95 protein-coding genes, 3 pseudogenes and 2 riboswitches are annotated in these 102,255 nt (G+C 77.5%); of the genes and pseudogenes, 47 read left to right on the top strand and 51 right to left on the bottom strand.

The annotated features are described in order from the left end of the window. Positions 1–423: 423 nt before the first annotated feature. Together D0Z06_RS17050 and D0Z06_RS17055 are read right to left on the bottom strand one after the other, a co-directional pair. Positions 424–1,050, bottom strand: a complete 627-nt coding sequence (locus tag D0Z06_RS17050) for an alpha-ketoglutarate-dependent dioxygenase AlkB (protein WP_117378754.1) — start codon at positions 1,048–1,050, stop codon at positions 424–426. 51 nt (positions 1,051–1,101) lie between these two features. Beyond that, positions 1,102–3,366 (bottom strand): RecQ family ATP-dependent DNA helicase, encoded by a 2,265-nt coding sequence (locus D0Z06_RS17055; protein WP_117378755.1) that lies wholly within the window; start codon positions 3,364–3,366, stop codon positions 1,102–1,104. Between the two features lie 61 nt (positions 3,367–3,427). Here D0Z06_RS17055 and D0Z06_RS17060 point away from each other — a divergent pair, with 61 nt between their 5' ends. The 4 genes from D0Z06_RS17060 to D0Z06_RS17075 all read left to right on the top strand — a co-directional run bounded on the left by D0Z06_RS17060 (position 3,428) and on the right by D0Z06_RS17075 (position 7,810). Next, positions 3,428–4,291 (top strand): PHP domain-containing protein, encoded by an 864-nt coding sequence (locus D0Z06_RS17060; RefSeq protein ID WP_233517758.1) that lies wholly within the window; start codon positions 3,428–3,430, stop codon positions 4,289–4,291. Positions 4,292–4,385: 94 nt separating this feature from the next. Continuing rightward, positions 4,386–5,339, top strand: coding sequence for a carbamate kinase (locus tag D0Z06_RS17065; RefSeq protein WP_117378757.1), 954 nt, complete (start codon positions 4,386–4,388; stop codon positions 5,337–5,339). Between the two features lie 87 nt (positions 5,340–5,426). Next, the gene (bar, locus tag D0Z06_RS17070) at positions 5,427–6,530 is read left to right on the top strand and encodes a barbiturase (protein WP_117378758.1); all 1,104 of its coding nucleotides are present in this window, start codon (positions 5,427–5,429) and stop codon (positions 6,528–6,530) included. Positions 6,531–6,709: 179 nt separating this feature from the next. Further along, the gene (locus tag D0Z06_RS17075; RefSeq protein ID WP_233517759.1) at positions 6,710–7,810 is read left to right on the top strand and encodes a PP2C family protein-serine/threonine phosphatase; all 1,101 of its coding nucleotides are present in this window, start codon (positions 6,710–6,712) and stop codon (positions 7,808–7,810) included. Between the two features lie 9 nt (positions 7,811–7,819). Here D0Z06_RS17075 and D0Z06_RS17080 read toward each other — a convergent pair whose 3' ends face one another. Together D0Z06_RS17080 and D0Z06_RS25885 are read right to left on the bottom strand one after the other, a co-directional pair. After that, on the bottom strand, positions 7,820–8,086 hold the full coding sequence (locus D0Z06_RS17080; RefSeq protein WP_117378828.1) for a hypothetical protein: 267 nt from the start codon (positions 8,084–8,086) through the stop codon (positions 7,820–7,822). A 101-nt stretch (positions 8,087–8,187) separates the two neighbouring features. Then, complete coding sequence (locus tag D0Z06_RS25885; protein WP_117378759.1) at positions 8,188–8,757, bottom strand: TetR family transcriptional regulator; 570 nt, start codon at positions 8,755–8,757, stop codon at positions 8,188–8,190. 74 nt (positions 8,758–8,831) lie between these two features. Here D0Z06_RS25885 and D0Z06_RS17090 point away from each other — a divergent pair, with 74 nt between their 5' ends. Then, positions 8,832–9,644 carry a mycofactocin-coupled SDR family oxidoreductase gene (locus tag D0Z06_RS17090; protein WP_117378760.1) on the top strand — a complete coding sequence of 271 codons (813 nt, stop codon included), beginning with the start codon at positions 8,832–8,834 and terminating at the stop codon, positions 9,642–9,644. A gap of 149 nt (positions 9,645–9,793) precedes the next feature. Here the strand turns inward: D0Z06_RS17090 and D0Z06_RS17095 are convergent, their stop codons facing one another. Together D0Z06_RS17095 and D0Z06_RS17100 are read right to left on the bottom strand one after the other, a co-directional pair. After that, positions 9,794–11,209, bottom strand: coding sequence for a YlbE family protein (locus D0Z06_RS17095; protein ID WP_233517760.1), 1,416 nt, complete (start codon positions 11,207–11,209; stop codon positions 9,794–9,796). Continuing rightward, positions 11,206–12,711, bottom strand: a complete 1,506-nt coding sequence (locus tag D0Z06_RS17100; RefSeq protein WP_233517761.1) for an FdrA family protein — start codon at positions 12,709–12,711, stop codon at positions 11,206–11,208. The genes D0Z06_RS17095 and D0Z06_RS17100 overlap by 4 nt, the downstream gene beginning before the upstream one ends. Positions 12,712–12,874: 163 nt before the next feature. Between D0Z06_RS17100 and D0Z06_RS17105 the strand changes: the two genes are divergently transcribed. From D0Z06_RS17105 to D0Z06_RS17125, 5 genes are all read left to right on the top strand, one after another. Next, on the top strand, positions 12,875–14,350 hold the full coding sequence (locus D0Z06_RS17105) for a uracil-xanthine permease family protein (protein WP_117378761.1): 1,476 nt from the start codon (positions 12,875–12,877) through the stop codon (positions 14,348–14,350). Continuing rightward, on the top strand, positions 14,347–15,219 hold the full coding sequence (locus D0Z06_RS17110) for an FAD binding domain-containing protein (protein WP_117378762.1): 873 nt from the start codon (positions 14,347–14,349) through the stop codon (positions 15,217–15,219). Before D0Z06_RS17105 ends, D0Z06_RS17110 begins: the two co-directional genes overlap by 4 nt. Beyond that, on the top strand, positions 15,216–15,734 hold the full coding sequence (locus D0Z06_RS17115; RefSeq protein WP_117378763.1) for a (2Fe-2S)-binding protein: 519 nt from the start codon (positions 15,216–15,218) through the stop codon (positions 15,732–15,734). Before D0Z06_RS17110 ends, D0Z06_RS17115 begins: the two co-directional genes overlap by 4 nt. Positions 15,735–15,831: 97 nt before the next feature. Further along, a complete protein-coding gene (gene cutA / locus D0Z06_RS17120; RefSeq protein WP_117378764.1) occupies positions 15,832–18,249 on the top strand; it encodes an aerobic carbon-monoxide dehydrogenase large subunit in 2,418 nt (805 codons plus the stop codon). Beyond that, the gene (locus D0Z06_RS17125) at positions 18,246–18,923 is read left to right on the top strand and encodes a CoxG family protein (RefSeq protein ID WP_117378765.1); all 678 of its coding nucleotides are present in this window, start codon (positions 18,246–18,248) and stop codon (positions 18,921–18,923) included. Before cutA ends, D0Z06_RS17125 begins: the two co-directional genes overlap by 4 nt. 84 nt (positions 18,924–19,007) lie before the next feature. On the opposite strand, the gene D0Z06_RS17130 is transcribed toward D0Z06_RS17125, so the two are convergent. Continuing rightward, positions 19,008–20,126: an alkene reductase gene (locus D0Z06_RS17130; RefSeq protein WP_233517762.1), complete on the bottom strand. Its 1,119-nt coding sequence runs from the start codon at positions 20,124–20,126 to the stop codon at positions 19,008–19,010. A 353-nt stretch (positions 20,127–20,479) separates the two neighbouring features. Further along, positions 20,480–20,637: riboswitch (cyclic di-AMP (ydaO/yuaA leader) on the top strand. 273 nt (positions 20,638–20,910) lie between these two features. On the opposite strand from D0Z06_RS17130, the gene D0Z06_RS17135 reads away from it, so the two are divergent. Then, the gene (locus D0Z06_RS17135; protein ID WP_117378766.1) at positions 20,911–21,558 is read left to right on the top strand and encodes an aggregation-promoting factor C-terminal-like domain-containing protein; all 648 of its coding nucleotides are present in this window, start codon (positions 20,911–20,913) and stop codon (positions 21,556–21,558) included. Positions 21,559–21,609: 51 nt separating this feature from the next. Here D0Z06_RS17135 and D0Z06_RS25455 read toward each other — a convergent pair whose 3' ends face one another. Together D0Z06_RS25455 and D0Z06_RS17145 are read right to left on the bottom strand one after the other, a co-directional pair. Then, a complete protein-coding gene (locus D0Z06_RS25455) occupies positions 21,610–22,371 on the bottom strand; it encodes a hypothetical protein (protein ID WP_158580016.1) in 762 nt (253 codons plus the stop codon). A 47-nt stretch (positions 22,372–22,418) separates the two neighbouring features. Further along, positions 22,419–23,294, bottom strand: coding sequence for an ABC transporter ATP-binding protein (locus tag D0Z06_RS17145; RefSeq protein ID WP_117378767.1), 876 nt, complete (start codon positions 23,292–23,294; stop codon positions 22,419–22,421). Positions 23,295–23,477: 183 nt separating this feature from the next. On the opposite strand from D0Z06_RS17145, the gene D0Z06_RS17150 reads away from it, so the two are divergent. Together D0Z06_RS17150 and D0Z06_RS17155 are read left to right on the top strand one after the other, a co-directional pair. Continuing rightward, positions 23,478–24,632, top strand: coding sequence for a sensor histidine kinase (locus D0Z06_RS17150; protein WP_117378768.1), 1,155 nt, complete (start codon positions 23,478–23,480; stop codon positions 24,630–24,632). Next, on the top strand, positions 24,629–25,291 hold the full coding sequence (locus tag D0Z06_RS17155) for a response regulator transcription factor (protein ID WP_117378769.1): 663 nt from the start codon (positions 24,629–24,631) through the stop codon (positions 25,289–25,291). Before D0Z06_RS17150 ends, D0Z06_RS17155 begins: the two co-directional genes overlap by 4 nt. 129 nt (positions 25,292–25,420) lie before the next feature. Here D0Z06_RS17155 and D0Z06_RS27180 read toward each other — a convergent pair. From D0Z06_RS27180 to D0Z06_RS17165, 3 genes and pseudogenes are all read right to left on the bottom strand, one after another. Further along, positions 25,421–25,687 (bottom strand): annotated as a pseudogene (locus D0Z06_RS27180) (serine hydrolase); the annotation flags it as partial. A gap of 182 nt (positions 25,688–25,869) precedes the next feature. Continuing rightward, positions 25,870–26,436: pseudogene (locus D0Z06_RS27185) on the bottom strand (serine hydrolase domain-containing protein); the annotation flags it as partial. Between the two features lie 327 nt (positions 26,437–26,763). Then, on the bottom strand, positions 26,764–27,753 hold the full coding sequence (locus tag D0Z06_RS17165) for an LLM class flavin-dependent oxidoreductase (RefSeq protein WP_117378770.1): 990 nt from the start codon (positions 27,751–27,753) through the stop codon (positions 26,764–26,766). Between the two features lie 188 nt (positions 27,754–27,941). Here D0Z06_RS17165 and D0Z06_RS17170 point away from each other — a divergent pair, with 188 nt between their 5' ends. After that, the gene (locus tag D0Z06_RS17170; protein ID WP_117378771.1) at positions 27,942–29,162 is read left to right on the top strand and encodes an EAL domain-containing protein; all 1,221 of its coding nucleotides are present in this window, start codon (positions 27,942–27,944) and stop codon (positions 29,160–29,162) included. On the opposite strand, the gene D0Z06_RS17175 is transcribed toward D0Z06_RS17170, so the two are convergent. After that, positions 29,152–29,787, bottom strand: coding sequence for a dihydrofolate reductase family protein (locus D0Z06_RS17175; protein ID WP_117378772.1), 636 nt, complete (start codon positions 29,785–29,787; stop codon positions 29,152–29,154). The two genes, D0Z06_RS17170 and D0Z06_RS17175, sit on opposite strands and share 11 nt — an antisense overlap. A 285-nt stretch (positions 29,788–30,072) precedes the next feature. Between D0Z06_RS17175 and D0Z06_RS17180 the strand changes: the two genes are divergently transcribed. From D0Z06_RS17180 to D0Z06_RS25890, 3 genes are all read left to right on the top strand, one after another. After that, complete coding sequence (locus D0Z06_RS17180) at positions 30,073–31,191, top strand: PKD domain-containing protein (protein ID WP_117378773.1); 1,119 nt, start codon at positions 30,073–30,075, stop codon at positions 31,189–31,191. A 67-nt stretch (positions 31,192–31,258) separates the two neighbouring features. Next, positions 31,259–31,918: a class E sortase gene (locus D0Z06_RS17185; protein ID WP_117378774.1), complete on the top strand. Its 660-nt coding sequence runs from the start codon at positions 31,259–31,261 to the stop codon at positions 31,916–31,918. A gap of 3 nt (positions 31,919–31,921) precedes the next feature. Continuing rightward, positions 31,922–32,074: a hypothetical protein gene (locus D0Z06_RS25890; protein WP_199522379.1), complete on the top strand. Its 153-nt coding sequence runs from the start codon at positions 31,922–31,924 to the stop codon at positions 32,072–32,074. 21 nt (positions 32,075–32,095) lie between these two features. On the opposite strand, the gene D0Z06_RS26970 is transcribed toward D0Z06_RS25890, so the two are convergent. Beyond that, on the bottom strand, positions 32,096–32,485 hold the full coding sequence (locus D0Z06_RS26970) for an ATP-binding cassette domain-containing protein (RefSeq protein ID WP_304999761.1): 390 nt from the start codon (positions 32,483–32,485) through the stop codon (positions 32,096–32,098). 85 nt (positions 32,486–32,570) lie between these two features. Further along, positions 32,571–33,920: pseudogene (locus tag D0Z06_RS17190) on the bottom strand (ABC transporter transmembrane domain-containing protein); the annotation flags it as partial. Between the two features lie 80 nt (positions 33,921–34,000). Here D0Z06_RS17190 and D0Z06_RS17195 point away from each other — a divergent pair. Genes D0Z06_RS17195 through D0Z06_RS17205 form a run of 3 tightly spaced genes read left to right on the top strand, consistent with a single transcriptional unit; the run spans position 34,001 to position 36,036 of the window. Further along, positions 34,001–34,423, top strand: coding sequence for a MarR family winged helix-turn-helix transcriptional regulator (locus tag D0Z06_RS17195; RefSeq protein ID WP_233517764.1), 423 nt, complete (start codon positions 34,001–34,003; stop codon positions 34,421–34,423). 33 nt (positions 34,424–34,456) lie between these two features. Further along, positions 34,457–34,900, top strand: a complete 444-nt coding sequence (locus tag D0Z06_RS17200; protein ID WP_158580017.1) for a DUF1707 SHOCT-like domain-containing protein — start codon at positions 34,457–34,459, stop codon at positions 34,898–34,900. Between the two features lie 32 nt (positions 34,901–34,932). Beyond that, positions 34,933–36,036 carry a DNA glycosylase AlkZ-like family protein gene (locus tag D0Z06_RS17205; protein WP_117378776.1) on the top strand — a complete coding sequence of 368 codons (1,104 nt, stop codon included), beginning with the start codon at positions 34,933–34,935 and terminating at the stop codon, positions 36,034–36,036. A gap of 3 nt (positions 36,037–36,039) precedes the next feature. Here the strand turns inward: D0Z06_RS17205 and D0Z06_RS17210 are convergent, their stop codons facing one another. Then, positions 36,040–37,362, bottom strand: coding sequence for an alpha-amylase family glycosyl hydrolase (locus D0Z06_RS17210; protein ID WP_117378777.1), 1,323 nt, complete (start codon positions 37,360–37,362; stop codon positions 36,040–36,042). Between the two features lie 120 nt (positions 37,363–37,482). Between D0Z06_RS17210 and D0Z06_RS17215 the strand changes: the two genes are divergently transcribed. Beyond that, positions 37,483–39,591 (top strand): hydantoinase/oxoprolinase family protein, encoded by a 2,109-nt coding sequence (locus D0Z06_RS17215; protein WP_117378778.1) that lies wholly within the window; start codon positions 37,483–37,485, stop codon positions 39,589–39,591. Next, positions 39,588–41,477 carry a hydantoinase B/oxoprolinase family protein gene (locus D0Z06_RS17220; protein WP_117378779.1) on the top strand — a complete coding sequence of 630 codons (1,890 nt, stop codon included), beginning with the start codon at positions 39,588–39,590 and terminating at the stop codon, positions 41,475–41,477. Before D0Z06_RS17215 ends, D0Z06_RS17220 begins: the two co-directional genes overlap by 4 nt. A gap of 67 nt (positions 41,478–41,544) precedes the next feature. Here the strand turns inward: D0Z06_RS17220 and D0Z06_RS17225 are convergent, their stop codons facing one another. Then, on the bottom strand, positions 41,545–42,411 hold the full coding sequence (locus D0Z06_RS17225) for a helix-turn-helix domain-containing protein (protein ID WP_117378780.1): 867 nt from the start codon (positions 42,409–42,411) through the stop codon (positions 41,545–41,547). 86 nt (positions 42,412–42,497) lie between these two features. On the opposite strand from D0Z06_RS17225, the gene D0Z06_RS26760 reads away from it, so the two are divergent. After that, positions 42,498–42,887: a hypothetical protein gene (locus tag D0Z06_RS26760; protein ID WP_117378781.1), complete on the top strand. Its 390-nt coding sequence runs from the start codon at positions 42,498–42,500 to the stop codon at positions 42,885–42,887. Between the two features lie 41 nt (positions 42,888–42,928). Continuing rightward, positions 42,929–43,300 carry a nuclear transport factor 2 family protein gene (locus tag D0Z06_RS17235; RefSeq protein WP_117378782.1) on the top strand — a complete coding sequence of 124 codons (372 nt, stop codon included), beginning with the start codon at positions 42,929–42,931 and terminating at the stop codon, positions 43,298–43,300. Between the two features lie 4 nt (positions 43,301–43,304). Here D0Z06_RS17235 and D0Z06_RS17240 read toward each other — a convergent pair whose 3' ends face one another. Further along, positions 43,305–43,784 (bottom strand): DnaJ family domain-containing protein, encoded by a 480-nt coding sequence (locus tag D0Z06_RS17240; protein WP_158580018.1) that lies wholly within the window; start codon positions 43,782–43,784, stop codon positions 43,305–43,307. A gap of 49 nt (positions 43,785–43,833) precedes the next feature. Then, the gene (locus D0Z06_RS17245) at positions 43,834–44,385 is read right to left on the bottom strand and encodes a TetR/AcrR family transcriptional regulator (RefSeq protein WP_117378784.1); all 552 of its coding nucleotides are present in this window, start codon (positions 44,383–44,385) and stop codon (positions 43,834–43,836) included. Positions 44,386–44,440: 55 nt separating this feature from the next. On the opposite strand from D0Z06_RS17245, the gene D0Z06_RS17250 reads away from it, so the two are divergent. Both D0Z06_RS17250 and D0Z06_RS17255 read left to right on the top strand, forming a co-directional pair. Beyond that, a complete protein-coding gene (locus D0Z06_RS17250) occupies positions 44,441–45,280 on the top strand; it encodes an alpha/beta fold hydrolase (protein WP_158580019.1) in 840 nt (279 codons plus the stop codon). Between the two features lie 173 nt (positions 45,281–45,453). Beyond that, a complete protein-coding gene (locus D0Z06_RS17255) occupies positions 45,454–46,464 on the top strand; it encodes an ATP-dependent DNA ligase (RefSeq protein WP_117378786.1) in 1,011 nt (336 codons plus the stop codon). A gap of 96 nt (positions 46,465–46,560) precedes the next feature. Here the strand turns inward: D0Z06_RS17255 and D0Z06_RS17260 are convergent, their stop codons facing one another. From D0Z06_RS17260 to D0Z06_RS17285, 6 genes are all read right to left on the bottom strand, one after another. Further along, complete coding sequence (locus tag D0Z06_RS17260) at positions 46,561–47,079, bottom strand: MarR family winged helix-turn-helix transcriptional regulator (protein ID WP_117378787.1); 519 nt, start codon at positions 47,077–47,079, stop codon at positions 46,561–46,563. After that, a complete protein-coding gene (locus D0Z06_RS17265) occupies positions 47,076–47,903 on the bottom strand; it encodes an SDR family oxidoreductase (protein ID WP_117378788.1) in 828 nt (275 codons plus the stop codon). Before D0Z06_RS17265 ends, D0Z06_RS17260 begins: the two co-directional genes overlap by 4 nt. A gap of 33 nt (positions 47,904–47,936) precedes the next feature. Next, on the bottom strand, positions 47,937–48,953 hold the full coding sequence (locus D0Z06_RS17270) for a sensor histidine kinase (RefSeq protein WP_158580020.1): 1,017 nt from the start codon (positions 48,951–48,953) through the stop codon (positions 47,937–47,939). 94 nt (positions 48,954–49,047) lie between these two features. Beyond that, positions 49,048–54,123, bottom strand: a complete 5,076-nt coding sequence (locus D0Z06_RS17275; protein WP_117378790.1) for a SpoIIE family protein phosphatase — start codon at positions 54,121–54,123, stop codon at positions 49,048–49,050. A 54-nt stretch (positions 54,124–54,177) separates the two neighbouring features. Next, positions 54,178–55,386 carry a DUF6986 family protein gene (locus D0Z06_RS26975; RefSeq protein WP_117378791.1) on the bottom strand — a complete coding sequence of 403 codons (1,209 nt, stop codon included), beginning with the start codon at positions 55,384–55,386 and terminating at the stop codon, positions 54,178–54,180. After that, positions 55,383–56,969, bottom strand: a complete 1,587-nt coding sequence (locus D0Z06_RS17285) for a malate synthase (protein ID WP_199522380.1) — start codon at positions 56,967–56,969, stop codon at positions 55,383–55,385. The genes D0Z06_RS26975 and D0Z06_RS17285 overlap by 4 nt, the downstream gene beginning before the upstream one ends. A gap of 107 nt (positions 56,970–57,076) precedes the next feature. Here D0Z06_RS17285 and uraD point away from each other — a divergent pair, with 107 nt between their 5' ends. From uraD to pucL, 3 genes are read left to right on the top strand one after another with little or no spacing between them, the layout of a single operon-like run. After that, a complete protein-coding gene (uraD, locus tag D0Z06_RS17290) occupies positions 57,077–57,574 on the top strand; it encodes a 2-oxo-4-hydroxy-4-carboxy-5-ureidoimidazoline decarboxylase (protein WP_117378792.1) in 498 nt (165 codons plus the stop codon). A gap of 43 nt (positions 57,575–57,617) precedes the next feature. Next, positions 57,618–57,935 (top strand): hydroxyisourate hydrolase, encoded by a 318-nt coding sequence (uraH, locus tag D0Z06_RS17295; RefSeq protein ID WP_117378793.1) that lies wholly within the window; start codon positions 57,618–57,620, stop codon positions 57,933–57,935. Between the two features lie 41 nt (positions 57,936–57,976). Next, the gene (gene pucL / locus D0Z06_RS17300; protein WP_117378794.1) at positions 57,977–58,867 is read left to right on the top strand and encodes a factor-independent urate hydroxylase; all 891 of its coding nucleotides are present in this window, start codon (positions 57,977–57,979) and stop codon (positions 58,865–58,867) included. 90 nt (positions 58,868–58,957) lie between these two features. On the opposite strand, the gene D0Z06_RS17305 is transcribed toward pucL, so the two are convergent. Then, on the bottom strand, positions 58,958–59,458 hold the full coding sequence (locus D0Z06_RS17305) for a hypothetical protein (protein WP_117378795.1): 501 nt from the start codon (positions 59,456–59,458) through the stop codon (positions 58,958–58,960). A gap of 231 nt (positions 59,459–59,689) precedes the next feature. On the opposite strand from D0Z06_RS17305, the gene D0Z06_RS17310 reads away from it, so the two are divergent. Then, entirely contained in the window at positions 59,690–60,175 is a 486-nt protein-coding gene (locus D0Z06_RS17310) for a hypothetical protein (RefSeq protein ID WP_117378796.1), read from the top strand. Positions 60,176–60,217: 42 nt separating this feature from the next. Here the strand turns inward: D0Z06_RS17310 and D0Z06_RS17315 are convergent, their stop codons facing one another. From D0Z06_RS17315 to msrA, 4 genes are all read right to left on the bottom strand, one after another. Beyond that, on the bottom strand, positions 60,218–61,312 hold the full coding sequence (locus D0Z06_RS17315; RefSeq protein WP_117378797.1) for a class I SAM-dependent methyltransferase: 1,095 nt from the start codon (positions 61,310–61,312) through the stop codon (positions 60,218–60,220). Between the two features lie 70 nt (positions 61,313–61,382). Next, on the bottom strand, positions 61,383–62,507 hold the full coding sequence (locus D0Z06_RS17320) for a class I SAM-dependent methyltransferase (RefSeq protein ID WP_117378798.1): 1,125 nt from the start codon (positions 62,505–62,507) through the stop codon (positions 61,383–61,385). Then, a complete protein-coding gene (locus D0Z06_RS17325; protein ID WP_117378799.1) occupies positions 62,504–63,430 on the bottom strand; it encodes a haloalkane dehalogenase in 927 nt (308 codons plus the stop codon). Before D0Z06_RS17325 ends, D0Z06_RS17320 begins: the two co-directional genes overlap by 4 nt. A 140-nt stretch (positions 63,431–63,570) precedes the next feature. After that, positions 63,571–64,224 (bottom strand): peptide-methionine (S)-S-oxide reductase MsrA, encoded by a 654-nt coding sequence (gene msrA / locus D0Z06_RS17330; protein ID WP_117378800.1) that lies wholly within the window; start codon positions 64,222–64,224, stop codon positions 63,571–63,573. A 138-nt stretch (positions 64,225–64,362) separates the two neighbouring features. Here msrA and D0Z06_RS17335 point away from each other — a divergent pair, with 138 nt between their 5' ends. The 5 genes from D0Z06_RS17335 (at position 64,363) to D0Z06_RS25895 (ending at position 67,143) form a co-directional block, all read left to right on the top strand. Then, positions 64,363–65,388 carry an NADP-dependent oxidoreductase gene (locus tag D0Z06_RS17335; RefSeq protein WP_117378801.1) on the top strand — a complete coding sequence of 342 codons (1,026 nt, stop codon included), beginning with the start codon at positions 64,363–64,365 and terminating at the stop codon, positions 65,386–65,388. Between the two features lie 24 nt (positions 65,389–65,412). Next, a complete protein-coding gene (locus D0Z06_RS17340) occupies positions 65,413–65,619 on the top strand; it encodes a hypothetical protein (protein WP_117378802.1) in 207 nt (68 codons plus the stop codon). Continuing rightward, entirely contained in the window at positions 65,616–66,332 is a 717-nt protein-coding gene (locus D0Z06_RS17345) for an alpha/beta hydrolase (protein ID WP_233517765.1), read from the top strand. The genes D0Z06_RS17340 and D0Z06_RS17345 overlap by 4 nt, the downstream gene beginning before the upstream one ends. Positions 66,333–66,394: 62 nt before the next feature. Then, on the top strand, positions 66,395–66,790 hold the full coding sequence (locus tag D0Z06_RS17350) for a DUF1622 domain-containing protein (RefSeq protein ID WP_117378835.1): 396 nt from the start codon (positions 66,395–66,397) through the stop codon (positions 66,788–66,790). Next, positions 66,787–67,143, top strand: coding sequence for a hypothetical protein (locus D0Z06_RS25895; protein ID WP_199522381.1), 357 nt, complete (start codon positions 66,787–66,789; stop codon positions 67,141–67,143). Before D0Z06_RS17350 ends, D0Z06_RS25895 begins: the two co-directional genes overlap by 4 nt. 96 nt (positions 67,144–67,239) lie before the next feature. Here the strand turns inward: D0Z06_RS25895 and D0Z06_RS17360 are convergent, their stop codons facing one another. From D0Z06_RS17360 to D0Z06_RS17370, 3 genes are read right to left on the bottom strand one after another with little or no spacing between them, the layout of a single operon-like run. Next, complete coding sequence (locus D0Z06_RS17360) at positions 67,240–68,259, bottom strand: 1-aminocyclopropane-1-carboxylate deaminase (protein WP_117378803.1); 1,020 nt, start codon at positions 68,257–68,259, stop codon at positions 67,240–67,242. Continuing rightward, a complete protein-coding gene (locus D0Z06_RS17365) occupies positions 68,249–68,443 on the bottom strand; it encodes a hypothetical protein (RefSeq protein ID WP_199522382.1) in 195 nt (64 codons plus the stop codon). Before D0Z06_RS17365 ends, D0Z06_RS17360 begins: the two co-directional genes overlap by 11 nt. An 8-nt stretch (positions 68,444–68,451) precedes the next feature. Further along, positions 68,452–69,012, bottom strand: coding sequence for a GNAT family N-acetyltransferase (locus tag D0Z06_RS17370; protein WP_233517766.1), 561 nt, complete (start codon positions 69,010–69,012; stop codon positions 68,452–68,454). Between the two features lie 30 nt (positions 69,013–69,042). Between D0Z06_RS17370 and D0Z06_RS17375 the strand changes: the two genes are divergently transcribed. The 5 genes from D0Z06_RS17375 to D0Z06_RS17395 all read left to right on the top strand — a co-directional run bounded on the left by D0Z06_RS17375 (position 69,043) and on the right by D0Z06_RS17395 (position 73,554). Continuing rightward, complete coding sequence (locus D0Z06_RS17375; protein ID WP_117378805.1) at positions 69,043–69,756, top strand: Mut7-C RNAse domain-containing protein; 714 nt, start codon at positions 69,043–69,045, stop codon at positions 69,754–69,756. Positions 69,757–69,812: 56 nt separating this feature from the next. After that, positions 69,813–69,916, top strand: a riboswitch (TPP riboswitch). Continuing rightward, positions 69,914–70,543, top strand: a complete 630-nt coding sequence (locus tag D0Z06_RS17380) for an ECF transporter S component (protein WP_117378806.1) — start codon at positions 69,914–69,916, stop codon at positions 70,541–70,543. (Overlaps the previous riboswitch by 3 nt.) A gap of 25 nt (positions 70,544–70,568) precedes the next feature. Further along, positions 70,569–72,008, top strand: a complete 1,440-nt coding sequence (locus tag D0Z06_RS17385) for an ABC transporter ATP-binding protein (RefSeq protein ID WP_233517767.1) — start codon at positions 70,569–70,571, stop codon at positions 72,006–72,008. Further along, entirely contained in the window at positions 72,005–72,766 is a 762-nt protein-coding gene (locus D0Z06_RS17390; protein ID WP_117378807.1) for an energy-coupling factor transporter transmembrane component T family protein, read from the top strand. The genes D0Z06_RS17385 and D0Z06_RS17390 overlap by 4 nt, the downstream gene beginning before the upstream one ends. Before the next feature lie 368 nt (positions 72,767–73,134). Beyond that, positions 73,135–73,554 (top strand): ATP-binding protein, encoded by a 420-nt coding sequence (locus tag D0Z06_RS17395; RefSeq protein ID WP_117378808.1) that lies wholly within the window; start codon positions 73,135–73,137, stop codon positions 73,552–73,554. A gap of 665 nt (positions 73,555–74,219) precedes the next feature. Here the strand turns inward: D0Z06_RS17395 and D0Z06_RS17400 are convergent. Together D0Z06_RS17400 and D0Z06_RS17405 are read right to left on the bottom strand one after the other, a co-directional pair. Beyond that, the gene (locus D0Z06_RS17400) at positions 74,220–75,119 is read right to left on the bottom strand and encodes a hypothetical protein (protein WP_117378809.1); all 900 of its coding nucleotides are present in this window, start codon (positions 75,117–75,119) and stop codon (positions 74,220–74,222) included. Between the two features lie 286 nt (positions 75,120–75,405). Next, positions 75,406–76,275, bottom strand: a complete 870-nt coding sequence (locus tag D0Z06_RS17405) for an ATP-grasp domain-containing protein (RefSeq protein ID WP_117378810.1) — start codon at positions 76,273–76,275, stop codon at positions 75,406–75,408. A 42-nt stretch (positions 76,276–76,317) separates the two neighbouring features. Here D0Z06_RS17405 and D0Z06_RS17410 point away from each other — a divergent pair, with 42 nt between their 5' ends. Continuing rightward, on the top strand, positions 76,318–77,271 hold the full coding sequence (locus D0Z06_RS17410) for a nucleoside hydrolase (protein ID WP_117378811.1): 954 nt from the start codon (positions 76,318–76,320) through the stop codon (positions 77,269–77,271). A 16-nt stretch (positions 77,272–77,287) separates the two neighbouring features. Here D0Z06_RS17410 and D0Z06_RS17415 read toward each other — a convergent pair whose 3' ends face one another. After that, the gene (locus tag D0Z06_RS17415; protein ID WP_233517768.1) at positions 77,288–78,064 is read right to left on the bottom strand and encodes a GAF and ANTAR domain-containing protein; all 777 of its coding nucleotides are present in this window, start codon (positions 78,062–78,064) and stop codon (positions 77,288–77,290) included. A gap of 103 nt (positions 78,065–78,167) precedes the next feature. Between D0Z06_RS17415 and D0Z06_RS17420 the strand changes: the two genes are divergently transcribed. Next, positions 78,168–78,671: an ATP-binding protein gene (locus D0Z06_RS17420; protein WP_117378838.1), complete on the top strand. Its 504-nt coding sequence runs from the start codon at positions 78,168–78,170 to the stop codon at positions 78,669–78,671. Positions 78,672–78,901: 230 nt separating this feature from the next. On the opposite strand, the gene D0Z06_RS17425 is transcribed toward D0Z06_RS17420, so the two are convergent. Together D0Z06_RS17425 and D0Z06_RS17430 are read right to left on the bottom strand one after the other, a co-directional pair. Then, positions 78,902–80,491, bottom strand: a complete 1,590-nt coding sequence (locus D0Z06_RS17425; protein WP_117378812.1) for a GTPase — start codon at positions 80,489–80,491, stop codon at positions 78,902–78,904. Next, positions 80,488–82,173, bottom strand: a complete 1,686-nt coding sequence (locus D0Z06_RS17430; protein WP_117378813.1) for a GTPase domain-containing protein — start codon at positions 82,171–82,173, stop codon at positions 80,488–80,490. The genes D0Z06_RS17425 and D0Z06_RS17430 overlap by 4 nt, the downstream gene beginning before the upstream one ends. 171 nt (positions 82,174–82,344) lie before the next feature. Between D0Z06_RS17430 and D0Z06_RS17435 the strand changes: the two genes are divergently transcribed. Continuing rightward, on the top strand, positions 82,345–83,004 hold the full coding sequence (locus D0Z06_RS17435; protein WP_117378814.1) for a PilZ domain-containing protein: 660 nt from the start codon (positions 82,345–82,347) through the stop codon (positions 83,002–83,004). A gap of 27 nt (positions 83,005–83,031) precedes the next feature. On the opposite strand, the gene D0Z06_RS17440 is transcribed toward D0Z06_RS17435, so the two are convergent. From D0Z06_RS17440 to D0Z06_RS17475, 8 genes are all read right to left on the bottom strand, one after another. Beyond that, complete coding sequence (locus D0Z06_RS17440; protein WP_199522383.1) at positions 83,032–84,570, bottom strand: phospholipase D-like domain-containing protein; 1,539 nt, start codon at positions 84,568–84,570, stop codon at positions 83,032–83,034. A gap of 5 nt (positions 84,571–84,575) precedes the next feature. Further along, positions 84,576–85,253 (bottom strand): NYN domain-containing protein, encoded by a 678-nt coding sequence (locus tag D0Z06_RS17445; RefSeq protein ID WP_233517769.1) that lies wholly within the window; start codon positions 85,251–85,253, stop codon positions 84,576–84,578. A gap of 104 nt (positions 85,254–85,357) precedes the next feature. After that, complete coding sequence (locus D0Z06_RS17450; RefSeq protein WP_117378816.1) at positions 85,358–87,451, bottom strand: putative bifunctional diguanylate cyclase/phosphodiesterase; 2,094 nt, start codon at positions 87,449–87,451, stop codon at positions 85,358–85,360. Between the two features lie 121 nt (positions 87,452–87,572). Continuing rightward, a complete protein-coding gene (locus D0Z06_RS17455; RefSeq protein ID WP_117378817.1) occupies positions 87,573–89,195 on the bottom strand; it encodes an acyl-CoA dehydrogenase family protein in 1,623 nt (540 codons plus the stop codon). Between the two features lie 204 nt (positions 89,196–89,399). After that, a complete protein-coding gene (locus tag D0Z06_RS17460; protein ID WP_117378818.1) occupies positions 89,400–90,608 on the bottom strand; it encodes an HNH endonuclease in 1,209 nt (402 codons plus the stop codon). 371 nt (positions 90,609–90,979) lie between these two features. Next, complete coding sequence (locus D0Z06_RS17465) at positions 90,980–91,375, bottom strand: SRPBCC family protein (protein ID WP_199522384.1); 396 nt, start codon at positions 91,373–91,375, stop codon at positions 90,980–90,982. Then, positions 91,372–91,734 carry a hypothetical protein gene (locus D0Z06_RS17470; protein WP_117378819.1) on the bottom strand — a complete coding sequence of 121 codons (363 nt, stop codon included), beginning with the start codon at positions 91,732–91,734 and terminating at the stop codon, positions 91,372–91,374. Before D0Z06_RS17470 ends, D0Z06_RS17465 begins: the two co-directional genes overlap by 4 nt. A 46-nt stretch (positions 91,735–91,780) precedes the next feature. Continuing rightward, entirely contained in the window at positions 91,781–93,064 is a 1,284-nt protein-coding gene (locus tag D0Z06_RS17475) for a competence/damage-inducible protein A (protein ID WP_117378820.1), read from the bottom strand. A 131-nt stretch (positions 93,065–93,195) separates the two neighbouring features. Between D0Z06_RS17475 and D0Z06_RS17480 the strand changes: the two genes are divergently transcribed. Beyond that, positions 93,196–93,810: a hypothetical protein gene (locus D0Z06_RS17480; RefSeq protein WP_117378821.1), complete on the top strand. Its 615-nt coding sequence runs from the start codon at positions 93,196–93,198 to the stop codon at positions 93,808–93,810. Between the two features lie 60 nt (positions 93,811–93,870). Here D0Z06_RS17480 and D0Z06_RS17485 read toward each other — a convergent pair whose 3' ends face one another. Together D0Z06_RS17485 and D0Z06_RS17490 are read right to left on the bottom strand one after the other, a co-directional pair. Beyond that, on the bottom strand, positions 93,871–95,463 hold the full coding sequence (locus D0Z06_RS17485) for a serine/threonine protein kinase (protein WP_117378822.1): 1,593 nt from the start codon (positions 95,461–95,463) through the stop codon (positions 93,871–93,873). Between the two features lie 81 nt (positions 95,464–95,544). Then, entirely contained in the window at positions 95,545–97,227 is a 1,683-nt protein-coding gene (locus tag D0Z06_RS17490; protein ID WP_233517770.1) for a serine/threonine-protein kinase, read from the bottom strand. 327 nt (positions 97,228–97,554) lie between these two features. On the opposite strand from D0Z06_RS17490, the gene D0Z06_RS17495 reads away from it, so the two are divergent. Together D0Z06_RS17495 and D0Z06_RS17500 are read left to right on the top strand one after the other, a co-directional pair. After that, complete coding sequence (locus tag D0Z06_RS17495) at positions 97,555–99,234, top strand: AMP-binding protein (protein ID WP_117378823.1); 1,680 nt, start codon at positions 97,555–97,557, stop codon at positions 99,232–99,234. Positions 99,235–99,272: 38 nt separating this feature from the next. Continuing rightward, positions 99,273–100,049, top strand: a complete 777-nt coding sequence (locus D0Z06_RS17500; protein WP_117378824.1) for an enoyl-CoA hydratase-related protein — start codon at positions 99,273–99,275, stop codon at positions 100,047–100,049. A 30-nt stretch (positions 100,050–100,079) separates the two neighbouring features. On the opposite strand, the gene D0Z06_RS17505 is transcribed toward D0Z06_RS17500, so the two are convergent. Further along, a complete protein-coding gene (locus D0Z06_RS17505) occupies positions 100,080–100,334 on the bottom strand; it encodes a hypothetical protein (protein ID WP_117378842.1) in 255 nt (84 codons plus the stop codon). Between the two features lie 212 nt (positions 100,335–100,546). On the opposite strand from D0Z06_RS17505, the gene D0Z06_RS17510 reads away from it, so the two are divergent. Further along, positions 100,547–101,185 (top strand): MBL fold metallo-hydrolase, encoded by a 639-nt coding sequence (locus tag D0Z06_RS17510; RefSeq protein ID WP_117378825.1) that lies wholly within the window; start codon positions 100,547–100,549, stop codon positions 101,183–101,185. A gap of 28 nt (positions 101,186–101,213) precedes the next feature. Here D0Z06_RS17510 and D0Z06_RS17515 read toward each other — a convergent pair whose 3' ends face one another. Further along, positions 101,214–101,486 carry a GlsB/YeaQ/YmgE family stress response membrane protein gene (locus tag D0Z06_RS17515; RefSeq protein WP_199522385.1) on the bottom strand — a complete coding sequence of 91 codons (273 nt, stop codon included), beginning with the start codon at positions 101,484–101,486 and terminating at the stop codon, positions 101,214–101,216. A 110-nt stretch (positions 101,487–101,596) separates the two neighbouring features. Continuing rightward, positions 101,597–102,064: an SRPBCC family protein gene (locus tag D0Z06_RS17520; RefSeq protein WP_117378826.1), complete on the bottom strand. Its 468-nt coding sequence runs from the start codon at positions 102,062–102,064 to the stop codon at positions 101,597–101,599. Positions 102,065–102,255 lie beyond the last annotated feature (191 nt).

Below are 102,255 nucleotides of genomic sequence, written 5' to 3' on the forward strand. Positions count from 1 at the left end.
CGAAACCCGGCCGAGAACCGAGAACTGGACGCTCTCGATACAACTCTCAACCAAAGGAACCCACAAAGGGGTTGTTACTTGGCACTGACTTTCGGCACGCTGTTGAGTTCTCAAGGAGCGGACGCGCGCGTCTTCCGGCCGTTTCACGGGCCATTGTTCGCGGCGGTTTCCCCACTGTACACCGTGCTCCGCAGCAGTCGAACCTCAGGGGTTCGGCCGGCGGTTTCCCGGGCCCTGCGGCCCGGTCTGTTCTCGCTCGGTGCAGGAAGGACCATACACGCCCTCCGGAGGCCGTGCACGGGGGGTCCCGGAGGCCCCCGCGGGCGCCGGGACCGCCGGTCCGCCGCGCGCCGGGGTACCCGCGAGCGACGCCGACCGGAGCGGGGCGCCACCCACGAGGGGTGCACGCCCCCGCACGGCACCTCAGGCGACGCCGCGGGGGCGGAACTGGACGCTGACCCGTGGGCCGACGGGCTTCGCGGTCTTGGGGATGCAGTGCTCCCAGGTGCGCTGGCAGGACCCGCCCATCACGACCAGGTCGCCGTGCCCCAGCGGGAACCGCAGGCTCTCGCCCCCGCCGCCGGCCGGCCGCAGCAGGAGCGGGCGCGGCGAGCCGAAGGAGACGATGGCCACCACCGTGTCCGCGCTGCGCCCCCGGCCGATGCGGTCCCCGTGCCAGGCCACGCTGTCCCGCCCGTCGCGGTACAGGCACATCCCGGCGGTGACGAACGGCTCGCCCAGCTCCTCGGCGTACCGGGCGCTGAGCGCCTCCCGCGCCCGGGTCAGCAGCGGGTGCGGCAGCGCCTCCCCGCCGCCGTACCAGCGCAGCAGGCGGGGCACCGCGACCTCCCGCTCGTACATCTGCCGGCGGTCGGCCCGCCAGCCGATGTCGCCGAGGAGCACCTCGAGGACGGCGTCGGAGCCGGTGACCCAGCCCGGCTGGTGGTCCACCCAGGCCCCCCGCGCCAGCGCGTGCCGCGCGGGGCGCAGGGAGGTGAGCACCGCTTCCTCGGCGAGGTCCCAGATCGACGGCTGGTGCGCGAGGGCCATGCGCCGAGGGTACGCGGTATCGAACGTGTGTACGAGTTCGTGGGGTTTCGGTCAGGCGGTGAGCGCCAGCGCGAACGGCAGCACCCGGGACGCCCCGGCCAGTCGCAGCTCCCGCCCGGCCACCGTCATGGTCCAGCGGGAGTCGGCCAGGTCGTCGACGAGCAGCACCGGCACCGGCCCCAGCTCCGCCAACCGCGACCGCAGCTCCGGGCCGACCACGATCCGCTGCCAGACCCCGGCGAGCCGGAAGGCGCTGTTGCCGCCCGGGCCACCGGTGGGGCCGCCGTGCGCCAGGGAGAGCTCGCCGAGGTAGGGGAGCCGGCCGAGCCGGGCCAGCCCCTCGGCCGCACCGGTGACCAGCCGGGGCCGGCGGCGGGAGGGCACCGCCACCACCGCCGCCGGCCGCTCCGCCCAGTCCCAGGCGCCCAGCACCCGCGCGCAGGCCCGCAGCAGCTCGTCGTCCGGCGGCGCGTCGTGGCCCCGCTGCAGGGACCCGCGCCGAGCATGCGCGGCGCGGGGAGCAGCAGTGCCCTGCTGGTCGAAGGCGGCGTCCGGGTCCTCCTCGATGCCGGGCGCCTCCAGGTCGAGCGTCACCGTGCCGCCCACGCCGTCGTCCCCCAGGAGGTCGCGCAGCTTCTGCCCCCAGCCCAGGTCGGTCAGCCGGGCGACGGCCCGGCCCGGGTCGAGCTGCTCGCCCGGGGCGATCTTGCCCTTCACCTCCACCCCGAGCCGGTCGGCGCCGGTCGGCCACTGGGCCCTCGGGGCCAGCTCCACGCCGGGGCGGTCGAGCACGGCCGACGCCGCCTCGGCCGCCGCGGCGGGCACCTCGGTGGCGTACCAGGGGCCGGCGCAGACGTCGCAGCGGCCGCAGGGCGCGGCGGTCGGGTCGTCCAGGGCCTCCTGCAGGAAGGCCATGCGGCAGCGCGCCTCGTCGACCGGGCGGGCGTAGGCGATCATCGCCCGCTGCTCGGCCTCCCGGGTGCGGGTCACCCGGGCGTACCGGTCGGCGTCGTAGACCCACGGCCGGCCGGTGGCGTGCCAGCCGCCCTGGACCCGCTCGACCGCGCCGTCGACGGCGAGGACCTTGAGCAGCAGCTCCAGCCGGGACCGGCGGACGTCGGCCACCGTCTCCAGCCGGGCCACCGACCAGGCCCTCCCGTCGGACATCGCGGTCAGCACCGCGGCGGCGTGGTCCTCCCGCGGCATGGACGAGGTGGCGAACCACTGCCAGATCGCGAGGTCCTCCGGGCCCGGGAGCAGCAGCACGTCGGCGTGCTCGACGGCGCGGCCGGCGCGGCCGACCTGCTGGTAGTAGCTGACCGGGGAGGACGGCGCCCCCAGGTGGACGACGAACCCGAGGTCGGGCTTGTCGAAGCCCATCCCGAGCGCCGAGGTGGCCACCAGCGCCTTGACCCGGTTCTCCCGGAGCGCCTCCTCCGCCTCGCGCCGGTCGGCGTCGTCCAGCCGGCCGGTGTAGGCGCGCACCTCGTGGCCGGCGTCCCGGAGCAGCGCCGCGGTCTCCTCCGCGGCGGAGACGGTCAGCGTGTAGACGATCCCGCTGCCCGGGAGGTCGCCGAGGTGGGCGGCCAACCAGGCCAGCCGCGCGCGGTCGGTGGGCAGCCGGAGGACGCCGAGCCGCAGCGAGTCGCGGGCCAGGGCGCCGCGCACCGTCGTGACGCCCACGCCGCCGGCCCCGAGCTGCTCGGCCACGTCGGCCACCACCCGCTCGTTCGCCGTCGCGGTGGTGGCCAGGACGGGGGTCCCGGCCGGGAGGGAGCCGAGCAGGTCGCGGATGCGGCGGTAGTCCGGGCGGAAGTCGTGGCCCCAGTCGGAGACGCAGTGCGCCTCGTCGACGACGAGCAGGCCGCAGCGCTGGACCAGCCCCGGCAGCTGCTCCTCGCGGAAACGCGGGTTGGTGAGCCGTTCCGGGGAGACCAGCAGCACGTCGACCTCGTCCGCGGCCAGCGCCGCGGCGACGTCGTCCCACTCCGTGGCGTTGGCGCTGGAGATCTCCACCGCGCGGATGCCGGCCCGCGCGGCCGCGGCCACCTGGTCGCGCATCAGCGCGAGGAGCGGGCTGACCAGGAGGGTGGGCCCGCGGCCCCGCCGGCGCAGCAGCGCGGTGGAGACGAAGTAGACCGCCGACTTGCCCCAGCCGGTGCGCTGCACCACCAGGGCCCGCTCGGACCGCTCGACCAGCGCAGAGACGGCGGCGTCCTGCCCCTCGCGGAAGACCGCGTCGGGGCGGCCGGTCAGCTCGCGCAGCACCCCGAGGGCCTCGACGTCGAGGTCGGACGGCGGCGCTGCGGTGCTCATGGCCCCCGACAGTAGGGACCGGGACCGACAGGGGCGTCCCGGGGCGCGCATGCTGGGGACGATGGAGGAGGATCCGGGGACGATGCCGCCCTTCGTGCCGATCCGCGTGCCGCCCCCCGACAACCACGTGCACACCCGGTGGTCCTGGGACACCCCCGACTCGGCGACGATGGTGCGCGCCTGCGAGCGCGCGGTCGCCCGGGGGCTGCCGGCCATCGCCTTCACCGAGCACCTGGACTTCACCACCTGGTCCCCGGAGGACCGGGCGACCGCCGAGGGGCTGGTCGACCGGCACGCCTCCCGGCACCTGCCCATCGACGTCGAGGGCTACTGGGCCGAGCTGGAGGAGTGCCGCGAGCGCTTCCCGCAGCTGCGCATCTGGTCGGGCGTGGAGACCGGTGAGCCGCACCTGTTCGCCGCCAGCGTCGCCGCGCACCTGCGCGACGCCCCCGTCGACCGGGTGCTCGGCTCGCTGCACTCGCTCGGCGAGGGCGGCCGGCTGCACAGGGTGGGCCGGATGCTGTACCCGGACCCCGACCCGACGATGCGGCGCTACCTCGCCGAGGTCGTCGACATGGTGGAGAGCAGCGACGTCTTCCAGGTGCTGGCGCACGTGGACTTCCCCCGCCGCTACTGGCCGGGCGGGCCCGACGCCTACCAGGAGAAGGACTTCGAGGAGGAGTACCGCGCGGTGTTCCGGGCGCTGGCCGGCACCGGGCGGGCGCTGGAGGTCAACACGACCAGCCCGCTGGCGTCGGTGGACCAGGTGCGCTGGTTCCACGAGGAGGGCGGGGAGGCGGTCAGCTTCGGCAGCGACGCGCACCAGCCGGCGGCGGTCGGCCAGCACTTCGACCTCGCCGTGGACGTCGTGGAGGCCGCCGGCTTCCGCCCGGGTCGGGACGCCTTCGACTTCTGGCGCCGCTGACGGCGCACCGCGCCGGTGCCGGCCGAGCGGGCGCCCACCGGTCGTCTCGCACCGACTACTTCACCGCTAAGACAGTTCGGGCTAGGGTCGGCCGGTGCCCACCTCCCGCCGCGTCGTGATCGCCCTCGGCGGCAACGCGATGACCGGACCCGACGGCTCGGCGACCCCGGCGGCCCAGCAGCGCGCCCTCGCGGTGGCCGCCACCCACGTCGCCGCGGTGGTCGCCACCGGGGCCGACGTCGTCCTCACCCACGGCAACGGGCCCCAGGTGGGGAACCTGCTGGTGAAGAACGAGCTGGCCGCCCACGAGGTCCCGCCGGTGCCCCTGGACTGGTGCGTCGCCCAGACGCAGGCCACCATCGGGTTCACGCTGGCCGACGAGCTCGACGCCGCCCTCGCCGCCCGCGGCCTGCCGCAGCGCACCGCCGGCCTCGTGACCCGCACCCTCGTGGACCCGGACGACCCGCACTTCGCCGAGCCGTCGAAGCCGGTCGGCCGCCACCTGCCCCGCGAGCGGGCCGAGCTGTTCATCGCGCACGGCCAGACCTGGGAGGACCGGGGCGAGCGGGGCTGGCGCCGGGTGGTCGCCTCGCCGGTGCCGCGCTCGGTGGTCGACGTCCCGGCCATCGCCGCCCTGGCCGCGGCCGGCTTCGTCGTCGTGTGCGCCGGCGGCGGCGGCGTGCCGGTCGTCCCGGACGGGCCCGGCGGCGCGCTGCGCGGGGTGGAGGCGGTCATCGACAAGGACCTCACCGCGGCGCTGCTGGCCCGCGAGCTCGGCGCCGACACCCTCGTCATCGCCACCGACGTCCCGCACGTGATGGTCGGCTTCGGCACCCCCGCGGCCCGGCCGCTGGGCCGGGTGACCACCGCGGAGCTGCGCGCGCACGCCGCGGCCGGCGAGTTCGCGCGCGGCTCGATGGGCCCGAAGGTCGAGGCCGCCCTGGGGTTCGTGGAGGGTGGCGGCGGCCGCGCCGTCATCACCTCGCTGCAGCACATCGCCGACGCCGTCACCGAGGACGACGCCGGCACCGTCCTGACCGCCAACTGAAGAGAAGGCCCCCCTGCCCCCACCGCTCGCACGCTCGCGGCGGGGCCCGGCAGGAGGGCCGACCCCGGAACGAAGGAGTAGTGTCCCGTGCCCGCACCGATCGAGGTCCGCAAGATCCCGCTGCACTCCGTCAGCGACGCCTCCGAGCTCGCGAAGCTCATCGACGACGGCGTCCTCGAGGCCGACCGGGTCATCGCCGTCATCGGCAAGACCGAGGGCAACGGCGGCGTCAACGACTACACCCGGATCATCGCCGACCGCGCCTTCCGCGAGGTGCTCGTGGCGAGGGGGACGCGCTCGGCCGAGGAGGTCAAGGGCGTGCCGATCGTCTGGTCCGGCGGCACGGACGGCGTCATCAGCCCGCACGCGACGGTCTTCGCCACCCTGCCCGAGGACGCGGTCGAGAAGACCGACGAGCCGCGCCTGACCGTCGGCTTCGCGATGAGCGAGCAGATCCTGCCCGAGGACATCGGCCGGGTCGCCATGATCGAGAAGGTCGCCGCCGGGGTGAAGCAGGCGATGGCCGAGGCCGGCATCGACGACCCCGCCGACGTCCACTACGTGCAGACCAAGACCCCGCTGCTGACCATCGACACCATCCGCGACGCCAAGTCCCGCGGGAAGACGGTGTGGACCGAGCACACCCACGAGTCGATGGACCTCTCCAACGCCACCACCGCGCTCGGCATCGCCGTCGCGCTCGGCGAGATCGACATGCCGGGGGACGAGGACGTCATGCACGACCTCTCGCTGTTCTCCTCGGTGGCCTCCTGCTCCTCGGGGGTGGAGCTCGACCAGGCGCAGATCGTCGTGGTCGGCAACGCCCGCGGGCACGGCGGCTCCTACCGGATCGGCCACTCGGTGATGCAGGACGCCCTCGACCAGGACGGCATCTGGGCGGCCATCCGCGACGCCGGCCTGGAGCTGCCCGAACGGCCGCACCACAGCGACCTCGGGGGCCGGCTGGTCAACGTCTTCCTCAAGTGCGAGGCCGACCCGTCCGGGGCGGTGCGCGGCCGGCGCAACGCGATGCTCGACGACTCCGACGTCCACTGGCACCGCCAGATCAAGGCCTGCGTCGGCGGCGTGACCGCCTCGGTCACCGGCGACCCGGCGGTCTTCGTCTCCGTCGCCGCCGTGCACCAGGGCCCCTCCGGCGGCGGCCCGGTCGCCGCCATCGTGCAGGCCTGATCCACCGGTCCTCCCGCCGCGGTCGGGGGGTCGTCGCCGGCCGGCGACGACGCCCTGACCGCCGGGCGCGCCGGTCCCACCGGCGCGCGGGCCCGGTGACGGCGATCCGCGCCGGCCGTCCTCTAGGTTGATCGCCCGACGGTCCCGGCGGCGGGGCCGGCCGGACGAGGAGCCCGACGGTGATCAGGTCGAGGCGCTGGGCGCACGCACTGCCCCTGGTGGTGCTCGTCCTGTTCGCGGGCGCCGACCTGCTCGCCGGGCCCGACCGGGTGCTGCTCAGCCTGGTCGTCATCACGCCGGTCGTGGCCGCCACCAGCCTGGGCCGGCGGGCGACCCTGGCCTACGCCGTCCTCGCACTGGTGACCGCGGCGCTGCTCGGCGTCTACGACGGGCAGTACGACCGGCGCGACATCGACGTCCAGGTGGTCCGGCTCTTCGCCGTGGCCCTCGGGGGCGCGCTCGCGGTCGCGGCGAGCACGCTGCGGCTGCGCCGCGAGGAGGACGTCGCCCGGCTCAGCGCCGAGGCCGCCCGGACGACCGCGGTCGTCCAGCTGGCCGAGGACCTGCAGCGGGACCTGCTGGGCCCGCCGCCGCAGGTCGAGCCGTGGGCGTCGGCGGTGCGCTACCTGCCGGCCAGCCGGCACGCGCAGGTCGGCGGGGACTGGTACGACGCCTTCCCCGACCCCGAGGGCCGGACCGTGCTGGTCATCGGGGACGTCGCCGGCCACGGGCCCTCCGCGGCGGCGACGATGGCCCAGGCCCGGGGGATGCTCCGGGCCGTCGCCCAGTCCGCCGACGGGTCCCCCGCCTCGCTGCTGTCGGCGCTGGACCGGGCGTTCGCCGTCGTCGGCGTGCCGACGCTGATCACCTGCGTCGTCGCCACGGTGGACCTGCGCCCGCACCCGGGGGACGACGGCCCCACGGCCCGGCTCCGCTGGTCCAACGCCGGGCACCCGCCCCCCGTGCTGCTGCGGGCCGACGGCCGGGCGGAGCTGCTCGAGCGGGTACCCGACCTGCTGCTCGGGCTGGCCGCGGGCGCCGCCCGCCACGACCACGCGCAGGACCTCTGCCCCGGCGACACCGTGCTGTTCTTCACCGACGGCCTCGTCGAGCGCCGCGGCGCGCCGATCGACGCGGGCCTGGCCTGGCTGACCGGCACGCTCGAGGGGCGCGCCTCCCGCTCGCTCGACGAGCTGTGCGACGGGCTGCTCGAGGCGATCGGCGGGCGGGTCGACGACGACGTGGCCCTGCTCGCCGTGCGGGTGCCCGACGGCCGCTGACCGCCCGGGCTACCGCTCGTCCGGCGCCCGGCCCGCGTGGTCGACCAGGTCGGCCGCGCTGCCCGAGCGGCCGTCCGCGCGGGCGCAGGAGGCGCAGCAGTAGAACGTGCCGTCGGCCTCCACGCCGTGCCCCACCACCCTCACCCCGCAGTTCTCGCACACCGGCGCAAGCGCGTGGATGGCGCACTCGAAGCTGTCGAAGGTGTGCACCGCGCCGGCGGCGTGCACCTCGAAGCTGAGCCGGTAGTCGTTGCCGCAGACCTCGCAGCGGGCCATGGCGATCCCTCCGTCGGCGTGCACCCTCGCCCGCCGCTCTACCCGGGCCGGGGGCGCGGTAACGGCCCCGGACGCCGGGGCGGGGGGCCGGGCCCGGCGCGTCAGCCGGGGGCGACCGACACCAGGGCGAAGCCGCGGCCGACCAGGTCGAGGAACCCGCCGGGGTCGTCGTCGGGACGCCAGGTGGCGAAGGCCGCCCCGAGGACGCCGGTGGCCGCGGCGGCCAGCAGCGCGGCCGCGAGCGGGTCGTCGGGCCGCTGGCGGTGCACCCACGCGGTGAGCGCCGTCCCGACGTGCCCGTAGGCGGCCTGCTGGTAGGCGGCCAGCTCGGGGTCCTCGGCCAGCCGGCGCCGGAGCGCGAGGGTCGCGGTGTGGGCCGTGAGGTACTCGCGGCAGACCGCGGCGAGGGCGGCCCAGGGGTCGCCGGCCCCGTCCGCCGCCGCGAGGAGGTCGGCCAGCCGCCGCGCGTCGTCCGGATCGGGGTCGAAGAGCGCCGCGGCCTTGGTCGGGAAGTGGTTGAAGAACGTCCGCCGGGAGACCCCGGCAGCTGCGGCGATGTCGTCGACGGTCACCGCGGCGAAGCCGCGCCGCCCGACGAGGTCCAGGGCCGCGGCCTGCAGCGCGCGCCGGCTCCCCCGGCGGCGCTCCTCCCGCACGGACCGCTCCCCCACGCGACCCAGGGTAGCGGCGGGCGGCACCCGGACCCTAGGGTCCGCTGCACTCAGTGCAACGAGAGGAGACCGGCATGACCACCCGCCGACTCGAGGGCAAGGTCGCCCTCATCACCGGTGCCGCCCGCGGCCAGGGCCGCGCGCACGCCGTCCGGCTCGCCGCCGAGGGGGCCGACGTCATCGCCCTCGACGTGAACGCCGACGCCCGCACGACGGCCTACGCGGGACCGACCGCCGAGGACCTCGCCGAGACCGTCCGGCTGGTCGAGGCCCAGGACCGGCGGATCGTCGCCCGCGAGGCCGACGTCCGGGACTTCGCGGCCCTGTCCGCGGTGGTCGCCGACGGGGTGGCCGAGCTCGGCCGGCTCGACGTCGTGGTCGCCAACGCGGGCATCTGCTCGGCGGCCCTGTCGTGGGAGATCTCGCTCGAGCAGTGGCAGGAGACGATCGACACGAACCTGACCGGGGTCTTCCACACCGCGAAGGCGACCGTGCCGGTCCTGCTGGAGCAGGGCACCGGCGGGTCGATCATCATCACCAGCTCGGTGGCGGGGCTGCGCGGGCTGCCCTTCCTCGGGCACTACGCGGCCAGCAAGCACGGCGTCGTCGGCCTGGCCCGCACCATGGCCAACGAGCTGGGGCAGCACGGCATCCGGGTCAACACGCTGCACCCGCACGGGGTGGCCACCGGCATGACCGTCCCCGACATGCAGCCGCTGATGGATCGCTACGCCCCGACGCTGGGGCCGATCTTCATGCAGACGCTGCCCGACCAGGTGTCCCAGCCGGAGGACATGGCGGCCGCGGTCGCCTGGCTGGCCTCCGACGACGCCCGGCACGTCACCGGCGTCGCGCTGCCCGTGGACCTCGGCACCCTCGCCCGCTGACCCGCCCGCGCCGGCCGGGGGCGGGGTCGCGCCGGTTGGCGGTCGAGTGCGACGAACTCGTGGTCCTCGGGAGCCGATCACCCCGGGTTCGTCGCACTCGACCGGCAGCGGCCTCCGGTGGCGCCTCGGCTGGCCCCGCGCGCGGCGGGTCAGGCCGCGGCGGCGCCCCGCGCCTCCTCGGCCAGCGCGGTGAGCGCGGTCTCGAAGCACTCCCGCGGCGGCTGCACGAGCCCGGCGCCCACCTGCCCGGTGCCGGCCACCCGCCCGGCCATGCCGGTGTTGATCTGCGGCAGCCAGCCGGTGCGGGCCACGGAGAGGACGTCGATGCCGGTGGGCGCGCCGCGGAAGCCGAGGATCGGCACCTGCATCGCCGGGTTCTCGGTCAGCGTCAGCTGGTACATCCGCTCGGTGGTGGCCAGCGCGTCGGGCACCGAGCCGCCGACGAACCGGACGATGGCCGGCGCCGCGGCCATGCAGAACCCGCCCACCCCGTAGGTCTCCATGATCGCCGAGTCGCCGATGTCGGGGTTGGCGTCCTCGGGCCCGAAGTCGCCGAGGAACAGGCCGACCGGGGTCTGCGCCGGGCCGGTGAACCAGCGGTCGCCGGTGCCGGCGGTGCGGATGCCGAACTCGGTGCCGTTGCGGGACATCACGGTGACCACCGTCGACCCGGGGATCGAGCCGACGGCGTCGAGCGCGAGCTTCGCCGTCGGCATCCCCAGGTTGAGGAAGAAGTGCTCGTTGCCGCCGATGAAGCGCAGCACCGCGGCGATGTCGGACGACGGCGCGTCGACGGCCACGACCGCCGGGGACAGCTCGCGCAGGGTCATCAGCGAGCCGGCCCGGTTGCGGTTGTGCCCCTCGTCGCCCATCTGCAGCATCTGCGCGAGCACGGCCTTGACGTCCAGCGGCTCGGCCATCGACCGCACCGCGGCGGCCAGCACGGGGCCGAGCACGTCGCGCATCCACCGCAGCCGGGTGAGCACCTCGTCGCCGTAGGCACCCATCCGGAGCACCTTGCCCAGGCCCTCGTTGAGGTTGCAGAAGGCCTGCCCGCCGTGCACGGGGTCGGCCAGGCACCACATCCACATCGACGGGCTGGTCACCCCGGCCATGGGGCCGACCGTGCGGTGGTGGTGGCACGGGTCGAGGGCGATCTCCCCCGCCGCGAGCAGCCGCTCGGCCTCCTCGACCGTGCCGGCCCAGCCCTCGAACAGGCAGGCGCCGACGAGCGCCCCGCGCATCGGGCCGGAGGCCGTCTCCCAGGTCAGCGGCGGCCCGGAGTGCAGCAGGGTGCGGTCGGGCAGGTCGAGCACCTCGCGGGCGGGGCGGACGTCGACCAGCTGCGAGCCGGCGGCCACCAGGCGCTCGACCGCGGTGCGGTTGGCGACGGCCCGGCGCGGGTCGAGGGCGAGCGCGGCCAGGTCGGCGGGGTCGCCGAGGCCCGGCGGGCGCCAGTCGACGTCGTGCACCTCGGCGCCCTGGGCGCGCAGGGCGCCGGAGAAGACGTCGACGCCGGCCGCGACCACGGTGGGGGCGGCGGAGAGCAGGTCCGACAGGCTCACGAGGCGGCTCCCAGGAGCTCGAGGGCGTGCCGCGTGGCCGCGGCGTTGGAGGCGAAGACGGCGGCGCCCGCGGCGGCCAGGGCGTCGGCCTGCCGGGTCCAGCCCTGCGGGTCGGCCTCGGTGCCGACCAGCGCGACGACCACCGGCAGCGGGTGCGCCGAGGTCTCCCGGGCGGCCCGCAGGGCGGGCACGAGGGCGGCCGCGGGGTCGGCGTCGGCCCCGTACCCGAGGACGACGTCGAGCAGCACGACCGCCGGCTCCTCCCCCGCGGCGACCCCGGCCAGGGCCTCCAGCCGCAGGGTCGGGTCGATCATCGGGTGGGCGCGGCCCACCGTCAGGGCGTCGTCCCCGAAGTCGACCACCACGTGCCCGGGGGCGGACAGGTCCGTTCCCAGGTCCAGCTCGGGCCGCAGCGGGGTGTTGGAGCGGATGTCCCCGAGCGCGGGGGCGGCGACCAGCATCGCCTCGTCGGCGAGGGTGCCGCCGGAGTACAGCCCCTTGAGGGCGGCACCGGGCGCGGCCCGCGTGCCGTCGCCGGGGCGGGACGGCCAGGCGGGGACGGCGACGCCCAGGTCGCCCAGCAGGGCCTCCACCGCGGCGGTGAGGTCGGGGGTCTCCGGCGACAGCGCGGCCGAGCGCACCGGCACCGACAGCCGGCCGGCCGCCTCGGCGACCGCCGCGGCCACGGACGGCGCCGGGGGCTTGGAGACCAGCAGCACCCGCTCGGTGGCCGGGTCGGCGTCCAGCGCCGCCAGCGCGTCGAGCGTGGCCAGGCCCCCGACGGCCTCGGACAGGTCGCGGCCCCCGACGCCGAGCACGTGGGAGACCCCGACGCCGGCCATGTCGAGCAGGCAGGAGACCTGCTGCGCGCCGGTGCCCGACGCGGCGACCAGGCCCACCGGCCCCCGGCGGACCACGTTGGCGAAGCCGAGGGCGACGCCGGAGACCACCGCCGTCCCGCAGTCGGGGCCCATGACCAGCACCCCGGCGGCGTGCGCGGCGCGCTTGAGGGCCACCTCCTGCTCGACCGGGACCCCGTCGGAGAAGACCAGCACGCTGCGGCCGGCGGCGATGGCGTCGGCCGCCTCCAGCGCCGCGAACTGCCCCGGGACGCTCACGATCGCCAGCACCGGGCCGCCGCCGGCCAGCGCGTCCAGGCCGGCGTGCGTGGTCCGGGCCGGGACGGCGTCGGCGCTCGTGCCGGCGCGCTCGCGGGCGGCCAGGGCGGCGTCGACGGCGGCGACCGCGCCGGCCAGGACCTCCTCGTCCACGGCCTCGACGGCGACGAGCAGCTGGTCGGGCGAGGCGTCGCCGTCGGGGGCGAGCCCCATGGCGCCGGCCAGGTCCAGGTTGAGCGGGGTGGCCATGGCGACGAGGACGGCGGAGACGCCCTCGCGGGCACCGATGTCGCGGCTGACCTGCATCAGCTTCACCGAGTCGGCGTAGACGCCGCTGCGGAGGGTGACGTGCCGGGCCGCGCTGCCGGGAGGTGCGGAGCTCACCGGGCGACCGTACCGGGAAACTGCCTCAGCGGTGAGGTATCAGGTCGGTGAAGATTTAGCGGTGAGGTACTTCCGGAGGCTCCGGGACGCGTGACAGATTGGCGCCTCTCCGGCCGCGGCGGGCCCGTCCGGCCGGGTCGGCGCAGGACACGAGGAGGCCTGGATGGCGTTCGGCTGGAAGCTCTACGGGGACGGCAAGACCCCGCCGCTGGGCGAGGCCGTCGCGCCCGACGAGCGCCTGTCGTGGCCCCGCACGGCAGGCATCGGGGCGCAGCACGTGGTCGCCATGTTCGGTGCGACCTTCGTCTTCCCGCTCATCATGGGGCTCGACCCGAACCTCGCGATCATGATGAGCGGCGTCGCGACGATCATCTTCCTGCTGATCGTCAAGAACCGGGTGCCCAGCTACCTGGGCACCAGCGCCGCCTTCGTGGGCGGGGTCGCGGCGATCCGCGCCACCGGGGGTGACTCCTCCGACGTCGTGGGCGCGCTGCTGGTCGCCGGCGTCGTGCTCGCGCTGGTCGGCCTGGTCATCCACTTCGCCGGCCTCGGTGTGATCAACAAGGTGCTGCCGCCGGCCGTCACCGGCGCGGTGGTCATGCTGATCGGCTTCAACCTGGCCCCGGTCGCCGCGGGCATCTACTGGCCGCAGGACCAGTGGGTCGCGCTGGCCACGATGACCTTCGTCATCGTGGCCTCGCTGGCGCTGCGCGGCTTCCTCGCCCGCATCTCCATCCTTCTCGGCCTGGTCTTCGGCTACCTGATCTCGACGCTGTGGGACACCCTGGGCGGCCCGATCACCTCCCCGGACGGGACCGGCGAGGTCTCCACCCGGGACCGGATCGACTTCAGCGCGGTCGGCGCGGCCGACTGGTTCGGCCTCCCCGAGTTCACCTTCCCGACGTTCTCGCTGAACTACAGCCTGCTGGTCATCCCCGCCGTGATCGCCCTGGTCGCCGAGAACGCCGGGCACGTCAAGGCGGTCGCCGAGATGACCAAGCGCGACCTGGACCCGGTGATGGGCCGGGCGATCATGGGTGACGGCATCGCCACCGTGGTCGCCACCTCGGTCGGCGGCTCGCCCACGACCACCTACGCCGAGAACATCGGCGTCATGGCCGCCACGCGGGTGTACTCGACGGCGGCGTACTACGTGGCCGCGCTCGTGGCGATCGCGCTGGGCCTGATCCCCAAGTTCGGCGCGCTGATCAGCATCGTCCCGGGCGGGGTGCTCGGCGGGATCACCGTCGTCCTCTACGGCATGATCGGCCTGCTCGGCGCGAAGATCTGGAAGGAGAACCGGGTCGACTTCGCCAACCCGATCAACCTCGTGCCGCTGGCCGCGGGGATCATCATCGGCATCGGCAACGTGACCCTGACCTTCTCCGACGAGTTCTCGCTGACCGGCATCGCGCTGGGCTCCATCGTGGCGGTCGCCGCCTGGCACCTGGCCCGCGTGCTGGCGCCCGCGGACATGAAGGCCGCGCTCACCCGCGAGGGCGCCCACCCGGCTGCGGGCACCACCTTCGGCCACGTGCACGGCGACGAGGTCAGCCCCGACCCGTCGTCGGTCGACCAGGTCGGCCGCCCCGGCGTCACCGGTTCCCGGACCCCTGGGAAGGACATGTTCCACAAGTGAAACCCGCCCCCTTCCGCTACGCCGACCCCCGGTCCCTCGACGAGGCCCTGGCCGTGCTCTCCGCCGAGGAGGGCGCCAAGGTGCTCGCCGGCGGCCAGTCGCTGCTCCCGCTGCTGTCCATGCGGCTGGCCGCGCCGGCCGTGCTCGTGGACATCAACCGGGTGCCCGGCCTGGACGCCGTCGAGGCGACCGGGGACGGCGTGCGGGTGGGGGCGCTCGTCCGGCACGACGCGCTGCTCCGCGACGCCGCCGCCGCCCGGGTCCAGCCGCTGCTGGCCCGGGCGACGGCGAACGTCGCCCACCCCGCGATCCGCAACCGCGGGACGACCGTCGGCTCCATCGCCCACGCCGACCCCTCCGGCGAGATGACCTCCGTCCTCGCCCTCACCGACGGCTCGGTGACCGTCGCGACGCCGGAGGGCACCGGCACGGTCGGCTGGCGCGACCTGTTCGTCGGGCCGCTCGAGACGTCGGTGACCGGCCCCGCCGTGGTCACCTCCGCCTTCTTCCCCGCCCTCCCGGAGCGGTCGGGGACCGCCTTCGCCGAGGTCGCCCGGCGCAAGGGCGACTACGCCGTCTGCGGCGCCGGCGTCGTCGTCACCCTCGACGCGGACCGCCGCGTGAGCGCCGCCCGCGCCGCCTACGTCTCCGTGGGCCTGGTGCCCGAGGTGCACGACCTCACCGACGCCGTCGCCGGGGCCCCCGCGGAGGAGGCCGACTGGGCCGCCGCCGGGGCACTGGCCCGCTCCCTCGTCGAACCCGACGGCGACATCCACGCCAGCGCCGACTACCGCCGGCTGCTGGTCGGCGTCCTGACCGAACGCACGCTCGCCTCCGCCGCCGCGGAGGCACTGGGGAAGGTGGCATGACCACGTCCGTCGACGCCGAACGCACCATCACCGTCACCGTGAACGGGGTCCCGCGGCAGGCCACCGTCCCGGTCCGCCGGTTGCTCTCCGACGCGCTGCGCCACGACCTCGGGCTGACCGGCACCCACGTGGGCTGCGAGCACGGGGTCTGCGGGGCCTGCACCGTGCTGGTCGACGGGGCGCCCGTGCGCTCCTGCCTGCTGCTGGCCGTGCAGGTCGACGGCGCCTCGGTCACCACCGTGGAGGGGCTGGCCCGCGAGGACCAGCAGGGCGGGCAGGTGCTGCACCCGGTCCAGGAGGCCTTCCGCGAGTGCCACGCCCTGCAGTGCGGGTTCTGCACCCCGGGCTTCCTGGTGACCATCGCCGCCGGCCTGGAGGCGCGCGACGCCGACGGGCCGATCACCGACGAGGAGGTCGAGGAGATCGTCGGCGGCAACCTCTGCCGCTGCACCGGCTACGCCAACATCAAGAAGGCCGTGCACCACGCCGACGCGGCCATGCGGGACGCCCGGTGACCGCCCCCGCAGGCCGCGGACAAGGAAGCCGTGCCCATGTCGCGGGCTCCGATACGAGGGGAAGGCACCCCATGCCTCTGCCTGCGGGGGGACGACGGTGACCACCAAGCTCTTCGGTGAGCCGGTCCGCCGCCGGGAGGACGCCCGGCTGATCACCGGCCGGGGGCGGTACCTGGACGACATCGGCGCCGGCGCGCTGGCCGCGGCCTTCGTGCGCAGCCCGCACGCGCACGCCCGCATCACCGGCATCGACGTCGACGCCGCCCTGGACGTCGAGGGCCTGGTCGCGATCTACACCTACGAGGACCTCACCGGCCCGCTGGCCGAGCCGCTGCCGGTGCTCATCCCGCACCCGCAGCTGCACGCGCCGCGCACCGGCTACCCGCTGGCCAACGGGGAGGTCAACCACGTCGGCGAGCCGGTGGTCATGGTGGTGGCCACCGACCGGTACGTCGCCGAGGACGCCTGCGACCGCATCGTCGTCTCCTACGAGGAGCTGCCCGCGGTCGTGGGGGTGGACGCCGCCCGCGCCGCGGAGCACGCCGTCCACGAGGAGATCCCCGGCAACGTCGCCGCCCGGCACCACCAGGAGACCGGGGACGTCGAGCCGGCGCTGGCGGCCAGCCCGCACACCCTCTCCTTCACCCAGTACATCGAGCGCAGCGCCTGCATGCCGCTGGAGGGCAAGGGCGTGCACGCCCGCTGGGACCCCGACGACTCGTCGCTGCGGGTGCACACCAGCACCCAGGCGTCCACCTCGGTGCGCGCGGCGATCGCGGCGAAGCTGGAGCTCTCCCTCGACGCGGTCGAGGTCGTCGCCCCCGACGTCGGCGGCGGTTTCGGCGTGAAGATCGTGCACCCGTGGCCGGAGGAGCTGCTGGTGCCGATGGCCGCGATCGCGCTGGGCCGCGAGGTCAAGTGGGCCGAGGACCGCCGCGAGCACTTCATCTCCTCGGCGCACGAGCGCCAGCAGCGCCAGGAGATCACCGTCGGGTACGACGACGAGGGCCGGGTCACCGCGCTCGACGTGCACATCTGGCACGACAACGGGGCCTACACGCCCTACGGGATCATCGTGCCGATCGTGACCGCCACCCAGCTGGTCGGCCCGTACGACCTGCCCGTCTACCGGGTGGTCGTGGAGAGCGTCTACACCAACACGGTCATCGTGACCCCCTACCGCGGCGCCGGCCGGCCGCAGGGCTGCTACGCCATGGAGCGGACGATGGACCGCATCGCCGACGCCCTCGGCCTGGACCGCGCCGTCGTCCGGGAGCGGAACCTCATCCGGCCCGACCAGTTCCCCTACGACCACCGCCTGACGTTCCAGGACGGCCGGCCGGTCATCTACGACTCCGGGGACTACCCCGGCCTGCTGACCAAGCTCAAGGACCTCGTCGGCTGGGACGCGGTGGAGGAGCGCCGCCGCGACGCCGAGCGGCGCGGGAAGCTGCTCGGCGCGGGCATGGCCCTCTACGTCGAGGGCACCGGCCCCGGCCCCTACGAGGGCGGGCACGTCCAGGTGCTCGGCAGCGGCAAGGTGCTGGTCTCCACCGGCCTGACCAGCCAGGGGCAGGGCCACGAGACGGTGTTCGCGCAGATCGTCGCCTCCGAGCTCGGCGTCCCGATCGAGGACGTCGAGGTCACCACCGGCGACACCCGCCGCTTCGGCTACGCGGTGGGCACCTTCGCCTCCCGCGCGGCGGTCATGAGCGGCAACGCGGTGGCCCTGGCCGCCCGCGGGGTGCGCGCGAAGGCGCTGCGGATCGCCGCCGACGCCCTCGAGGTCGACCCGCAGGACCTGGAGATCGACGAGGGCGTGGTGCAGGTCAAGGGGACGCCGGGCGCGTCGATCCCCCTGCGCACGGTCGCCGTCCTCTCCAACCCGCTGCGGTACGCCTTCGACGAGGCCGCCCGCCAGGCCACCCAGTTCGCCGGCCCGGCCGACGACTCCAGGCCGCCCGTGGCCGAGGGGGACGCCCCGGGGCTGGAGCACCGCGACTACTACTCCCCCGTCCGCTCCACCTTCGCCTCCGGCGCGCACGCCGCGGTGGTGGAGATCGACCCGGCGACCTGGGAGATCGACGTCGTCACCTACGCGGTCGTGCACGACTGCGGCAACGTGGTGAACCCGATGATCGTCGAGGGGCAGGTGCACGGCGGCGTCGCGCAGGGCGTCGGCGGGGCGCTCTACGAGCGGATGGCCTACGACGCCGACGGGCAGCTGCAGAACGCCTCGTTCATGGACTTCCTCATGCCCTACGCCAGCGAGGTCCCCGACGTGGTGATCGACCACCAGGAGACGCCCTCGCCGCTCAACCCGCTGGGCATCAAGGGGGCCGGCGAGGCCGGCGTCATCCCCGGGACGGCGGCGATCGCCTCGGCGCTCGAGGACGCCACCGGCCGGCGCATCGCGGCGATGCCGCTGTCCCCCACCCAGCTCTACGACCTCGTGCGCGACGAGACGACGGAGCGGACCGCGCAGGCGGCCCGCAGGACAGGAGTGCCCGCGTGAACCTCGACGGCTCAGCCGTGCTGCACGCCGACCCCGAGCGGGTCTGGTCGGTCATCACCGACCCGGCGGTGCTCGCCCGCACGATCCCCGGCTGCGAGTCGCTGGAGCAGACCGGCGAGGACAGCTACCGGATGAACGTCTCGGTCGGCGTCGGCGCCGTGCGCGGCACCTACGCCGGCGAGGTGCGGCTGTCGGACAAGGACCACCCGAAGTCCTACGTCATGCACGCCTCCGGCGCCGGCGCCCCGGGCAACGCCCGGGCCACGGTCACCATCGGGCTGGAGCCGGCCGACGGCGGGACGACGACGCTGACCTACTCCGCCGATGCCGTCGTGGGCGGCCCGGTGGCCGGCGTGGGCCAGCGGATGATGACCGGCGTCGCCAAGCGCATGGCCGGCCAGTTCTTCTCCGCGATCGACGACGAGCTGACCGGGCGGGCCGCCCCGGTCGCCGCCCCGGCCGAGCCGCGCCCGTCGGCCGCCGCGGTCAGCGAGACGGGGGTGGCGGCGCCCGAGGCGGCCGCCGCCGCGCCGCAGGTCTTCGCCGGGCGCGCGGCCGCGGCCCCGGCGGCGGTCGGCGGCGAGGTGCGCACCCTCGCCCTCGGGGCGGTGGGCGGCGCCGCGCTCACCCTGATCGGCGTGCTGGTCGGCTACCGCCTCGGCCGCCGTCCCTGAGCCGCGCAGCCGCCGCTGCGGGCCCCTCCCGGACCCGGGAGGGGGCCCGCAGCCGCATCCGGCGCGGGCGTGCGGGGCGCCGCGTCAGCCGGCCCGGCGGTCCTGCAGCGCCGGGTAGTCGGTGTAACCCTCGGCGCCGGGGCTGTAGAACAGGTGCGGCCGCGGCTCGTTCTCCGGGTGCTCGCCCGCCCACCGCTCGACGAGGTCCGGGTTGGCGATCACCGGGCGGCCCACGGCGACGGCGTCGGCGTGCGCGGCCTCGACCAGCGCCACCGCCTCCGCGCGGGTCGTGACCGAGCCGAAGCCGCTGTTGACCACCAGCGGCCCGCCGAAGCGGCGGCGCAACTCCTGCACCAGGTCGCCCGCGGGCTCGCGGTGCAGCACCGACAGGTAGGCCAGGCCCAGCGGGCGCAGCTGGTCGAGCAGCGCGCCGTAGGTGGCCCGGACGTCGTCCCGGTCGGTCTCGAGGGCGTCCTGGATGCCGTGCTCCGGCGAGATGCGCAGGCCGACGCGGCCGGCGCCGATCGCCGCGGCCACCGCCGTCACCACCTGGACGACGAAGCGGGCGCGGTTCTCCGGTGACCCCCCGTACTCGTCGGTGCGCACGTTGGCCGCCGGGGACAGGAACTCGTGCAGCAGGTAGCCGTTGGCGCCGTGGACCTCCACGCCGTCCAGCCCGGCCTCGACCGCCCGGCGGGACGCGGCGACGAAGTCGGCCACGGTCCCCCGCGCCTCCTCGACGGTCAGGGCGTGCGGCACCGGGTAGAGCTGCTTTCCCTTCTCGGTGTGCCCCGCGCCGTCGATGGCGATCGCGCTGGGGGCCACCACGCGCCGCCCGCCGTTGACGTCGGGGTGGGTGACCCGGCCGCCGTGCATCACCTGCAGGACGACCCGGCCGCCACGGGCGTGCACCGCGTCGGCGACCCGCCGCCAGCCGGCGACCTGATCGCCGGTGACGATGCCGGGCTGGCCGACGAAGGCCTGGCCCTCGCGGTTCGGGTAGGTGCCCTCGGTGACGACCAGCCCCACGCCGGCGCGCTGCCGGTAGTGCTCGACGACGAGGTCGCCGGGCACGCCGGAGGCGCCCGAGCGCATCCGGGTCAGCGGCGCCATGACGACGCGGTTGGCGAGCTCGAGGTCGCCCAGGGTCACGGGGGAGAAGAGGTCCACGGGGGTGCCGACGTCCCGGGGGGGGCCGGCCATTCCGCACCGCGACCGGCATCACGCGCGGGCCCCGGCCCGGCCGGTCGACGCCGGGGCACCGGCACGTCCGGCGTGCCCGCCGGCGCGCGGACGTGGCCGCGGCGTCGCTGCCCGTCGCCGACACGCGGTGCGGCTGCCCGCCCGGCGCCGGCCGGTTGCGCCGAGCGGCGCCGGGCGGGACGGCGGACCCGCGCTGGTCGGCGCGGCGGTGCCCCTCCCGGGCCGGCCCGGGAGGGCCGCCGAGGCGGCGGACGGCGCCCCCGCGGACCCGGTCGCCGCGATTGTCACGGGGGGGTCACGCCCCTAGCGTGACTGCGTCCGGCCGGTCGTCACCTCCCCAGCCGGGGAGGCCGCGCCGGGTGCCGCCGAGTCGCACCCACCACGGTGGGGCGAGCCGGGGACCCACCTGCACCACCGGGGTGAGTCCCACCCCCGAGCCCGCTCGGGGGTGGGTAGGGCACTCCCAGCCCGAACCCGTCAGCTGACCTGGTAGGCGGCCAGGGGAGAACGGAGAGTCACCCGCCCGGGGCCCTCAGAGGCCCGCGGCGCCGCAGTCCGGGCCCGTCGCGCTCCCGGCTGCCCATCCAGCAGGCCCAGCCGCCCCGCTGCACCGAGCCACAGGCGCCCCTGCGCGCCGCGCCGGAGCCGTTCCGCGCTCCGGAGGTGCCGCGCGCCGGCTGCTGACCCCTGCCCGCCCAGGCCTCGTGCCGCGTTGCCCTGTCCTGCGCCGGGGCGCCCTCCGACGGGCGCGCCCGGTCACCCGCACACCCAGGAGACCTCTCCGATGCACGACACCACCCAGCACGACACCACCCAGCACGACACCACCCAGCACGACACCACCGACGCGACCCGGCGGTCGCACGGCCGCCGGGCCCTGCGCCTGCTGACCGCGGTCGGCGCCCTGTCCCTGGCCGTCACCTTCGCCGGCCAGTCGGCCGCTCAGGCCGCCCCCGGCGACGACCGCGGCGGCTGGTCCCAGGACCGGGACGGCGACCGGGGGAGCTGGCGCGGCGGCGCGGAGCCGGCCGCCGCACCGGCACCCGCCCCGGCCCCGGCACCGGCCCCGGCGCCCGCGCCGGCTCCTGCCCCGGCCCCCGCCCCGGCCCCGGCCCCGGCGCCGGCTCCGGCGGGCGGCACGGAGCAGGCCTACAAGGACTACGCGCTGTCGGCGCTCGGCGGCGACGCCACGCAGTTCTCCTGCCTGGAGCAGCTGTGGGAGCGGGAGAGCAGCTGGAACCCGGACGCGCAGAACCCGACCAGCACCGCGTACGGCATCGCCCAGTTCCTCGACTCGACCTGGGCCGGCACCGGCATCGCCAAGACGTCGGACCCGTACCGGCAGATCGACGCGGGTCTGATCTACATCGAGAACCGCTACGGCAGCGCCTGCGCGGCCTGGGGCCACTTCCAGGCCAACAACTGGTACTGACCGGCACGACCGAGGGCCCTCCCCGGCCGGGGAGGGCCCTCGGCCCGGTCGTCAGGCCACCGCTCGGCGGCGGGTGACCACCGCCCCGGCGACGGTGGCGACGACGACCCACCCGGTGAGGACCAGCGCCGGCGTGGCCCCCGACCCGGTCTCCGCCAGCCGCAGGACCGCCGCGGTCGGGTCGAGCCTCTCGGTGATCTCGGGGCGGAAGGCCTGCACGACGGGCAGCACCCCCAGCACCACGAGGTAGGTGCCGGTCAGGGCGGCGGGCGCGTTGGCGACCGCGGCGCCGATGCCGGCCCCGGTGACGGCGAACGCCGCGCCGGAGACGACGGCCACGGCCAGCACCCGGCCGACGCCGTCCCAGGCCGCGGTCGGCTCGAACACGGCCAGGACAGCGGCGGAGGTGGCGGCCGAGACGGCGGCCAGCCCGGCGCCGAGCAGGGCCACGGAGGCCGCCTTGGCGGCGAGCACCCGCCCCCGCTGCGGGGTGAGCAGGAACGTCGTCTGCACGGTGCGGTGGGTCCACTCCCCGGCGGTGGAGAGCACGCCGAGGGCCAGCAGCACCAGCGCGGTGAGCATGCCCATCATCGCCAGCGGCGACGCGACCGCGAGGAGCGGGTCCTCGCTGACGGCCGAGGCCAGTGCCGCGCCCGCGGGGGGCAGCAGCGCGGCGGCCACGGCGAGCGACCGGCCGGACCGGGTGGACAGGGACTTGCGGACCTCGAGGCCCACGAGGGTGGCGGGACCGGCGGCGCCGGCGCGGACGGCCGGGCGGTGCGCGGTGGACGGGGGGGTGAGGACGGCGGTCACGGGGTGCTCCTGGGGTCAGAGGTGGTCGGGATCGGGCGGCGGCCGGCTCAGGCGGCCGCGGTCAGCTGGAGGAACAGGTCCTCGAGGCCGTGCTGCGCGGGGCGCAGGTCGACCAGGGCGAGGCCGGCGGAGGCGGCGACCGCGCCCACCTGCGCGGGGGTCGCGCCGGCGACGGTCAGCCGGCCGTCGGGCTCGGCGGTGACGGCGTGCCCGCGGGCCTCGAGCAGCGACCGCAGGTCGGCCGGGCGCTCGGCGCGGACGACGGTCCCGTCGGCACCGAGCAGCTCGGTGACGGAGCCGTCCGCCACGACCCGGCCCCCGCCGATGACCAGGAGCCGGTCCACGGTGTGCTCGACCTCGCCCAGGAGGTGGCTGGAGAGCAGCACCGTCCCGCCGCGGGCGGCGTGCTCGCGCAGCAGGTCGCGCATCCAGCGGATCCCCTCGGGGTCCAGGCCGTTGGCCGGCTCGTCGAAGACCAGCACCGGCGGGTCGGCCAGCAGCGCGCCGGCGATGCCGAGCCGCTGCCGCATGCCGAGGGAGTAGCCGCCGACCCGGCGGCGCCCGGCGTCGGCCAGCCCGACCAGGTCCAGCACCTCGTCGACCCGGTCGGCCGGGACGCCGATCGCGGCGGCCAGCAGCCGCAGGTGCGTCCGCCCGGTGCGGCCGGGGTGCACGGCCGAGGCGTCGAGCAGGGTGCCCACGACGGCGCCGGGGTTGGGCAGCTCGGGGTAGGGCCGGCCGTCGACCAGGGCGGTGCCGGAGGTGGCCGGGACCAGGCCGGTCATCATCCGCATCGTCGTGGTCTTGCCGGCCCCGTTCGGGCCGAGGAAGCCGGTGACCGTGCCCGGCTCCAGGGTGAAGGACACGTCGGCGACGACGGTGCGCTCGCCGTACTGCTTGGTCAGGCCGCTGACCTCGATCATCGGGGTTCCTCCTCGGGGTTCTCGTTCCGGGGAGGAGCCTGTCGCGAGGCGGCCGGTCCCCGCGTCGGCCGGGCGGTCAGGACCGGGGTCACCAGGAGTCGCGCAGCCGTCATCCGGAAGTGGACACGCGCCGCGACGACCGGCCGACCCGGGGGCGGGGAGGCCCGCCCTACGCTCCGCTGCGTGGGCATCCGGGCGCGCGTGTGGCCGGGGCTGCGCCGGCGCGGCGTGGCCCTGGAGGTCCTCATCGCCCTGCTGTCGGGCCTCAGCGTGGCCGCGGGCGCCGGCACGCCGGACGCCGTCCTCCCCGACGCGCTGCTCGCCGTCGGCGCCGGGGTCCTGGCGCTGCTGCTCCTGCTGCTGCGCCGCCGCGCACCGCTGGTCCCCTTCGCCGCGGCCGTGCTGCTCACCGCGGGTTCGCCGGCGGTGATCGCCGCGCTGCCGTTCAGCGCCTACGCGATGGGCCGGTGGGAGGACCGGTGGCCGGTGCGGTGGGCCGCCGCGGTCGTCGCCGCGGTGGCGCTCTTCCAGCCGTGGAGCCCCGGCACCTGGCAGGACGTCGCCGGCGCCGTGGGCAACCTCGGGTTGGCGGTGCTCCTGCCGGGCGCGGTCGGCGCCTGGGTGCGGACCCGCGCCGAGCTCATGACCGCGCTGACCGAGCGGGCCGAGCGGGCCGAGGCCGAGCGCGAGCTGCTGGCCCGGGACGCCGTCCTGACCGAGCGGACCCGCATCGCCCGCGAGATGCACGACGCGGTCGGCCACCGGGTGAGCCTCATGGTGCTGCAGGCCGGCGCGATCGAGGTCGCCGCCGGGGACCCGGCCCGGGTCGAGCAGCTGGCCGCCCAGGTGCAGACCGCCGGGCGGCAGGCGCTGGAGGAGCTGCGCCAGATGGTCGGCGTCCTCCGCGGCGGGGAGGCCGGCGAGGCCGCGCCGCGGGGCCCGCAGCCGGGCCTGGCGGACCTGCCCGCGCTGGTCCGCGACGCCCGGGACGCGGGCCTGCCGGTGGAGCTCGCCGGGTCCGCGACGGGGCCGGTCGACCCCGCGGCGGGCCGGGCGGCCTACCGCATCGTGCAGGAGGCGCTGACCAACGCCGGCAAGCACGCCCCCGGGGCACCGGTCACGGTGGCCGTCGAGCAGCCCGGCGGCGAGCTGCTCGTCCGCGTGGTCAACCGGGCCCCGGCCGCCGTCCCCGAGGCCCCGGTCTCCGGCGGCTACGGGCTGGTGGGGCTGGCCGAGCGGGTGCGCACGCTGGGCGGCCGCTTCCGGGCCGAGCCGCGGCTGGACGGCGGGTTCGTGGTGGAGGCGGTCCTGCCCGCCGGACCGGACGGGAGATCATGAGCGACATCCGGGTGCTGCTGGTCGACGACGAGGAGCTGGTGCGCTTCGGCCTGCGCACCGTGCTGGAGTCGGTGGGCGGGTTCGAGGTGGTCGGGGAGGCCGGGGACGGCGCCGCCGGGGTGCGGGCCGCCCGGGAGCTGCGGCCCGACGTCGTGCTCACCGACATCCGGATGCCGGGCGTCGACGGGCTGGAGGCGACGCGGCAGATCCTGGCGCTGCCGGACCCGCCGCAGGTCGCCGTCCTCACGACCTTCCACCTCGACGAGTACGTCTACGCGGCGCTCGCCGCCGGAGCGGCCGGGTTCCTGCTCAAGGACACCCCGCCGCGGGAGATCGCCGCCGCCGTGCGCGCGGTGGCCGACGGCACCGCCGCGCTCTCCCCCGCCGTGACCGCGGCGCTCATCGACTCCTACGTCGACCGGCGGGCCGCCCCCCGCCGGGCCGCCGCGCAGCAGCGGGTGGCCGCCCTGTCGGAGCGGGAGCGCGAGGTGCTGCGCCTGCTGGGGACCGGCGAGCCGAACGCCGGGATCGCCGGCCGGCTGTTCGTCAGCGAGGCGACGGTCAAGACCTACGTCTCCCGGCTGCTGACCAAGCTCGAGCTCGCCAACCGCACCCAGGCGGCGATCCTCGCCCACGAGGCCGGCCTGCTCGAGGGCTGACCGCGGTCACCTCCCCAGCGCGGCGTACACCGCGGCCAGGTACGCCTCCGCCCGTGGCGAGCCGACGATGCCCGGCGCCATGCGGTTCATCACGTAGCTGGTCGTCACCCGGCGGTCGGTGTCCATGACGATCATCGAGCCGCCCCAGCCCCCCCAGAAGCAGGTCCGCCCCCCGGGCAGGTACGGCACGGCCCCCGAGGGCGCGAGCCCGAAGCCGATGCCGAACCGGAGCGGCACGCCCAGCACGAGGTCGACGCCGTCGGCCTGGACGTCGAAGACCAGGTCGAGCGTCTTCTCCGAGAGCAGCCGGACGTCGCCGGCCTGGCCGCCGAGCGACACCACCCGCATGACGTCGAGGACGCCCTTCGCGTTGCCGTGCCCGTTGAGCGCCCCCATGTCGGCGGCCCGCCAGGGGCCGTGTTGGCCTTGGCGGCGTCGGCCACCGGGCCGGTGAAGCAGCGCAGCATGGGGCTCGCCGGGTCCAGGGCGGCCAGGTCGAAGGGCAGCGGCGGCGGGGGGACGACGGGCGCGATGCGGTCGGCGTCCTCCTCGCGGGCACCGATCCGGAAGTCCGCGCCCAGCGGCGCGGCGAGCTCCTCGGCCACGTACTGCCGCAGCGACCGGCCGTCGACGCGGCGCACCACCTCGCCGAGCAGGTGCCCCTGGTTCTGCGCGTGGTAGCCGGACGCCGTGCCGGGCTCCCACCAGGGGGCCTGGGTCGCCAGCCGGGCGACCGAGGTGTCCCAGTCGTACATCTCCTCGACGGTGAACGGCGGGTCCCACCCGGCGACGCCGGAGGTGTGCGCCATCAGGTGCCGGACCAGGACGCCGTCCTTGCCGTTCGCGGCGAACTCGGGCCAGTACTCGGCGACCGGCGCGTGCACGTCGACCCGGCCCTGCTCGACCAGGGTGAGCACGGCCAGCGCGGTGACCGCCTTCGTCGTCGACCAGACGTTGACGATGGTGTCCCGGGTCCACGGCGTCGTGCGCGCCTCGTCGCGCCACCCGCCCCAGATGTCGACGACGGTCTCCCCGTCGACGTCGACGGCGATCGACGCGCCCAGCTCCTCGTCGTCGAGCTGGGCGGCGAGCGCGTCGCGCACCCCGCCGAACCGGTCGTGGACGGTCCCGTGGACCTCGGCCATGGCGCTCTCCCGGGGTACCGGCACGGCCCCGATGCCGCGCCGGCGGGATCAGACCACGGCCCGAGCCGCCCGGGCAACGCCCGCGGGCGCCCCGAACCGGGCAACGCCCGCGGGCGCCCCGAACCGGCGGTGATCATGGGGATCTCGCCGGCCCGGGCGGCGTGGCGTCGCGTGTCACCGGCAAGAAGCCCATGATCACGGCGGGAGGAGGCGGTCAGGTCACGGCGGGAGGAGGCGGTCAGGTCACGGCGGGAGGAGGCGGTCAGGTCACGGCGGGAGGAGGCGGTCAGATCACGGCGGAGGGGGCGGTCGGGCGGGAGGGGACGGTCAGGCCGCGACGGTCTCCATCGCCTCGGCGGTGAGCCGGGCCGAGCGCAGCCGGCCCTCCACGCCGGGCACCTGGTGGGCGACGACCAGCTCGTCGGCGTCGGCCTCGCGGGCGAACGCGGTCAGCTGCTCCCGGACCTCGGCGGGGGTGCCGAGGGCGGTGTGCGTGAGCATGGTGTCCACGTGCCGGCCGGCACCGGAGGAGAGCAGCAGCTCGGCCTCGTCGTCGGAGAGCGACCGGCCCTGCCCGAACAGGCCCACGGCCAGGTTCCGGCGGACGGCGGCGTACGCGTCCTCCGCGGCGGCACGGCTGTCGGTGGCCACGACGTTGACCCCGGCGATCACGTAGGGCTCCGCGAGCTGCTCGGAAGGCCGGAACTCCCGCCGGTAGGCCTCCACCGCCGGTCGCAGCATCGCGGGGGCGAAGTGCGAGGCGAAGGCGTACGGCAGGCCGAGTGCCGCGGCGAGGGTGGCGCCGAACATCGACGAGCCGAGCACGTAGAGCGGGACGTCGGAGCCCTTGCCCGGGATCGCGTCGACGCCGGGTACCCGCGACCGGCCGGTGAGGTAGCCCTGCAGCTCGAGCACGTCCTGCGGGAAGCGGTCGGCGGACGCCGGGTCGCGGCGCAGCGCGTACGCGGTGTTCTGGTCCGACCCCGGTGCCCGGCCCAGCCCCAGGTCGATCCGGCCCGGGTACATGGCCTCGAGGGTGCCGAACTGCTCGGCGATGGTCAGCGGCGAGTGGTTGGGCAGCATGACGCCGCCGGCGCCGAGCCGGATCGTCGAGGTCCGCGCGCCGACGTGCGCGATGAGCACGCTGGTCGCCGACGAGGCGATCGTCGGCATGTTGTGGTGCTCGGCGTACCAGACCCGCCGGTAGCCGGCCTCCTCCGCGGCCCGGGCCAGGGCGACGCTGGCCGCGATGCTGTCGGACGCGGTCCCGCCACGGGCGATCGGCGCCAGGTCGAGCACGGACAGGGGCAGGGTCATGCGGGTGCTCCTCGGTTCCGGCGTCGGTGCGCGCGGGGCACCCCGCGCGCACGGTCTGCCCGCTGCAACCGGCCCCGCGGCCGGCTCCTTCCCGGCGGCCGCCCGCCCCGGAGGGGTGAACCGCCCCACGCCGGCGCTCCAGCAGGACACCCGGACGGCCGAGAGGGGGGTGGACGAGAGGGGGCACCATGCGCAGACAGCGCACGGCAGCCGAGGAGCAGATCGCCGAGCTGCTGGTCACGGCCAAGAGGTCCCTGCACCTGTCGGTGGCCTTCCTCAGCCGGCTCGACGGCACCACCCAGCACCTGGAGGTGGTCGAGTCCTCGGTGCCGCTGCTCGTGCAGGAGAAGGCCCGGGTCCGCCAGGACACGTCCTTCTGCCAGGCCATCCTCGACGGGCGGCTGCCCACCGTCATCCCCGACGTGAAGCGGTTCCCGGCAGCCATGGCGCTGCCGTCCGCCCGGATCCCCCGGATCCGCAGCTACGTCTCCACGCCGGTGACGCTCTCCGACGGCACCCTCTACGGCACCTTCTGCGCCTTCGGCTTCACCTCCGACAAGGAGCTGGGCAGGCGTGACGAGGCCCTCATGGAGGTCCTCGCCTCCGCCGCCTCGGTGATCATCGAGCCGGAGGTCCGGGCGCAGCAGGAGCGGGACGCGGTCGAGGGGCGGCTGGGACCGGTCGTCGAGGCCGGGGGCCCCGTGGTCGCGCTGCAGCCGATCGTCGACCTGGCCAGCGGCCGGCGGGTGGGCGCCGAGGCGTTGTCCCGGTTCCCCGCGGAGTGGGGTCTGGCACCGGACGTGGTGTTCGAGCAGGCCCACCGCATCGGCTGGGGGCACCGGATGGAGTTGCTCGCCCTCGCCGGCGCCGCCGCCCACCTGGAGCGGGTCGGCGGCTACGTGGCGATGAACGTCTCCCCCGCGACCCTGCTGCGGCCGGAGTGCGCCGACCTGCTCCGCGGCCTGCCCCTGGACCGCGTGCTGCTCGAGCTCTCCGAGCACGAGGCGGTCGAGGACTACGACGCGCTGGCCGCGGCGCTGGGCCCGTTCCGGGCCGCCGGCATGCGGCTGGCCATCGACGACGTCGGGGCCGGGTTCTCCTCGCTGCGGCACATCGTGGTCACCTCGCCCGACGTCATCAAGCTCGACCGCAGCGTGGTGACCGGCCTGGGCGCGGACCCGGTGCTGTCCACGCTGGTCTCCTCGCTGGTCACCTTCGGCCGCGGCTGCGGTGCCGCGGTCGTCGCCGAGGGGGTGGAGACCGCGGAGGACGCCGCGTCGCTGCTCGCCCTGGGCGTCGACCTGGGCCAGGGCTGGTTCTTCGGCCGGCCCGGCCCGCCGGAGGCGCTGGACGCCGCCGGCCCCGCGGTACCCGCGGTCCGCGAACCGGTCGTCCCGGTCAGCCGCTGACCTCGTCGTACTCGGGCCCCACCGCGCCGGTCCGCAGCTCACCGGCCCGCCGGTAGGTCAGCAGCAGCACGCCGGTCGGCGTGACCTCGTGCGCGGTCAGCTCCCACCCACCGGGCACGGCACCGCTACCGAACAACCGCTTGCCCTCCCCCACGACCACCGGTGCGACGACCAGCCGCAGCTCGTCGACGAGGTCGGCGCGCAGCAGCGTCTGGAGCAGCCCGGGCGAACCGTGCACCTGCAGCTCGCCGCCGTCGGTGGCCGTGAGGGCGCGCACGGCCTCGACGACGTCCCCCTCGACGAGCCGGGAGCCCGACCAGTCGAGGGTGGTCAGCGTGCGCGAGGCCACGTGCTTGGGCTTGGTGTTCAGCCCGGCGGAGACCGCGTCCCCCTCCACGGGCACCTGCGGCCAGGCGGCGGCGAAGATCTCGTAGGTGCCGCGGCCGAGCAGGAAGTCCTGGGCGCCGCCGAACCAGGCGTCCATCCGCGCACCGAGCGTCTCGTCGTAGTGCGGGACCAGCCAGCCGCCGGCGCGGAAGCCGCCGGAGGTGTCCTCGTCCGGTCCGCCGGGGGCCTGGCAGACCCCGTCCATCGTCAGGAACATCGTGGCGACGAGCGGTCGCATGGTGGGTCCTCCCGCGTCATGGGCGGATCCGGCGACCCGCCCCCGGAGCACAGACCCGGCACGGGCGCCGTTCTCATCGCCGCGTCCCACCCGGAGGGGGGACCGCGCACCGGCGGTGCGTCGATCATCTAGTGACTCAGCGTGACGGCGCGGCGGGCGTCCCCCAGACCTGGGGAGTCCCAGGACACGCCCGGTGCGTGTCTCATCGCCGTGCCCGCCGGACCGCGACGGGCACGGACGGCGCCGGTGCCCGGTTCCGCCCGCCGACGGACACGGGGGTCCACGATGAAGCGCACCACCAGCCTGCTCACCACCGGGGCCCTGGGCCTCGGGTCCTTCGCCCTGCTCAGCACCGTCGCACCCGGCATCGCCGGTGCCAACGGCTGCGGCGTCACCACCCTGGACCTGGCGCAGCTCGAGGCGTCCTTCTCCAGCCCGCTGTCGGGGGTGGGGGGCGGGGCCACCGCGGAGATGCTGCCCGACGGGCTGCGGCTCACCACGCCCGCCGACGACCCCGACGCGGAGGCCTACGCCGCGTACTTCATGGACGGGCTGCAGATCCCGCTGGCCGAGGCCACCGCCCAGTCGAACTTCGTCCTCGACGCCACCCTGGCCGCAGGTCAGCCGATCGCGAACCACCCCACGTACGAGCTCTACCTCGACCTCGACGCCACCGACGGGATCGACCCCGACGAGGCCCTGCTCGTGTACTGGCAGCCGGCCGCCGGCGACCCGGACGGTATCTGGTGGAGCGCCTTCGGCCCGCTCAGCGAGCTCGACCCGGAGAGCATCGAGGGCACCGACGAGGCCACCCTCGTCGACGTCAGCGCCGCCTACCCGACCGCCACGATCACCGCCTTCGGCTTCCAGCTCCTCTACCAGGCCGGCGCCGACGTGACCGTCCACGGCCTGACCTTCGGCTGCAACGACTTCGTGCTCGGCTCGGGCCCGGTCGACCCCGTCAACGAGCCGCCGACCGCCGCCTTCACCGCCACCGGCGACGGCACCGCCCGGACGTTCACCGCGACGGCGTCGGACCCCGACGGCACGGTCGAGCGCTACACCTGGGACTTCGGTGACGGGTCGGCGCCGGTCGACGGGGGTGCCGAGATCAGCCACACCTACGCCGCCTCGGGCAGCTACACCGTCACCCTCACCGTCGCCGACGACGCCGGCGCCGAGTTCTCGACCCAGCTGGCGGTCACCGTGACCGTCCCGGGCACCGGGGGGCCGACCGACCCGACCGACCCGACCGACCCGGCGGACCCGACCGAGTACGGCAGCCCGCTGCCGAACACCGGTGCCGACGTGCTCGGCCTGGCCGCGATCGGCGGCCTGGTCCTCGCCGGTGGTGGCGCCGGCCTCGTCGCCAGCCGCCGCCGCCGCGCCGGCTCGGCCTCCTGACCGCACCCGCTGCCCCCGCCCGCCGGTCCCGACCGGCGGGCGGGCGGCCCGTCGGTCGGGGGGACCGATGATCCGCAGGCTCGTCCACGGGCTCTCCGAGCTGGCCGTCACCGCCGGTGCGGTGCTGCTGCTCCTCGTCGTCCACGAGGTCTGGATCACCGACCTGTTCAGCGACGGGGCGCAGGAGCAGGTCGCCGAGGAGCTGCGGGAGGAGTGGTCCCGCCCCGGCGCCGGTCCCGCCGGCCCGGCCCTCGGGGAGGGCTTCGCCTTCCTGCACGTCCCCCGCTTCGGGTCCGACTGGACCCGGGCGGTCGTCGAGGGTGTCGACCCCGCCGAGCTCGACGAGGGCCCGGGCCACTACCCGGGGACGGCGATGCCCGGGGAGCAGGGCAATTTCGCCATGGCCGGCCACCGCGTCGGCCGGGGCAGCCCCTTCCTCGCCCTCGACGTCCTCCGGCCGGGTGATGCCGTGGTGGTGGAGACGGCGGACGCCTGGCACGTCTACCGGGTCACCACCACGTCGGTCGTCGACCCGTCCGAGAACCGGGTGGTCTCCCCCACTCCCGGGGGTCCGCCGGGAGGCCCGCCCACCGGGGCGTTCCTGACCATGACCACCTGCCACCCGAAGTTCTCCACCCGGGAGCGGCTGGTGGTGCACGCCGAGCTGGAGGGCTCGGTCCCGAGGACCGACGCGCCGCAGGGTCCCGCGGCGCTGCAGGAGGTGTGAGCGGTGTACGCGTGGATCTGGCGGCACCTGCCCGGCGGTACCGGCGTACGGGCGGGAACGGCCGTGCTGCTGGTGCTGGCGGTGGCGGCGCTGCTGCTGTTCGTCGTCTTCCCGGCGGTCTCCGAGCACGTGCAGGTGTGGCAGCCGTCCCTGTGACGTGCGCCGGAGCGCACCTGCTCAGGCGGCCAGCGCCACCTGCCGGTCGGCGGCCGCGACCAGGGCCGCGTAGCGGCCACCCGCGGCGAGCAGCTCCTCGTGGGTGCCGGTCTCGACCACCCGGCCGGCGTCCAGGACGGCGATGCGGTCGGCACCGCGGACCGTGGAGAGCCGGTGCGCGACGGTGATCGTGGTCCGCCCCCGGCCGGCCTCGTCCAGGGCCTCCTGGACCGCGCGCTCGGTGGCGGTGTCGAGCGCGCTCGTCGCCTCGTCGAGCACCAGCACCCGCGGGTCGCGCAGCAGCGTGCGCGCGATGGCCAGCCGCTGCTTCTCCCCGCCGGAGAAGCGGTGCCCGCGGGCGCCGACGACGGTGTCGTAGCCGTCGGGCAGCGCCGCGATCACCTCGTGCACCCGGGCCAGGCGGGCGGCGGCCGATCTCGCCGTCCGTGGCGCCGGGCCGGGCGTGCCGGAGGTTCTCCCGCACGGTGGTGTGCAGCAGGTAGGTCTCCTGGGCGACGACGCCGACGAGCCGGGCGACGGTGGCCAGCGGGAGGTCGCGCAGGTCGACGCCGTCGATGCGCACCCGCCCGGCGGTCGGGTCGGCCAGCCGGGCCACCAGCGAGGCCAGCGTGCTCTTTCCCGACCCGGTCGCCCCCACCAGGGCGAGCGACCCCCCGGCGGGCACGGCCAGGTCGACGCCGGCCACGGCGGGCCGGTGCCCGTCGGGGTAGGTGAACCACACGCCCTCGAAGGCGACCTCGCCGCGCGCCCGCGCCGGGTCGAAGGGGACCGGGGAGACCGGGTCGTCGACGTCCACCGGCAGGTCGAGGTACTCGAACACCCGGCTGAACAGCGCCATCGAGCTGGTCACCGAGACGCCGACGTCGAGCAGCCCCATGAGCGGGCGGAACAGCGCTCCCTGCAGGGTGGTGAAGGCGACCAGGGTGCCGATGGTCATGCCACCGGAGGTCGCCGGCAGGCCGGCGGCGAGATAGATCAGCGCCGGGATGCCGGCGAAGACGATGCTCATGGTGGCCATCCGCCAGCGGCCGGCCAGCTGGGAGCGCACCTCCAGGCCCACGAGGTCGGCCGACGTCGCCGCGAACCGCCGGGACTGGGCGGGCCCGGCACCCAGCGTCTTGCCGAGCAGCACGCCGCTGACGCTCAGCCCCTCCTCCACCTGGGCGTGCAGGTCGGCGAGGTGCCGCTGCCGCTGGGCGGTGACCGCGCGCCGCATCCGCGCCACCTTGCGGGTGAGCAGGACGGCGGGCGGGAGGACGACGAGGGACAGCAGCGACAGCCGCCACGACAGGGCCACCATCGCGACCACCGTGCCGACGACCGTGGTCGCGTTGGCGGCCAGCGACGTCGCGGTGGAGGTCACCACCGACTGCATCCCGCCGATGTCGTTGGTGAGCCGGGACTGCACCTCGCCGCCGCGCGTCCGGGTGAAGAAGCCCAGCGCCTGGCGCTGGAGGTGCTCGAAGACCGCCGTCCGCAGCCCGTGCATGACGCGCTGGCCGACGGTCGTGGACAGCCAGGTCTGCACCACCCCGAGGACGGCGGTGCTCGCCGCGACGCCGAGCATCCCCGCCACGGCGAGGGTCAGCAGCCCGACGTCCTGCCGGGGGATGGCCTCGTCGATGACCAGCCGGACGAGGAACGGCGTCGCCAGCGCAACGGCCGAGGAGACGACGATGAGCGCCACCACGACCGCGACCTGCCAGCGGTAGGGGACGAACAGCGCGGTCACCCGGCGCAGCGGCACCGGGGAGCGCTCGAGCTGGGCGCGGTCGGCGGGGTCGACGGTGCGCCCCGACCGCCCCCCGCCCCCGGGTCGGTCCATGCTCTCGATGACGACCACCTCCGAGATGGTGAGGCTACCTCACGGTGAGGCAACCTCGGGTCCCTCGCTAGCATTCCCCCGTGCGCGAGGACGAGGACACCGCCGCGCTCGGCGACCTGCTCATGCGGGCCGCGCGGGCCCAGCGCCGCCGCTGGCGGGACGTCCTGGCGCCCTGGGACCTCTCCCCCCACCAGGCCCGCGCGCTGCGCGTCGTGTGCGGGTCCGCGGGCACCCGCCCCTCGGACCTCGCCGGGGCGCTGCGCATCGCCCCCCGTTCGGCCACCGAGGTCGCCGACGCGCTGCAGGCCCGCGGGCTGGTCGAGCGGCTCCCCGACCCCACCGACCGGCGGGCCGTCGTCCTGCGGCCGACCCCGGCGGGACGGCGGGTGCAGGCCGAGGTGGACGCCGCGCGGGCGGCCGACAGCCGGGCGCTGTTCGAGCGCCTGGACCCGGCCGACCGGGCGGCGCTGGCCCGCGCGCTGCGCCGGCTCGCCGAGGACTGACCCCGCGCCCCGGGAGGTGCGACCATCGGCACCGTGGGCGAGCCGGTGCGACCCGAGGACCTGCGGGTGTCCGACCCCGAGCGGGCGGTCGTGCAGGAGCGGCTGCGCCGCGCGGTGGCGGCCGGGCAGCTGGACCTGCACGAGTTCGACACCCGGGTGCAGTCGGTCTGGGCGGCGCGGACCCGCGGCGAGCTGGCCCGGGTGACCCGCGACCTGCCCGAGCCGCCCCCGCCGCCGCCGGCCCCGAAGCCGCCCCCGCCGCTCGGCCGGGTGTTCTCCTCCGACGCGGCCGGCACGGCCATGCGCGTGCTCACCATCGTCTTCGCGAGCATCGCGGCGGTGAACCTGGTGGTGTGGGGCCTGGTCGCGGGCACCACCGACGCCTCGGTGTACCCCTGGTGGGTCTGGACGGCCGGCCCGCCCGCCGCCGCGCTCGCCGTGCTGTACCTGGTCGGCATCGGCCGGCCGCGCCGCTGACGCCGGTCGCACCGCGGCGCTAGCGTGCGGCCGTGCCCGAGACCCTCTCCCGCCGCCGGGTGCTGGACCTGCGCCTGCACGCCCAGCAGCTCGGCCGGCCCGCGGGGTCGGTGGCCGGCACGGCGGTGCTCGACCTGGGCGTGCAGGACACCGGCCCGGACGGCGGCCGGTGGGCACTGGCGCTGCGCGGCGTCGACGTCGCCGCCCTCGCCCCCGACGAGCTGGTCACCGCCTGGACCCTCCGCGGGGCCCCGCACCTGTACCGGCGGGCCGACCTCGCCGGGGTCGTCGCGGCCACCGCCCCGTTCTCCGAGGCCGACGCCGCCAAGCGCATCCACGACGCGGCCCGGCCGCTGCGCGCCGCGGGGATCCCGGTGCTCACCGCCCTCGACACCGTCGCCGCGGCGATGCGGGCGGCCGTCCGGGAGCCGACCGCCAAGGGCGAGCTCTCGGCCCGGCTGACCAGGGAGCTGCCCGAGCCCTACCTGCGGTACTGCCGGCCGTGCGGGGCCACCCACCTGTTCGAGCAGCCGTTCCGGCTCGCCGCCCTGCGCGCCGGGCTGGAGCTGGAACCGGGCACCTCCCCGCCGGTGCTCCGCCCGGTGCCGGGCCTGCGACCGGCGGCGGGGACCCCGGCCGCCCTCGACGTGGTGCGCGGCTGCCTGCGGCTGCTCGGCCCCACCACCCCGGCCCTCGTCGCCGCCTACCTCGAGGCCCCGGTGGCCGACGTCCGGGCCCGCTGGCCGGAGGAGGCCGTCGAGGTGGCCGTCGACGGGGCGCGGCGGTGGCTGCTCGCGGCCGACGCCGAGCGGGCCGCCGGCGTCCCCGCCGCCGAGGGGGTGCTGCTGCTGGGGCCGTTCGACCCGTTCCTGCAGGCCCGCGACCGCGACCTGCTGGTGTCCGACGCCGAGCGGGCCCGGCAGCTGTGGCCGGTGCTCGGCCGGCCCGGCGCCGTGCTGGCCGACGGTGAGCCGGTCGGGGCCTGGCGCCCCCGGGCGGCCGGACGGCGGCTGACCGTCACCGCCGAGCTCTGGCGGCGCCCGACCGCGCGGCTGCGGGCCGGCGTCGAGGAGGGCGCCGCGCGGCTGGCCGCCCACCGGGGGGTGACCCTCGCCGCGGTCGAGCTCACCGGCTGAGGCTCAGCCGGCCAGCACCGCCCAGCCGTGCGCCGGCAGCCGCACCCGCGCCCCCGGCCCGGCGTCCACGACCTCGCCCTGCCCGGCCAGCAGCGCCCCGGCGCCGGGGGCGGGCAGCTCGGCCGCGGCGGACGAGACGCTGAGCGCGACGACGAGCCGCCCGCCGTCGCCGCGGGACTCGTAGGCGAACACGTCGTCGGCCAGGTGCAGCGGCGCGGTGCGGGCGGTGTGCAGCCACCGGTGCCGGCGGCGCAGCCCGATCAGCTCCTGGTGCAGCCGGTAGGTCGGCGCGCCCAGCGGGGAGAGCTCGCCCGGGCCGGCGGGGAAGGCCGGGCGGACGGCGTCGTCCCCGCCGGCCCGGTCCTCCTTGACCCCGCGGAAGGCGTGCTCGTCACCGGCGTAGACCACCGGGGTCCCGCCGACGGTCATCAGCACGGCGAGGGCGTGCGCCAGGTGCCGCTCGTCGGTCAGCCGGCTGGCGATCCGGGTGACGTCGTGGTTGCCGAGGAAGGTGAGCGGCACGAACGTGTCGAGGAAGCCGTCGTGCCGGCCCAGCGCGTGCGACAGCTCGTGGAAGTTGCCGTCGTTGAGCGCGCTCCAGACGGCCTTCCACAGCTCGTACTGGGTCACCGAGTCCACGCCGGACTCCCGCACGAACGCCGGGTAGTCGCCGTGGATGACCTCGCCGGTGAGGTAGGCGTCGGGGTGGGCGGCGCGCACGCGCGGCAGCACGGTCGCCCAGAACCGCGGGGGGACGGCGTAGGCGGCGTCCAGGCGCCAGCCGTCGGCACCGCGCGCGAGCCAGTGCGTCATCACGTCGGTGACCAGGTCGGCGACGGCCGGCTCGCGGTGGTCGAGGGCGACCAGCCGGTGGTGCCCCTCGAAGGTGTCGGCCTGCGGCTCGCCGCCCGGCTGCGGCCAGGTCAGGCGGAACCACGACGCGGTCGGCGCGGCGGGCCCCTGCTCCACCACCGCGCGGAAGGCCGGGTGGCCGCGGCCGACGTGGTTGAAGACGCCGTCGAGCAGCACCCGGAGGCCGCGGGCGTGCGCCGCGGCGAACAGGGCGTCGAGGTCGGCCTCGTCGCCGAGCCGCGGGTCCACGCGGAAGTGGTCCACGGTGTCGTAGCCGTGGGTCTCCGAGGCGAACACCGGCCCCAGCAGCAGCCCGGAGGCGCCGAGCTCGACGGCGTGGTCCAGCCAGGGCTCCAGGCGGGGCAGCCGGTGGGTGGTCCCTGCGGCGGCCTCCCCGGTCGCTTCCCGCTCGGCCCCGAGGAAGCCCAGCGGGTAGACATGCCACCAGACGGCGTCCTGCACCCAGCCCGGCACGGTCCTCCCCACGGTCGCCCTGCGCGTCGGGCCGACCCTAGCCCGGCGCCCCGCGCGGGACCGCGGCGCCGGGGACGGGGTCTTCCGCCGGTGGATATCTCAGCGCTAAGGTATCTGCCCATGAGTGCGCCGCCCCGCCGGGTCCGCATCGGCATCGACACCGGGGGGACGTTCACCGACGTCGTCGCGGTGGACGAGGAGACCGGGCAGACCACGACCACCAAGACGCCGTCCACCCCCGCCGACCCGGCCGAGGGCTTCCTCGCCGGCGTCCGCAAGGTCCTCGACCTCATGGGCCTCGAGGGCGACGCGGTGACCGCCGTCAGCCACGGGACGACGGTCGCCACCAACCAGCTGCTCGAGGGCAAGCTCGACCGGATCGGGTTCATCACCACCGAGGGCTACGAGTCGGTGCTGGAGATCGCCCGCCAGTCGGTGCCCGACGGCTACGGCAACAGCTACTTCTGGGTCAAGCCGCCGCGGATCGTCCCGGCCGACCTGGTCCGCACGGTCCGCGGCCGGCTGGACCCCACCGGTGCGGAGGTCCGCCCGCTCGACGAGGACGACGCCCGCGCCGCGGCCCGCTTCTTCGCCGACGCCGGCATCACCACGATCGGCGTGTGCTTCCTGCACGCCTACGCGAACGACGCCCACGAGCGCCGGGTGCTCGAGGTGATCCGCGAGGAGCACCCCGACGCCGTCGTCTCGATCAGCTCCGAGGTGCTGCGCGAGTACCGCGAGTACGAGCGCTCGGTCACCACGCTGGTCGACGCCGGGGTCAAGCCCAAGGTCGGCGCCTACGTCACGAACATCCGCACCCGGCTCGACGAGATCGCCCCGGGCGTGCCGTTCTACGTGATGAAGAGCAACGGCGGCGTGCTCTCGGCCCAGGAGGTCGTGCACCAGCCGATCACCACGATGCTCTCCGGCCCGGCCGCCGGCGCCCTGGGCGCGGCGCTGATCGCCGGGACGGCGGGCTTCGACCGGGTGCTCACCTGCGACGGCGGCGGCACCTCCACCGACGTCACCGTGGTCGTCGACGGCGAGCCGACGCTGACCACCGAGGGCTCGGTCGGCGACTACCCGTCCAAGATCCCGATGATCGATGTCGTCACCGTCGGCGCGGGCGGCGGCTCGATCGCCTGGATCTCGCCCGAGGGCACGCTGAAGGTCGGCCCGCAGAGCGCCGGCGCCGACCCGGGCCCGATCTGCTACCCCGACGGCGGCGACGAGCCCACCGTCACCGACGCGCACGTCGTCCTCGGCCGGATCCCCCCGCACCTGCTCGGCGGGGAGATCCCGCTGTCGGTCGAGGCCGCCCGGAAGGGCCTGGCGGCGCTCGGCGGCGAGCTCGACCTCTCCCTGGAGCGCGCCGCGACCGGGATCCTGGAGATCTCCGCGTGGAACCAGGCCAACGCGCTGCGCCAGGTGACCGTGGCCCGGGGCCTGGACGTCCGCGACTTCACCCTCACCACGTTCGGCGGCTCCGGCTCGCTGCTGGCCTGCCGGCTGATGGACATCCTCGGCCTGCCGCGCACCCTGGTGCCGCCGAACCCGGGCAACGTCAGCGCGTTCGGGCTGCTGACCGTCGACGTCCGCAACGACTACGTGCAGACCGTCGTCAGCAAGCACGCCGACCTCGACCTCGACCGGGTGCGGGGGGTCTACGCCGACCTGGAGGAGCAGGCGCACGTCGCGCTCGACGGCGAGGGCTTCGCCCGCGCCGAGCAGCGGATGCAGCGGACGGCGGACCTGCGCTACGTGGGCCAGGCGTTCGAGGTCCGCGTCCCGGTCGCCGACGGCGAGCTCGACGCCGCGGCGGCCGAGGAGGTCGCCCAGGCCTTCCACGCCGCGCACCGGCAGCTCTACGGCTACGACTTCGCCGACGACCCGCGCCAGGCCGTGGAGTGGGTGAACCTCCGGGTGAGCGGGATCGGGCCGATCCGCCGTCCCGACGTCGTCGAGCTGCCGGGACGGGACGGCGGGACGGACCGGGCCGTCACGGGCTCGCGGCGGGTGTTCTTCGACGCTGTGCAGTCGTCGCCCTCCTCCGGAGGCGACTGGGTGGACACCCCCACCTACGACCGGCCCGCCCTCGCCCCGGGCGACGTGGTGAGCGGCCCGGCGATCATCGAGGAGTTCGGCTCGACCGTCCCGGTGCACCCGGGCTTCGCCGCCACCGTCGACACGTACGGCAACCTGCTGCTCACGAAGGAGTCCGGGCGATGAGCGCCTTCCCCACCGGGGACCTGACCGACGGCGAGGTCCAGGCCGATCCCGTCCTCGTCGAGATCGTCGCCGGCACGCTGGCCGCGATCGAGAAGGAGGTCGAGACCTCCATCGGGCGCACGTCGCGCTCGCCGATGATCCGCGACGCGCACGACTTCCGCGCCGGCATCCACGACCGGAACCTGCGCAAGCTCACCGGGCGGTCGTACTCGGCGCTGGTGCACCCCGTCGTCCGCGACTACCCGATCGAGCAGATGAACGTCGGGGACGTCTTCTTCCACAACGACGTCTACGCCTCCGAGGGCGGCATCGGCCACCTGCCGGACCTCTGCGTCACCGTGCCGGTGTTCGCGCACGTGGACGGCGAGCAGCGCGTGGTCGCCTTCATCCAGGCCTTCGGCCACCACGACGACATCGGCGGCGCGGTGCCCGGGTCGATGCCCTCGGCGGCGACCAGCGTGTACGAGGAGGGCCTGATGGTCCCCCCGATCAAGCTGTGGGACCGCGGCGTGCCCAACGAGAGCGCGCTGAAGATCATGACCCGCAACTCGCGGATGCCCGACTCGCTGGCCGCCGACCTCGACGCCGAGTGCTCGGCCTGCCTGGCCGGCGCCCGGCGGCTGGGCGAGCTGTTCGACCGGTACGGCGTGGCCGCGGTGGAGGCCTGCTTCGACGCGATCCTGGCCGGCTCCACCGAGGTCTACCGGCGGGAGATCCTCTCGCAGATCCCCGACGGCACCTACGTCTGGGAGGACTACGCCGAGCACGACGGCGTGGAGGAGCCGAAGCTGCACCGGCAGCGGATCACGCTGACCATGGACTCGACGGCCGACGTCCCCCTGGTCATCGACTTCACCGGCACCGGCCCGCAGGCCAAGGGCCCGATCAACCACTGCGGCGACTACGCCGACGGCAACTTCCTCAAGAAGTGGCTGGCGCCGATCCTGCGCAACCTGGCCGAGACGCCCGAGCGGATGGCCCAGCTCGACGTCAACGAGGGCGTCGTGCCGCTGATCGAGATGCGGTTCCCGGAGAAGGGCACGCTGCTCACCCCGGTCTTCCCGGCGCCGACCAACGCCCGGACGTTCGTGATCCTGCGGCTGCTCGGCGTCCTGGCCGGCGTGCTGGCCAAGGCCACCGGCGGCCGGATGCCCGCCGACCAGGAGACGATCCGCTACACCGGCGTCTACGGCACCGACGCAGACGGCCAGCCCTACCTCATGCGCGAGGTGCTGGGCGGCGGCTCGGGCGGGCGGTACTACGCCGACGGCGAGGACACCATCCACGTCGTCCCCGACTCGCGGAACCTGCCGACCGAGTTCACCGAGGGCCGGTTCCCGCTGCGGGTGGAGCGGCTGGGCCTCGCGCTGGACTCCGGCGGTCCCGGGCGCTACCGCGGCGGCTGCGGCTACGAGAAGCACATCCGGGTGCTGCGCGACGCGCACTTCATGTCGATCGCCGACCGCTCGATCCTGGCCTGCTGGGGCGTCAAGGGCGGCAAGGCCGGGCGGCCGTTCCAGATCACCGTCGACCCGGGCGGTCCGGACGAGCACGACGTCGACGCGCTCGCCGACGCCGAGCCGCTGACGGCCGGCACCGTGGTCCGGATCCGGACGACGGGCGGCGGCGGCTGGGGCGACCCGCTGGACCGGCCGGTCGAGGAGGTGCTGCGGGACATCGCCTGGCGCAAGGTGTCGGTGGCCGGCGCCCGGGAGGACTACGGCGTCGTCGTGCGGGACGACGGCTCGTGCGACGAGGCGGCCACCGAGGAGCTGCGCGCGTCGGTGCGGGCCGCCCGCACCGGGGACGAGCCGTTCTTCGACCGCGGCCCCGGCTACGCCACCCTCTCCGGCGGCGCGGCCTTCAACGAGTTCGACCTGCTGTGACGAGGACCCCCTGCCCCCACGGCGGGAGAGCTCGCCGCGGGGCCCTGCAGGGGGCCGAGTCCCGCGATCACGGCGCGGGGACCACTCCCGGGCGCTCCCGGGCGGTTCCCGCGCCCTGATCGTCGGAGGGGTCGGCCGCCGGCCGCGCGGACCTCGATGACCGGCCGCGGAGCAGCTCGGCGGTCCGGGCGTCCGCCGGGAGGAAGGCCTCGACCGACAGCTCGGCGGCGGTGAGGTCGACGGCGGTGCCGAAGGTGGTCACCGTGCTGAGCAGGGACAGGACGTCGTCCCCGTGCGCCAGCCGCAGGGGGACGGCGATCCCGTCCGGGGGCCGCCGGTCGGTGCCGCCGGGCAGCGCGGCCAGCTCCCGGTGCAGCGCGGTCAGCGCGGGGTCGGCGGTCAGGTGCGCCTCGCGGGCCAGGCGGGTGAGCAGGTGGGTGCGCCACTGGGGCAGGTTGCGGATGCGCGGCGCCAGCCCGCGCGGGTGCAGGCCGAGCCGGAGCACGTTCACCGGCGGCTCGAGCAGCTCGGGCGCCACGCCGTCGGTGAGCAGCGCGACGCTCGCGTTGGCGGCGACCAGGTGCCAGCCCCGGTCGACGGCCAGCGCGGGGAAGGGCTCGGAGGCGGCGAGCACGAGGTCCACCGCCGTCCGGACGGCGGCCATGTCCGGGTCGTCCAGGCGGCGCCGGGCGTAGACGGGGGCGAAGCCGGCGGCCAGCAGGAGCTCGTTGCGCGCCCGCAGCGGGACGTCGAGCTGCTCGGCCAGGTGCAGCACCATCTCCCGGCTCGGCCGGGCCCGGCCGGTCTCGACGAAGCTCAGGTGCCGGGCGGACACGCCGGCCTCGCCGGCCAGCCCGAGCTGGGAGAGCCGGCGGCGCTGCCGCCAGTCCCGCAGCAGCTCCCCGACCGGCGGTCGCGTCCCGGCGGCGGTCACGGCGGGGACGCTAGCGGCGGACGGGGCCGGCGTCGCCTACCCCGGGGGTAATCGACCCGCCGCCGCCGCGGGGCCACGGTCGTCCCATGACCTCGACCACCACCACCGCCCCCGTCCCCCTGCTGCGCCTCGCGCTGCGGCTCGACGCCGTCGTCACCGGCCTCAACGGCGCCGGCTACCTCCTGGCCGCCGGGCCCGTCGGCGACCTGCTCGGCCTGCCCGCCGGGTGGCTGCGCGGGGCCGGCGCCTTCCTGCTGGCCTACGCCGTCGCCGTGTGGGTGGTCGCGGACCGCCCGGCCGCGCCGGCCGTCCGCGCCGTGATCGCCGGCAACGCCCTGTGGGCCGCGGGCAGCCTCGCGGTCGCCCTGACCGGCGCCGGCACCCCCACCACCACCGGCACCGCCTGGATCGTCCTGCAGGCCGCCGTCGTCGCCGCCTTCGCCGCCGCGCAGGCCGCCGGCCTGCGCCGCCGCTGACCCACCACCGACCGACCCGACACCGATCCCCGGAGGACCCCGTGACCGCCACCCCGGACCTGGCCGACCGCTACCTGGCCGCCTGGAACGCCACCGACCCCGGCACCCGCCACACCCTCGTCGCCGAGCTGTTCACCGAGGACGTCCGCTACACCGACCCGCTGGTCGACGTCCGCGGCCGGGCCGACCTCGAGGCGACCATCGCCGCGGTCCAGGACCGCTTCCCCGGCCTCGCGTTCCGGCTCGCCGGGCCGGCCGACGCCCACCACGACCAGCTCCGCTTCTCGTGGCACCTCGGCCCCGACGGGGACGGCGCGGCCCCCGTCGCCGGCTCCGACGTCGCGGTGACCGACGGCGCCGGGCGGATCCGGACCGTGCTCGGGTTCCTCGACCGGGTACCGGGCGCGTTCTGACCGCTCACCCGCGGCGGCGCCACCACCGGCGCCGCCGCGGCGGCGTGCCCGGGTCGGGTGGCGGCGCGAGCGCCGGCGGCGGCCGCGTGGCCCGCCAGTGCGCGACGAGCGCCTCGGCGTCGGCGAGCCCGGGGACGGCGTCCGGCCCGTCCTGGGGACGCCGCCAGTGCTGCTCGACCCGGGCGTTGAACGAGGCGACGAGCGCGCGCACGGTCGCCTCCGACGGCAGGCCGGCGACCCGGCCGGGCAGGTCCTCGCGCTCCCGGCGCAGCGCCATGCCCGGTGGCAGCAGGTCGCGGGGGTCGGCCTGCTGCCGCCGCGCCCAGTCCAGCGCCCAGTCGTAGCTGGTCTGCTCGCGCTCGCGCCGGGGCAGCGGCCGGCCCGCGCCCGCCAGCCCGTCGAAGTCGCCGCGCTCCAGGCCGCGGCGGATCCGGGTGTCGACCCAGGTCTCGAAGGAGACCCCGGGCGGCTTGCGCTCGGTCACGCCGTCCCCGCTACCCCGCCGGCCCCGTCCTGCACCGGCCCGCACCCGGTCAGCCGAGCCGGGCGGTCAGCCAGCCGGCCGCCTGCGCGGCCGCCTCCGGCGCCCCCAGGGAACGCAGCAGCAGCAGCCCGTCGAGCACGGCGAGGACCCCGGCCGCGGCGGCCTGCCGCTCCCCGGCGGGGACGTCGACCCGCTCGGCCAGCCACGACCGCCAGGCGCCGGCCACCGCGGCCGCCACCGCCGCGAACGGTTCCTGCCCGCGGGCGGCCAGCCCGCTCACCTCGAGGTAGAGCCGCAGGTGCGCCTCGGCCGCCGGGTCGCGCAGGACCCGGTCGGCGTCGGCCACGAGCGCCGCCGGGGGCACCGGCCGCTCCGGCAGGCGCGCGGCCAGCCCCGACCGGAGCTGCTCCCCCACCACGCCGAGGACGGCGACGAGCAGCTGCTCCCGGGTGCCGAAGTAGTAGAGCAGCATCCGGTCGCTGGTGCCGAGCGCCCGGGCCAGCGGCCGCAGCGACAGGGTGGCCACCCCGTGCTGCAGCACGTGCCGCACCGCCCCCTCCAGGAAGACCTCACGCCGGCCGCCGCCCGTTGCCCCGCTCATGTAGCAGACGCTACAGTGGCTCCGTTGTAGCGACTGCTACATGGAGGAGGGGACGATGGAACGGTTCGAGGTGCCGACGCGGGTGGGCCCGGTCCCGGTGCGCGCGGCGGGGACGGGGACGACCGTGCTGGCCGTCCACGGCGCGCTCGTCGACGGCCGGCTGTGGGACGGCGTCGCCGAGGGGCTGACCCCGCACGCGCGGGTGCTGCTGCCCGACCTGCCGCTGGGGGCGCACCGCCGGGCGGTCCCCGACCGGGGCCGGCTGACCCCGCCCGACCTCGCCGGGGCGCTCGTCGACGTCCTGGACGCGGTGGGCGTGGACCGCGCGGTGCTGGTCGGCAACGACACCGGGGGGGCGCTGGCCCAGGTGGTGGTGGCGGCGGCCCCGCAGCGGGTCGGGGGCCTGGTGCTGGCCGGCTGCGACGCCTTCGAGCACTTCCCGCCCCCGCTGCTGCGGCCGCTCCCGCGACTGGCCGCGGTCCCCGGGGTGACCCGGCTCGTGGTGCGCTCCTTCGCCGTCCCGGCGCTGCTCGCCGACCCCGGCCGGCTCAACCTGTTCTCCCACCGGGGCCTGGGCCGCCCGCTGGTCGCCGACCTGCTGCGCCCGGCCCGCACCGACCGGGCGGTGCGCGCCGACCTCACGGCGCTGCTGCGGGCGGTCCGGCCGGAGCCGCTGCTGGCCGCGGCCGGGACCCTGGGCTCCTGGGGCGGGCCGGCGGCGGTGGTGTGGGGACGCCGGGACCGCGTCTTCCCGCCCCGGGACGCCGTCCGCCTCGCCGACCTGCTCGGGACGACGGTGACCTGGCTGGACGACGCCCTGACCTTCGTCCCGGTCGACCGCCCGGACGCCGTCGCCGACGCCGTGAGAGGGGTGCTGGCCGCGACGGCAGCCTGACCCGCAGGGCCCGTGCCGCCGTCCCCGCGCCGTAGCCGGTCCGCGCCTTGACCTGCGGCGGGACTCCTGCCGGGCTCCGGCGGCGGCGCGGAGCGTGGCGACCCGCCCCGATCGGGTGACCCCGGCGACCCGCGGGCCTGCGGGGTGCACGGCCGGGGCCCAGGCTGTCCGGCGTGCCGCTCTCCGCCCCGGGGTCGCCCGACCTGCCGCCCGAGCTCGCGGGCCCGGTCGCGGTGCAGCTGGCCAAGCCGGTCCGGGACCTCCCGCGGGCCGGCGCGCTCCCGGGCGGGGTCCTCTACGAGCCGAAGTGGGACGGCTACCGGCTGGTCGTCGTCCGCACGGCCACCGGGACCCGGCTGTGGTCCAAGCAGGGCCGCGACCTGACCGACCGCTTCCCCGACGTGGCCGCCGCCGCCCTGGCCCAGGTGCCCGCCGGCGCGGTGGTCGACGGCGAGGTCGTCGTCTGGAACGGCTCCCGGCTGGACTTCGGCCTGCTCCAGCGCCGGCTGGTCACCCCGGCCGGCCGCATCGCCGCCCTGGCCGCCACGGCCCCGGCCTCCTACGTCGCCTTCGACCTGCTCGCCGCCGGGGGGAGCGACCTGCGGGACCGGCGGCTGCGCGAGCGCCGGGCCGCGCTCGAGGAGCTGGCCGCCCGCTGGGCACCGCCCCTGCAGCTCTCGCCCGTCACGACCGACCCGGCCGAGGCGGCGCGCTGGTCGGCGGAGTGGCGGGCCGCCGGGGTGGAGGGCGTGGTCGCCAAGGGGGCCGGCACCCGCTACGCGCCCGGGCGCCGCGAGTGGCTGAAGGTCAAGTCGTGGGAGACGACCGAGGTGCTCGCCGGCGCGGTGATCGGCCCGCTGGACCGGCCGTCCCAGCTGGTCGCCGGCCGGGTCCGGGCGGGCGAGCTGGTGGTGGTGGGCCGCACCGGCCCGCTGTCCCCGGCGCAGTCGGCCGAGCTGGCCGCCGTCCTGCGGCCCGCTCGCGAGGACCACCCGTGGCCCGACCGGATCGGCACCGGGCGCTTCGGCGGGGGCCGGCTCGCGATCCCGATCACGCGGGTGGCGCCCGGCGTCGTCGTCGAGGTCAGCGCCGACGCCGCGCTGCAGGCGGGGGTGTTCCGGCACCCGCTGAGGTTCGTCCGCGTGCGCCCCGACCTGCACCCGGAGGACGTCCCCGGCATCTGAGCCACCCGGCGACCCCGCCCGCGATCACGAACTCGGGGAAGGGACACGCCGCTCCGGGCCGGCGTGCCGGCTCCCGCCCGTCATGATCGCCGACGATCAGGGGCGTTGCGGCAGGCGGCCGAGGGCGACGAGCAGCCGGCGCAGCAGCCCGGCCAGCTGCTCCCGGTCCTCGGCGGTGAGCCCCTCGAGCAGGCGGCGCTCGGTCTCCAGGTGGTCGGGCAGCGCGCCGTCGAGCGCCGCCCGGCCCGCCTCGGTCAGGGTGACGACGACCGCCCGGCCGTCGGCCTCGCTGCGCTCCCGGGTGATCAGCCCCTTCTCGGCGAGCCGGTCCAGCCGCTGGGTGATCGCCCCCGAGGTGACCAGCGCGGTCCGCATGAGCGCGGTCGGGGTGAGCTGGTAGGGCGGCCCGGCCCGGCGCAGCGCCGCCAGGACGTCGAAGGACGGCGCGTCGAGGCCGTGCCGCGCGAACGTCGCCCGCTGCGCCAGGTGGACCTCGCGCTGGGCCTGCGTGATGCGGCCGATGACGCCCATCGGGCTGCAGTCCAGGTCGGGGCGCTCGCGGGCCCACTGGGCGAGGATCAGGTCGACGGCGTCCTGGCCACCCGGTGCGCTCACAGCAGGTCCAGCCCGGCGAGGTGGTCCCCGAAGGGCCGGGCCGGGCGGCCCAGCAGCGCCTCGAGCACCCGAGGGCTGCCGGTGAACCCGTGCGCCCGGTAGTGGACCAGCATGAGCCGCAGGCAGCGGGCGGCGTACGGCTCGTCGGCGGGCGGCCGCCCCGGCGGGACGTCGACCGCCCGCACCGGCCGCCCGACCCGCGCGGCCAGCGCGTCGGCGACCTCCGGCGCGGTCAGCGGCTGCGGGCCTGCGGCCTCGAACGTCCCGCCGTCGAGGCCGTCCTCGGTCAGCAGGACGGCGGCGGCCTCGGCCACGTCCCGGAGGTCGACGAACGACTGCCCGCGGGTGAGCCCCCAGGCGCTGCGCAGGACGCCGGTGCGCGCGGCCTCGGCGAGCCCGGCGTCGAGGTTGGCCGAGTAGGCGCAGGGCTGCAGCACCCGCCAGCCGGCCACCCCGGCCGCGTCGAGCACCTCCTCGGCGCGGTCCTTGGCCGCGTGGTGCGGCATCGCCCGCGCCTGGGGTCGCAGCACCGAGTGGTACACGACGCGGGGGACGCCGGCCCGGCGGGCGGCGGCGAACAGCGCCGCGGCACCCTCGGCCTCCCCCGGGGAGAAGTTGGGCCAGATCAGGTAGAGGGCCTCCGCCCCGGCCAGCAGCGGCTCCACCGCCGCGGTGTCGGTGAGGTCGGCGGCGACCACCTCCGTGCCCGGGCCCGGCGCCGGCCGGGGGGTGCGCACGAGGGCGCGCACCGGCCGCTCCCGGTCCCGCAGCGCCCGGACGACCGCGGCCCCGGTCGTCCCCCCCGCCCCCGTCACCACGATCACGCGAGATACCTCAGCAGTGAGATATCTGCGGCGTCAAGTCGTGCCCCGCACCGCCGCCGCGAGCCGGACGGTGAGCCCCGCCGGCGAGGGCAGCAGGTCCACGGTGTCGAACAGCTTGCGGGCCAGCCACAGGCCCATGCCGCCGCGGGCGAGGTCGTCCCCGTGCGCCGGCCGGAACCCGGCCAGCGGGTCGCCGAAGGAGGTCCCGGCGTCGGTGACCGTGCAGACCAGCTCGCCGTCGCCGACCCACAGGCGCGCCGAGACCGGCCGCCGGCCGTGCCGGAAGGCGTTGGCCGCGACCTCGCTGACCCCCAGGTGCAGGTCCTCGCGCTGGTCGGCGTCCGGCACGTGCCGGTCGAGGGCGGCACCGAGCCGGTGGCGCAGGTCGGGCAGGGTCGCCGCGTCGTCGACGGCCAGCACGGGTGGCCGGTCCTGCAGCGGGTCGTGGGCCGCCGACAGCGCGGCGATGAACCGCTCGGGCTCCTGGTAGTCGGCGCTGGCCGTCCAGGCCCCGGCCCGCAGCACCTCCGGGTGCGTGACGGCCGCACCGGCGAGCACGTCGGCCGGCAGCCGGCGCCGGTCGTAGAGGCACAGCACCGACAGCCCGCTGCCGGCCATGAGCCGGTTGCAGGCCGCCTCGAACCGCAGGCCCTCCCGCCGGCCGGCCGGCCGGTCCCCGACGTCGACGAAGGACAGGATGCGCAGCCGCCCGGACCCGCGGCCGGCCGCGGCGGCGGCGAGTTCCCGGGCGCGACCCACCGCGTCGGGCGCCCGCGCGCCGAGCAGGCTCAGCGCCTCGTCGGCGACCACCGACGCCGCCCGGTCCCCGAGCGCCGTGCACAGCAGGTGGGTGACCTCGGCCGGGGAGGTGAGCGCGACGCGGTCACCGGCCCGGAGGCCCGCCTCGACGTAGGGCAGCGCGGTGGCCACGATCTCCCGGTCGGAGCCGACGAACCCCACGGCGTGCCGGAAGCCCCCCGGTGCGGCGGCTCCCGGATCGGGACCGGGACGGGCGGGCGGCGTGGTGTGCGCGTCCACCGCCTGGTCCACCGGCCTCGTCCTCCCCACGGCCGGAGGGCCCGGCCGGTCCACCATTCTGGGACACCCCCCGGCGACACCACCGCCCGGGCCTGCCGCCGGGCGCTCAGCGGGGCGCTGGCCCCTCCGTCGGGTCCTCCCCGACCCCGGCCAGAGCGAGTATGCGGTACGGCGCGGTCCCCGGCTCGGCCTCCACCCGGAGCGCCACGCCCAGCTCACCCGCACGGGCGAGGGCGGCCAGCACCACGCCGACCCCGGCGCTGGCCAGGTGCGTCGTCCCGCGGAGGTCGAGCACCGCGGCGGAACCGGCCGGCAGCGCGGCCAGCCGGGCCAGCAGCCCCGCGCCCAGGGTCTCGGCGCCGGCCAGGTCGACCTCGCCGCGGACCCGCAGCCGCGGGCCCCCGGCGTCGCCGTCGTCGGTGACCACGAGGTCCGCGGTGCCCTCCGGCGGCCCGGCGCCCGGGACGGCCGGCCGCCGGCGGGCGGGCGGGGCGTCCGGACCCGGGGTGACCGGCACCCGGAAGCGGACGGTGGTCCCGGCCTCCCCCGCGTGGTCGACGGCGACGCCGGTGCCCAGGGCGGCGATCAGCTCCAGGCCGCGGCCCCGGAACCCGCGGTCGGCCGGCGGGGGGCGCCAGGCGCCGCCGTCGGCCACCTCGACCCGGACGTCGCCGTCGCCGTCCCGCGCCAGCCGGTAGCTGCACCAGCCGTCGCCGGAGGGGTAGGCGTGCTCGACGGCGTTGGCCAGCGCCTCGCCGACGGCGAGCTGCAGGTCGTCGGTGGTCTCCTCGGGCAGCCCCCCGGCGGCCGCCCAGGCCGCCACCCGGCGCCGCACCCCGGCCAGCCGCGCCGGGTCGGCCGGCAGCCGCCCGGTCAGCGGCGGGGGCAGCAGCCGGACGGCGATCAGCGCGACGTCGTCGGGCTGGTCGGTGTCGGCGAGCACCTCGGCCAGCAGCCGGGCGGTGAGCCGGCCGGGAGCGGCGTCCGCGTGCCGGGCGGCCACCGCCTGCACCCGCTCCAGGCCGGTGTCCAGCACCTCGTCCCGCCGCTCGACCAGGCCGTCGGTGTAGAGCAGCAGGGTCGCGCCGACCGGCAGCGTGCCCACCCCCTCCCGGTACGGCGGCCGCCCGGGGACGCCGAGCACCGTCCCGGCCCCGGCGCCGTCGAGCAGCCGGGTGCCCTCGCCGGTGACCAGCAGCGCCGGCGGGTGACCCGCCCGCGCCCAGCGGACCGTGCCGGCCGCCGCGTCGAGCAGCACCACCGCCGCGGTGGACGCCAGCGCGCCGGGCAGCCGGCCGGCGAAGCGGTCGAGGACCTCCAGCGCCTCGGCGGGCCCGCAGCCCTGCAGCAGCGCCGTCGAGAGGGCGCTGCGCAGCTGGCCCATGACCGCCGCCGCGGCCGGCCCCTGCCCGACGACGTCACCGACCGCGATGGCCACCGAGCCGCGTCCCATGTCGACGACGTCGTACCAGTCACCACCGGCCTGGGCGCCCTCGGCGCCGGGCAGGTAGTGCGCGGCGAGGGCGAGCCGCTCGAGGCGGGGCAGGCCGGCCGGGAGCAGGGAGCGCTGCAGCGTCTCGGCGATCCGCCGCTCGGCGCGGTGGAGGCGGGCGCGGTCCAGCGCCTGGGCGCACTGCTCGGCGACGGCCAGGAGCATGGCGCGGTCGGTCGGCGGCACCCGGCGGGGGGCCGGCCAGGCGACGGAGACCACGCCGACCGCGCGGCCGGCGACCACCAGCGGCAGCCCGACGCAGGCCCCGAGCCCGTACTCGCGGATGGTCCCGGCCAGCTCCGGGGCCAGCGCGGGGTCCTCCGGCGTCCCGGTGGCGTCCTCGACCCACAGCGCACGCCGCTGCTGCACCGCGGCCGGCCCCACCAGGGGAGCGGACAGCGGCAGGGTCTGCCAGGCCCGCCGCCCGTCGTCGCTGGCGCCGTCGATCTCCAGGGCGACCAGCGCCCGGTGGGAGTCGTCGAGCTCGTAGACCGCCACCCGGCTCTCGTCCCCGGTGAGGGCTCGCACGTGCCCGGCGGCGGCCGCGGCGACGGCCACCGGGGTGGTCGCCGCGGAGAGCTCGGCGGTGGCCCGCTGCAGCAGGGCCAGCCGCCGGGCCCCGGCGCGCTCGTCGGCCAGCAGGATCGCGTTCTGGACGGCGAGCGCCGCCCGCGCGGCGATCTCCTCGACCAGCCGGCGGTCCTCCTCGTCGTAGCGCCGGCCGTGCGGGCGGCGGGCCAGGCCGAGGACGGCCAGCACCCGCCCCCGGACGGTGAGCGGCACGGCCATCCCCGAGCCCACCGCCAGGGCGTCGGCGAGCTCGGGCCGGTCCACCGGCGCCGGCGGCAGCTGGTCGAGCAGGATCGTCCGGCCGGTCGCGAGCACCTCGGGGCCGAGCCCGCTGGCCGGCTCCACCGCGGCCATGGCCGCCTCGGCGGCGGCGCCGAGGCCCGCGACACCGGCGAACCGCAGCCGGCCGTCGTCGCCGAGCACCCGGACGGTGCACAGGTCGCCGACCCGGCGGTCGACCAGCAGCCGGGCGAGCGCGCCGAGCTGGCCGTCGAGCACCATGTCCCGGTCGAGCGCCGCGCCGACCTCGGCGAGCAGCGCCTGCCGCTCGCCCTCCCGGTAGCGGACGTCGATGTCGGTGCAGACGGCCATGACGCCGCCGGCGGGCTCCCCGGGCACGGGCGCCGCCCGCTCGAGCAGCCAGTGGTAGGTGCCGTCGGCGCGCCGGAGCCGGTACTCGACCTCCCAGCCCGTCCCCCCGGCGCGGGCCCGGGCGACGGTGCCCTCGTAGCCGGCGAGGTCGTCGGGGTGGATGCCGTCCCGCCACCCGGCGCCGAGCTCGGCGCCGGCGTCCCGGCCGGTGAAGGCGGTCCAGCCGGAGTTGACGAACACCCGGCCGCCGTCGCCGTCGGCGAGCCAGATGAGGGCCGGCGCGAGGTCGGCCAGGGCGGTGAAGCGCTCCTCGGCGCTGCGCCGGGCCCGGCCGAGCTGGACGTGCGCGTCGACCCGGGCGAGCAGCTCCTGGGCGCTGAACGGCTTGACGAGGTAGTCGTCGGCCCCGGCGGCGAGCCCCTCGACGGCGGCCTCCTCCCCGGCGCGCGCGGAGAGCAGCAGCACGGGGACCCGGGCGGTCCGGGCGTCGGCCCGCAGCGCGGCCAGCAGCTGCATGCCGTCCAGCCCGGGCATCATCACGTCGCTGACCACCAGGTCCGGCGGGTCGGCCAGCGCCGACGCCAGCGCCGCCCGGCCGTCCGCGGCGGTGCGGACGGCGTGCCGGCCGGCCAGCAGGCGCGTGACGTAGCCCCGCATGTCGGCGTTGTCGTCGGCGACCAGGACCCGCCCGCCGGGGACCTCGGCCGGCGCGTGACCGGTGACCGGGCCCGGGTCGTCCGCCCCGGGCAGCCAGCGCAGCGCCTCGGTGACGAAGGGGGCGGCGGCCGGGGAGACGGCCGGGCCGTCGAGGGCGGCCGCGGCGACGCGGTCGGGCGGCAGGTGCCCGCTGCCCAGCGGCAGCGTGACGGTGAACGTGCTCCCGGCACCGAGGGTGCTCTCCGCGGTGATGGCGCCGCCGTGCAGGCCGACCAGCTCGCGCACCATCGCCAGGCCGATGCCGCTGCCCTCGCCGGACCGCCCGCGGGCGCCGGCCACCCGGTGGAAGCGCTCGAACAGCCGGGGCAGCTCCCCGGCCGGGACGCCGGTGCCCGTGTCGGTCACCGCGAACCGGACCGCGTCGCCGTCGCGCCGCAGCCGCACCGCGATGCCGCCCTCGAAGGTGTGCTTGAGCGCGTTGGACAGCAGGTTGAGGACGACCTTCTCCCACATGTCGCGGTCGACGTGCACCGGCACCCCGAGCGGCGGGCAGTCCACCTCGTAGGACAGGCCGGCCCGGGCGACCGCCGACCGGAAGACGCTGGCCAGCTCGGCGGTCACCGCCGCGAGGTCGACCGGCTCGTAGCGGGCCTCCACCCGCCCGGCCTGGAGGCGGGAGAAGTCCAGGAGCGTGTTGACCAGCTTGCCGAGCCGGGCGGCGTTGCGCTCCACGACCTCGAGCTCCTCGCGGGCCCGCGGGTCGGCCGCCAGCACCGGGTGCTCCCGCAGCTCGGCGACCGGGCCCTGGATGAGGGTGAGCGGGGTGCGGAACTCGTGGCTGACGTTGCTGAAGAAGTCGGTCTTGGCGCGGTCGAGCTCGGCGAGCGCCTCGGCGCGGCGGCGCTCGGCCTCGTGGCTGCCGGCGTTGACCAGCCCCGCGGCGACCTGGCCGGCCAGCAGCTCGAGGAAGCCGCGGTAGTCGTCGTCCCACCGGCGGTGCGGGTTGAGCCCGACCGCGAGGAACCCCGCCGCCTCGGCGTCCGCGCTGGCCCCGGCCACCGGGAGCGCGACCGCCTGCACGGGCGGGCGGTCCCAGGCCCCGGTGGGCAGGTCGGGGAAGCGGGCCGCGGCGTCCTCGACCAGGACGACCTCCCCCGCGCGCAGCCGCTCCACCGGCCAGGCCTCCGCCGGCGGGACGGCCCCGGCCGGCAGGCCGGTCGCGCAGCCGAGGCGGGCGGACCCGTCCGGATCCAGGAGGTAGGTGGCGGTGACCGGGAGGTCGGCGGGGTTGCGGCCCAGCTGCTCGGCGACCGCGGCGAGCAGGCCGGCCTCGTCCCGCGCGGTGGCCACCGCCGGGGCGAGGTCGCGCAGGGTCGCCGTCCGGCGCTCCCCCACGACCCGCCGGGTGTTCTCGGTGACCACGCAGAGCATGCCCGCGGGGCGGCCGTCCTCGCCGGCCAGCGGGCTGTAGGAGAAGGTGTGGTAGGTCTCCTCCGGGTAGCCGCTGCGCTCGACGACGAGCATCAGGTCCTCGTCCCAGGTGGCCACCCCGGTCTCCAGCACCGATCGGACCCGCGGGCCGACCTCGTCCCAGATTTCGGCCCAGACCTCCCACGCCGGCCGCCCGAGCGCCCAGGGGTGCTTGGCCTGCAGCGTGTCGTGCCGGTAGGCGTCGTTGTAGAAGAAGCTGAGCTCGGGACCCCACGCGGCCCACATGGCGAACCGGGAGGTCAGCAGGATCCGGACGGCGTTGCGCAGCCCCGCCGGCCAGGTGCCCGGCGCGCCCAGCGGGGTCGCCGCCCAGTCCAGGGCGGCCATCGCCCGCCCGGACTCGCCGCCGCCGTCGAAGAGCCCGGACGCATCCCCGGTCACGCCCGCATCACGACCGGATCGTAGGTGCCGCCGTCCCGCCCGGCCCGTCGCAGGTCAGGCCGGGCGGCCCAGCCGGGCCAGCTCGTCGCGGTCCATGCCGGTGGCCGCGCGCACCTCCGCGTCGTCCACGGCGCCGCAGTCCAGCCCCCGCAGCACCACCCCGGCCAGGGCCCGGGCCGTGGCCGGCTCGTCCAGCACCCCCGCGCCGGGGCCCCCGCGGTAGGCCGCCAGCCGCGTGGCGGCCGGGGGCAGCGCGGCGCGGAAGAAGGCGTAGCCGGCCGCGTAGCGGGTGACCAGCTGCGCGGGGTGCAGGTCCCAGCCCTGGTACAGGCCGCGCTCCAGGGCCCGGCGCACCAGCCCGGCGTGCCGCCGCCAGGCCGCCTGCACCTGCGCGCGGGACCCCACCGGCAGCACGTTGGTGGAGCCGTCGACCGCCCGGGCGCCGGTGCCCGCGACGGCGACCTGCACCAGCCCCTTGGCCAGGTCGGCGGCCGGGTGGTCGGGCGCCTGGTGCGCCGCGGCGACGCCGAGCGCGGCGGTGTAGTCGTAGGTCCCGTGGTGCAGGCCGGTCAGCCGGGGGCCGGCGGCGTGCACCAGGCGGGCGACGGCGACCGCGCCGTCGGCGGACAGCACGGCCTGCGGGGTCTCGACCTGCACCTCGAGGTCGACCGCCAGCCCGTGCGCGGCCTCCAGCGCGTCGAGGACGGGGAGGAACGCGCGCACCTGCTCGGGGTCGCTGACCTTGGGGAGGGTGACGGTGACCCGGTCGGCCACCCCGGCCAGCCCGCCGAGGAAGAGGTCGAGGCTGCGCACGCCGCGGCGCCGGGTGGCCTGCTCCACCGAGCCGGCGCGGATGCCCACGCCCGGCGGGGCGGTGCCGGTGCGCAGGTCGGCGGCGACCGCGGCCGCGGCGGCGCGCACGTCGTCGTCCTCCCGCTCCCGCGGCCGGCGGTAGCCGTCCTCCACGTCGACGCGGAGGTCCTCCACGGGTTCGGCGGCCAGCTTGGCGCGGACCCGCGGCAGGACCTGCCCGGCCAGCTCCGGGTCCCAGCCCAGGTCGGGCGGGCCGTGCTCGTCCAGGGCGGCCAGGGCCGCCGACCCCCACGCCGCGGCCAGGCCCGGGACGACGGCGTCCGCCGGCACGTAGCAGGTGTGCACGGGCTGCCGGCCGGGCCGCTCGCCGGGGTAGGCGGCCGCGCGGGCGGCGTCCACGGGGGCCAGCCGCCGGTCCAGCTCGGCGTAGACGTCCTCGGGCAGGGTCATGCGCCGGCCCCGTCGAGGAGGACGTCGTGGGCCGGGAGGGTGAGGACGTCGGGGAACGCGTCGGCGAGGGCCACCTGCTCGAACAGCCGCCGGGCGTCGTCGAGCCGCTCGAGCGCGCCGAGGCCGGCGGCCACCTCGTCGACGACCCGGCGCACCAGCTCCGCGGTCACCGTCTCGCCGGTGTCCAGCTCGACCCCCTCGTGCACCCACTGCCACACCTGCGACCGGCCGGCCTCGGCGGTGGCGGCGTCCACCAGGAGGCCGTGCGCGGCGACCACCCGGTGGCCGGCCAACCAGGCGGCGAGGTAGCGGAGGGTCACCTCCACGTCCGCGCGCAGCCCGGCCAGGGTGCGCTCCCCCGGCACGCCGGCGACGTCGAGCAGGTCGGCGGCGGTGACGGCGACCTCCGGGCGCTGCCGGTCGAGCTGGTTCGGGCGGTCGCCGAGGACGGCGTCGAAGGCCGCCCGGCAGACCGGGACGAGGTCGGGGTGGGCCACGCCCGACCCGTCGAACCCGTCGGCGGCCTCCCGGGCCTTGTCCTCCCGCACCCGGGCCCGGGTCCGCTCGTCGGCGTCCGGGTCCCGCCCGCCGGGGACGGCCGCGGCCCGGCCGCCGATCGCCATGGCGCCGCGCCGGTGGCAGACCTGGACCAGCCGGTCGGTCCAGGCCCGCAGCAGGGGCGCGGTCGCGGTCACGGCGGCGCGGTCGGGGAGCACGAACCGCGGGCCGGCCTCGCGGAAGACCGTGATGAGGCTGGACAGGTAGCCCTGGCGGCCGGCGGTGAGCCCGGCGGCGTGGTCGCCGAGGGCGTGCAGGACCTCGTCCATCTCGAACGCCGCCGGGACGGTCTCGATCAGCGCGGTGGCCCGGATGGACCCCGCCGGGAGGTCGAGGGCCTGCTCGGCGGCGTCGAGCACCAGCTTCCACAGCGCGGCCTCGAGGTGGCCCTCCAGCCCGGGCAGGTAGAGGTGGGGCCCGCTGCCCCGGTCGAGCTGCTCCCGGGCGTTGTGGAACAGGTGCAGCCCGGCGTCGACGAGCGCGGCGGCGCACGGCCGGCCCTCCACCAGCAGGTGCCGCTCGGGCAGGTGCCACCCCCGGGGGCGCGGCACGACCGCCGGCAGGGCGGCGTCCTCGGCGAGCCGCTGCTCCCGGCCCTCGGACGTGGTCCGCACGAGCGTCCGGCGGACGGCGTCGCGCAGCACGACCTGGCCGCCGACGACGGTGCGCCAGAGCGGCGGGCCGGCGTCCGCCAGGTCGGCGACCCACACGTCGGCCCCGCTGGTGAGCGCGTCGACCGCCGCGCCCGGCTCGGCCGGGCCGGTGATCTCCACCCGGCGGTCGACCAGGCCCGGCGGTGGCGGGGGCACCCGCCAGTCGCCGTCCCGGACGCCGGCGGTCCCGGGGCGGACGTCGAGCCACCGCGCGGCGGCGATCTCGGCCCGGCGGGTGGCGCGGGCGGCCAGCAGCGCCTCGCGCTGGGCGCCGAAGCGCGCCTGCAGGTCGGCGACGAAGGCCAGCGCCTCCGGCGTGAGCACCTCCTCGGCCCGCTCGACCGCCGGACCCGCCACGCGCACGTCGACCATGCTGCGCACCCTGCCGCACCCGGCGGCGCCCCGCCGGGCCGGTGCCGCCCGGCCCTCCCCGCCGCACCCGGTGCCCCCGGGGCCGGGGGCTGGCAGGCTGGGCGGTCATGACGGCGCTCGACGAGCTCAACGACGCCCCCGCCGACCGGCTGGTGCAGCGGCTGCGCGCCTGCAACGCCGCGCCGCGGTTCGCCGCCCAGGTGGTCGCCGGCCGCCCCTACCCGGACGCCGGGACGCTCGTCGCCCGCGCCGGCGAGGTGGTCCGCGGCCTGCCGTGGGAGGAGGTCGAGCTCGCGCTGGCCGCGCACCCCCGGATCGGCGACCGGGTCGAGGGCTCGTCGGCGGAGGCGGGGGCCTCGCGCCGCGAGCAGGGCGCGGTCGTCGGGGCCGACGAGCGGACCCGCGCCGCCCTGGCCGAGGGCAACCGCGCCTACGAGGAGCGCTTCGGCCGGGTGTTCCTGGTCCGCGCCGCCGGCCGGTCGCCCGAGGAGCTGCTGGCCGAGCTGCGCCGGCGGCTGGGCCACGACGAGGAGGCCGAGCGCGCCGAGGTGGTCGAGCAGCTGGCGCAGATCACCGAGCTGCGCGTGCGGGAGCTGGTCCGGTGAGCGCGCCCGCGCCCCCCGCGGGGGCCGCCGGGGGGGCGGCCGCGTGAGCGTCTCCACGCACGTGCTGGACGCCGCGCTGGGGCGCCCGGCCGCGGGCCTGGTGGTGCGGCTGCTCGCCGCCGACCGGGAGCTCGCGGCGGGGGTCACCGACGACGACGGCCGGTGCCGGCTGGCCGAGGGGCCGACGGCCGCGGGGCCGCACCGGCTGGTGTTCGACACCGGCCCCTGGTTCGCGGCGCGGGGCCGGGAGACGTTCTGGCCGGAGGTGGTGCTGGCCTTCGCCGTCCGGGAACCCGCCGAGCACCACCACGTGCCGCTGCTGCTCTCCCCGTTCGCCTACTCCACCTACCGGGGCTCGTGACGCGGTTCCACGTGGAACCCCCGGTCTGGCAGCCTGCCGCCATGGCGATCCGGCTCGGGCCCAACCAGTACGGCAAGGCGGAGGTCCGCGTGGTCGCCGTCGACCGCGGCGGCCCGGCGCACGCGCTGCACGACCTGACCGTGAGCACCAGCCTGCGCGGGGACTTCGCGGCCGCGCACACCGCGGGCGACAACGCGCACGTGCACCCGACCGACAGCCAGAAGAACACCGTCTTCGCCTTCGCCCGGGACGGCGTCGGCTCCCCCGAGGCCTTCGGGCTGCGCCTGGCCCGCCACCTCGCCGGCACCTACCCGTGGGTCACCGGCGCCCGGGTGGCGGTCGACGCGCACGGCTGGCAGCGGATCCCCGTCGGCGGGCGGCCGCACGAGCACGCCTTCCGGCGGGACGGCGGCGAGGTGCGCACGGCGGTGGTGACCGTCGACGGCGGGCAGGTGCACGTGCTGGCGGGGCTGGCCGACCTCGTCGTCCTCAAGACCACCGGCTCGGAGTTCCGGGGCTTCCCGCGCGACGGTTACACGACGCTGGCCGAGACCCGGGAGCGGGTCCTCGCCACCGCGGTCACCGCGCGCTGGCGGTACACCACCGCCGACCTGGACTTCGACGCCGTGTTCGGCACCGCCCGCACCGCGCTGCTCGAGGCCTTCGCGTCCACCCACTCCCTCGCCCTGCAGCAGACGCTGTACGCGATGGGGACGGCGCTGCTCGAGCGGGTGCCCGAGGCGGCCGAGGTGCGCCTGTCGATGCCCAACCGGCACCACTTCCTGCAGGACCTCTCCCCGTTCGGGCGGGACAACCCCGACGTCGTCTACCACGCCGACGACCGGCCCTACGGGCTGATCGAGGGGACCGTGCTGCGCGACGACGTCCCGCCGGCACCGGTCGCCTGGGAGGGGACGCCCGGCACCTGCTGACGCCGGCGGGCCCGGCGCCGTCCGCGGGCCCCGGCGCCGTCCGCGGGCCCCGGCGTCAGCGGGCCCCGGCGCCGTCCGCGGGCCCCGGTGTCAGCGGGCCCCGGCGCCGTGCCCGGTCGGGGTGCTGATCCCCGCCCCTCCGAGCACGACGGCGGCGTGCACCCGCAGGTCGGCACCCCGCTCGTCGTCGGTGCGGGTCGCCCCCGACCCCTGCGCCAGGCCGATCCCGCCGAGCCCGCGGGCGGACCACCAGACCCGCCAGCCGGCCGGCACCCGGACGTCGAGGCCGCCCATGACCGCGCGCAGCGTGAGGTCGATGCCGCCGGGCACCGGCGCCAGCCCGCTCAGGTCCACCTCGCCGCCGGCCATGAGGAGGTCGACACGCAGCCGGGACAGCTCGGGGTTGACCGGCCGCAGCCGCAGCTCGCCGAGCGCGACCGTGCGCCGGATCCCGGCGGTGCTCTCGTCGCCCTCGTCGCTGCGGCGGGCGACCAGCCGGCCGGCCACGGCGAGCGCGGCCTGCAGCGCCCACCAGGCGAGCAGCCAGGGCAGGGCCCGGCGCAGGGCGGTGCGCAGCGCGGAGGTGCTCATGGGCGCCAGCCTGCCCGCCGGGCGCCCGGGCTGCCCAGGGGGTCGCCCGTCCCGGTGACCGGCCCGCCACATCCCCGGGTGGGCGACGACCTCCCCGTCGCCCCTGCCCGTCGCCCCTGCCGCCGGTCCGCCGCCGCGCCGGTGCGGCCCGGCACCGACCCGCACCTCCCCCGTTTGCCCTGGTCCGGGGCCCGGCGTCTACTGGGCACCGAGCCGAACGTGGGGGGACCCGTGGACACGGAGACAGCGACGCTGGCGGACCTCCGGCGGGCCGGCCGCGCGGCGTCGACCGCGCGCGACCCCGCCCTGCTGAGGGCGTGGGCGGCGGCCGAGCGGGACCAGGCGCGGGCGCTGGTCGAGGCCTCCCGGCGGCGGTGTGCCGAGGTGGCCGCCGCGCGCTCGGCCCGGTCGGCCCGCCCGGGCCCCGGCACGCCGGACCTCGCGGCCATGTGGACCCTGCGGCACGCCCTGGGCGACCGGGTCGCCCAGACGCGCCGCGCGGCCACCGCGCACCCCCGGACGCTGGCCGACCCGGGTGCCGCGCTGGCCGACTGCGAGGTGGTGGAGCGGCTGCTCGAGACGTGGGACGCGGTGACGCTGTGGGCCGACGACCCCGACGCCGGGCGCGGCGACGCCTGGGCGCAGGCCTCGGTCGCGCTGCACCGCGTGATGTGCCGGCTGGCGGCGCGCTGCACCACCCCGGCCGCCGCCCGCTGAGCAGGCGGTCGCGGCGCCGCCGCCCGGTGGGACCGGACGGCCTCACCCGCCGGTGCGCAGCCGGTAGAACCGGAAGAAGTCGTTGTCCACCGGCAGCACGTCCACCCCGGCGTAGCCGGCCTCCCGCGCGTAGCGCTCCAGGGTGGCCGGCCGCATGACCGTCCCCGTGCCCACCGAGGGGCGGGTGGCGCGCCCGTCGGGCAGGCAGCAGGTGAGGCTGTAGCCGTACATGAGCCGCTCGACGTCGTCCCCCGGCGCGGTGAACTCCTCGGCGACCCGCTCGTCGACGACCAGGACGGTGCCGCCCGGGGCGGCCATGCCCCGCATCGCCGCCAGGACCGAGACCGGGTCGGGCAGGTCGTGGACGCACTCGAACGCCGCCACGAGGGCGTACCGCCCCTCGGCGTCGGCCACCGCCCCCGCGTCGGCCACCCGGAAGAGCACCCGGTCGGCCACGCCCGCCGCCTCCGCGTTGCGCCGCGCGGCCTGCACCGAGGGCGCGTCCACGTCGAACCCGTCGACGCGGGCCTGCGGGTAGGCGCGGGCGATCCCGATCGAGGACCACCCCATCCCGCAGCCGACGTCGGCCACCCGGCCGCCGGCGCGCAGGGCCGCGTCCACCTCCGGCAGCGAGGGCAGGTCCTCGGTGACCAGCGCACCCAGGAAGTAGGGGCGGTTGGCGGCCGCCTGGGCGTCGCGGGCGTCGCCCATCTCCGCCCAGCCCAGCCCGTCCCCGGTGCGGTAGGCCTCGACCAGCCGGGGGACGTTGCGGGTGAAGGCCAGCGCGATCCGGGCGAAGGGCGCCATGTGGGAGGGGTCGGTCTCCTCCACCAGCACACCGCGGTGCTCCGGCGGCAGGGTGTAGCGCCGGGCGTCGGGCGCGGCCGCGACGTCGTCGACGGTGAGGTACCCGGCCACGGCCTGCTGCTCCAGCCACTCCCGGGCGTAGCGGGCGTCGGTACCGGTCCGCTCGGCCAGCTCCGGCGCGGTGGCGGGCGCCTCGGCCAGCGCGCGGTACCAGCCCAGCTCGCTGCCGAGGTGCAGGGCGGCGAGCTCCAGGCTGCCCGTGACCGCGTCGAGGATGCGCTGGGCCAGCGCCGCGGAGGTGCCGGTGGGTGGGAGGTCCGTGGTCGTCATGGCGCCCCACCGTGGCCCGTCGCCCCGCCCCCGGGCAGGGACCTCGGTCCCTGCCGCGGCAGGGACCGCCTCAGCGCCGCGTGGACACCGTGACCGTGAACCGCCGGTCGGCCGCCGCCACCCGGGTGGGGCCCACGAGCCGGCGCAGCGCCGCCCGGTGCGGCAGCCGGTTGTTGTAGACCGCCCACAGCTCCCCGCCCGGCCGCAGCACCCGCCCGGCGGCGGCGAACAGCCGGTCGGCGGCACCGGTCACCACCGCCGCCCCCAGGTGGAACGGCGGGTTGCAGACGACGAGGTCCACGGTGCCGTCGGGGACCGCGGCGGCCGCGTCGTCCCGGACCGCCCGCACCCGCCCGGCCACCCCGTTGGCCGCCGCCGTGGCCGCCGCCGAGGCGACCGCGGCGGCCGAGGCGTCGCTCGCGGTCACCGCCGCCCCCGGGCGGGCGAGCGCCAGGGCGGTGGCCAGCACGCCGGTGCCGCAGCCGAGGTCCAGCACCGTCGCGGCGCCCGGCGCGGCGCCCGGGAGCGCGGTCAGCAGCGCCCGGGTGCCGGCGTCGACCCGGGTGCCGGCGAACGCCGCGCCGTGCGCGCACACGGTCAGCCCCAGCTCCGGGTGCGGCCGGCAGCGGGGGAAGGACGACGACACCCCGGGACGCGGCCCGCGGGCCACGAGCACCCGCGACTTCTGCCGGGCCAGCGTCGCCCGCACGTCGGTGAACCCCACGCCGAGCGCGGCGTTCATCGCCGGGGTCATGTGCTTGACCCGCCCGCCGACGTGCAGGACGGCGTCCGGCGCGGCGCCCGCGGCCAGCTCGGCGAGCTCCCGCAGCGCGTCGAGGGAGCGCGGGGCCTTGGCGAGCAGGACCCGCGCACCGGCCACCAGCTCCGGGCCCAGCGGGAGCGTGCGGTACGTGCCGGCCAGGCCGGTCCGCCCGGCGTTGCGGGCCAGCGCCAGCTCGCCGACCAGCAGGTCCTGGTGCACCCGCACGTCCCGGGCGCCGGCCGCGACCGCGCCCAGGGTGAGGGCGCCGTACGAGTCGTCGACCACCACCACCTCGCCGGGCCCGGCCGCCGCCACGGCGCCCGCGGCCTCGTCCAGCAGCAACCGGTCGGTGGCGTCGACCACGACCAGGTCCGGCGCCGCCACGTCCGGGTCCCGGCGCAGCCGGGCGAACAGCTCCTCCCGGTCGGTCACCGGCGAGGGGTCGCGGCGACCAGGTCGACCACGACCCGGGCGAGCTGCGGACCGACGTCCTCCTGCAGGAAGTGCCCGCCACCGGCCAGCGTCACGTGCGGCATCCCGGTGGCACCGGGCACCACCTCCCGGAACACGCGGTCCCCGCCCCCGGTGATGGGGTCGGCGTCGGAGAACGCGGTGAGGAACGGCCGGTCGAAGCGGGCCAGCGCCCCCCAGGCCGCCCGGTTCGCCGCGGCGGCGGGGTCGTCGGGCCGGGTCGGGACCAGGGCGGGGAAGGCCCGCGCGCCGGCCTTGTACGCGTCGTCCGGGAAGGGCGCGTCGTAGGCGGCGACGACCTCGGGCGGGAGCTCGGTGACCGTGCCGTTCTGCACGATCCGGCCGACGTCGAACTGCGGGCTCTCCTGCGAGAACCGCTGCCAGGCCAGGAACGCCTCGCTCATCGGGTGCTCGCCGGTGGGCAGCCCCGTGTTGGCCACCACCACGCGGGCGAAGCGGTCGGGGTGCTCGCCGACCAGCCGCAACCCGATCAGCCCGCCCCAGTCCTGGCAGACCAGGGTCACGTCGGTGAGGCCGAGCCCGTCGAACAGCGCCCGCCGCATCCACTCCACGTGCCGGGCGTAGGTGTAGGCGGCCCGGTCGACCGGCTTGTCGGAGCGGCCGAAACCGACCAGGTCGGGGGCCACCACGCGCAGGCCCGCCTCGGCCAGCACCGGGATCAGGTGCCGGTACAGGTAGGCCCACGACGGCTCCCCGTGCAGCAGCAGCACGACCTCGCCGTCCGGCGGGCCGGCCTCGACGTAGGCCACCCGCAGCGTGCCGCCGTCCCCGTCGTCCCCGCTGTCGAAGGTGATGTAGCCGGGCTGGTAGGGGAAGCCCGGCAGGTCGGCGAACCGCTCCTCCGGCGTCCTCAGGACCTCCACGCTGCGCGCACCTCTCGACGTCGCCTGCACGAGGGAAAGGAAGCTATACCCGCGTCGGGAGCCGCCTGACAGGGGTACAGCTGCCTTTCCCTCGTGCCCGCCGGACCCGTGCCCGCCGGCCCTCGTGCAGCGGCCCGGGCTCAGACGCCGGGCAGCCCCACGGGGCAGGAGACGCCGGTCGAGTGGATCGGGCAGTAGCCGTTCGGCACCTTGTACAGGTACTGCTGGTGGTAGTCCTCGGCGTAGTAGAACTCGCCGAGCGGCCGGATCTCGGTGGTGATCTCCCCGTAGCCGGCCGCGGTGAGCCGCTCCTGGAAGGCGTCCCTGCTGGCCGCGGCCGCGGCCTCCTGCTCGGGGCCCTGCGTGTAGACCGCCGACCGGTACTGCGTGCCGATGTCGTTGCCCTGGCGCATGCCCTGGGTCGGGTCGTGGTCCTCCCAGAAGACCTTGAGCAGCTGCTCGTACGAGGTGACCGCCGGGTCGAACACCACGAGCACGACCTCGGTGTGACCGGTGCGCGCCGAGCAGACCTCCTCGTAGGTCGGGTTCGGGGTGTACCCGCCGGCGTAACCGACCGCGGTGGAGTACACCCCTGGCGTCTCCCAGAACACCTTCTCCACGCCCCAGAAGCAGCCCGCGCCGAAGACGGCGGTCTGCATGCCCTCGGGAAAGGGCGGCTGGATGCGGTTGCCGTTGACCGCGTGCACCTCGGGCACGTGCGGCAGCGGGTCGGGGCGGCCCGGCAGGGCGTCCTCCGCCGCCACCGGCTGGGTCCTGGACCGGGAGAACAACATGCCCCGAGCCTAGGCGCGCCGCGCGACCGGACGGCGAGGTCGGCGCACGGCGGGGGACGACGGCGGCGCGGCCGGGACCGCCGGGGCAGGATCGGCCCGGAGCACGCCCCCACACCCCCCCGACGCGAGGAGACGACCGTGCCCGTGACCGCCCGCGAGTGGCACCTGGCCGCCCGGCCCCACGGCGAGCCGGCCCCCGAGGACTTCCGGCTGGTCGAGGTCGAGCACCCCGACCCCACCGAGGGCCAGGTGCTGGTGCGCATGCTGGCGATGTCGGTGGACCCCTACATGCGGGGGCGGATGCGGCTGGGCCCCTCCTACGCCGCGCCGTGGGAGGTCGGCGAGGTCATGCAGGGCGGGGCCGTCGGCCGGGTGGTCGCCTCCCGCTCCCCCGCCGTCCCCGAGGGCGCGCTGGTGCTCACCGACGCCGCCTGGCGCGACCTCGCCGTCCTGGACGCCGGCGCCGTCCGGCGGCTGCCCGAGAGCGACCTGCCGGTCACCTACTCGCTGGGCATCCTCGGCATGCCCGGGCTGACCGCGTACGCGGGGCTGTTCCGGGTGGCCGCCTTCCGCGAGGGGGACGCCGTCCTCGTCTCGGGCGCCGCCGGGGCCGTGGGCAGCGCGGCCGGCCAGTTCGCCCGGCTGCGCGGCGCCTCGGCGGTGGTCGGGAGCGCGGGCAGCCCGGAGAAGGTGGCCTGGCTGCGCGAGATCGGGTTCACCGCGGCCTTCGACTACCACGACGGCCGGGTGCGCGACCTGCTGGCGCAGGCGGCCCCCGACGGCATCGACGTCTACTTCGACAACGTGGGCGGCGAGCACCTCGAGGCGGCCATGGCTGCGCTGCGGGTGCACGGGCGGGCGGCGCTGTGCGGTTCGATCTCCGGCTACAACGCCACCGAGCCGGTGCCCGGCCCCCGCGGCTTCAGCGCGCTCATGGTCAGCAAGCGGCTGGCGCTGACCGGCTTCCTCGTCGGCGACCACACCGACCTGCGCCCGGAGTTCACCGAGACCGTGTCGGGGTGGATCCGCTCCGGCGACCTCGTCGTCCGGGAGACGGTGCGCGAGGGCCTGGAGGACGCCGTCCCGGCCTTCCTCGACCTCCTGCGCGGCGGCAACACCGGCAAGATGGTGGTGCGGCTGGCCCCCGACCCCGGTTCGGCCTGACCCCCACCGGGCAGGATCGGGCGCATGTGGCTCTTCCTGACCCGCCGGCTGCGCACCTGGCTGCTGCTCACCGTCCTCGTCCCCCTGGCCACGGGCACGGTCCGCCGCGTCGCCGACGCCCTCCAGCGCCGCACCGGGTCGACGCCGGCCACCCGGGCCCTGCACCGCGCCTCCGACCTCGGGGACCGGGCCCGCGACACGCTGCGCGGCGGCCGCCGCCGGCGGCGGTGACCCGGGGCGGGACGCCCCCGGGGACGACGCCGGCCGGCTCCCCGGCCCTGGAGCACGCGCCCGCCCGGGGGACGACGCGGGCGGTGGCCGTGTTCTGCCACGGGGGGACGGTCGCCAGCGTCGAGCCGCCGCGGGAGCGCGCGCTGTCCCTGGTGCGGATGCGGGCGGTGGAGCAGTACGTCCGCGCGGCCGGTGCGGACGCCGGGCTGGACACCTACCTGGTGCGGTACCGGGTGGCCGGCTGGAACGGCCCGGCCGCCGACGCGCACGCCGACGTCCGGTGGACCCTCGAGCGGCTGCGCGAGCGGCACGGCGCGGAGGTCCCGGTGGTGCTGGTCGGTCACTCCATGGGCGGGCGCGCGGTGCTGCGGGCCGGCGGCGACCCGTCGGTGCGCGCGGTCTGCGCGCTCGCGCCGTGGACGCCGCCGGGCGAGCCGGTCGGGCACCTGCGGGGGCGCACGGTGGCGGTGCTGCACGGCCGCGGCGACCGCTGGGTGCCCGCGGACCTCTCGGCGCGCTTCGCCGCCCGTGCCGCCGGGGCCGGGGCGCGGATCGCCCGCTTCACGATCGCCGGCGGGCACAGCATGGTGCGCCGGGCGCCGGTGTGGCACGCGTTCGTGCGGGACGTCGTCCTCGCCGGCACGGGGCTGGCCCCCGAGCGGCCCGACCTGCGCGCCGCCCTGGACGCCGCCCACCTCGACGCCCGGCTGTAGCGGGACGGCCGCCGGGGGACGGCGATGTGCGGGAGGAGGGCCCGCGGGGGTAGGCGGCGGTGGTGGAGGAGCTGCTCGCCGAGGTCGTCGGCATCCTGGTCGTCGTCGTGGAGGCCTGCGGGGCCGCCGTCATCGCCGTCGGCGCGGTGTGGGCCTTCGCCCGGTTCGTCTGGGTCGGCCTGACCCGCCGGACCTCGGCGGCGTTCGTCCCCGTGCGGCTGACCCTGGGCCGGTTCCTGGCGCTGGGGCTGGAGTTCCAGCTGGCCAGCGACATCCTCACCACGGCCGTGGCACCGACCTTCGAGGAGATCGCCAAGCTCGCCGCGATCGCCACCATCCGCACCGCGCTCAACTACTTCCTCGGGCGGGAGATCGAGGAGGAGCGCCGCCAGGTCGCCGAGCAGGAGGGCGACCGGCACACCGACCCGGCGCAACGGCGGACCGGGCGCACCGCGTGAGCACCCTCGAGCAGGTCACCGGCGCGATCGCCGGAGCGGTGGTCGTGGCGGCGCTCGTGGCCGGGGCGCTCGCCCTCGCCGTCACCCGTCGCCCGCTGACGGCCCTCGGGGTGCTGCTGGACCTGCTCGTCGCCGCGGGCCTGCTGCGGCTGGCCGGCGACCCGGACTGGCGCGCCGTGCTCGGGGCCGCCGTCGTCGTCACGGTGCGGCAGGTGGCCGGCGCCGGGCTGCGGACCGCGCAGCGGGCCCGGTCGGGCGGTCCGCGGCGCGGGCGCCGGCCCCCCGGGCGGCGGCGTCCCCGGGCGTGGGCACCGGAGCTGCACCGCCTGCTCCGCCCGGCCTGGCGCGCCTGATCGGAGTGGATCCTGGAAGGACCCCCTGCTCCCCACCACTCGCACGCTCGCGGCGGGCCCCTGCAGGGGGCCACGCCGGCAGATCCACCCCGCTCGTCAGCCGAACAGGGCGCTGTAGCCGTTGAGCGCCGGCTGGCCGCCGAGGTGGGCGTAGAGCACGGTGGACGACGGGTCGATCTCCCGCCGGCCGACCAGGTCGATGGTCGCCGCCATCGACTTCCCCTCGTAGACCGGGTCGGTGACCATGCCCTCGGTGCGCGCGGCGGTCTCCATCGCGCGGATCGTCGTCGCGTCGGGGATGCCGTACGTGCCCGCGTGCCAGCGCTCGTCGAGCTCCACGTCGGCCTCGGTGAGCTCCCGCCGCACGCCGATCGCCGCCGCCGTCCGCCGCGCGATGCGCAGCACCTGCTCGCGGGTCTCGGCGGGCCTGGCCGACGCGTCGATGCCGAGCACCCGCCGCGGCCGGCCGCCGGCCTCCTCGAGCTGGGCGAAACCGGCGACCATGCCCGCCTGCGTCGAGCCGGTGACCGAGCAGACGACCACGGTGTCGAAGAAGACCCCGAGCTCGGCCTCCTGCGCGGCCACCTCGTGCGCCCACCCCGCGAAGCCGTGCCCGCCGAGCGGGTGGTCGCTCGCCCCGGCCGGGATGGCGTAGGGCTTGCCGCCGCGCGCCTCGATCTCGGCGAGGGCGGCCTCCCAGCTCTCCTTGAACCCGATGCCGAACCCGGCCTTGACCAGCCGCACGTCGGCGCCGGCCAGCCGGCTGAGCAGGATGTTGCCGACCTTGTCGTAGACCGCGTCGGGCCAGTCCACCCAGCTCTCCTGCACCAGGACGCACCGCAGCCCCACCCGGGCGGCGACCGCGGCCACCTGCCGGGTGTGGTTGCTCTGCACGCCCCCGATCGACACCAGCGTGTCGCAGCCCTGCGCCAGGGCGTCGGCGACGAGGTACTCCAGCTTGCGGGTCTTGTTGCCGCCGTAGGCGATGCCGGAGTTGCAGTCCTCCCGCTTGGCCCAGACGGCGGCGCCGCCGAGGTGCTCGGTCAGCCGGTCCAGCCGGTGCACCGGCGAGGGGCCGAACAGCAGCGGGTAGCGCGGGAAGTCGTCAAGACCCATGGGTGTCCTCCAGCTCGGACAGCAGCGCCGTCCAGATCTCGGTGGTGGTGGCGACGGCGGCGTCGGCATCGGCGGCCGCGCAGGCGGCGCTCAGGCGGTCGTGCAGGACGACGGACCCCCGGCCGCGCGCCGCGCCGGAGCGGGCGCGCTCGAGCCGGCGGATCGCGGGGGTGAGGCGGGCCACGGTGGCGGTCAGCTGCTGAGGCCAGGAGGCGGGTCCGCGGCCAGGCGGCCCCAGATCAGCTCGTCGTGCTTGCGGCCGTCGCCGTACCGGTAGGAGGCGCGCAGCCGGCCCTCCAGGGTGAAGCCCGCCTTCGCGGCCACCCGCCCCGAGGCCGGGTTGTCGACGGCGTGGCACAGCTCGACCCGCTCGATCGACAGGCCGGCGAAGGCCCACCGGCAGGCGGCGTCGACCGCGCACGGGGCCACGCCGCGGCCGCGGGCGGCCGGGACGGTCCAGTAGCCGACCTGGGCGTTGGCCTGCTGCCGGTCGACCGAGTGCAGCGACACCGAGCCGAGCAGGACCCCGGTGCCGGCGTCGGCGACCGCCCACGACGCGTGGTCGCCGGCGCTCCAGTCGGCCCGCCGGCGGACGAAGTCCACGGCGTCGTCCCGGGTGGTCGCCGGCACGCCGTTCCACAGCTGCAGCACGGGGTCGCGCAGGGCGGTGAGGACGGCGTCGGCGTCCTCCACCCGCCACCGCCGCAGCCGGACGCGGCCCGCGTCCACCTCCACCGGCTCCACGGCGGACATCCTCCCCCCGGTGCCGGGTACGGCAGCGGGGTGGACGGCGACACCGTGACCGTCCGGGTGCCCGAGGAGCTGGCCTTCCTGCTCCCGCCGCGGGACCGCCCGGCCCGGGCGCGCCGGCTGCGCGCCGACCCCGACGCCACGCTCGGCCACCTGGTGCGGGCGGCCGGCGTGCCCCCGACCGAGGTGGGCGGCCTGCGGCTCGACGGCCGGCCGGCGGGCCGCAGCGCCCGCGCCGCCCCGGGAGGGGTGGTCGACGTGCTGGCCGTCGCCCGGCCGGAGCCGGCCGCGCCCGGCGGCTTCCTGCTCGACGTCGGGCTCGGCGCGCTCGCCCGCCGGCTGCGCCTGCTGGGCCTGGACGCCGCGTGGTCGAACGACGCCGGGGACGCCGAGCTCGCCGCCCGGGCCCGCGACGAGCAGCGCACCCTGCTCACCCAGGACCGCGGCCTGCTCATGCGCCGCGGGGTGCGCGGGGCGCTGGTCCGCGGCGCCCGGCCCGACGACCAGCTCGCCGACGTCCTCGACCGGTTCGCCCCGGCGCTGGCGCCGCTGACCCGCTGCACCGCCTGCGGCGCGCACCTCACGCCGGTGGCGAAGGCCGAGGTCGCCGACCGGCTGCCGGCCGGCACGCGGCGCACGTACGACGACTTCTCCCGCTGCACCGCCTGCGGGCGGGTCTACTGGCGGGGCGCGCACGCGGCGCGGATCGACCGGCTGGTCCGGCGCGCACGGCGACCGGACCGGTGACCGGCGGCACCGGGATCGCGGCGGGCGGACGTGGTCTACGCTGGTCGGCACAACCGAACACACAGCAGGGGAGCGCCTCGGCGCTGAGAGTGCGGATCACCGCAGACCCTCGAACCTGATCCGGGTCATGCCGGCGCAGGGAGCCTGGAGGAAAGCCATGGCCCGGGAGGCCGTCCGTCCGTCGTCCGCCACCGACCGCCCGCCGGCCGGGTACCGCTGGCGCACCGTCGACATCGTCGTCACCGCCGTCCTCGGCGTCGCCTTCGGCATCGTCTTTTGGGCGTGGAACCTGGTCTTCGGCGTGCTGTCCGCGCCGCTGGAGTTCTTCCCCCCGCTGCAGGCGGTCCTCAACGGCGTCTACCTCATGCCCGGCGTGGTGGCCGGGCTGCTGGTGCGCAAGCCCGGCGCGGCGACCTTCGCCTCGACGCTGGCCGCCACGGTCAGCATCCTGCTCGGCTCCCCGTACGGCGGGATCATCGTCGTCTACGGGCTGGTGCAGGGCCTGGGCGCCGAGCTGGGCTTCCTGCTCACCGGGTACCGCCGCTTCGGCCTGCCGACCGCGCTGCTCGCGGCGGTCACCGCGGGGCTGTCCACGTCGCTGCTGGACCTGAACCTGTACTACCCGGTGTCGGCCGAGTACCCGTTCTGGGCGTTCAGCCTGCCCTACATCCTCTTCACGGTGCTCTCCAGCGCGCTCCTCGCCGGCGTGGTCGGCCTCCTGCTGGTCCGCGCCCTGGCCCGGACGGGCGCGCTGAGCTCGTTCGCGTCGGGCCGCCGCCGCGTCTGAGCACGGGCGCGGGCGGCAGCAGGGCGTGACCAGCACCGGCCGGCTCCCGGCGCGGGCGGCCCCCGCCGCCGGGCCGGTGGCCGTCGCCGCGCGGGGCCTGGGCATCCGCCACCCCTCGCGGCGCGCGTGGGCGCTGACCGGGGTCGACCTCGCGATCGAGCCCGGCGAGCGGGTGCTGCTCACCGGGCCGTCCGGCGCGGGCAAGTCGACGCTGCTGGCCGCGCTGGCCGGCATCCTCGACGCCGAGGGCACCGAGGTCGCCGGCGAGCTGACCGTGGGCGGGCGCCCGCCGCGGGCGGCCCGGGACCGGCTGGGCCTGCTGGCCCAGGACCCCGACAGCCAGCTGGTCATGACCCGGGCCGGGGACGACGTCGCCTTCGGCCTGGAGAACGCCGGCCTGCCCCCCGGGCTGATCTGGCCGCGGGTGGACGAGGCCCTCGCCGCGGTCGGCTTCCCGCACGGCCGGGAACGGCCCACCTCGGCGCTCTCCGGCGGGGAGAAGCAGCGGCTGGTGCTCGCCGGGGCACTGGCCCGCCGGCCCGGGCTGCTGCTGCTCGACGAGCCCACCGCCCAGCTCGACCCCGAGGGCGCGGCCCTGGTCCGGGAGGCGGTGGCCCGCTCGACCGCCGGGCGGGAGGCCACCGTGGTCGTCGTCGACCACGACGCCGCCCCGTGGCTGCCGCTGGTCGACCGGGTCGTCGAGGTGGTCGCGGGCGGAGGGGTCGTGGAGCACGGCCCGGGGTGGCGGCCGGTGCCGCGCAGCGCCGGCCTGGCCCTCCCCCCGGCGCCGGACGGACCGGTCCTGCTCACCGCCGCGCGCGCGGGCTACACCTACCGCGGCGCGCACCGCCCGGCCCTGCCGCCCACCGACGCCACCGTGCGCGGCGGGCGGGCGCTGGCGGTGACCGGTCGCAACGGCGCCGGCAAGTCCACCCTCGCGCTGCTGCTCGCCGGCCTGCGCCGCCCCACGACGGGCCGGGTGGAGGCCGCCGCGGAGCTCGCGGCCGGGGTGCGCGGGGACCGGCGCGAGCCCGGCCGCTGGCGGGCCGGGGAGCTGGTCAGCCGCATCGGCACGGTGTTCCAGCACCCCGAGCAGCAGTTCCTCACCGGCCGGCTGTGCGACGAGCTGGCCCTGGGCCCCCTGCGCTCCGGCGAGGGCGCCTCGGCCGCCCGCGCCACCGCCGGGCAGCTGCTCGAGCGGCTCGGGCTCACCGCGTACGCCGAGGCCAACCCGTACACGCTGTCCGGGGGGCAGCAGCGCCGGCTGTCGGTGGCCACCGCCCTGGCCACCTCTCCCCGGGTGCTGGTGCTCGACGAGCCGACGTTCGGGCAGGACGCCGCGACCTGGCGGGAGCTGGTGGCCCTGCTCGCCGAGCAGCGCGCCCGCGGCTGCGCCGTCGTCGCGGTCACCCACGACGCCGACCTGGTCTCCGTGCTGGCCGACGACCGGCTGGAGCTGGGGTGACGGCGTCCTTCGCGCTCGGGCCGGTCGCCGACGTCCCGCTGTCGCGCATCAACCCGGTCGCCCAGCTCGCGGCGCTGGCGGTGGTCACCGTCGTCCTGCTGAGCAGCCTGGACGTCGTCACGCCCGCGGTCGTCGTGGCCGCCGAGCTGTGCCTGCTGCCCGCCGCCGGGCTGTCCCGCCCGGTCGACCTGCTGCGGCGGACCTGGCCGGTGCTCGTCGGGGCCGGGTCGGTGGGCCTGGTCAACGTGCTGCTGTCGGCGGAGGCCGGCCCGCTCACCGGCATCGGGCTGGCCCTGCGGGTGGTCGGGCTGGCGCTGCCGGGGGTGCTGCTGGTCGCCTCGACCGACCCGGTCCGGCTGGCCGACGCGCTGACCGTGCACTGGCGGGTCTCCACGCGGTTCGCCTACGGGGCGCTGGCCGCGCTGCGGCTGGCCCCGCTGCTGGTGGCCGAGTTCGAGGCCGCCCGGCTGGCCCGGCGCACCCGGGGGGTGGAGGCCCGGGGCCCGCTCGCCCGCGCCCGGCTGCTGGGCGGGGTCGGCTTCACGCTGCTCGTCGGGGCGGTGCGCCGGGGGTCGCGGCTGGCGACCGCGATGGACGCCCGGGGCTTCGACTCCGGGGTGCCGCGCACCAACGCCCGCGGGTCGACGCTGCACCGGCGGGACGCGGTGTTCGTCGCGGCGACGGTGGCCGTGTGCGCCGCGGCCCTGACGCTCAGCATCGGCCTCGGCACCTGGGACCCGGTCTTCGTGGGCGGCTGACCGGCCGTCGGCGCGCCCGGGCGGCGCGGTGCTGACCCCCGACGGGCCCCCGTCGGGGGGTGCAGGTGCACTCACCGACGGAGGACCCGTGACCGGAACTGCCGGCACGGGCGGTGCGGCCCTGTGTCACGGTCCCGTGACGAGCGGGTCGGATCCGGCTCCACGACGGCCGGATCGGCGCTAGGGTCCGTCGGTGGCGGACCACCCAGCGACCCCGGTGGGCGCCGTCTGCCGGCGCAGCCTGTGACATCGGACCCACGAGGTTTGGACCAGCTGCTCCGGGGCCATCCGGAGGTGTTCGCCCCGGGCCGCAGCCGGGGTCACCGCCCGCCCGAGCGCGGGCTGCTGCGTGTGGAGGGGATCGCGGCGTGACGAGGGAGACGGCTGGCCGGGCCTGGCCGCGCGCGACCCCTCCGCCGTCGCGCGACGGGCTCGTCTGGGACCTCTCCGACGTCGCCCAGCTCCCCCGGGTCCGGGCCGATCTGCGCCGGCACCTGCCCGCGGACGGCGTCGACCTCCGCGACCGCCTGGTCCTCGCCCTCGACGAGATGGCCTCCAACGCCCTCCGGCACGGCGGCGGCGGTGTCCGGGCCGCGGTGCGCTCGACCGGCGTGGCCTGGCTGCTCGTCGTCTCCGACCGGGCGGCGGGCACCCCGCCGGCGCCGGCCGTGGGGCGCGATCCCAGCGAGGGGGGCCTCGGGCTCTACCTGATCGCCGAGCTCGCCACCGAGCACGGCTGGTTCGTCGAGGGCGACGCCAAGCACGTGTGGGCGGTCCTGCCCGGCTGATCCCCCTGCAGCCACGGGGTGCCGTGCCACTGGGGTTCCGTGCCGCCCGGGTGCGGACGCGACCGACGGGCGGGTGCCCCCCGGTCCGGGGAGGGCACCCGCCCGTCGGCGGGACGGCGGGGGGAAGACCGCCGGTCCCGGCGGGGGGAAGACCGCCGAGAGGCTGTGGGCCCCGGGCCGCTGCCGGCGTCCTCCCCGCACCGCGCCGGTCCGGCGGACCCGGCCCCGGGTGCGTCCCCTCCGCGATCGACTCCCGGGGCCGCCGAGCGGCGCACCCGATCCGTCGTCCCCGGCCAGGTCGCGCCGGTCGGGACCCGGGGGCGGCGGGTACCGGCGTCGGACCTGTGGTCCGCGCCCCGGCGGGTCCCGGTGCCGCCCGACGCTCCCCGCGGCCGGCCGGCTGCGCCTCCCAGGAGGGTCCGCGCGCTGCGTCGGGCGCAGTCGGCGGGGGGCGGGGCGAGCACGGTGGTGCGGGACGTTCGGGGCGGCCGGGGTTCCCGGCAGGGGGACGGCCTGGGGGTGGGACGGGTCGGTCGGGAGGAGCGGGGGACGCACCCCGGGGGCGGCGGTCGCGGTCCCCGGGCGAGGGGGACCGGCGTCCGGCGGTCCGGCAGGCGGTGCGGGAGGACGGCGTCCGGCAGCGGGCGGCCGTGGGCGTCGGGGGGTCAGCGCGCGGGCGACCCGCGGGCGGGCGGTGGTCGCGGGTCACCCCGGGACCGGGCCACGGCCCGAGCGTGCGCTCCCCGGGCGGGGGTGCCCCGGACCGCCGCGGGGGTGGCCCGGCGGCGGGGGGCGGCGACCCGGGGACGTCCGGCCGACCGGCCCGGGACCGCGGTCGCCGGTGCGGGGGTGGGCCGCGCCGCCGGCTGCTGCCGGGCGAGCGGGGCGACCACCGGGACGCGCGGGCGGGCGGGCGGGGCGGCCGGGTGGACCCGGGCCGGGCGGTGCGCCGCGGCCGGCCGGCGCGCCACGGGCGGGGTGGTGGGGGTGCTCGGCAGCTCGGTGAGGAGCACCGGGCCGTCGGTGCGCGGCGCGGCCGGGGCGGGCCGGCCCCAGGCGAGGTGCGCGCCGGACGGGCCGGCGCCCCAGAGCGCCAGCCGCCGGGTGACCGCGCGGAGGCGGGCGCCCGCACCGGGCCGGAGCGCCGGCGGGGTGGACGGGCGCGCGGCCTGCGCACCCGGGTGCGCGAGCGGGACGGCCGACCCGGGGACCGGCGGGGCGGCGCGACCCCGAGCGAGGTGCGCGCCGGACGGGCCGGCGCCCCAGAGGGCCAGGCGGCGGAGCAGCCCGGGGCGGGCGGGCGCGGCCGCCGTCGCCGGCGGCCTGCCGGCCGGGCCGGGCGTCGCGGCCCGGGCCGGTGGGGCCGGGCGGGGCCGCGGCACGGGAACCGGGCGGACGGCGGTCGGGCGGACGGCGGTCGCCCGCGGTGGACCGGATCGGCGTCGCTCCGGCGCGGCGTCGACCCGGTCCAGCACGTCGAGCAGGCCACCCAGGGTCAGGTCCGCCGCACCCCGGCCCCGGGGGTGCCCGGCGACCCGGTCGACCCGGCGCGCGTCGATCGGCACGGCGTCCTCCTGCAGTGGTCCGCCGCGGCTGGGGAAGGTGCCGCGGACAGGGAGAACGGTAGGGACGACCCCCCTCGCGGACGGCGCTCCGGGACACCTCCTGGAGGGCGCGTGACCGAACCGTTGCGGCGGTGCCCCGGACCGGCCGGCCACCCCCTCCCCGCGGCACTGCCTTGTCGACAAGCCGTGCCGTCCCGAGCGTGGAACGCGCTGGTCGGCGGGCCGGTCACCCCGGGCGCGCCGCGGCGCACCCGCGTGTCGCGGCGACCGCGCGGCAGCGGGCTGCTCAGCGCAGCCGGGCCGCCACCGCCCGGGCCAGCCGGCCGGCCGCCTCCGGCGCGGTGGTGAGGAACAGGCTGGGCTCGGTCAGCTCGACCTCGAGCACCTGCGGCGCGCCGTCCGGGCCCGGGACGAGGTCCACGCGCGCGTAGAGCGGCGCCGGGCCGGTGCGGGCCAGCCAGGCGAGGACGGCGTCCCCCACGGCGCGCTGCGCGGGCCGGGCCGTGCGGGCGGTGATCCGCTCCTCGGCGTACAGGCCGGGGCCGAGCGGGTCGCCGGCCAGCAGCGCGGCCTTCCCGAAGGCGTGGCTGAAGGCCCCGTCGACGTGGACCAGGCCGGTCTCCCCCTCGTCGTCCAGCCGGCCCAGGTAGGGCTGGACCATCACCGCCCGCCCGGAGGCGAGCACCGCGACCCCGTGGGCCCGCGCCGCCGCGGCCTCGCCGGGGCGGAAGCGGGCGGTGTCCCGGGCGCCGGCCGAGACCGCCGGCTTGACCACGACGTCGGGCCAGGCCGCGAGGCACGCGTCGAGGTCGGCCTCGTCCCCGGCCCAGGCGGTGGGCACCACCGGGACGCCGGCGTCGGCCAGCTCGACCAGGTAGCGCTTGTCGGTGTTCCAGGCCAGGACCTCGGCCGGGTTGAGCAGCCGGGTCACCGCCTCGACCCGCCGCGCCCAGGCGAGGAACTCCGCCCGCCGGGGCGCGTAGTCCCAGGTGGACCGGACCACGACCGCGTCGGCGGCGGCCCAGTCGACGCCCGGGTCGGCCCAGTCGGCCGCGGCGGCGGAGACGCCCTCGGCGGCGAGCGCGGCGCGCAGCAGCGGCTCGTCGTCGTCGCGGCCCAGGGCCTCGGCGCAGCTGGCGAGCAGGACGGTCGGCATGACCGCAGATCCTGCCCGGCGCGGCACTGCCAGGATGACCCGGTGGCCGACCGCACCCCCCTCGTGATCGACACCGACCCCGGCATCGACGACGCCCTCGCCATCCTGCTGGCCCTGGCCAGCCCGGAGGTGGACCTGCGCCTGGTCACGACCGTGCACGGCAACGTGGACCTGGCGCAGACCACGGAGAACGCGCTGCGGGTGCTGCACCTGGCCGGCCGGTCCGACGTGCCGGTGGCGGCCGGCGCCCGCGACTCGCTGGTCCACCCGCAGCCGGAGCGGGCCGGGCACGTGCACGGGGCGAGCGGGCTGGGCGGGGTGGAGCTGCCGCCGTCCCCGGTGCCGGCCGACCCGCGCCCGGCGGTGCTCGCCCTGGCCGAGGTGCTGACCGCCTCCCCCGTGCCGGTGACCGTGGCCGCGATCGGGCCGTGGACCAACATCGCGCTGCTGCTGGCCGCCCACCCCGAGGCCGCGCCCCGGATCGGCCGGCTGGTGCTCATGGGCGGGTCGGCCGGCCGCGGCGGCAACGTCACCGCGGCCGCGGAGTTCAACGCGTGGTCCGACCCGGAGGCGGCGCACGCGGTGCTGACCTCGACGGTGCCCACGACGCTGGTGGGCCTCGACGTCACCCTGCCCACGGTGCTCGACGAGGACGGTGTCGCCCGGATCGCCGCGGCGGGGCGGGTCGGGCGCACCGCCGCGGCGATCCTGCGGCAGTACCTCGACCACGCCCGCTCGGCCCACGGGACGACCGGGGTGGTGGTGCACGACGCGCTCGCGCTGACCGAGGCCGTCGTCCCGGGCACGCTGGGGACCGTCCGGCGCGACGTCGTCGTCGACACCACCCCCGGACCCGGCCGGGGTCAGACGATCGTCGACCGCCGCGCCGTCTCCGGAGCCCCGACGGCCGTCGACGTGGCCGAGACCGTGGACAGCCCGGCCGCGGTCGAGTTCCTCGTCGCGCGGCTGGAGGCGCTGGCCCGGGCGGTCGGCTGAGCGGGCACGGCGCTGCTCATCGCGGCCCGGCCGGGTCCTGCCCGCCGCGCGGCGCCGTCGTGGGCGGGGTCGTCGTGGGCGGGGTCGTCGTGGGCGGGGTCGTCGTGGGCGGTGTGGTCGTGGAGGCCACCACACCGGCGGCGACGTCGCGCAGCTTGCGGTTGGCGCGCTGCGAGGCCGCCCGCAGGATGTCGAAGGCCTGGTCGGCGTCGACCCGCCGCTGCGCCATCAGCACGCCCTTGGCCTGCTCGATCACCGCCCGCGACTCCATCGCCAGGCGCATGTTCCGGGCCTCCTCGCCGACCCGGTGGTGGGCGTCGACGTTGGCCACCGCCACGGCGATCGCCTCGGCCACCTCCTCGCCCCTCGTGGCCGCCTCCGGGCGGGAGAAGGCCCCCGGGGTGGTGGAGTAGACGTTGAGCGCGCCGATCAGGTCCCCCTGGTAGGGCAGCGGCACCGACAGCGAGGCCCGCACCCCGACCTCCAGCACGCGGGCGGTGTAGTCGGGCCAGCGCTGCTCGGTGCGCATGTCCCCGACGATCAGCACCAGCCCGCCGCGGGCGGCGTCCATGCACGGGCCGTAGCCGCGCTCGTACTGCATCTCGTCGGCCGCCAGCGCCATGGGAGCGGAGTAGGCGGCCGTGAAGGCGCGCTCGCCGCGGATGAGGGTGATGGACGTGGCCTCCGCGCCGGGGATCCCCCGGGCGGCGATCGCGGTGATCTCGGAGAGCACGTCGTCGAGGGCGCGGTCACCGAGGGTCACCCGGCTGAGGTCTCGCCACAGGTCCTGCACGGCGTCAGTCTGCACCGGGGGCGCCCGGCGCCGGACCCACCCGCTGCGGCTCGACGGCCTTTCGGTCAGGATGGGGCGGCCGGACGGGTGCGAGGAGGATGCGATGGGGGCCGAGACGTGGCCGCGCACGCCCGTCCCGTCGGTCCGCGGGGACGTGTGGCACTGGGCGCTGGAGACCATGTCCACGGTCTCCCGCGTGCGGGCCGACCTCCGCGCCCGGGTGGCGCACCCCTCGGTCTGCTCCTCCTCGACCGAGGACGCCCGTGACGGGCTCCTGCTGGTGTTCGAGGAGCTGGCCTCCAACGCCCTGCGGCACGGGGGCGGGGCCGTGCGCGCCCTGGTGGTCGCCGGCGACGACGGCTGGCTGCTCGACCTCAGCGACGAGGCGCCCGACCGGCCGCCGGTCCCCGCCGTCGACCGCGACCCGGCGCTGGGCGGCATGGGGCTGCACCTGGTGGCCCAGCTCTCCCTCGACTACGGCTGGGAGAGCCGGCCGGGCCGCAAGCACGTGTGGGCCCGCCTGCCCAACGGCCGGGCCCCGATCGAGGTCGGGCAGGACCGGGTGCCCGAGCCCCGCGCCCCCGAGGTGCCGCGCCGCCCCGAGTGAGAAAGGACCTGCCTGCCCCCCACCGCTCGCACGCTCGCGGCGGGACCCTGCAAGCAGGCCGCGTCCTCCCCACCCCTCGCAGGCTCGGGGCGGGACCCGGGACGGGGCCGCAGCGAGCCCTTGGACGGGGCCGGCCCTGCTCGCGGCGGGACCCTGCAGGCAGGCCGCGTCCTCCCCACCCCTCGCAGGCTCGGGGCGGGACCCCGGACGGGGCCGCGGCGGGTGGGTGCTCAGCGGGCCGCGCGGGCCACGGCGGCGCAGAAGCGGGCGTGGTCGGCCCGCACCTCCCCCAGCGGCCCGAGCACCTCCTCCTGCGCGACGACGTCCACCGCGCCGCGCAGCCGCAGCTCCGCCCGCCGCGCCCTCCGGCGGGCGCGCAGCCCGACCAGCGGCCGGGCCAGCAGCGCCAGCAGCGCCCCGGCCAGCAGCCCCCCGACGAGCAGCAGGGTCGGCACCGGCAACCCCTCCACCCGGGGGACGGGGACGACGTCGTCCAGCTGCAGGAACCCCAGCAGCACGAGGGCGAGCAGCCACAGCGCCCCGGCGAGGGCCACCAGCGCCAGCAGCCACTGCAGCCCGCCCACCGCGCGCTGCCACAGCGGGGTGGTCCGCGGGCCGAGGTCGGTGCCGGCGACGGCGGCGTCGAGCCGGTCGGGCAACCGGTCCCCGGCGTCCTCGGCCGTCCGCCGCAGCTCGTCGCGCCAGGACTCGGGCAGCCCCTCCCCGGCCGAGTCCCGCGCCCCGCGCAGGGCCCGCTCGACCGCCGCCCGCTGCACCGTCCCGGCCGCGGGCAGCGAGCTGCGCGCGCCCTCCCGCCCCAGGTGCAGCCGGTCCAGGGGGTCCGGGCGCAGCCGCCGGGTCCAGCGCACCACCGGCCAGCCCGTGGCCGCGGTCCCGTCCCGGCGCACCGCCCTCGCCACCGCCGACACCACGGCCGGCACCCCCGCCGCGTCGCCGAGGGCGGCGGTCAGCCGCGCCCGGTCGTCGGGTCCCACCGCCGGGCCGCTCCCGGCCGGGCCGCAGTGCCCGGCCAGCTCCGCCGCGGAGGCGCGGACGTCGGCGGCCAGCCGGTCGGTGGCCGCGCGGCGCGCGGAGACGCGGCGGGCCAGCTCGCCCCGCAGCTCTCCCAGCCCGGCACCGGTGCGGGCCGACACCGCCAGCAGCGGCGTCGCCGCCAGCCCCTCGCGGTCGAGCAGCGCCCGCAGGTCGGCCAGGCAGGCGCGGACCGCGACCGCGTCGAGCCGGTCGACCTGGTTGAGGACGACGAGCAGCACCCCGGCGTGCCCGGCGAGGGGCACCAGGTACCGCTCGTGCACCGCCGCGTCGGCGTACTTCTCCGGGTCGAGCACCCAGACCAGCACGTCCACGAGCTGCACGAGCCGGTCGACCTCCAGCCGGTGCTCCAGCCGCACGCTGTCGTGGTCGGGGAGGTCGAGCAGCACCAGCCCGTCGAGCGCGGGCTCGGGGGCGTGCCGGTGCCGGCGGGGCACCTCCAGCCAGTCCAGCAGCCGGTCGCTGGAGTCGTCGGCCCCCCAGACCGTGGCGTGCGCGGTCCCCGTGGTCGGCCGGCGCACCCCGGGCGCGCTCACCTCCGCCCCGGACAGCGCGTTGAAGAGGGTGGACTTCCCGCTGCCGGTGGCACCGGCCAGCGCGACGACGGTGGCGCCGCCGAGCGCCTCGCGGGCCCCGGCCTTGGCCAGCACCGCGCGGGAGCGGCCGACCGCGTCGGCCTCCAGCCGCCCGTCGGCGACCTCGACGGCCTCGCGGAGGGCGGCCAGCCGGTCGGCGAGCGGGGCGCCGCGCCCCTGCCGGCGGCTCACGCGGCGGCCAGCGCGGCGGCGGCCGCGCGCAGCCGGTCGGCGTCGTCCGGGCCCGGCGCGACGGCGGCCACCAGCTCGTCGAAGCGTCCGCGCTCGGTGGTGAGCAGGGCGTCGGCGCGGTCCTGCAGGTCCTCCCGGGCCCGGGTGGCCAGCGACCGGACGGCGGCGTCCCCGAGCACCGCCTCCAGCAGGCGCTGGCCCACCGCCGTCGTCCCGCCGGCCACCGCGACCTCCCCGCCGGTCAGCCCGCCGGTCTGCGCGAACACCGCCACCATGACGACCGCGCCGGCGCCGTTGACCCCCCAGGAGAGGAAGCGGGCGCGGCTGCGCTTGCCGGCCCCCTCGTCCCGCACCAGGTCCAGCACCGCCCCCTGCCAGTCGCGCACCTGGACGCCGGCGGCCTCGGGGAAGTCCGGTGAGACGCGGTCGAGGCCCGGCCCGCCGGCGGCCAGCAGGCCCGGCCCCCCGGGCAGCGCCCGCCACGCGGTGACGGTGCGCTCGGCGGCCCGGTCGGCCTCGGCGCGCAGCAGGGTCTCCACCCCGGACTCCAGCGCCTCGGCGAGGTCGTCGGCGGGGGTGGGCCGGCCGGTGAGGGCGGCGGTCACCCGGTCGCGGAACCGGCCGACCGCCCCCTGCAGGGAGCGCATCCACTCCCCGGTCCCCACGAACTCCTGCCAGCGGGCCAGCACCTCCCCGCGGAGCAGGGTGCCGCTGCGCACGCCCTCGTCCACGCCGTCGCAGGCGGCGGCGTACGCGGCGGCCGCGGCCTCGTCGAGGGTCGCCGCGGCGGCGGCCTGCTCGTCCACGGCGTCGGCCAGGCCGGCGGCGCGGCGGCCCAGGCTGGCCAGGGCCCCGGTGAGGGTCTGCCGGATGACGGCGGTCCGCTGCTCCTGGTCCTGCGCCAGCTCCGCCAGCCACCGGCGCAGCGGCGCGACCTGGTCCTCCGGCAACCGGCCGTCGGCCAGGGGCCGCTCCTCGACGACGAACAGCCGGGCCGCGGCCAGGCCGGCCCGCTCGAGCATCCCGGCCAGGTCGGCGGCGACCTCGCCCACGGCCTCGGGCGGCACCCGGTCCAGGACGACGGCCAGCGCGGTCCCGCGCTCCTGCGCGGTGCGCAGCACGTCCCACGGGACGGCGTCGGCGTAGCGGGCGGCGGTGGTGACGAACACCCACAGGTCGGCCGCGGCCAGCAGCTGGGCGGCGAGCTCGCGGTTGGACTCCACCACCGAGTCGACGTCCGGGGCGTCGAGCAGGGCCAGGCCGGGCGGGACGTCGTCCCGCGCGACCACCTGCAGCGTGCCGGGCCCGCCGGCGCCGCCGGTGACCCGGGCCAGGCCGGGCAGCACCCGGTCGCCGGAGAAGGCGGGGGCGTCGGCGGTGGAGCAGACCAGCACGGGCGCGCGGGTGGTGGGCCGGAGCACCCCGGCGGCGCTGACCGGGGCGCCGACGAGGCTGTTGACGAGGGTCGACTTCCCGGCGCCGGTCGACCCGCCGACGACGGTCAGCAGCGGCGCGCCGAGGTCACGCAGCCGCGGGAGCAGGTAGTCGTCGACCTGGTCGACGACGCCCCGGGCCGTCGCGACGGCGGCCTCGCGCCCGGGGGTGGCCAGGCCCAGGGGTGCGGCGGCCACGGTGTCCCGGAGGTCCTCCAGGGCCGCGGGCAGGGTCGCGGGCGGGATCACGACGCGAGCACTGCCCCGGACGCCGTCCGGTTACCCCTATCGAGGGGAATCAGGACGGTGTGTGACGGAACGCTCCTGCGTGTCGCTCGCGCGGGCGCGCCCGCAGGTCTACCTTCCGGCGCTGACGCACGGCCCACGGCAGGGCCGCGGAGCACTGCACGGAGGCCCGACATGACAGCGGGGACACCCGGTATCGACTTCCCCGAGACCCGGGAGCCGGTGGACGTCCAGGCGAGCAGCCGCGGGGACGCGCTCACCAGCTTCGTCGAGACCAGCGGCGACGGCGAGGTGCTGGTCACCGTGGCCGTCGACCGCTCCGGCCGGCGGGTCCGGCTGGAGGTCGGGGAGGACGTCCAGTTGGTCTGGAAGGGCCCCGAGGGGCTGCGCGCCCGGCCCGCGCAGCTGCTCGAGGTGCTCATGGGCGACGAGCCGAAGTGGCGGCTCGAGCCGACCGGCCCGGCCGGGCGCGGGCAGCGCCGCAACGCCGTCCGGGCCCCGATGTCCCTGCCGGTGGAGATGGCCGTCGAGGGCGTCCGGCTCACCGGCGAGACCGTGGACGTGAGCGAGGCCGGGCTCCGGTGCCTGTTCACGCCGGCGGCCGGTGGGGACGCGGTGCACCCCGAGGTCGGCGCGGTCGTGGACGTCGTCCTGACGCTGTCCATGAAGGAGTCGATCCGCTCCAAGGCGGAGGTGGTCCGCCCGCACCAGCGCACGGACGAGCGGGTCGAGCTCTCGCTGCGCTTCATCGGCCTCCCGGAGCCCGACGGCGACCTCATCCGGGTCGAGGTCTTCGGCCAGCTGCGCCAGCTCCGCGCCCGCGGCGTGCTCTGAGCCGTCGTCCGGCCCCGGGACCCGGCCTCAGGCCCGGCGGTGGGAGGGCCGCGGCCCCCGCGAGCGTGCCCGCCGCACCCGGCGCCGCACCCGCTGCCAGCGGTTGGGGGTGTGCTCGGCGTCGAGCAGCTCGCTCTCGGCCAGCGCGCCGTCCAGCGGGCCGAGGTCCGGCGGGGTGAAGGGCACCAGCGAGCGGCCGGTGCCGGTGCGCAGGGCCTCCACCGCGCCCAGCAGCGAGCCGCCCTGCGCGACGACCTCCTCGGCGACGCGCGCCGGGGGCACCCCCAGGTGCTCGCCGAGCAGCCGGTCGCGCAGGCCGGTGATGGTCGCGGCCAGCTCCTCCCGGCGGGGGTCCCCCGGCGCGGCCTCGACGGAGACGTCGCACTCGGTGTCCAGCCCCATGGACCGGTTGTTGACGTTGGCCGAGCCGATCCGCAGCAGCCGGTCGTCGACGACCATCACCTTGGCGTGCACGTAGATCGGCTGCCGCCCCTCGGTGACCGGGACGTAGAGCCGGAAGCGGCCGTGCACGTCGGCCTCGGCCAGCATGCCCAGCAGCTTGGCGCGGGCGGTGCCCATCGCCTTTTCCTCCAGCCACCCGTCGGCGCTCTCGGGGTTGACGACGACGAACTCCGGGCCGTCCTCCTCGGCCAGCCGGTCGGCGATGGCCTCGGCGATCCGCCGGGCGGCGAAGTACTGGCTCTCGATGTACACGGTGCGGCGGGCGCCAGCGATGGCCGAGAGCCACAGCAGCTCGATCTCGTGCACGAGCTCCTGGTCGCGGTACTCCGGGCGGGTGCGGGAGACGGCGACGTCCACGTCGGTGAACAGCGGCTCGACCTCGGGGGGCCAGCAGGGCTCGACGTCGACCACCGGCTCGTAGCGCTGCCCGGTCCCGCTCTCCCAGCGGTCGCGGGCCAGGTCGCCGATGACGCGGGCGGCGGCGCCGGAGACGAGGCTGGTGACGTCGTGCCAGGGGCCGGTCGGCCGCTTGGAGCGAGGGCGGCGGCGCAGCGGGTGGCGGTCGAGGTGGTCGGAGGTGTCCCAGCGGTCGGCGGTGACGTCGATGCCGCCGGCGAAGGCCAGGCAGTCGTCGATGACCACGATCTTCTGGTGGTGCGCCCCGCCGATCGGGTGGTGGGTGTCGACGGTCAGGAGCAGCCGGTCGGGGGTGCGCCGGTTGAGGAACACGATGGGGGCCAGGCCCCGGGCCATGGCCCCGACCATGCCGAGGTCCCACTGGAGGACGCCGATCTCCAGCTCGGGGTTGGCGGCGACGGCGTCCTGCAGCACCCGGCCGAGCTTGTCCCGGCCCCGGCGGCCGCGCCCACCGCGGCCCTGCGGGTCCATGTGGATGCGCGGGTCGAAGTCCCAGCCGATGAACAGCACCCGCTTCTCGGCGCGCAGCACCGCGCCCATGAGCGTGGCGAAGTAGTCGGCGGCGTCGACGAAGACCGCGTGCTGGTCGGCCCGGGCGAGGCGCCAGCAGGTCTCGCCCTCGACGAGGAGCCGGTCGGTGGTGACGGGGCCGTCCGGATCGGTCGGGACGCCGCTGCCCTCCCGCACCGGCCTCACCCGTTCCGGCGCACGTAGGAGCTGACGAAGTCGCGCAGCCCCCGCGTGGGCCGCAGCCAGGCGCCGTCGGGGGGAAGCGCGTCGAGCCGGACGCGGTCCAGCGGCTCCACGAAGGCCCCCGGGACGTCCTCGATGTCGATGAACTCGAGCAGCTCCGAGCCGATGGCGTAGCCGGCGACCTCGCTGAAGGCGACGACGACCACCTGGGTGCCGGCGCGGGCCAGCTCCTCCAGGGGCTCGGCGAAGTTCCGGCCGTCACCGGAGAACACGACCAGCCGGCGGAGGCGGTGGCTGTGCCCGCGGACCTCGATGTGGTCGAGCATGTCCTGGTCGATGTCGTCGTCGGGCTGGGTCTTGGGACGGGCGAAGACGGCGAAGCCGAAGCTGCGCAGGGCCTCGACCCAGCGCTGCAGCGAGCCCACGACGGGCGGGATGTTGGCGAAGACGCAGGCCTCCACCTCGGGCGCGTCGACCGCGGCGGGGTCACCGGCGCCCTCGACGAACCAGGCCGCGATCGCGTCGAAGCGCGGGCGGGAGGCGGCGGTGGGGCGGGCGCCGATCACCGTCGACAGGGTCATGTCGATGTTGGGCGCGTCCCAGATGAGCAGGTCGAGCGCGGGGCGGGCTCGACCCTCGACGGCGTCGGGCTCGGTCGCTACGGCTGCGGCGGTCACGGGGGCAGTGTGCCGGGTCGGTGGCGCAACGGGGGATGCCGGCGCCGGAGGACCACCCGGGGAGGTGGCCCGGCGCACCGCGCGGCGGCGCAGCCGGGGACCGCTCACCCGGCCCGGGTCCGCAGCGCCAGCGCGCAGGAGTCGCCGCCGGCCTCGCGGACGCGGGAGGCCCAGCGGGGCACCTCCTCGGCCGGCATCGGGCGGGCGAGGAGGTAGCCCTGGGCCAGGTCGCACCCGGCCGCGCGCACCATCTCCAGGTGCTCCGCGGTCTCCACGCCCTCCGCCACGGAGCGGATGCCCAGCGTGCGGGCCAGCGAGACGATGGCCGCCAGCACGGGGCCGGTGCCGTCCGCGGCCAGCCGGGCGGCGGCGGTGAGCAGCGAGCGGTCGATCTTCAGGGTGGCGATGGGCAGGGCGAGCAGCTGGGCCAGCGAGGACCAGCCGGTGCCGAAGTCGTCGATGGCGACGCGCACCCCGGAGCTGCGCAGCACGGCGAGCTGGTCCTCGGCGCGGGTGGGGTCCTCGGCGACGCTGGTCTCGGTCAGCTCCAGCACGAGGTCCTCGGGCGGCAGCCCGGAGTCGCGCAGCGCCACCCGCACGTCGTGCACGAGCGTCTCGGCGGAGAAGTGCCGGGCGCTGATGTTGACCGACATGCGCAGCGGGAGGCCCTCGGTGGCCCAGGCCGCCGCCTGCCGGGTGGTCTCGCCCAGCAGCCACCGGGTGATCGGGATGAGCTGGCCGGTCTCCTCGGCCACCCCGAGGAACGAGTCGGGGGCGAGCAGGCCGCGTTCGGGGTGCTGCCACCGCAGCAACGCCTCGACGCCCTCGATGGCGCCGGTGTCCACGCGGACCAGCGGCTGGTAGTGGACGACGAACTGGTCGACCGCGCCGTCCCGCAGCCGGTTGGCCACGTCCAGCCGCCAGCGCGCCGCCTCCCGCAGGCCGGGCGAGAACAGGTGGACGCGGTCGCGGCCGGAGGCCTTGGCGGCGTAGGCAGCCGCGTCGGCGTCGCTGAGCAGCTGGTGGGCCTGGTGCACGCCCGGGGTCGCCGCGGCCACGCCGATGCTGGCCGAGAGCGGGACCGGCAGCCCGGCGGCGACGAACGGCCGGGAGAAGGACTGCTGGAGCTGGACGGCGAGGGCGGCCGCCTCGGCGGTGTCGCAGTCCCGGGCCAGCACGAGGAACTGGTCGGCCCCCAGCCGGCCGACGGTGTCCCCCGGGCGGACCTCCTCGACCAGCCGGTTGCCGACCTGGCGCAGCAGCTCGTCGCCCACCTCGTGGCCGAGGGAGTCGTTGACGGTCTTGAAGCCGTCGAGGTCGAGGAAGAGCAGCGCCGGGCGGTTGTGCCGGTCGGCCAGCGCGGCGCCGATCACGTGCAGCAGGCGGGCGCGGTTGGGCAGCCCGGTGAGGTCGTCGTGGCTGGCCCGCCAGGCCAGCGTCTCCTGCACCAGCACCTGGGCGGTGATGTCGGTGTGGGTGATGACCACCTGGCCGACCCCCTCGACCCGGGAGGCCTGCAGCCGGAACCAGCCGGGCTCGGCTCGGGTCTGGTGCGCGTAGTCGTGGGTGAAGACGGGCGCGCCGGCGACGGTCCCGGCCAGCAGCCCGCGCACGCCCTCGGCGACCACCCGCCGGTCGTCGGTGTCCATGCCCTGGGTCATGACCGTGAGGTAGTCGTCGCCGATCCGGCCCGGCCGCAGCCCCGAGCGCTGCACCACCTCGCTGGCCAGCTTCCACCGGCGGTTGACCAGCACGATCCGGCCGTCGGCGTCCACGAGGACCGTCGCCGAGGGCAGGGCGTCGAGGACCGCGGCCATGTGCTGCAGCCGCGCCTCCTGGCGGTCGCTGCGCCGGCGCGCCGCGGTGACGTCGCGGAAGACCACGACCAGGCCGTGGTCCTCGGCCGAGGCGCGGACCTCGAACCAACGGCCGTCCGGGGTGTGGTACTCGACGACCGCCGGCCGGCGGTGCACCGCGACCGCGTGCAGCTCCCGCTGCAGCACGGTGCCCTGCAGGTGGGGGAAGACGTCCAGGGCCGGCCGGCCGACGATCCGCTCGGCCGGACGGCCCACGACCGTGACGACGGTCGAGTTCACGTAGGTGATGTGCCAGCCGCGGTCGAGGTGGACCACGGCGTCGGGGACCGTCGCGAGCGGGTCGACCGGGACGGTCGTGGCGCCCTCGACGGATGTGTGCACGCTGCCGCTACCTCGTTCCCCCTGCGGTGGCGCCGATCCCCTCCCGGAACACCCGCCACGGCCACTGGGGCGACGGCGCGGGCGCTCGGCGCTACACCGAGGGTAACGGTCCGGATGCGGACTAGGCAGCCCGGATGGCGGACCGTTCCACGAGCGCGCGCACCGGCGCCCCGGCGGGCAGGGTGCCCGCGACGGCGCCCCAGCCGTCCCCGCCCAGGCGGGAGGCGCAGAAGGTGTCGGCGACCTCGGCCGGCGCGTGGCGGACGAGCAGCGAGCCCTGCAGGCAGAGGGTGAGCAGACCCGCGATCCGGCGGGCGCGGGCCTCCCGCCCGTCGGCGTCGGCGAGCTCGGCGGCCAGCCGGGCGGCGGCGGCGTCCAGCCGGGGATCGGCCCCGCGGGCGGCCTCCACCTCGGCGCGGACGGCGGCCAGCGCGGCCTCGGAGCGCCCGAGCGCGCGGAGCACGTCCAGGGCGATGACGTTGCCGGAGCCCTCCCAGATGGAGTTGAGCGGCGCCTGGCGGTAGAGCCGGGGCAGCCCGGACTCCTCGACGTAGCCGTTGCCGCCCAGCACCTCCAGGGTCTCGGCGACCGCGGCCGGGGTGCGCTTGCAGACCCAGAACTTGGCGGCGGCACCGGCCAGGCGCAGCAGGTCGGCCTCCCCGGCGTCCACCGCCGCCGCCAGCCGGACGGCGAGCGCGGTGGCCGCCTCGCTCTCGACGGCGAGGTCGGCGAGCACGTGCTGCATGAGCGGCTGCTCGGCCAGGGCGGCGCCGAAGGCCCGCCGGTGCTCCGCGTGGTGGACGGCCTGGGTGAGCGCTGCCCGCAGCGTGGCCGCCGAGCCGAGGACGCAGTCGATGCGGGTCAGGTTGACCATCTCGATGATCGTCGGGACGCCGCGGCCGGGCGGGCCGACCGGCCAGGCCACCGTGCCGTCGAACTCGACCTCGCTGGAGGCGTTGGAGCGGTCGCCGAGCTTGTCCTTGAGCCGCTGCAGCCGGAACGCGTTGCGCGAGCCGTCGGGCAGCACCCGGGGGACGAGGAAGCAGGACAGGCCCTCCTCCAGCTGGGCGAGCACCAGGAAGAGGTCGCTCATGGGGGCGCTGGTGAACCACTTGTGCCCGGTGAGCAGGGACGTCCCGTCGGCCCGGGGGACGGCGCGGGTGGTGTTGGCCCGGACGTCGGAGCCGCCCTGCTTCTCGGTCATGCCCATGCCGGCGACCAGGCCGCGCTTGCCGGTGGGCTCGGCCAGGCCGAACTGGTACTCGCGGCTGGTCAGCCCCGGCCCGTACCACCCGGCGAGCTCGCGGTTGGCGCGCAGCGCGGGGACGGCGGCGTAGGTCATCGTCACCGGGCAGCCGTGCCCCTGCTCGACCTGGGTCCAGCCGAGGTAGCCCACCGCGCGGCGGACGTGGGCGTGCGGCTCGGGCGAGGCCCACGGCGCGCCGGCCAGGCCGTGCTCCACGGCGGTGCGCATGAGCTCGTGCCAGGCCGGGTGGAACTCCACCTCGTCGACGCGGTGGCCGTACCGGTCGTGGGTGCGCAGCCGGGGCGGGTTCTCGTTGGCCAGCCGCCCCCACTCCTGCGCCTGCTCGCTGCCGGCCAGGGCACCGAGGGCCTTGAGCGAGTCGAGGGTGGCCTGGTCGGCGTGCTGACGGCAGGCGTCGGCGAGGGCGGCGTCCCCGGCGATGGGGTCGTGCCCGACCAGCGGCGGGACCTGGTTCGTGACCTCGTGCGTGGCGCCCATCCCCGCACGTTAGCGCCGCCGGGGCGGGTCCCGGCCGCCCCGGCGCCGGTGCCGTTCCACGTGGAACCGCGCCCCGTGGCGCCCAGGAGGTGGCGGCAACCCGTCGATCCGGACCGAGGCATGCCGGGTGCCCGGCGCACGGGTGGGTGCGCCGGGTCGGCCGGTGTGCGGTTCTGGCTCTGCTCGGGGTCCGGCCGTTCTGCTTCAGGCGGCGGCCAGGGGTTGGGGGATGCGGATCTCGGTGCCGTCGGGGCGCCAGGTGCGCCAGGTGCCGTCGGGTCGGCGTTCGACGCGGAAGCCGTGGTGGACCTTCGTGTGGTGCCGCTCGCACAACAGCGCCGAGTTGGCCAGCGAGGTCTCCCCGCCCAGGGCCCACTCCAGCAGGTGGTGCACGTCGCACCAGTGGGTCGGGGCACCGCAGCCGGTGAACACGCAGCCCCGGTCGCGGCGCTCCACCGCTCTGCGCAGGTGCGGGGGCACCACCCGGTGGGTGCGCCCGAGGTCGAGCGGTGTGCCGTCGGGGCCCAGCACGATGCGGGTGACCGCGCCGTCGCAGGCCAGCCAGCGGGCCCGGGCGGCGGAGATCGTGGCGCCGAAGCCGAGCTCGGCCGCGCCCGGGCCGGTGCTGGGGTCGGCCAGGTCGGCGGCGTCGAGGACGACGGCGACGTGCGGCTTGACCGTGCGCAGGGTGGGCAACTGTCCGCCGGCGAGCTGGAGATCGCAGAGCTGGACCAGGGCGTCGGCCTGCCGCTGGGGGCGGGTGCGCTCGTCGCCGGCGCACCGCCCGGCCTGCAGGATGCTCTCCAGGGCGGCCTGCAGCTTCTCCCCGCCGGCGGCATCCAGCTCCAGCCGGCCGGTGAGCGTGCCGTCGGCGTGCCGGACCCAGGCCAGGCGGCGGCCCTCGGTGGGGTCGGGCTCGGGGCCGTCGGGATCCAGGCCGGCCAGGTAGTGCCGCACGACCTGCACGAGGTCGGCGTGCGGGCGCTCGGCGGCGACGTCGGTGAGCAGCCGGTCGATCTCCCCGAGGTCGACGCCGGCGGCCGCGGCGGCGGCCAGGTTCTTGTCGGCGGCCACCGGCGCCACCGTCGCGACGGCCTCGGCCGACACCGCCCCGGCGGCGTGCGCTTCGGCCAGGGCGGGGAGCGCCTCCAGGGCCCGGCCGGCGCGGACCAGCCCGGCCGCGGCGGAGTGGCTCATCCGCCCGTGCCCGCGCAGCCACGCCTGCATGGTCCTCAGCCCGTCGACCTCCGCCGCACCGGCCAGCTCGCAGGCCCGCACGGTGCGGGCCACCTCGGCGGCCAGCCGGTGCTGGGCGACCAGCAGCCCACCCAGCCGGGTCAGCAGTTCCGGGCCGAAGGCCGAGGCCAGCTCGGCCCCGGCCAGGTCGTCGATCGCGCTCGACAGCTGCTCCACCGCCGGGTCACCTCCCGCTCCACCGTTTCGAACGTGTGTACGAATACTAGCGCCGAACGGCGCCCACTGCACCGTGAATCCCCAGGTCAGCCCGCTGTCCACAGAATGGAGCCTGTCTCGCCAGGAGTGGCCGTGACGAAGCGCGCCACGACCGCACACCTCCGGCCGACGAGAAGGCTGGCGAGCGGACCAGAGCGGTGCGGGCGGTCGACGGGGCCGTGCGTCCGACAGCGGACGGGTGGGCATGACGGAGTTGGCGATGTGCAGCCGCGGCGCACGATCCGCTGGAACAGCGCCGCGACCGCACAGGGCCGGCCGGCGGAACGTCAGGCCGCGGCAGAACTCGGCTCCACGGCGGAGCGCCGACCCGTTCAGCTCAGGGGGCGGACCAGGCGACCCAGGGCCAGGCGGGCGAGGGGGGCGTACCCGAGCACGAGCGGCGCCGGGCCGGTGAGCCGCAGGCCGGTCGTCGTCCCGCCCGCCGGGGCGGCGGCCACCCAGTGCAGCAGCCGCACCCGCACGGGACCGAGGCCGACCGTCCACGCCCACTCCCGGGCGGCGTCGTCCACGGCCTCCACCTCGAACGGGAGACCCGGCCCCACCGGGCCGAACACCTGGCCGCGCAGACCGGCGGCCAGCCGCTCCCCCGGCACCTCGACCCGGCTGATCTGCGGCGACCACTCCCGCCAGCGCGCCGGCCGGGCGTAGCGGTCCCACACCTCCGCCGGTGACTCCGGGCCGCTCGCGTGCAGGGTCAGCGTGGTCACCGCGCCTCCTCGGGGCCGGGTCCGGGCAGCGGCCGCTCCCGGCACTGCACGACGACGGCCAGCAGCCCCTCGGCGCTGCCGGTCTCGTGCTCCTCGCCGGGAGACCACAGGGCGGCGGTCCCGGCCGCCACGGGACGGCGGACAGCGTCGGTGCCCGTGACCCAGCCGGCCCCCTCCACCACGAGCAGGAGCTGCCACAGGGCGGTGGGGTGACGGCCCAGCCGGCCGCCGGCCGCCAGCCGGACGACGTCCACCGCGAACCCGTCCTGCGGGGTCATCACCCGCGCCGCCGCCCGCAGGCCGACGCCGGCGCTGCCGTGCGCCGCCATCCCCCGCTCGGGCACGGCCAGCAGCTCCATGCCGGCTCCATGCCCCGCGCGCGGCCCGGCCACCCCTCGCCCGGTGTCAGGCGGCGGGCCCCCCGAGCAGCAGCTGGCGCAGCATGTGCATCGCCAGGGTCACCGAGCGGTGCCGCACGGCCGCGCGGTCGCCGGGCAGGACCACCGACCGCGGCTGGCGCCCGTCCGGTCCGACGGCGCACAGGTGCACCGTGCCGACCGGCTTGTCCGCCGTCCCGCCGCCCGGCCCGGCGATGCCGGTGATGCCGATGCCGACGTCGGCGCCGAAGCGCTCCCGCGCACCCTCGGCCAGCGCGGCGGCCACCTGCGTGCTGACCGCGCCGTGCTCGGCCAGCACCGCCGGCGGGACGCCCACCAGGGCTTCCTTGGCCGAGTTGGCGTACGAGGCGACCCCGCCGAGCACCCACGCCGAGGACCCGGCCCGCTCGGTGAGCCGCGCCACCAGCAGCCCGCTGGTGCACGACTCGGCGGTCGCCACCGTCAGGCCGCGGTCGGCGAAGGCCCCGGCCACCAGGTCGTCGACGGTGGGCCCGGTCGAGAAGAGCGTGTCGGGGTAGGTCTCCTGCAGCACGGCCCCGAGCCGGTCGTAGGTGGGCTGCGCGGCGGGGTCGAACCGGGTGACGATCTCCAGCTCGCCGTCCCTCAGGCACGTGGTGATCTCCAGGCCGTCCAGCTCGCCGTCGTGCTCGCGCAGCGTGGCGGCGAGCTGCGCCTCCAGCGTCCCCCACAGCCGTACCGTCTCCTGCCGCAGCTCCGGCGCGCCGGCGAGCACCCGCCGCACCGGCTCGGCGGCGAGGGCGGCCGGCCACATGCCGCGCAGCTCCGGCGGCGGGCCCGGCAGGACGACGACCGGCGGCCCGCTGCGCCCCTCGGCCGGCGGGACGACGAGCCCCGGCGCGGTGCCCACCGGCGGGAGGACCGTGGCCCCGGCCGGGACGAGCGCCTGCTTGCGGGTCCCGGCGGCGGTCGCCTCGGGGTCGGCCCGCCAACCCCGGCGGGCCATGAAGCGTTCGACGATGCCGCCGATGTGGGCCTCGAGCTCGGGGTCCACCGCGGACGGGCGGCCCTGCACGTCGCCGACGACCTCGGCGGTGAGGTCGTCGGCGGTCGGCCCGAGGCCACCGGTGGTGAGGACGAGGTCGACCCCTACGCCGGCGAGGAAGGCCAGGGCGGCCCGCAGGTCGTCGGGCCGGTCGCCCACGACGAGCACCGACCCCACGTCGACCCCGCGGCGGCGCAGCTCCTCGGCCAGCCACGGGCCGTTGCGGTCGGTCACCCGGCCGGTGAGGACCTCGGTTCCGGTGACCACGATCCCTGCGCGCGCACCCACCCGGCCGACCCTAGGCCCCGGCATCCCGCGCGTCTCCCGGACGCGGGGCCGTCGCCGCCCTACCGTTCGGGGCGGACCGGTCCGCCCGAGGCCCAGCGCCGCACGGGCCGGCGACCGAGCGAGGAGGAACCGTGAGCCAGCCGACGACCACGACGCCGGACGCCATGCCGAGCACCCAGGCCATCACCGTCGGGACGGCACCGCACGCGACCGCGCAGCTGCCCCCGGTGCCGGCCGAGGCCGCGCCGGCGCCGCGCCCGTCCGTCGACCCCGGGCCGGGCGTCCAGCCGACCGGGCCGGTCGGTTTCGTCCCCGGCCTGCCCGGCGCCGGGACGGCGGGAGCCACCGCGGTTCCCCCGGCCGCGCGCCGGCCGCCGCGGACCCCCGAGCAGCGGGCCACGCTGCGCTGCGCCGGCCTGGCCGGGCTGTCCCTGGCCCTCCTGCAGGCCGGGCTGCTGGTCGGCGCCGACGGGACGGCGCTGTGGTCGGCCGTCCCGCTGTGGTCGGCCTTCGCCACGCTCGGCACGCTGCTGGGCCTGCTCCCCGCCGCCGGCCGGCTGGCGCGGCGGGCCCGGCTCGACCCCGCCACGGCATGGCAGGTCGCGGCGGGCGGCCTCACCGGTGTGGCCGTGTTCTGGGTGCTCGTGGTGCTGCCCGGGGTCGCCAGCGACCGCGGCTTCGTGCTGACCGCCGCCCTGGTCGCGCTCGGCGCCGCGCTCTGGACCGCCCCGGCCCGCCGGGGCTGAGCCACCCGGCCGGGTTCACCGGCCCGCACCACCAGGGCCCGGCGCGGCACCGCCGCCCGCTCAGCCCCGGCCGCGCCCGTTCCCCCCGGCACCACCGCCGCCGTCGCCCCCGCCGTTCCCGTTCCCGGTGCCCCCGCCGCCCCGGCCGGGGCCGTCGTCCGCGCCGTCGCCCCGACCCCTGCCGGGGTGGGCGCCGCCGGGGTCACCGCCGGGGTCGCCGCCGGAGGCGGTGTCCCCGGCCGGCGGTCCCGCCGCGGGCGGCTCCGGCACGGCGGGTGGCTCCGGCACGGCGGCTGCACCCGGCGCGCCGCGCACCGCGGACGACACCGGCACCACGGCGTCCGCCGCCGGTCCGGGCACCTCCGCCGCCGTCGGTGCGGAGGCCTCGACCGCACCCTCCGCCGGGGCGGCCGGGGGTGGAGCGGGCTGGTCGGGCGGGAGCGGGGCCGGCAGGTCGGGCAGGACGGCGACCCGCAGCGTCACCAGGTCACCGGCGGCGAGCCGGCCCACCGGCCCGACCCGGGTCACCGTGCCGGGCAGGACGTCGTCCCGCTGCTCCTCGGCCCGCTGCACCCGGAGCCCGGCGGCCACCAGCTCCGCCTCGACCTCGGCGACCGGACGGCCGACCACGTCGCCGGCCGACACCAGCACCCCCGCCTCCGCCGCAGGCAGGGACCCGGCCCCGGAGACCAGCTCCAGCCCCCCGGCGGCGAGCGCCGCGCCGACCAGCAGCGCCGCCGCGGGCACCAGCAGCCGCCGCCGCTGGGCGTCCCGGCGCGGCACCGGAACCGGGACGGTGCCGGCCGGCACCGGGGGCAGCGCGCGGCCGCTCTGCACGTCGACGACGGCGGCGGCGAGGGCCGCGCCGTCGGGGAAGCGCTCCGCGGGGTCCTTGCACAGCGCCCGGGTGACCAGCCGGCGCAGCTGCTCGGGGACGTCGTCCGGCAGTGGATCGGGGTCGTCGTGCACGTGTGCCACCGCGATGCCGACGGCGCTGTCGCCGTCGAACACCCGCCGCCCGGCCAGGCACTCGTAGGCGATGGCACCCAGCGCGTAGACGTCGCTGGCCGGCGTGGCGCGCCCACCGGCGGCCTGCTCGGGCGAGAGGTAGTGCGCCGTGCCGACCACCTGACCGGTGCCGGTGAGCGGTACGCAGCCGGCCGAGGAGGCGATGCCGAAGTCGGTGACCTTCACGACCCCGTCGGGCCCGACGAGCACGTTGGCCGGCTTCACGTCCCGGTGCACGACCCCGGCGGCGTGGGCCGCACCCAGCGCCTCGGCGAGCCGGCGCAGGAGCGCCAGGGTGCGGGTGGGCCCGAGCCGGCCCTCCCGGTGCAGCACCGCCGACAGCGGCTCCCCCTCGACCAGCTCCATGACCAGCCAGGCGAGCGTCTCACCGTCGACCGGCTGCTCGCCGTGGTCGTGCAGCGCGGCGATGCCCGGGTGCAGCAGCCGGGCGGTGTGCCGGGCCTCGGCGCGGAACCGGGCGAGGAACACCGGGTCGCCGGCGTGCTCGGCCCGCAGCACCTTCACCGCGACGACGCGGTCGAGGAGCGTGTCCCGCGCCCGCCAGACGCGGCCCATCGCGCCGCCGGCGACGGGCTCGAGCAGGTCGTACCGCTCGCCGAGCGTGCCCCGCCCGCGCTCGAGCACCCCGTCGCACCTCCCGCCGCGCCCACGTCCGGGCCCGGCGCACCCCCTGCCCGGGCAGGGCGGGAGGTCGAACCCGCTCGGTCAGCCCTCGCCCGTCCGGGGGACCCGGTCCTCGTCCCGCTCGCGGACCTCCGTCGTGCCGCCGGGATCGGCGGTCCCGGAGGGCGAGGGCGGCGCGGTGGACGTGCTCGTCGGGGTGGCGGAGGGGTCCGGCGGCGGTTCCTCCTCGACCGGCGGCGACCCGGTGGACGTGGACGTGGTCGGGGCGGGCTCCTCGGGCACCTGGCCGCCGGGCAGCTCCCGGGCGCCGGTCGGGTCCGGGCGGGGGTCGTCCACGGGCGTGGCCCCGCCGTCCGCCCCCGGCTCGGGCCGGGCCTCGGGGGCCGTGGTCACGGCGGGTCCGTCGGGGGTCTCCTCCCCGGCCGGCGCCTCGGGGGCCGGCGCCTGCGACGGCGGGGCCGGCGAGTCGTCGGCGGGGGGCACGGCGTAGACGAGCAGGACGTCCTCGCCCGGTTCGAGCGGCACCCCGGCGGGGTCGACGGCGGTCACGCTGCCCGGGTCGGCCGCGCCGGTCACCTCGGGCCGGCGGTCGACCACCAGGCCGAGCGCGGCGAGGGTGAGCGCGGCCTCGTCGACCGGCCGCCCGACGAACTCCCCGGCGTCGAGGACGACGGCCTCCCCGTCGGTGGTCCGCCCGGCCACCTCGGTGGCCGGCGGGGGGTCCCCGGGCAGCACGGTGAGGACGGCGGCGGCCGCCCCGGCGCCGAGGAGCAGGGCCAGGAGGGGGACCAGCACCGCCGCACCGCGCCGCCGGGTGGCCGGCGCGCGCCGGCTGCGGTCGCCGTGCACCGCACGGGCGACGTCGAGCGCGGGGACCGCGGGCACCGCGCGGGTGGGCGGCGGCTCGACCGGCCGGCGGCCGGCCCGCAGGTCGCCGATGGCGGCCACGAACTCCGCGCCGTCGGCCATCCGGACGCCGGGGTCCTTGCTCAGCGCCCGGCGGATCAGCGTGCGCAGCCCCGGGGGCAGCTCGGCGGACAGCGGCTCGGGGTCCTCGCGGACCTGCTTGAGGGCGATCGTGACGGCGTTGTCCCCGTCGAAGGCGGGGTGCCCGGCGAGGCACTCGTAGCCGACCAGGCCCAGGGCGTAGACGTCGCTGGCCGGGGAGGCGTGCAGCCCCTCGGCGACCTCGGGGGCCAGGTACTGCGGGGTGCCGATGACCTGGCCGGTGCGGGTGAGCGGCACGCTGCCGGCCGACCAGGCGATGCCGAAGTCGGTGATCTTCACGCTGCCGTCGGCCCGGACCAGGATGTTGCCCGGTTTGACGTCCCGGTGGACCAGCCCGGCCCGGTGCGCCTGCGCCAGCGCGGAGGCGGTCTGCTCCAGCAGCGCGAGGGTCCGCTCGGGCGCCAGCCGGCCCTCCCGGTGCAGCACCGCCGACAGCGGCTCCCCCTCGACCAGCTCCATGACGAGGTAGGCCAGCGTCTCGCCGCTGCCGTCCTCGGCGCAGGCCTCGCCGTAGTCGAACACCGCCGCGATGTTCGGGTGGTTGAGCCCCGCCGCGTGCTGGGCCTCCGCCCGGAAGCGGGCCCGGAAGGTCGGGTCGCCGGTGTACTCGCTGCGCAGCACCTTGACCGCGACCGGGCGGCCGAGCAGCTCGTCGGTCCCCCGCCAGACCTGGCCCATGCCGCCGGAGGCGATCAGCTCGGTGAGCGCGTACCGCCCACCCAGCTCACGCCGTCCCGGCTCCACCACCGTGGCCACCCCCGCCTGCCCGCCACCGCGATCCACGACCCGGCGCACCCGGCCGCCACCGGCGCACCCGGCGGCGGGCCGGACCCGCCGGTCCCATTGTGACGGGAGAGCACGCCCGTGGTGGGCGTGTCGCGTGTGATCGCTCTCCCGTGCCGCCCGAGGACGGTGCCGGGCCGCGCCGACCGGCCCCGGGGACGCCCGCGACCCCGCCGTGGCGCCCGGGTCGGGGGTACCCGGCCGGTGCTTGCCAGGCGCGACCGCCGGCTGTGACGGTGGACACCCCGGCGCCGGGTGAGGGGGCCGGGCCCGCCACCCGACGAGAGGACGGCCCCTGCCGTGACCGGCTACGACGACCGGCCCTGGCTGGCGCTCTACGGCGACCAGCCCGCCGACTACGACGTCGAGTTCGGCGACGCGCTCGCGATGTTCCGCGCCGGGCTCGCCCGCGACCCCGGCGGGGACGCCCTGCGGTACTTCGACGGGCGCACCACCCGCCGGGAGCTCGACGAGCTCAGCGACGCCCTCGCCGCCGGATTGCGGGCGTCGGGCTTCTCCCCCGGCGACCGCCTGGCGATCTACCTGCAGAACGTGCCGCAGTTCGTCGTCGCGGTGGTCGCGACCTGGAAGGCCGGCGGCACCGTGGTGCCGGTCAACCCGATGAGCCGGCAGCGGGAGCTGTCCCACCTGCTGGCGGACTCGGGGGCGACCGCCCTCGTCGCGCTGGAGTCCCTCTACGACCGGGTCGCCCGGGAGGTCGTGCCGGGCACCGACGTCCGGCTGGTCCTCACCACCAGCGAGCTGGAGTTCCAGAGCCGGGACGACGCGCGGCTGTTCGCCGGGATCGGCCGGCAGCGGCACGAGGGCACCACGGACCTGGCGGGGTTCACCGGGCAGCGCCGCGGGCAGGAGCCGCCGCCGGTCCAGCTGCGACCGGACGACGTCGCGTTCCTGACCTACACCTCCGGGACGACCGGCGTCCCCAAGGGCGCGATGAACACCCACCGGAACGTGGTGTTCACCGCGCAGGTGTACCGGGACTGGCTGCACGCCGGCCGGGACGGCCCGATCCTCGGCATCGCCCCCCTGTTCCACATCACCGGGCTCATCGGGCACCTCGCCGCGGCCCTGCTGGCGCCGGCGCCGCTGGTCCTCGCCTACCGGTTCGAGCCCCGGGTGGTCCTCGACGCGCTCCTGGAGCACCGGCCGGCCTTCACCATCGGCGCGATCACGGCGCTCGACGCCCTGCTCGCCGCCCCGGACAGCACCCGCGACCACTACTCCTCGCTCACCTCGGTGTACTCGGGCGGCGCGGCCGTCTCGCCGACCGCGGCGAAGCGGTTCCAGGAGGTCACCGGCGTCCGGCTGCACAGCGCCTACGGGCTCACCGAGACCACGTCCCCGATGACGGTGACGCCGTTCGGCTCGCCGTCCCCGGTCGACCCCACCTCCGGTGCGCTGTCGGTCGGGGTGCCGGCGCCGAGCACCGTCGTCCGCATCCAGGACGACGACGGCCGTGACCTGCCGCTGGGCGAGGTCGGCGAGATCGTCGCCGAGGGGCCGCAGGTCGTGGCCGGCTACTGGGGCAGGCCGGAGGAGTCGGCGGCGGCCCTGCCGGGCGGGGCGCTCCGGAGCGGCGACGTCGGGTTCATGAGCCCCGAGGGCTGGGTGTTCATCGTCGACCGCAAGAAGGACATGATCAACGCCTCGGGCTACAAGGTCTGGCCCCGGGAGGTCGAGGACGTCCTGGCCGAGCACCCGGCGGTGCGGGAGTCGGCGGTCGTCGGCGTCCCGGACGAGAAGCGCGGCGAGACCGTGAAGGCCTACGTCAGCGTCGTCCCGGGGGCCGCGGTGACGGCGGAGGAGCTCATCGCGCACTGCAGGGAGCGCATGGCCGCCTACAAGTACCCGAGGCAGGTCGAGATCATCGAGGAGCTGCCCAAGACGGTCACTGGCAAGATCCTCCGCCGGGAGCTCCGCGACCGCTGGTCGGAGGACCCCGCGGCGGGTCCGGGGTGACCGGGCGCGACGACGGACGACGAGAGGGGTGGGCACCGATGCCCGAGACCGTGACCCGCGAGGACGCCGACGGCGTCGCGACGATCACCCTGCAGCAGCCGGGCCTGACCCACCAGGTGCGCCGGGAGCTGCGGGAGGTCGTGGAGGAGGTGCACGCCGACGCGGAGGTGCGGGCGGTGGTGCTCACCGGCAGCGGCCGGGCCTTCTGCGTGGGCCAGGACCTCGGCCAGCACGTGCAGGCGCTGCGCGGCGACGCGGCGAGCTCGCTGCGCGTCGTGGAGGAGGAGTACAACCCGCTGGTGCTCGCGCTGTCGGCGCTGCGGGTGCCGGTCGTCGTCGGCGTCAACGGCGCCGCGGCCGGGGCGGGGCTCGGCCTGGCGCTCGCCGGCGACCTGCGCGTCGCCGCGGCCGGGGCGAAGTTCACGACGGCCTTCGCCGGCATCGGGCTCTCCAGCGACTCGGGGCTGGCCTCCCGGCTGGTGCACTGCGTGGGCGGGTCGCGGGCCGCCGAGCTGCTGCTGCTGGCCGAGCCGTTCGTGGCCGAGACGGCGGCGGCGTGGGGCCTGGTGCACCGGGTGGTGGACGCCGAGCAGGTGCGGCCCGAGGCGCAGGCGCTGGCCGCCCGCCTGGCGGGTGGCCCGACCGCCGCCTACCGGGCGATCAAGACGGTGCTGGCCACCGCGGCGACCGACCCGCTCGAGGAGACCCTCGCCCTCGAGGCGCGGCTGCAGACGGAGCTGGGCCGGACCGCCGACCACCGCGAGGCGGTGGAGGCGTTCCTGGAGAAGCGGCCGCCGCGGTTCACCGGCCGCTGAACCCCGGGGGTGGCCCCGGTGCGGCCCCGGTCAGCGCGCGGTCAGCACCAGGCAGGCGGGGCACACGTCGCGCGACGCCGGCGGCCACGACTCCCCCACCGCCACCCGGGCCAGCGAGCCGCACAGGGTGAGCTCGCAGGCACCGTCGACCTCGCTGGTCGGCCGGTGCAGCTCGACGGCGTGCCAGAGGGCCGCGGTGGGCCCGTGCGCCCGGCTGCGGGCCGCGCCGACGGTCGGGGTGGGCCGGGCGGGAGGCACGGTCTGGGGGAGCGTCCGGGGCGTCATGCCCCCGAGTACGGCAGGCGCGGCCGCGCCGGACAGCGGGGTGACGTGCGAGGTCACCCGGACGGGTGAGCGGGCGCCGCGACCGGGTGGCGGGCCCGGCGCGCGGCCACCGCCGGTCGGGGGGCAGGATCGGAGGGGACGCCGCCGGCGGGCAGCGGGCCGGGACCACCGAGGGGGAACGGCCGGGGAGCGGCCGGCGAGGAGGGAGAGCCGTGGAGCTGACCAAGCACGGGCACGCCTGCGTGGTCCTCAGCGAGGACGACCGCCGGCTGGTCGTGGACCCGGGCGCGTTCACCGACCCGGCCGCGCTGGCGGGGGCGAGCGCCGTCCTGGTGACGCACGAGCACGCCGACCACTTCGTCCCCGACCTGCTGCGGCGGGCGATGGAGGACGACCCCGCGCTCGAGGTCTGGACCAACGGCTCGGTGGCCCGCCAGCTGGAGGGCCTGGGGGCGCGGGTCCACGTGGTGGGCGACGGGGACGCCGTGGAGGTCGCCGGGTTCGACGTGCACGTCCACGGCGAGCTGCACGCGCAGGTCCACCCGGACATCCCGCGGATCCCCAACGTCGGCTTCCTCGTCGAGGGCCGGGTGTTCCACCCGGGCGACGCCCTCACCGTGCCGTCGGAGCCCGTGCCGGTGCTGCTGCTGCCGGTGCACGCGCCCTGGAGCCGGACCGCCGACGTCATCGACTACGTGCGGGCGGTCGACGCCGACCAGGCGTTCGCCGTGCACGACGGGCTGCTCAACGACACCGGCCTCGGCGTGGTCGGCGGGCTGCTGGGGGAGCGCGGGCCCGGGACCCCGACCCCGTACAGCCGGCTGACCCCGGGGGACACGGTCGACCTGTGAGGCGACCGCGCCCCCGGGGCCCGGTGGGTCAGCGGACGGCGCGGTTGCGGCCGGAGTAGCCGGCGAAGGCGCCGACCAGGATCACCGCGGCGACGACCGCGAGGATGAACCCGAGGACGTTGAGCTCGAAGATGTCACCGGTGCCGAGCAGGCTGGCGATGAAGCCACCGATCAGCGCGCCGACGACACCGAGCAGCATGGTGGCGAGGATGCTCATCGGCTGCTTGCCCGGCTTGATGAGGCGGGCGAGGGCCCCGATGATCAGCCCTACGACGATCAGCCCGAGGATGTCCCAGAGCATGGCGCTCTCCCTTGCGTCCCTGGGTGCACCCCGGTCGGTGCACCCATCCGGCGGGTCTGTACCCGCAAGATCACCGTACAACCGCAGGGGCGGTCACCCGGCCGGGTGACTCAGGCCGCTCGCGCCTGCTCGACGTGGGGTTCCAGCTCGTCCAGCTCGCCGTCGACGGTCCGCTGGACCAGCTGCTGGAGCTGCCGGCGCTGCCGCCGCCGGGCGAGCCCGCGCCGGCCGCGCGACTCGAGGGTGACGGTGATCGTGACCAGGGTCGCTCCCGGCCCGGCGTCGGCCATCTCGATGCGCGTCGTCCACGTCTCCCCGGTCAGGTCCAGCCGGGTGGCCACCTCCCGGCACGGCGCCCAGGTCACGATCTCGCCGCGGGGCGCGCCGGCCGGCGGCGCCGCCCCGTCGGCGAGCCGGCCGGGCGCGCAGACGAAGCGCGTGCCGCGCCCGGGCGGGCCGTCGCCGTCGACGACGTAGGACACGTCGCACACGGCGCAGTAGGGCGCCAGGACGGCGAGCGCCCGCCAGACGAGGGCGCGGTCGTGGGGCACCTCGCGGGTGCCGCTCGCGGTGGTCATCGCGGACGACGGTAACCGCCGCCGCGCGCGGTGCCGTCCGCGCCGGCGGCCCGGGTGGGCTCAGCTTGTCGTTTAACCCCTGACCGGTTGGTCTTCGGCGTCTCGCTTGGTGGTCTTGCCGACGTCGTGGCGGGTGGCGCGGTGTCGGTTCTTCGTCCCGGGCGGGCGCCCCGGGCCGGGACGGGTGGGTT

The organism is Geodermatophilus marinus (assembly GCF_003428645.1).
In the GTDB taxonomy this organism is placed as follows: domain Bacteria; phylum Actinomycetota; class Actinomycetes; order Mycobacteriales; family Geodermatophilaceae; genus Geodermatophilus.

Excerpts from the sequence above, each read along its gene's own strand:
- D0Z06_RS17050 (WP_117378754.1), bottom strand. The coding sequence starts at position 1,050 with ATGGCCCTCGCGCACCAGCCGTCGATCTGGGACCTCGCCGAGGAAGCG.
- D0Z06_RS17055 (WP_117378755.1), bottom strand. The coding sequence starts at position 3,366 with ATGAGCACCGCAGCGCCGCCGTCCGACCTCGACGTCGAGGCCCTCGGG.
- D0Z06_RS17060 (WP_233517758.1), top strand. The coding sequence starts at position 3,428 with ATGGAGGAGGATCCGGGGACGATGCCGCCCTTCGTGCCGATCCGCGTG.
- D0Z06_RS17080 (WP_117378828.1), bottom strand. The coding sequence starts at position 8,086 with ATGGCCCGCTGCGAGGTCTGCGGCAACGACTACCGGCTCAGCTTCGAG.
- D0Z06_RS17090 (WP_117378760.1), top strand. The coding sequence starts at position 8,832 with ATGACCACCCGCCGACTCGAGGGCAAGGTCGCCCTCATCACCGGTGCC.
- D0Z06_RS17105 (WP_117378761.1), top strand. The coding sequence starts at position 12,875 with ATGGCGTTCGGCTGGAAGCTCTACGGGGACGGCAAGACCCCGCCGCTG.
- D0Z06_RS17115 (WP_117378763.1), top strand. The coding sequence starts at position 15,216 with ATGACCACGTCCGTCGACGCCGAACGCACCATCACCGTCACCGTGAAC.
- D0Z06_RS17130 (WP_233517762.1), bottom strand. The coding sequence starts at position 20,126 with ATGGCCGGCCCCCCCCGGGACGTCGGCACCCCCGTGGACCTCTTCTCC.
- D0Z06_RS17135 (WP_117378766.1), top strand. The coding sequence starts at position 20,911 with ATGCACGACACCACCCAGCACGACACCACCCAGCACGACACCACCCAG.
- D0Z06_RS17145 (WP_117378767.1), bottom strand. The coding sequence starts at position 23,294 with ATGATCGAGGTCAGCGGCCTGACCAAGCAGTACGGCGAGCGCACCGTC.
- D0Z06_RS17155 (WP_117378769.1), top strand. The coding sequence starts at position 24,629 with ATGAGCGACATCCGGGTGCTGCTGGTCGACGACGAGGAGCTGGTGCGC.
- D0Z06_RS17165 (WP_117378770.1), bottom strand. The coding sequence starts at position 27,753 with ATGACCCTGCCCCTGTCCGTGCTCGACCTGGCGCCGATCGCCCGTGGC.
- D0Z06_RS17170 (WP_117378771.1), top strand. The coding sequence starts at position 27,942 with ATGCGCAGACAGCGCACGGCAGCCGAGGAGCAGATCGCCGAGCTGCTG.
- D0Z06_RS17175 (WP_117378772.1), bottom strand. The coding sequence starts at position 29,787 with ATGCGACCGCTCGTCGCCACGATGTTCCTGACGATGGACGGGGTCTGC.
- D0Z06_RS17180 (WP_117378773.1), top strand. The coding sequence starts at position 30,073 with ATGAAGCGCACCACCAGCCTGCTCACCACCGGGGCCCTGGGCCTCGGG.
- D0Z06_RS17185 (WP_117378774.1), top strand. The coding sequence starts at position 31,259 with ATGATCCGCAGGCTCGTCCACGGGCTCTCCGAGCTGGCCGTCACCGCC.
- D0Z06_RS17215 (WP_117378778.1), top strand. The coding sequence starts at position 37,483 with ATGAGTGCGCCGCCCCGCCGGGTCCGCATCGGCATCGACACCGGGGGG.
- D0Z06_RS17220 (WP_117378779.1), top strand. The coding sequence starts at position 39,588 with ATGAGCGCCTTCCCCACCGGGGACCTGACCGACGGCGAGGTCCAGGCC.
- D0Z06_RS26760 (WP_117378781.1), top strand. The coding sequence starts at position 42,498 with ATGACCTCGACCACCACCACCGCCCCCGTCCCCCTGCTGCGCCTCGCG.
- D0Z06_RS17245 (WP_117378784.1), bottom strand. The coding sequence starts at position 44,385 with ATGAGCGGGGCAACGGGCGGCGGCCGGCGTGAGGTCTTCCTGGAGGGG.
- D0Z06_RS17250 (WP_158580019.1), top strand. The coding sequence starts at position 44,441 with ATGGAACGGTTCGAGGTGCCGACGCGGGTGGGCCCGGTCCCGGTGCGC.
- D0Z06_RS26975 (WP_117378791.1), bottom strand. The coding sequence starts at position 55,386 with ATGACCCTGCCCGAGGACGTCTACGCCGAGCTGGACCGGCGGCTGGCC.
- D0Z06_RS17285 (WP_199522380.1), bottom strand. The coding sequence starts at position 56,969 with ATGGTCGACGTGCGCGTGGCGGGTCCGGCGGTCGAGCGGGCCGAGGAG.
- uraD (WP_117378792.1), top strand. The coding sequence starts at position 57,077 with ATGACGGCGCTCGACGAGCTCAACGACGCCCCCGCCGACCGGCTGGTG.
- pucL (WP_117378794.1), top strand. The coding sequence starts at position 57,977 with ATGGCGATCCGGCTCGGGCCCAACCAGTACGGCAAGGCGGAGGTCCGC.
- D0Z06_RS17305 (WP_117378795.1), bottom strand. The coding sequence starts at position 59,458 with ATGAGCACCTCCGCGCTGCGCACCGCCCTGCGCCGGGCCCTGCCCTGG.
- D0Z06_RS17315 (WP_117378797.1), bottom strand. The coding sequence starts at position 61,312 with ATGACGACCACGGACCTCCCACCCACCGGCACCTCCGCGGCGCTGGCC.
- msrA (WP_117378800.1), bottom strand. The coding sequence starts at position 64,224 with ATGTTGTTCTCCCGGTCCAGGACCCAGCCGGTGGCGGCGGAGGACGCC.
- D0Z06_RS17340 (WP_117378802.1), top strand. The coding sequence starts at position 65,413 with ATGTGGCTCTTCCTGACCCGCCGGCTGCGCACCTGGCTGCTGCTCACC.
- D0Z06_RS17360 (WP_117378803.1), bottom strand. The coding sequence starts at position 68,259 with ATGGGTCTTGACGACTTCCCGCGCTACCCGCTGCTGTTCGGCCCCTCG.
- D0Z06_RS17370 (WP_233517766.1), bottom strand. The coding sequence starts at position 69,012 with ATGTCCGCCGTGGAGCCGGTGGAGGTGGACGCGGGCCGCGTCCGGCTG.
- D0Z06_RS17380 (WP_117378806.1), top strand. The coding sequence starts at position 69,914 with ATGGCCCGGGAGGCCGTCCGTCCGTCGTCCGCCACCGACCGCCCGCCG.
- D0Z06_RS17405 (WP_117378810.1), bottom strand. The coding sequence starts at position 76,275 with ATGCCGACCGTCCTGCTCGCCAGCTGCGCCGAGGCCCTGGGCCGCGAC.
- D0Z06_RS17420 (WP_117378838.1), top strand. The coding sequence starts at position 78,168 with ATGGGGGCCGAGACGTGGCCGCGCACGCCCGTCCCGTCGGTCCGCGGG.
- D0Z06_RS17435 (WP_117378814.1), top strand. The coding sequence starts at position 82,345 with ATGACAGCGGGGACACCCGGTATCGACTTCCCCGAGACCCGGGAGCCG.
- D0Z06_RS17455 (WP_117378817.1), bottom strand. The coding sequence starts at position 89,195 with ATGGGCGCCACGCACGAGGTCACGAACCAGGTCCCGCCGCTGGTCGGG.
- D0Z06_RS17470 (WP_117378819.1), bottom strand. The coding sequence starts at position 91,734 with ATGGAGCTGCTGGCCGTGCCCGAGCGGGGGATGGCGGCGCACGGCAGC.
- D0Z06_RS17500 (WP_117378824.1), top strand. The coding sequence starts at position 99,273 with ATGCCCGAGACCGTGACCCGCGAGGACGCCGACGGCGTCGCGACGATC.
- D0Z06_RS17505 (WP_117378842.1), bottom strand. The coding sequence starts at position 100,334 with ATGACGCCCCGGACGCTCCCCCAGACCGTGCCTCCCGCCCGGCCCACC.
- D0Z06_RS17515 (WP_199522385.1), bottom strand. The coding sequence starts at position 101,486 with ATGCTCTGGGACATCCTCGGGCTGATCGTCGTAGGGCTGATCATCGGG.
- D0Z06_RS17520 (WP_117378826.1), bottom strand. The coding sequence starts at position 102,064 with ATGACCACCGCGAGCGGCACCCGCGAGGTGCCCCACGACCGCGCCCTC.